Source organism: Streptomyces sp. NPDC048825, from assembly GCF_043198355.1.
Classification (GTDB): Bacteria; Actinomycetota; Actinomycetes; order Streptomycetales; family Streptomycetaceae; genus Streptomyces; species Streptomyces xiangluensis.
The window spans coordinates 1-115,013 of record NZ_JBICUR010000002.1 but is presented as its reverse complement, the minus strand read 5'-3'; the positions used below and the strand labels follow the sequence as shown (position 1 = coordinate 115,013).

The 115,013-nt window shown below is 70.1% G+C and carries 96 protein-coding genes, 2 tRNA genes and 3 pseudogenes (1 of these 101 running past the window's edge); 58 read left to right on the top strand and 43 right to left on the bottom strand.

The window, feature by feature from the left end:
• Positions 1-309: the 3' portion of a 1-phosphofructokinase gene (pfkB, locus tag ACGFNK_RS05830; protein ID WP_393412344.1), read on the top strand. Its footprint begins 639 nt before the window's first position; only the last 309 of its 948 coding nucleotides appear in the window; the start codon falls outside the window, past its left edge; it ends in the stop codon at positions 307-309.
• A gap of 301 nt (positions 310-610) precedes the next feature.
• A complete protein-coding gene (locus tag ACGFNK_RS05825; protein WP_393412342.1) occupies positions 611-2,731 on the top strand; it encodes a fructose-specific PTS transporter subunit EIIC in 2,121 nt (706 codons plus the stop codon).
• A gap of 379 nt (positions 2,732-3,110) precedes the next feature.
• Here ACGFNK_RS05825 and ACGFNK_RS05820 read toward each other — a convergent pair whose 3' ends face one another.
• Both ACGFNK_RS05820 and ACGFNK_RS05815 read right to left on the bottom strand, forming a co-directional pair.
• Positions 3,111-3,854, bottom strand: coding sequence for a DUF6227 family protein (locus ACGFNK_RS05820; RefSeq protein ID WP_393412340.1), 744 nt, complete (start codon positions 3,852-3,854; stop codon positions 3,111-3,113).
• Between the two features lie 224 nt (positions 3,855-4,078).
• Complete coding sequence (locus ACGFNK_RS05815) at positions 4,079-5,107, bottom strand: P1 family peptidase (protein WP_393412338.1); 1,029 nt, start codon at positions 5,105-5,107, stop codon at positions 4,079-4,081.
• 38 nt (positions 5,108-5,145) lie between these two features.
• Between ACGFNK_RS05815 and ACGFNK_RS05810 the strand changes: the two genes are divergently transcribed.
• On the top strand, positions 5,146-5,361 hold the full coding sequence (locus ACGFNK_RS05810; protein ID WP_393412336.1) for a hypothetical protein: 216 nt from the start codon (positions 5,146-5,148) through the stop codon (positions 5,359-5,361).
• Positions 5,362-5,389: 28 nt separating this feature from the next.
• On the opposite strand, the gene mscL is transcribed toward ACGFNK_RS05810, so the two are convergent.
• The 6 genes from mscL to ACGFNK_RS05780 form a co-directional block, all read right to left on the bottom strand.
• Positions 5,390-5,863, bottom strand: coding sequence for a large conductance mechanosensitive channel protein MscL (mscL, locus tag ACGFNK_RS05805; protein ID WP_393412334.1), 474 nt, complete (start codon positions 5,861-5,863; stop codon positions 5,390-5,392).
• 135 nt (positions 5,864-5,998) lie between these two features.
• Positions 5,999-6,562: a hypothetical protein gene (locus ACGFNK_RS05800; RefSeq protein ID WP_393412332.1), complete on the bottom strand. Its 564-nt coding sequence runs from the start codon at positions 6,560-6,562 to the stop codon at positions 5,999-6,001.
• A 249-nt stretch (positions 6,563-6,811) separates the two neighbouring features.
• Positions 6,812-7,654, bottom strand: coding sequence for an S-methyl-5'-thioadenosine phosphorylase (locus ACGFNK_RS05795; protein WP_386354129.1), 843 nt, complete (start codon positions 7,652-7,654; stop codon positions 6,812-6,814).
• Positions 7,655-7,728: 74 nt separating this feature from the next.
• On the bottom strand, positions 7,729-8,049 hold the full coding sequence (locus ACGFNK_RS05790; RefSeq protein ID WP_393412329.1) for an FmdB family zinc ribbon protein: 321 nt from the start codon (positions 8,047-8,049) through the stop codon (positions 7,729-7,731).
• Between the two features lie 68 nt (positions 8,050-8,117).
• Positions 8,118-9,407: an MFS transporter gene (locus ACGFNK_RS05785; RefSeq protein ID WP_393412327.1), complete on the bottom strand. Its 1,290-nt coding sequence runs from the start codon at positions 9,405-9,407 to the stop codon at positions 8,118-8,120.
• A 226-nt stretch (positions 9,408-9,633) separates the two neighbouring features.
• Entirely contained in the window at positions 9,634-11,139 is a 1,506-nt protein-coding gene (locus tag ACGFNK_RS05780) for a potassium/proton antiporter (RefSeq protein WP_393413251.1), read from the bottom strand.
• Positions 11,140-11,374: 235 nt separating this feature from the next.
• On the opposite strand from ACGFNK_RS05780, the gene ACGFNK_RS05775 reads away from it, so the two are divergent.
• Entirely contained in the window at positions 11,375-14,119 is a 2,745-nt protein-coding gene (locus ACGFNK_RS05775) for a penicillin acylase family protein (protein ID WP_393412325.1), read from the top strand.
• Between the two features lie 100 nt (positions 14,120-14,219).
• On the opposite strand, the gene ACGFNK_RS05770 is transcribed toward ACGFNK_RS05775, so the two are convergent.
• The gene (locus tag ACGFNK_RS05770; RefSeq protein ID WP_393412323.1) at positions 14,220-14,804 is read right to left on the bottom strand and encodes a 5-formyltetrahydrofolate cyclo-ligase; all 585 of its coding nucleotides are present in this window, start codon (positions 14,802-14,804) and stop codon (positions 14,220-14,222) included.
• Positions 14,805-14,937: 133 nt separating this feature from the next.
• Between ACGFNK_RS05770 and galU the strand changes: the two genes are divergently transcribed.
• The 7 genes from galU to ACGFNK_RS05735 all read left to right on the top strand — a co-directional run bounded on the left by galU (position 14,938) and on the right by ACGFNK_RS05735 (position 20,579).
• On the top strand, positions 14,938-15,840 hold the full coding sequence (gene galU, locus ACGFNK_RS05765; RefSeq protein WP_386354119.1) for a UTP--glucose-1-phosphate uridylyltransferase GalU: 903 nt from the start codon (positions 14,938-14,940) through the stop codon (positions 15,838-15,840).
• Positions 15,841-15,845: 5 nt separating this feature from the next.
• Positions 15,846-17,168 carry a gephyrin-like molybdotransferase Glp gene (gene glp, locus ACGFNK_RS05760; RefSeq protein ID WP_393412321.1) on the top strand — a complete coding sequence of 441 codons (1,323 nt, stop codon included), beginning with the start codon at positions 15,846-15,848 and terminating at the stop codon, positions 17,166-17,168.
• 54 nt (positions 17,169-17,222) lie between these two features.
• Positions 17,223-17,702 (top strand): cyclic pyranopterin monophosphate synthase MoaC, encoded by a 480-nt coding sequence (gene moaC / locus ACGFNK_RS05755; RefSeq protein ID WP_386354115.1) that lies wholly within the window; start codon positions 17,223-17,225, stop codon positions 17,700-17,702.
• Positions 17,699-18,202, top strand: coding sequence for a molybdenum cofactor biosynthesis protein B (locus tag ACGFNK_RS05750; protein WP_386354113.1), 504 nt, complete (start codon positions 17,699-17,701; stop codon positions 18,200-18,202). The genes moaC and ACGFNK_RS05750 overlap by 4 nt, the downstream gene beginning before the upstream one ends.
• Before the next feature lie 26 nt (positions 18,203-18,228).
• A complete protein-coding gene (locus ACGFNK_RS05745; protein WP_344394867.1) occupies positions 18,229-18,858 on the top strand; it encodes a GNAT family protein in 630 nt (209 codons plus the stop codon).
• A 197-nt stretch (positions 18,859-19,055) separates the two neighbouring features.
• Complete coding sequence (glpR, locus tag ACGFNK_RS05740) at positions 19,056-20,408, top strand: gephyrin-like molybdotransferase receptor GlpR (RefSeq protein ID WP_393412318.1); 1,353 nt, start codon at positions 19,056-19,058, stop codon at positions 20,406-20,408.
• 97 nt (positions 20,409-20,505) lie between these two features.
• Positions 20,506-20,579: transfer RNA gene (locus ACGFNK_RS05735), tRNA-Ala, on the top strand.
• A 292-nt stretch (positions 20,580-20,871) separates the two neighbouring features.
• On the opposite strand, the gene ACGFNK_RS05730 is transcribed toward ACGFNK_RS05735, so the two are convergent.
• Complete coding sequence (locus tag ACGFNK_RS05730) at positions 20,872-21,219, bottom strand: DUF1330 domain-containing protein (RefSeq protein WP_393412316.1); 348 nt, start codon at positions 21,217-21,219, stop codon at positions 20,872-20,874.
• A 288-nt stretch (positions 21,220-21,507) separates the two neighbouring features.
• Positions 21,508-23,967, bottom strand: a complete 2,460-nt coding sequence (locus ACGFNK_RS05725) for an FtsX-like permease family protein (RefSeq protein WP_393412314.1) — start codon at positions 23,965-23,967, stop codon at positions 21,508-21,510.
• A 214-nt stretch (positions 23,968-24,181) separates the two neighbouring features.
• Between ACGFNK_RS05725 and ACGFNK_RS05720 the strand changes: the two genes are divergently transcribed.
• Entirely contained in the window at positions 24,182-25,444 is a 1,263-nt protein-coding gene (locus ACGFNK_RS05720; RefSeq protein ID WP_393413249.1) for a sensor histidine kinase, read from the top strand.
• On the top strand, positions 25,417-26,076 hold the full coding sequence (locus ACGFNK_RS05715) for a response regulator (RefSeq protein ID WP_386354992.1): 660 nt from the start codon (positions 25,417-25,419) through the stop codon (positions 26,074-26,076). Before ACGFNK_RS05720 ends, ACGFNK_RS05715 begins: the two co-directional genes overlap by 28 nt.
• 33 nt (positions 26,077-26,109) lie before the next feature.
• On the opposite strand, the gene ACGFNK_RS05710 is transcribed toward ACGFNK_RS05715, so the two are convergent.
• Positions 26,110-26,586 carry a GNAT family N-acetyltransferase gene (locus tag ACGFNK_RS05710; RefSeq protein WP_393412312.1) on the bottom strand — a complete coding sequence of 159 codons (477 nt, stop codon included), beginning with the start codon at positions 26,584-26,586 and terminating at the stop codon, positions 26,110-26,112.
• Positions 26,587-26,633: 47 nt separating this feature from the next.
• Here ACGFNK_RS05710 and ACGFNK_RS05705 point away from each other — a divergent pair, with 47 nt between their 5' ends.
• The gene (locus tag ACGFNK_RS05705; protein ID WP_393412310.1) at positions 26,634-27,458 is read left to right on the top strand and encodes an exodeoxyribonuclease III; all 825 of its coding nucleotides are present in this window, start codon (positions 26,634-26,636) and stop codon (positions 27,456-27,458) included.
• On the opposite strand, the gene ACGFNK_RS05700 is transcribed toward ACGFNK_RS05705, so the two are convergent.
• Entirely contained in the window at positions 27,455-28,135 is a 681-nt protein-coding gene (locus ACGFNK_RS05700) for a MerR family transcriptional regulator (RefSeq protein WP_393413247.1), read from the bottom strand. The two genes, ACGFNK_RS05705 and ACGFNK_RS05700, sit on opposite strands and share 4 nt — an antisense overlap.
• Positions 28,136-28,332: 197 nt before the next feature.
• On the opposite strand from ACGFNK_RS05700, the gene ACGFNK_RS05695 reads away from it, so the two are divergent.
• From ACGFNK_RS05695 to ACGFNK_RS05680, 4 genes are all read left to right on the top strand, one after another.
• Positions 28,333-29,892 (top strand): flavin-containing monooxygenase, encoded by a 1,560-nt coding sequence (locus ACGFNK_RS05695; protein WP_393412308.1) that lies wholly within the window; start codon positions 28,333-28,335, stop codon positions 29,890-29,892.
• Entirely contained in the window at positions 29,889-30,812 is a 924-nt protein-coding gene (locus ACGFNK_RS05690) for an alpha/beta fold hydrolase (protein WP_393412306.1), read from the top strand. The genes ACGFNK_RS05695 and ACGFNK_RS05690 overlap by 4 nt, the downstream gene beginning before the upstream one ends.
• Positions 30,809-31,702 carry an SDR family oxidoreductase gene (locus ACGFNK_RS05685; protein ID WP_393412304.1) on the top strand — a complete coding sequence of 298 codons (894 nt, stop codon included), beginning with the start codon at positions 30,809-30,811 and terminating at the stop codon, positions 31,700-31,702. Before ACGFNK_RS05690 ends, ACGFNK_RS05685 begins: the two co-directional genes overlap by 4 nt.
• 85 nt (positions 31,703-31,787) lie before the next feature.
• On the top strand, positions 31,788-32,027 hold the full coding sequence (locus ACGFNK_RS05680) for a hypothetical protein (RefSeq protein ID WP_393412302.1): 240 nt from the start codon (positions 31,788-31,790) through the stop codon (positions 32,025-32,027).
• Positions 32,028-32,089: 62 nt separating this feature from the next.
• On the opposite strand, the gene ACGFNK_RS05675 is transcribed toward ACGFNK_RS05680, so the two are convergent.
• Positions 32,090-35,431 (bottom strand): S41 family peptidase, encoded by a 3,342-nt coding sequence (locus tag ACGFNK_RS05675; RefSeq protein ID WP_393412300.1) that lies wholly within the window; start codon positions 35,429-35,431, stop codon positions 32,090-32,092.
• 221 nt (positions 35,432-35,652) lie between these two features.
• Between ACGFNK_RS05675 and ACGFNK_RS05670 the strand changes: the two genes are divergently transcribed.
• Positions 35,653-36,243, top strand: coding sequence for a TetR/AcrR family transcriptional regulator (locus ACGFNK_RS05670; protein ID WP_393412298.1), 591 nt, complete (start codon positions 35,653-35,655; stop codon positions 36,241-36,243).
• Between the two features lie 112 nt (positions 36,244-36,355).
• Positions 36,356-38,593: an MMPL family transporter gene (locus ACGFNK_RS05665; protein WP_393412296.1), complete on the top strand. Its 2,238-nt coding sequence runs from the start codon at positions 36,356-36,358 to the stop codon at positions 38,591-38,593.
• A 140-nt stretch (positions 38,594-38,733) separates the two neighbouring features.
• Here ACGFNK_RS05665 and ACGFNK_RS05660 read toward each other — a convergent pair.
• A pseudogene (locus ACGFNK_RS05660) lies at positions 38,734-38,928 on the bottom strand (Uma2 family endonuclease); the annotation flags it as partial.
• Between the two features lie 74 nt (positions 38,929-39,002).
• Here ACGFNK_RS05660 and ACGFNK_RS05655 point away from each other — a divergent pair.
• Positions 39,003-39,506, top strand: a complete 504-nt coding sequence (locus ACGFNK_RS05655; RefSeq protein ID WP_393412294.1) for a YbaK/EbsC family protein — start codon at positions 39,003-39,005, stop codon at positions 39,504-39,506.
• A pseudogene (locus tag ACGFNK_RS05650) lies at positions 39,503-40,283 on the top strand (EamA family transporter). Before ACGFNK_RS05655 ends, ACGFNK_RS05650 begins: the two are co-directional and overlap by 4 nt.
• An 84-nt stretch (positions 40,284-40,367) precedes the next feature.
• On the opposite strand, the gene ACGFNK_RS05645 reads toward ACGFNK_RS05650, so the two are convergent.
• The 3 genes from ACGFNK_RS05645 to ACGFNK_RS05635 form a co-directional block, all read right to left on the bottom strand.
• A complete protein-coding gene (locus ACGFNK_RS05645; RefSeq protein WP_393412292.1) occupies positions 40,368-41,051 on the bottom strand; it encodes a maleylpyruvate isomerase family mycothiol-dependent enzyme in 684 nt (227 codons plus the stop codon).
• A 94-nt stretch (positions 41,052-41,145) separates the two neighbouring features.
• Positions 41,146-41,568 carry a hypothetical protein gene (locus tag ACGFNK_RS05640; protein ID WP_393412290.1) on the bottom strand — a complete coding sequence of 141 codons (423 nt, stop codon included), beginning with the start codon at positions 41,566-41,568 and terminating at the stop codon, positions 41,146-41,148.
• 422 nt (positions 41,569-41,990) lie between these two features.
• Positions 41,991-43,580 (bottom strand): alpha/beta hydrolase, encoded by a 1,590-nt coding sequence (locus ACGFNK_RS05635; RefSeq protein WP_393412288.1) that lies wholly within the window; start codon positions 43,578-43,580, stop codon positions 41,991-41,993.
• Positions 43,581-43,886: 306 nt separating this feature from the next.
• Between ACGFNK_RS05635 and ACGFNK_RS05630 the strand changes: the two are divergent.
• Positions 43,887-44,024: pseudogene (locus tag ACGFNK_RS05630) on the top strand (EamA family transporter); the annotation flags it as partial.
• A gap of 15 nt (positions 44,025-44,039) precedes the next feature.
• Here the strand turns inward: ACGFNK_RS05630 and ACGFNK_RS05625 are convergent.
• The 6 genes from ACGFNK_RS05625 to ACGFNK_RS05600 form a co-directional block, all read right to left on the bottom strand.
• Positions 44,040-45,206, bottom strand: coding sequence for a serine hydrolase domain-containing protein (locus ACGFNK_RS05625; protein WP_393412286.1), 1,167 nt, complete (start codon positions 45,204-45,206; stop codon positions 44,040-44,042).
• A 63-nt stretch (positions 45,207-45,269) separates the two neighbouring features.
• Positions 45,270-45,719, bottom strand: coding sequence for an organic hydroperoxide resistance protein (locus tag ACGFNK_RS05620; protein WP_386343814.1), 450 nt, complete (start codon positions 45,717-45,719; stop codon positions 45,270-45,272).
• A 106-nt stretch (positions 45,720-45,825) separates the two neighbouring features.
• Positions 45,826-46,281 (bottom strand): MarR family winged helix-turn-helix transcriptional regulator, encoded by a 456-nt coding sequence (locus ACGFNK_RS05615; protein ID WP_393412283.1) that lies wholly within the window; start codon positions 46,279-46,281, stop codon positions 45,826-45,828.
• Complete coding sequence (locus tag ACGFNK_RS05610; protein ID WP_386343817.1) at positions 46,278-47,036, bottom strand: energy-coupling factor ABC transporter ATP-binding protein; 759 nt, start codon at positions 47,034-47,036, stop codon at positions 46,278-46,280. Before ACGFNK_RS05610 ends, ACGFNK_RS05615 begins: the two co-directional genes overlap by 4 nt.
• Complete coding sequence (gene cbiQ / locus ACGFNK_RS05605) at positions 47,024-47,785, bottom strand: cobalt ECF transporter T component CbiQ (protein ID WP_393412281.1); 762 nt, start codon at positions 47,783-47,785, stop codon at positions 47,024-47,026. Before cbiQ ends, ACGFNK_RS05610 begins: the two co-directional genes overlap by 13 nt.
• Before the next feature lies 1 nt (position 47,786).
• The gene (locus ACGFNK_RS05600; protein WP_393412279.1) at positions 47,787-48,836 is read right to left on the bottom strand and encodes an energy-coupling factor ABC transporter permease; all 1,050 of its coding nucleotides are present in this window, start codon (positions 48,834-48,836) and stop codon (positions 47,787-47,789) included.
• Between the two features lie 193 nt (positions 48,837-49,029).
• Between ACGFNK_RS05600 and ACGFNK_RS05595 the strand changes: the two genes are divergently transcribed.
• Positions 49,030-49,374 carry an SsgA family sporulation/cell division regulator gene (locus ACGFNK_RS05595; protein WP_393412277.1) on the top strand — a complete coding sequence of 115 codons (345 nt, stop codon included), beginning with the start codon at positions 49,030-49,032 and terminating at the stop codon, positions 49,372-49,374.
• Between the two features lie 161 nt (positions 49,375-49,535).
• Here ACGFNK_RS05595 and ACGFNK_RS05590 read toward each other — a convergent pair whose 3' ends face one another.
• The 3 genes from ACGFNK_RS05590 to ACGFNK_RS05580 all read right to left on the bottom strand — a co-directional run bounded on the left by ACGFNK_RS05590 (position 49,536) and on the right by ACGFNK_RS05580 (position 54,864).
• Positions 49,536-51,230: a penicillin-binding transpeptidase domain-containing protein gene (locus ACGFNK_RS05590; protein ID WP_393412275.1), complete on the bottom strand. Its 1,695-nt coding sequence runs from the start codon at positions 51,228-51,230 to the stop codon at positions 49,536-49,538.
• A 94-nt stretch (positions 51,231-51,324) separates the two neighbouring features.
• Entirely contained in the window at positions 51,325-52,944 is a 1,620-nt protein-coding gene (locus ACGFNK_RS05585; protein ID WP_393412273.1) for a penicillin-binding transpeptidase domain-containing protein, read from the bottom strand.
• Positions 52,945-53,115: 171 nt separating this feature from the next.
• Positions 53,116-54,864, bottom strand: a complete 1,749-nt coding sequence (locus tag ACGFNK_RS05580) for a dolichyl-phosphate-mannose--protein mannosyltransferase (RefSeq protein WP_393412271.1) — start codon at positions 54,862-54,864, stop codon at positions 53,116-53,118.
• A 62-nt stretch (positions 54,865-54,926) separates the two neighbouring features.
• Here ACGFNK_RS05580 and rsmI point away from each other — a divergent pair, with 62 nt between their 5' ends.
• From rsmI to galK, 13 genes are all read left to right on the top strand, one after another.
• On the top strand, positions 54,927-55,775 hold the full coding sequence (gene rsmI / locus ACGFNK_RS05575; RefSeq protein ID WP_393412269.1) for a 16S rRNA (cytidine(1402)-2'-O)-methyltransferase: 849 nt from the start codon (positions 54,927-54,929) through the stop codon (positions 55,773-55,775).
• A gap of 332 nt (positions 55,776-56,107) precedes the next feature.
• The gene (locus tag ACGFNK_RS05570; RefSeq protein WP_393412267.1) at positions 56,108-56,491 is read left to right on the top strand and encodes a hypothetical protein; all 384 of its coding nucleotides are present in this window, start codon (positions 56,108-56,110) and stop codon (positions 56,489-56,491) included.
• A 32-nt stretch (positions 56,492-56,523) separates the two neighbouring features.
• Entirely contained in the window at positions 56,524-57,393 is an 870-nt protein-coding gene (locus ACGFNK_RS05565) for a TatD family hydrolase (RefSeq protein WP_393412265.1), read from the top strand.
• 131 nt (positions 57,394-57,524) lie between these two features.
• Complete coding sequence (locus ACGFNK_RS05560) at positions 57,525-58,889, top strand: ubiquitin-like domain-containing protein (RefSeq protein ID WP_393412263.1); 1,365 nt, start codon at positions 57,525-57,527, stop codon at positions 58,887-58,889.
• Between the two features lie 409 nt (positions 58,890-59,298).
• Positions 59,299-60,168 carry a 16S rRNA (adenine(1518)-N(6)/adenine(1519)-N(6))-dimethyltransferase RsmA gene (rsmA, locus tag ACGFNK_RS05555; RefSeq protein WP_393412261.1) on the top strand — a complete coding sequence of 290 codons (870 nt, stop codon included), beginning with the start codon at positions 59,299-59,301 and terminating at the stop codon, positions 60,166-60,168.
• Positions 60,165-61,058: a 4-(cytidine 5'-diphospho)-2-C-methyl-D-erythritol kinase gene (locus ACGFNK_RS05550; protein ID WP_393412259.1), complete on the top strand. Its 894-nt coding sequence runs from the start codon at positions 60,165-60,167 to the stop codon at positions 61,056-61,058. Before rsmA ends, ACGFNK_RS05550 begins: the two co-directional genes overlap by 4 nt.
• Before the next feature lie 106 nt (positions 61,059-61,164).
• The gene (locus ACGFNK_RS05545; RefSeq protein ID WP_393412257.1) at positions 61,165-62,970 is read left to right on the top strand and encodes an ABC-F family ATP-binding cassette domain-containing protein; all 1,806 of its coding nucleotides are present in this window, start codon (positions 61,165-61,167) and stop codon (positions 62,968-62,970) included.
• 213 nt (positions 62,971-63,183) lie between these two features.
• Positions 63,184-64,968 (top strand): PQQ-binding-like beta-propeller repeat protein, encoded by a 1,785-nt coding sequence (locus ACGFNK_RS05540; RefSeq protein ID WP_393412255.1) that lies wholly within the window; start codon positions 63,184-63,186, stop codon positions 64,966-64,968.
• 58 nt (positions 64,969-65,026) lie between these two features.
• Positions 65,027-66,889, top strand: a complete 1,863-nt coding sequence (locus tag ACGFNK_RS05535; protein ID WP_393412253.1) for a PQQ-binding-like beta-propeller repeat protein — start codon at positions 65,027-65,029, stop codon at positions 66,887-66,889.
• Between the two features lie 285 nt (positions 66,890-67,174).
• Positions 67,175-67,882 (top strand): LuxR C-terminal-related transcriptional regulator, encoded by a 708-nt coding sequence (locus ACGFNK_RS05530; protein WP_393412251.1) that lies wholly within the window; start codon positions 67,175-67,177, stop codon positions 67,880-67,882.
• 339 nt (positions 67,883-68,221) lie between these two features.
• Positions 68,222-69,286, top strand: coding sequence for a galactose-1-phosphate uridylyltransferase (gene galT, locus ACGFNK_RS05525; protein ID WP_393412249.1), 1,065 nt, complete (start codon positions 68,222-68,224; stop codon positions 69,284-69,286).
• Positions 69,283-70,251, top strand: a complete 969-nt coding sequence (gene galE / locus ACGFNK_RS05520; RefSeq protein WP_393412247.1) for a UDP-glucose 4-epimerase GalE — start codon at positions 69,283-69,285, stop codon at positions 70,249-70,251. The genes galT and galE overlap by 4 nt, the downstream gene beginning before the upstream one ends.
• Positions 70,252-71,394 carry a galactokinase gene (gene galK, locus ACGFNK_RS05515; RefSeq protein WP_393412245.1) on the top strand — a complete coding sequence of 381 codons (1,143 nt, stop codon included), beginning with the start codon at positions 70,252-70,254 and terminating at the stop codon, positions 71,392-71,394.
• Between the two features lie 116 nt (positions 71,395-71,510).
• Here the strand turns inward: galK and ACGFNK_RS05510 are convergent, their stop codons facing one another.
• Positions 71,511-71,954: a GNAT family N-acetyltransferase gene (locus ACGFNK_RS05510; protein ID WP_393412243.1), complete on the bottom strand. Its 444-nt coding sequence runs from the start codon at positions 71,952-71,954 to the stop codon at positions 71,511-71,513.
• Between the two features lie 266 nt (positions 71,955-72,220).
• Here ACGFNK_RS05510 and ACGFNK_RS05505 point away from each other — a divergent pair, with 266 nt between their 5' ends.
• Positions 72,221-72,988, top strand: a complete 768-nt coding sequence (locus ACGFNK_RS05505) for a LuxR C-terminal-related transcriptional regulator (RefSeq protein ID WP_393412241.1) — start codon at positions 72,221-72,223, stop codon at positions 72,986-72,988.
• Here the strand turns inward: ACGFNK_RS05505 and ACGFNK_RS05500 are convergent.
• Positions 72,947-73,444, bottom strand: coding sequence for a MarR family winged helix-turn-helix transcriptional regulator (locus ACGFNK_RS05500; RefSeq protein WP_393412239.1), 498 nt, complete (start codon positions 73,442-73,444; stop codon positions 72,947-72,949). The two genes, ACGFNK_RS05505 and ACGFNK_RS05500, sit on opposite strands and share 42 nt — an antisense overlap.
• Before the next feature lie 103 nt (positions 73,445-73,547).
• Between ACGFNK_RS05500 and ACGFNK_RS05495 the strand changes: the two genes are divergently transcribed.
• The 5 genes from ACGFNK_RS05495 (at position 73,548) to ACGFNK_RS05475 (ending at position 80,656) form a co-directional block, all read left to right on the top strand.
• Positions 73,548-74,351: a trans-aconitate 2-methyltransferase gene (locus ACGFNK_RS05495; protein ID WP_393412237.1), complete on the top strand. Its 804-nt coding sequence runs from the start codon at positions 73,548-73,550 to the stop codon at positions 74,349-74,351.
• A gap of 120 nt (positions 74,352-74,471) precedes the next feature.
• On the top strand, positions 74,472-75,863 hold the full coding sequence (locus tag ACGFNK_RS05490; RefSeq protein WP_393412235.1) for an MFS transporter: 1,392 nt from the start codon (positions 74,472-74,474) through the stop codon (positions 75,861-75,863).
• Positions 75,860-77,272, top strand: a complete 1,413-nt coding sequence (locus ACGFNK_RS05485; RefSeq protein WP_393412233.1) for an alpha/beta hydrolase family protein — start codon at positions 75,860-75,862, stop codon at positions 77,270-77,272. Before ACGFNK_RS05490 ends, ACGFNK_RS05485 begins: the two co-directional genes overlap by 4 nt.
• Before the next feature lie 78 nt (positions 77,273-77,350).
• Positions 77,351-78,202 carry a PaaX family transcriptional regulator C-terminal domain-containing protein gene (locus ACGFNK_RS05480; RefSeq protein ID WP_393413245.1) on the top strand — a complete coding sequence of 284 codons (852 nt, stop codon included), beginning with the start codon at positions 77,351-77,353 and terminating at the stop codon, positions 78,200-78,202.
• A gap of 357 nt (positions 78,203-78,559) precedes the next feature.
• On the top strand, positions 78,560-80,656 hold the full coding sequence (locus ACGFNK_RS05475; RefSeq protein ID WP_393412231.1) for a glycosyltransferase family 4 protein: 2,097 nt from the start codon (positions 78,560-78,562) through the stop codon (positions 80,654-80,656).
• Positions 80,657-80,718: 62 nt separating this feature from the next.
• Here ACGFNK_RS05475 and ACGFNK_RS05470 read toward each other — a convergent pair whose 3' ends face one another.
• On the bottom strand, positions 80,719-81,390 hold the full coding sequence (locus ACGFNK_RS05470; protein WP_344394972.1) for a TetR/AcrR family transcriptional regulator: 672 nt from the start codon (positions 81,388-81,390) through the stop codon (positions 80,719-80,721).
• Positions 81,387-82,397 carry an acyl-CoA desaturase gene (locus tag ACGFNK_RS05465; RefSeq protein WP_393412229.1) on the bottom strand — a complete coding sequence of 337 codons (1,011 nt, stop codon included), beginning with the start codon at positions 82,395-82,397 and terminating at the stop codon, positions 81,387-81,389. Before ACGFNK_RS05465 ends, ACGFNK_RS05470 begins: the two co-directional genes overlap by 4 nt.
• 320 nt (positions 82,398-82,717) lie before the next feature.
• Between ACGFNK_RS05465 and ppc the strand changes: the two genes are divergently transcribed.
• Positions 82,718-85,450 carry a phosphoenolpyruvate carboxylase gene (gene ppc / locus ACGFNK_RS05460; protein WP_393412227.1) on the top strand — a complete coding sequence of 911 codons (2,733 nt, stop codon included), beginning with the start codon at positions 82,718-82,720 and terminating at the stop codon, positions 85,448-85,450.
• Positions 85,451-85,827: 377 nt separating this feature from the next.
• On the opposite strand, the gene ACGFNK_RS05455 is transcribed toward ppc, so the two are convergent.
• The 6 genes from ACGFNK_RS05455 to ACGFNK_RS05430 all read right to left on the bottom strand — a co-directional run bounded on the left by ACGFNK_RS05455 (position 85,828) and on the right by ACGFNK_RS05430 (position 90,643).
• Entirely contained in the window at positions 85,828-86,313 is a 486-nt protein-coding gene (locus ACGFNK_RS05455; protein ID WP_386343885.1) for a hypothetical protein, read from the bottom strand.
• Between the two features lie 64 nt (positions 86,314-86,377).
• Positions 86,378-86,980, bottom strand: coding sequence for an aminoacyl-tRNA hydrolase (gene pth / locus ACGFNK_RS05450; RefSeq protein ID WP_386343887.1), 603 nt, complete (start codon positions 86,978-86,980; stop codon positions 86,378-86,380).
• 69 nt (positions 86,981-87,049) lie between these two features.
• A complete protein-coding gene (locus ACGFNK_RS05445) occupies positions 87,050-87,640 on the bottom strand; it encodes a 50S ribosomal protein L25/general stress protein Ctc (protein WP_393412224.1) in 591 nt (196 codons plus the stop codon).
• A 255-nt stretch (positions 87,641-87,895) separates the two neighbouring features.
• Positions 87,896-88,870, bottom strand: coding sequence for a ribose-phosphate diphosphokinase (locus ACGFNK_RS05440; RefSeq protein ID WP_386343890.1), 975 nt, complete (start codon positions 88,868-88,870; stop codon positions 87,896-87,898).
• Between the two features lie 109 nt (positions 88,871-88,979).
• Positions 88,980-90,428 carry a bifunctional UDP-N-acetylglucosamine diphosphorylase/glucosamine-1-phosphate N-acetyltransferase GlmU gene (gene glmU, locus ACGFNK_RS05435; protein WP_393412222.1) on the bottom strand — a complete coding sequence of 483 codons (1,449 nt, stop codon included), beginning with the start codon at positions 90,426-90,428 and terminating at the stop codon, positions 88,980-88,982.
• Between the two features lie 143 nt (positions 90,429-90,571).
• Positions 90,572-90,643 (bottom strand) — tRNA-Gln (locus tag ACGFNK_RS05430).
• A gap of 303 nt (positions 90,644-90,946) precedes the next feature.
• Here ACGFNK_RS05430 and ACGFNK_RS05425 point away from each other — a divergent pair.
• From ACGFNK_RS05425 to ACGFNK_RS05415, 3 genes are all read left to right on the top strand, one after another.
• Positions 90,947-91,354 carry a YciI family protein gene (locus tag ACGFNK_RS05425; protein WP_393412220.1) on the top strand — a complete coding sequence of 136 codons (408 nt, stop codon included), beginning with the start codon at positions 90,947-90,949 and terminating at the stop codon, positions 91,352-91,354.
• Positions 91,355-91,362: 8 nt separating this feature from the next.
• A complete protein-coding gene (locus ACGFNK_RS05420; protein WP_393413243.1) occupies positions 91,363-92,508 on the top strand; it encodes an RNA polymerase sigma factor in 1,146 nt (381 codons plus the stop codon).
• Positions 92,509-92,638: 130 nt separating this feature from the next.
• Positions 92,639-93,952 (top strand): sensor histidine kinase, encoded by a 1,314-nt coding sequence (locus ACGFNK_RS05415; protein ID WP_393412218.1) that lies wholly within the window; start codon positions 92,639-92,641, stop codon positions 93,950-93,952.
• A gap of 22 nt (positions 93,953-93,974) precedes the next feature.
• Here the strand turns inward: ACGFNK_RS05415 and ACGFNK_RS05410 are convergent, their stop codons facing one another.
• Both ACGFNK_RS05410 and ACGFNK_RS05405 read right to left on the bottom strand, forming a co-directional pair.
• On the bottom strand, positions 93,975-94,472 hold the full coding sequence (locus ACGFNK_RS05410; protein WP_393412216.1) for an SUKH-3 domain-containing protein: 498 nt from the start codon (positions 94,470-94,472) through the stop codon (positions 93,975-93,977).
• A gap of 67 nt (positions 94,473-94,539) precedes the next feature.
• Entirely contained in the window at positions 94,540-95,043 is a 504-nt protein-coding gene (locus ACGFNK_RS05405) for a YwqJ-related putative deaminase (RefSeq protein ID WP_393412214.1), read from the bottom strand.
• Positions 95,044-95,316: 273 nt separating this feature from the next.
• Between ACGFNK_RS05405 and ACGFNK_RS05400 the strand changes: the two genes are divergently transcribed.
• The 3 genes from ACGFNK_RS05400 (at position 95,317) to ACGFNK_RS05390 (ending at position 101,348) form a co-directional block, all read left to right on the top strand.
• On the top strand, positions 95,317-96,303 hold the full coding sequence (locus ACGFNK_RS05400; protein WP_386343903.1) for an SMI1/KNR4 family protein: 987 nt from the start codon (positions 95,317-95,319) through the stop codon (positions 96,301-96,303).
• A 7-nt stretch (positions 96,304-96,310) separates the two neighbouring features.
• Positions 96,311-99,484, top strand: a complete 3,174-nt coding sequence (locus tag ACGFNK_RS05395; RefSeq protein ID WP_393412212.1) for an SUKH-4 family immunity protein — start codon at positions 96,311-96,313, stop codon at positions 99,482-99,484.
• 256 nt (positions 99,485-99,740) lie between these two features.
• The gene (locus ACGFNK_RS05390) at positions 99,741-101,348 is read left to right on the top strand and encodes an SDR family oxidoreductase (RefSeq protein WP_393412210.1); all 1,608 of its coding nucleotides are present in this window, start codon (positions 99,741-99,743) and stop codon (positions 101,346-101,348) included.
• 377 nt (positions 101,349-101,725) lie between these two features.
• Here the strand turns inward: ACGFNK_RS05390 and ACGFNK_RS05385 are convergent, their stop codons facing one another.
• Positions 101,726-102,724, bottom strand: a complete 999-nt coding sequence (locus tag ACGFNK_RS05385; protein ID WP_393412208.1) for a MerR family transcriptional regulator — start codon at positions 102,722-102,724, stop codon at positions 101,726-101,728.
• A gap of 161 nt (positions 102,725-102,885) precedes the next feature.
• Between ACGFNK_RS05385 and ACGFNK_RS05380 the strand changes: the two genes are divergently transcribed.
• From ACGFNK_RS05380 to ACGFNK_RS05360, 5 genes are all read left to right on the top strand, one after another.
• The gene (locus tag ACGFNK_RS05380) at positions 102,886-103,494 is read left to right on the top strand and encodes an RNA polymerase sigma factor (RefSeq protein ID WP_393412206.1); all 609 of its coding nucleotides are present in this window, start codon (positions 102,886-102,888) and stop codon (positions 103,492-103,494) included.
• 106 nt (positions 103,495-103,600) lie between these two features.
• Entirely contained in the window at positions 103,601-104,428 is an 828-nt protein-coding gene (locus ACGFNK_RS05375) for a DUF4397 domain-containing protein (protein WP_393412204.1), read from the top strand.
• The gene (locus ACGFNK_RS05370; protein WP_393412202.1) at positions 104,421-105,071 is read left to right on the top strand and encodes a class F sortase; all 651 of its coding nucleotides are present in this window, start codon (positions 104,421-104,423) and stop codon (positions 105,069-105,071) included. Before ACGFNK_RS05375 ends, ACGFNK_RS05370 begins: the two co-directional genes overlap by 8 nt.
• Positions 105,071-105,427 carry a hypothetical protein gene (locus ACGFNK_RS05365; protein ID WP_393412200.1) on the top strand — a complete coding sequence of 119 codons (357 nt, stop codon included), beginning with the start codon at positions 105,071-105,073 and terminating at the stop codon, positions 105,425-105,427. Before ACGFNK_RS05370 ends, ACGFNK_RS05365 begins: the two co-directional genes overlap by 1 nt.
• 254 nt (positions 105,428-105,681) lie before the next feature.
• Positions 105,682-106,578 carry a cellulose-binding protein gene (locus ACGFNK_RS05360; RefSeq protein ID WP_393412198.1) on the top strand — a complete coding sequence of 299 codons (897 nt, stop codon included), beginning with the start codon at positions 105,682-105,684 and terminating at the stop codon, positions 106,576-106,578.
• Positions 106,579-106,581: 3 nt separating this feature from the next.
• Here ACGFNK_RS05360 and ACGFNK_RS05355 read toward each other — a convergent pair whose 3' ends face one another.
• Positions 106,582-108,192 (bottom strand): cation acetate symporter, encoded by a 1,611-nt coding sequence (locus ACGFNK_RS05355; protein ID WP_393412196.1) that lies wholly within the window; start codon positions 108,190-108,192, stop codon positions 106,582-106,584.
• Positions 108,189-108,632 carry a DUF485 domain-containing protein gene (locus ACGFNK_RS05350; protein WP_393412194.1) on the bottom strand — a complete coding sequence of 148 codons (444 nt, stop codon included), beginning with the start codon at positions 108,630-108,632 and terminating at the stop codon, positions 108,189-108,191. Before ACGFNK_RS05350 ends, ACGFNK_RS05355 begins: the two co-directional genes overlap by 4 nt.
• Positions 108,633-108,934: 302 nt before the next feature.
• Here ACGFNK_RS05350 and ACGFNK_RS05345 point away from each other — a divergent pair, with 302 nt between their 5' ends.
• The gene (locus ACGFNK_RS05345; protein WP_393412192.1) at positions 108,935-109,360 is read left to right on the top strand and encodes a VOC family protein; all 426 of its coding nucleotides are present in this window, start codon (positions 108,935-108,937) and stop codon (positions 109,358-109,360) included.
• Positions 109,361-109,391: 31 nt separating this feature from the next.
• Here the strand turns inward: ACGFNK_RS05345 and ACGFNK_RS05340 are convergent, their stop codons facing one another.
• Entirely contained in the window at positions 109,392-110,957 is a 1,566-nt protein-coding gene (locus ACGFNK_RS05340) for an MFS transporter (RefSeq protein WP_393412190.1), read from the bottom strand.
• Positions 110,958-111,343: 386 nt separating this feature from the next.
• On the opposite strand from ACGFNK_RS05340, the gene ACGFNK_RS05335 reads away from it, so the two are divergent.
• Together ACGFNK_RS05335 and ACGFNK_RS05330 are read left to right on the top strand one after the other, a co-directional pair.
• Complete coding sequence (locus ACGFNK_RS05335; protein ID WP_033323132.1) at positions 111,344-112,132, top strand: ABC transporter ATP-binding protein; 789 nt, start codon at positions 111,344-111,346, stop codon at positions 112,130-112,132.
• Entirely contained in the window at positions 112,129-114,708 is a 2,580-nt protein-coding gene (locus ACGFNK_RS05330; RefSeq protein ID WP_393412188.1) for an ABC transporter permease, read from the top strand. Before ACGFNK_RS05335 ends, ACGFNK_RS05330 begins: the two co-directional genes overlap by 4 nt.
• Positions 114,709-115,013: the final 305 nt, after the last annotated feature.

Genomic DNA, 115,013 nt, shown 5'->3' with positions numbered 1-115,013 from the left:
GCCGGAGCGGTGCTGGCCAGCCTCGGCGCGGACGGGCAGCTGCTCGTCGAAGCCTCGGGCGTGTGGTTCGGCAGCGCGCGGGTCGACGCGGTGCGCAGCAATGTGGGCGCGGGTGACTCCTCGCTCGCCGGTTTCCTGATCGCCGGCGGCAGTGGCCCCGACGCCCTCGCCTCCGCCGTCGCGCACGGCGCCGCGGCCGTCCAGCTCCCCGGCAGCGTGATGCCGGGCCCGGCCGACCTCGACCCCGACGCCGTGACCGTCACGTCGTCGGTTCCGGTGGATCGAGTACTCACGGAGCCGGTGTCATGAACTTCCGTACTGCTACTGCTGGTTCGGCCCCTGTGGCCCGAACGCCTCGTACGGCCCCTGGAACGGCACTGAAGTGGCGGGGCATCCCCTTCCCCGCCGCAGCCACAGGGAGGCGGGGTTTCCCCGGCCCCGCCTCCACCTTCCCCGCCGACCTCGGCACATGTGACATTTCCGGCAATTCGGTCACGGTCGAGCGCGACACATCTGAACGCAGCCCGTCTGAACGCAGCCGGTCTGAACGCAACACCCCCGTCCCCGCCCATGTCTTCCCCCGGGCGATACGCGTGCGAAGGAGCCCGCGATGAGCGAGATGATCACCGCGGACCTGGTCGACCTCGACCTGTCCGCCGATACGAAAGAGGCGGCGGCGCGCGCCCTCGCCGAGCGCATGGTGGCCAAGGGCCGGGTGACCGACCTCTACGGCTTCCTCGCCGACGTGGCCGCCCGCGAAGCGCAGATGCCCACAGGCCTCGACGGCGGCATCGGCATCCCGCACTGCCGCAGCGAACACGTCACCGAGCCGACGCTGGCCTTCGGACGCAGTGCGGCCGGGATCAACTTCGGCGCTCCGGACGGGCCCGCCGACCTGATCTTCCTGATCGCCGCCCCGGCCGGGGCCGACGACGCCCACCTCACGATCCTGTCGTCGCTGGCCAGGCAGCTGATGAACACCGAGTTCACGTCCGCGCTGCGGGCGGTGGAGGACGCGGAGGGGGCCGCCGCCCTGATCCGCGGCAACGAGCCCGCGGTGGCCGCGCAGGTCGCCACCACGGTGGGCAGCACCGATGACTCCGCGGCGGGACCGGCAGGAGCGGCCTCCGCCGAAGCCGCCGCGGACACCTCGGCCCCGGCACCGGGTGCGAGCGCCGAGGACGGCGCGGCTCCGGAGGGCGGCAGCTCCGCCGAGGGTGAGGGCGAGGGCGCCCGGCCGTTCCGTATCGTCGCCGTCACTTCCTGCCCCACCGGCATCGCGCATACGTACATGGCGGCCGAGGCGCTGGAGAACGCGGGCCGCGACAACCCCGACGTCGAGGTCGTCGTCGAGCCGCAGGGCTCGGCGGGCTTCAACCGGCTCGACCCGGCCGTCATCGCCGCGGCGGACGGCGTGATCTTCGCGCACGATGTGCCCGTACGGGAGAAGGACCGGTTCGCCGGGAAGCCGACCGTGGACGTCGGCGTGAAGGCGGGCATCAACAAGCCTGCCGCGCTGATCGCCGAGGTCCGGGCGAAGGCCGAGCGCGGAGAGGTCACCGCGGCCGCCAAGCCCGGCGGTACACCGGTCGAGCGGACCGGAGAGCCCGGCGAGGGCTACGGCACCAAGCTCCGCAAGTGGCTGATGACCGGCGTCAGTTACATGGTCCCGTTCGTCGCCGCGGGCGGTCTGCTCATCGCCCTCGGCTTCGCGATCGGCGGCTACCAGATCAACGAGGCCAAGCCGGTCATCGAGCACTTCGACTGGGGCCAGGTCGACAGCTGGGGCGCGCTGCTGTTCCAGATCGGCGCAGCGGCCTTCGGCTTCCTCGTCCCGGTCCTGGCCGGCTACATCGCCTACGGCATGGCGGACCGACCAGGTCTTGTGCCCGGCTTCGTCGGCGGTGCGATCTCGGTGACCATCGGCGCGGGCTTCCTCGGCGGTCTGGTGGCCGGTCTGATCGCCGGTGGTGTCGTCCTCGGCATCCAGCGCGTGAACATCCCGGCTCCCATGCGCGGCATCATGCCGGTGGTGGTGATCCCGCTGATCTCCTCGGCGGTCGTCGGATTCCTGATGTTCGTGGTCATCGGCAAGCCGATCGCCGAGGCACAGGAGGCCCTGACCGACTGGCTGAACGGCCTCACCGGCACCAACGCCGTCCTCCTCGGCGTGCTGCTCGGCCTGATGATGTGCTTCGATCTCGGCGGCCCGGTCAACAAGGTCGCGTACACCTTCGCGACGGCCGGTATCTCCGTGGCAGCGCCCAGCGACTCGGCGATGAAGATCATGGCGGCGGTCATGGCGGCCGGCATGGTGCCCCCGCTGGGCATGGCCCTGGCCACCACGGTCCGCAAGAAGCTGTTCACCACGGCCGAACGCGAGAACGGCAAGGCCGCGTGGGTCCTGGGCGCCTCCTTCATCTCCGAGGGCGCGATTCCGTTCGCCGCCGCCGACCCGCTCCGCGTCATCCCCGCCTCCATGGCCGGCGGCGCGGTGACCGGCGCCCTCACCATGGCGTTCGGCTCGACCCTGCGCGCCCCGCACGGCGGCATCTGGGTCACCTTCCTGATCGGCAAGCCCTTCCTCTACCTGCTGGCCATCGCGGCCGGCACGGCAGTGACGGCGGGGCTGGTGATCGCCCTGAAGGGAATGCGCAAGACCAAGCCGGCGGGCGAGGTCGAGACGCCGGAGGTGGCGGCCTCAAAGGCCAAGGAGCCGGTGGCTGCCTGACTTCCACGAGACGCGCTGTGGCCCTGGGCCACAGCGCGTCTGACGTATGTCGTCTGACGGTCTGTCGTGGCTGGTCGCGCCCCGCGGCGGAGCCGCTGATGTCACAGCCCCGCGCCCCTGGGTGGGTGGTGGGTCGGGGCCGTGGGCCGGTGCGTCGCGCAAGTGACCTGAGACAGAACCTACGCGACGGGCATACGACGCACTGGCCCACGTCCCCTCCCGCCGGTGGGAGGCTGCGGGTAGTTGGGGGTGCGGGCTTTTTCTGGGCGCCGGGAGTCGCAGGCTTTTGGTTTTCAGGGGCGCGGGGAACTGCGCGGCCAGCCACGACGGACTGGCAGCCGCGACACGACTGTCATCCCCACCCCCGTAGGCGCCCTGCTCAACCGCCGGAGGCAGACGCGCGCCTCTCCATCGCATCCCGCGCAGCGTGCTCGCTGACGTACACCTCGCACACGTGCCGCCCATCAGGCGTCGCCGTGTGCTCGACCTCCCAGAGCGACAGCTCCCGCCCGTCCAGCAGCAAAAACGCATGCTCGTAGAGCGAGAAGCCCACCCCACGACCCCCATACGGCCGGCCAAACGCCTGAGTGATCTCGTGCGCGAACGCCATCCGCAGCAGCTCGGCCATCTCCTCGCCCGGCCGGTCCACGTTCTCGGCCCGCCTCAGCAACCGGCGCCCATGATCCGCCGAGTCATCGAGCACGTACACATGCCGAGGCTCAGGAACCGGTGCATGCAGCGCCATGACCGGCACCTCGAACTCCGGCTCGTCCGGCGCCAGCGGCAACCGAGCGGTCGCGGTCCGCAGCTCCTCTCGGTCCTCGTAGACCTCGTGCTCCACATGGCTGCCGGACCCGGTGTTGTGGACCAGCTCCCACAGCGTGAGCGCCGAACCGTCGGCAAGCAGCCACGTGTGCCGGTACGTCTCGCGATGAAGCCCGGCACTGTGGTGCGCGGAGTGCAGCGAACTGTCGTGCGCCAGCGCGCAGTCAAGCCGCCCTATCGTCTCGTCGGAGAGCTCGAAGGAGTTCAGGGCGCGGCCGAGGAGTCGCGCGAGATGCTCCTCAGGAGACTCGGGCGACTCGGGTGGCTCGTACGCTGCCGTCTCGTACGGAACGCTCAAGGTTTCTCCCGGCGTTGCTGCATGTCACCTTGTGGGTGCATACCGTAGCCCCTCAGCCGGACATCATGTCCGGGAACCGAGAAAACGTACGCACAGAAAACGTAGAACCCGCGTGAGAAGTTCCCACTCGCCCTGACACAGCCTCAAACCCCCCTGGTCAGAAGGGGGCAGACGCCCCTTCCCGCGCGCCCCCGCTCACAGGCCCCCCTGCCTTCCGGACTCCACTACAACTCGCCATACAACTCCCCGTACGCCGGCCACACCCCACCCGGCCCCTCCACCGACTCGGCGGCCCGTACCGCCCTCACGATCGCCTGCGTCACCAGATCCGCCCCGGCTGCGAGGATTTCGTTCAGCGCGAGCGGGTTCTCCTCCGCCAGTGGACGCGCCCCCGTGGCGAGCGCGAACACCGTGTCCCCGTCATTGAGCAGGTGCACCGGCCGTACGGCGCGTGCGATGCCGTCATGCGCCGTCCCCGCCAGCTTCTGCGCCTGCGCCTTCGACAACTCCGCGTCGGTGCCGACCACCGCGAGCGTGGTGTTCAGCGGGGGAGCGCCGTTCTTCGCCGCGGTCTCGGCCAGCCGCGCCCGCGCCGCTTCGTGCACCTCCTTCGCCGGATACGTCAGACGTCCCTGAAGCAGCTCCCCGTACAACGCCCCCGTCAGTGGATCCACCGCCGACCCCGCCGCGTTGGCCACCACCAGCGCCGCCACTGTGACTCCCGAGTCGAGCACGGCACTCGCGCTGCCGACCCCTCCCTTCATGCTCCCGACCGCCGCTCCCGTGCCGGCGCCCACGCAGCCCTCCTGGACCGGCGTGCCGAGCTCGCTCGCGGCCGCTGCTGCCACCGCCTCGTGTCCGGTCGCCGCGTCGGGCCTGGCCCGGAAGTCGCCGCCGCGCCCCAGGTCGAAGACACAGGCTGCCGGGACGACCGGCACCACGTGCGCCGGGTCGGGCCCGACGCGCACCCCGCGCCCCCTCTCCTCCAGCCAGGCCATCACGCCCGCCGCCGAGTCCAGTCCGTACGCACTGCCGCCGGTCAGGACCAGCGCCTCGACCTTCCGCACCACGTTGCGTGGATCAAGGGCATCGGTCTCCTTGGTGCCGGGTCCGCCGCCGCGCACGTCCACGGCTGCGACGGCACCGCCCTCCGGGGCCAGGACGACCGTCGTACCGGTCAGCCAACCACCGCCGGTCCGCGTGGAATGTCCCACGCGCAGTCCGGCCACATCTGTCAGAGTGCCAACTGTCATGGCACCCAGTGTCGCCCCCAGGGCCGTACCCTGAAGCCATGAGCAGCACCCCCGCCCCCGAACCCCACGCCGAGCCTTCCCAGGGGGTAGCACCGGCTCCCCGGGACTCGCGCAAGCCCGCGCTGGTCTTCGACGATCCGTTGAGCCAGCAGTCCGCGGACGACTCGGACGGCGGGTGGGGCGAGCGGCCCAGCGGTGACAGTGCCGGGGACCTGGCCCGCTTCCTGGACGAGAAGCCGCCCCACCACATCTGAGCCCGGCAGACCTGACGAGCGGTGGGCGCTATCGCTCGGCGTGCCCTGAGCCGCGCTGCGCCACGAGGGCGTCGCGGATCTCCTTCAGGACCTCCAGCTCGGTCACCTCGATGACCTCGTGCATGCCCTCCTTCGCCTTCTGGCGGGCAGCCTGCCGGGCCAGGTACTTGGACATCGGCAGCACCATCAGGAAGTAGACGACGGCAGCGGTGATCACGAACGAGAGCGTCGCGCCGAGCACCGAGCCCCACATGATCCGGACGCCTTCCGCGGTGGCGCCGGCGCCTGTGCAGGGTCCCTTGATGCAGGAGCTGTAGTTGTCCAGGTTCTTTGTGCCGATCGCGCCCACCAGGGGGTTGATGACTCCCTGCACCACGGAGTTGACGATGTTGGTGAAGGCCGCGCCGATGACCACCGCCACCGCCAGATCGACGACGTTCCCGCGCATCAGGAAGGTCTTGAAGCCCTCCAAGACGCCCGGATCCTTCTTGCTCTCGCTCACCAGGGAGCCCCTCTTCAGCCGCAACGATTGTGGAGTGAACAGCTCCGCAACCTACGGCAGGGCGTGGCGACCTTGTCCAACGCCCCAGCTTCAACGAGGGGCTTGACAGCCAGCCGGTGATCGTCTTGAGCAGGTTCAGCACAGGGTCACCGCCAGTCGTGAGGTCGCGCCGGCTCCGGCCAGCCGCACCGCTGTCTGCCGCGGCACCGACAGCACGACCAGCGCGCCGCCTTCGGCCACACCGTCCAGGGCCTCGGGCACCTTCGTCACCCGCACCCCGCGCGCGACCACCCGTGCGTCACCGCCGCCCACCGCCGACTCCTCAGCCGCGACGACATCGACACGATCGCCCGGCCGCAACAGCCGTACCGTCGCGCCGTCGGCGATCCGCACCGGCGCCGTCACCATCTCGACGGCCTGTCGTTCCTGCGCGGGAGCGCCCGCCACCCTCGACTCCGCCGTGACAGGCGGAGCACTGGCAGAAGGTGCCCGCGCCCGGCCGGCGTCCCGTGGCCCCGCCGCGACCAGCGCGGCAGCGGTCACGGCGAGCCCCGCGGCCACGGCTCGCCTTCTGTGCCGTACGAGCCGTCGCAGTTGGGACCGCCCGCCGCGCACCCGCACGGGAGCGAAGTGCGGCACCTCGCAGGTGCCGGGCGCGTCCGTGCCCAACGGGCGCGGAAAAGAAGGGAGTAGCGACACGAGAACCACCACCAGCGGTCGGGATTTCGGCTTGCGATGCCAGACTGCGGCTTCGCGCCGAATCCCGCTGCGGCCCGTGGACTACCGACCGGTTGTGGACAACTCGCTCACCCGAAGGGGGAGTTCCGCCCCCCAACCAAGCTGTTCCCCAGAGCCGCCGAGCCGCCGAGCCGCCGAGCCGTCCCCAGAGCCCCGAGCCAGAGCCCTCCGAGCCGTCCACCGAACCGCACTGAGAGGCCCCGGGCCGTCCTACGGCAGCTCGAACCCGGGGTCCATTCCGCCCAGCGCCTTCGCGCACAGACAATCCCGCGCGTCGTTCTCAGGCAGTCCGGCCACCGCGTCGAACAGCACACCCCGCAGCCGTTCCACATTCGCCGCGAACACCTGCAGCACTTCCTCGTGCGAGACGCCTTCGCCGGTCTCGGCGCCCGCGTCGAGGTCGGTGACCAGGGTCAACGACGTGTAGCAGAGCTCGAGTTCACGGGCGAGCGCCGCCTCGGGATGCCCGGTCATGCCCACCACCGACCAGCCCTGCGCCTGGTGCCACAACGATTCGGCGCGGGTGGAGAACCTCGGCCCCTCGACCACAACGAGGGTCCCGCCGTCCACCGCCTCCCAGTCCTGGCCGCGGGCCGCCTCCAGCGCGGCCCTGCGACCGACGGGGCAGTACGGGTCGGCAAGGGACACATGCACCACGTTCGGCACCTGGCCGCCGGGCAACGGCATCCCGTCGAAGTACGTCTGCTCCCGGGACTTCGTACGGTCCACCATCTGGTCCGGTACGAGCAGCGTGCCAGGGCCGTACTCCTGACGCAGCCCGCCGACCGCGCAGGGCCCGAGGACCTGGCGCGCCCCGACGGAGCGCAGCGCCCACAGGTTGGCGCGGTAGTTGATGCGGTGCGGCGGCAGATGGTGGGCGCGGCCGTGGCGGGGGAGGAAGGCGACCCGCCGCCCGGCGATCTCGCCAAGGAAGAGGGAGTCGCTGGGCGCCCCGTAGGGCGTGGCCACCTGTATCTCGGTCACGTCGTCGAGGAAGGAGTAGAAGCCCGAGCCGCCAATGACGCCGATCTCGGCGTTCTCCGTGTTCGCCATGACCGCACCCTAACCGGGCCCGGAAACGCCGCGGACCCCGCCGTCGTACGACGACAGGGTCTCGCAAGAAACGCTTACGCGGCCGAGCTGCTGCTCGAGGAGGTGCCGGTGCCGGACGACGGCGAGTCCGAGGAGGACGAGGTCGTGGTGGACGACGAGGTCGTGGAGGCGGCGTTCGACGAGGAGGACGACTTGGCCGTCGAGCTGCTCGACGAGGAGCCGCGGCTGTCGTTGCGGTAGAAGCCGGAGCCCTTGAAGACGATGCCGACAGCGGAGAACACCTTCTTCAGGCGGCCATCACAGCTGGGGCACTCGGTCAGGGCGTCCTCGGTGAACTTCTGCACCACCTCGAGGCCCTCGCCGCATGCGGTGCACTGGTACTGATAGGTCGGCACTTGTCTTCCTCCTGGCACTCTCACTCGATGAGTGCTAACGACCATCAATAGTGACCTATTCCTCGCGTTCAGTCCACTGCCAGCGGTACGCGGTGACCGACGCCACGTGCGACGGTCCGGCCGGCCGGCCTGGGCACGAGCCGCGAGCGCAGGGCCACGAGCGTCGCCAGAGCCAGCAGCGTCCCGCCCATCGGGACGAGGAAGCCGGCGCCGTCCCAGAGACGGTCCTCCAGTTGTCCGGCGACGGTGACGGCCGCCGCCTGTCCGAGCGCCACGGCGCCGGTCAGCCAGGTGAAGGCCTCCGTGCGGGCGCCTGCCGGCACCATGCCGTCGACCAGTGTGTAGCCGGTGATCAGGGCGGGCGCGACGCACATGCCGACCAGGAGGCCGACTCCGGCGAGGGCGACCACGGAGTCCGCGGCCCACAGACCGGAGGCGGTCAGGGCCAGTGCCGTGTACCCGATGACCAGACGGCGGCGCGGGGCCGTCTTCCAGGCGATGGCGCCGCAGACGATCCCGGAGAGCATGTTGCCCGCGGCGAACGTGCCGTACAGGACGCCGTTCAGGCCGGGCTCGCCGATCGACTCGGTGAACGCGGCGAGTGCGACCTGCAGACCGCCGAAGACGGAACCGATGCCCAGGAAGGCCACGATCAAGACACGTACTCCGGGGACCGACACAGCGGAAGCGTGCTTCACGCGCGCGGGCCCCTCGAGACGTACAGCGGGCTGCGTGCTCTTCTGAGCCGCGAACAGCAGGCCGCCGATCAGGGTCAAGGCGGCCTCCGTGAGCAGGCCGGCCGCCGGGTCCACGGTGGTGCACAGCGCGGTCGCCAGCAGCGGGCCGAGTACGAAGGTCAGCTCGTCGGTGACGGACTCGAAGGCGGCCGCGGTCGTCATCAGGGGTGAGCCCTGGAGTTTGACGCCCCAGCGTGCCCGCACCATGGGCCCTGTCTGTGGCACGGAGGCGCCGGTCGGGACGGCCGCCGCGAACAGCGTCCACAGGGGAGAGTCCGTGAGCGCGAGCGCCGTCAGGGAGAGACCCGCCAGGGTGTGGACGAGGACGCCGGGCACCAGGACGGCGCGCTGTCCGTGACGGTCGGCGAGACGTCCGGTGAGGGGCGCGAACAGCGCCATGGAGACACCGGTCACGGCGGCGACGGCACCGGCAGCCCCGTACGAGCCGGTGGTGTGCTGCACGAGCAGTACGAGGGACAGCGTCAGCATCGCGAACGGCTGCCGCGCGGCGAAGCCGGGGAGCAGGAACGTCCAGGCGCCACGCGTGCGCAGCAGTTGCCCGTATCCGGGGCGGGAGGAGCCCGATGTCCTGGGGGACTCGGAGGTGACCGTGGATGCCACGGCCCAAGCCTTTCTGCCACCTGGTAGCGCGCCCGTGCGGGAGGCGCCGAGAGCTGTCCTCTTGCGCGGAACTGCGGTAGATACCGGGCCCCCTGTGAGGGCAGCGGCCGCCATACGGTCGCGCCAGCTCTGCGTCAGGCAGAGGTGGTTCGATCTGAGTGCGCCTTCATCCTACAGGCATCAATAATCGTGCCCCTGGGAAAGCGAGAATCTTGGCCGCTTTCACCTACGAAGTGCCATTGCCGCCCGTCCCTAGCCATCCCGCCAGCTTGCCGCCCTGTCCGACCGCCCGCAGTCGGCGCTCGGCCGCGTCCCGGACGGGGTCCGTGGCCACCACGAGGAGTTCGTCGCCACGTTGCAGGATCGTCGTGGGCAGCGGGACGAACGATTCTCCGTCCCGTACGACCAGCGTGACCGCGGCGCCCGGGGGCAGCCGTAGCTCGTTGATCTCGACGCCGTGCATTTTCGACGCCTCCGGGATCGCGACGGACAGCAGATGTCCGCGCAGTCGCTCCAGGGGCGCCGATTCGATGCCCAGGTCGGCTGCCTCGGCGGCGGACTTGTCCAGGCTCAGCTTCCGGGCCAGCCAGGGGAGAGTCGGGCCCTGTACGAGCGTGTAGACGACGACCAGTATGAAGACGATGTTGAAGATGCGACGGCTCTCCGCGACGCCGCTCACCATCGGGATCGTGGCCAGGACGATGGGCACGGCGCCGCGCAGGCCCGCCCAGGACATCAGGACCTGCTCCTGCCACGGCAGCCGGAACGGCAGCAGCGCGATCACGACGCTCAGGGGACGCGCCACCATGGTCAGCACCAGGCCGATGACGAGCGCGGGCCAGATGTCGTCCTTCAGCTCGTGCGGCGTGACCAGCAGGCCGAGCAGGACGAACATGCCGATCTGGGCGATCCAGCCGAGCCCTTCGGCGAAGCCGCGGGTGGCGGGCCAGTGCGGCAGCTTCTGGTTGCCGAGCACCATCGACGCCAGATACACGGCCAGGAAGCCGCTGCCGTGGGCGAGCGCGCCGCCCGCGTACGCCATGACCGCGATGGCCATGACGGCGATCGGGTAGAGGCCGGAGGCGGGCAGTGCCACATGGCGCAACCCGTACGCGCCGAGGAAGCCCACCGCGAGCCCGATGGCCGCGCCGATGGCCAGCTCCAGGACTATCTTGCCGAGCAGCGCGTACCAGTGCTCCACCGGACCGGCCGTGGAGAAGGCGACGACGAGGATGACCACCGGAGCGTCGTTGAAGCCGGATTCGGCCTCCAGCATGCCCGTCAGGCGCGCGGGGAGGGGCACTCGGCGCAGCACCGAGAAGACCGCCGCCGCGTCCGTCGAGGAGACCACCGCGCCGACGATGAGCGCCTGCCGCCACTCCAGATCGATCAGGTAGTGGGCCGCCGTTGCCGTGACGCCGACGCTCACCGCGACCCCCACCAGCGCCAGTGACGAGGCGGCCGGAAGCGCCGGCTTGATCTCCCGCCACTGCGTGCCGAGACCGCCCTCGGCCAGGATCACGACCAGGGCCGCGTACCCGAAGACCTGGGTCAGTTCGGCGTTGTCGAACTGGATGCCGCCGACACCGTCCTGCCCCATGGCGACGCCGATGCCCAGGTAGACGAGCAGGCTGGGGAGCCCGCTGCGCGAGGAGATGCGAACCGCTGCCACCGCGACGAGCAGAACGAGCGAGCAGATGAGCAGGAGCTGGTTGAGGTCGTGGACAGTCAGGGGGTGCTCCCCTCTCGGTGGTGCAGGTGCTTCGTGTCTCGGTGGTGCAAGTGCTTCGTTAGCTTACCTAACTCTTGACGCTTTCTTGACGATCGCGAATGTGGCCTCGATTGCCTGAAGCTGTCCGTTCCCGACTCCGCGTCAAGGCGCGTCGAGCCCTGACCTATGGTTGCTCCAGCGTTCAGTCAAAAGCACGGCCCCGCCTGCCGCTCGCGTGAGGACAGCAAGGACAGCGATGCCCCCCAACACCACCTCTTCTTCTGGTCAGACGCGCGGCAAGTCCGGCAGGAAGAAGGGGCGCAGAACCCGTCTGATCTTGATCGTCCTGGTCCTGGCCATCATCGGGGGCGTCGGGTACGGGGCGTTCTGGTCCATCAGCACGGTGCGCGCCTCCTTCCCGCAGACCAAGGGATCGATCGAACTGGACGGTCTGTCAGGACCCGTGGACGTCAAACGTGATGGCAACGGGATCCCGCAGATCTACGCCGCCACCGACGAGGACCTGTTCATGGCGCAGGGCTATGTCCAGGCGCAGGACCGGTTCTACGAGATGGACGTACGCCGCCACATGACGTCCGGCAGGCTCTCCGAGATGTTCGGCAAGGATCAGGTCGACAACGACGAGTTCCTGCGCACCCTCGGCTGGAAGCGGGTCGCGGAGGAGGAGTACGAGACCACGCTGTCGGCCGAGACGAAAAAGTACCTCCAGGCGTACGCCAAGGGAGTCAACGCCTATCTCCGGGGCAAGGACGGCGAGGACATCTCCCTGGAGTACGCGGCGCTCGGTTTCTCCAACGACTACAAGCCCGCGGAGTGGACTCCGGTCGACTCGGTGGCCTGGCTCAAGGCGATGGCCTGGGACCTGCGCGCCAACATGCAGGACGAGATCGACCGCTCCCTGATGACCAGCCGTCTCGGCCCGCAGCAGATCGCCGACCTGTACCCGCAGTACCCGTACGGCCGGAACAAGACGATCGTGCAGGAGGGCGAGTACAACCGGACCACCGAGGAGTACGAGCAGAGCGGCAGCACGGACGCGTCCGAGGGGCACTCCGGGCTCGCCGGCGGCGCCACGGCCCCGGACGGTCTCCAGAGCCAGATGTCGGACCTCTACGAAGAACTGGACGACGTCCCCACGGCCGTCGGTGTGAACGGCAACGGCATCGGCTCGAACTCCTGGGTCATCGGCGGCGCCCACACCATCAGCGGCAAGCCGCTCCTTGCCAACGATCCGCATCTGTCGCCGTCGCTGCCGTCGGTCTGGTACCAGATGGGCCTGCACTGCAAGAGCGTCTCCGAGAAGTGCCAGTACGACGTCTCCGGGTACACCTTCGCGGGCCTGCCGGGCGTGGTAATCGGCCACAACCAGAACATCGCCTGGGGGATGACCAACTCCGGTGCCGATGTCGCCGACCTGTACCTGGAGAAGCTCACCGGGGACGGCTACGAGTACGACGGCAAGGTAAGGGCCTTCACCACCCGCGAGGAGAAGATCGACGTCGCGGGCGGCGCCAGCAAGACCATCGTTGTCCGGGAGACCAACAACGGGCCGCTGCTGTCCGACCGCGACGACGAGCTCGTGAAGGTCGGCAAGAAAGCCACCGTCGACCAGGAGGCACCCGACCGCGGCGACGGCTACGGCATTGCCCTGCGCTGGACCGCCCTGGACCCCGGCACCTCGATGGACGCCGTCTTCGCGATGAACAAGGCCACCGACTGGAACGGCTTCCGCAAGGCCGCCGCCCTGTTCGACGTGCCCTCGCAGAACCTGGTCTACGCCGACACGGAGAACAACATCGGCTACCAGCTGCCCGGCAGGATCCCCAAGCGCGGTGAGGGCGACGGCTCGCTCCCGTCGCCGGGCTGGGACTCCAAGTACGAGTGGACCGGCTACATCAAGCAGTCCGAGCTGCCCTACGAGTACAACCCGGAACGCGGCTACATAGTCACCGCCAACCAGGCCGTCGTCGACAAGGAGAAGTACCCCTACACGCTGACCACGGACTGGGGCTACGGCACACGCAGTCAGCGGATAACCGATCTCATCGAGTCGAAGCTCAAGGGCGGCGGCAAGGTCTCGACCGACGACATGCGCCAGATGCAGCTCGACAACAGCAGCGAGATCGCCAAGCTTCTGGTGCCCCTGCTGCTCAAGATCGACGTCCCCGACAAGGACGTACGGGACGGGCAGAAGCTCCTCGAGGGCTGGAACTACACCCAGGACGCCGATTCGGCGGCAGCCGCCTACTTCAACGCGGTCTGGCGCAACATCCTGAAGCTCGCGTTCGGCAACAAGCTGCCCAAGGAACTGCGGGTCGAGGGCCAGTGCCTGTACGTCGAGCCGGTCGACACCACCGGTCCGGCCGACGAGGACCGGCGGGTGCGGGAGTGCGGCCAGCGTGACGCGGACAGCGCGCAGCCGGACGGCGGCGACCGCTGGTTCGAGGTGGTCAGGTCGATCCTCGACGACGAGGACAGCGACTGGTGGCAGGCGCCCGGCAACCGCACCGACCACCCGGCCACGAACCGCGACGAGCTCTTCGGGCGGGCCCTGGAGGACGCCCGCTGGGAGCTGACCGCCAAGCTCGGCAAGGACATGGACACCTGGAACTGGGGCCGCCTGCACCGGCTGTACCTGAAGAACCAGACCATGGGCACCGACGGCCCCGGCTTCCTGCAGTTCATGCTCAACCGTGGCCCGTACAACATGGGCGGCGGCGAGGCCGCGGTCAGCGCCACCGGCTGGAACGCCGCGGGCGGCTACACCGTGGTCTGGGTGCCGTCGATGCGGATGGTGGTGAACCTCGACGACTTCGACAAGTCGAAGTGGATCAATCTCACCGGCGCCTCCGGGCACGCCTACAACGCCCACTACATCGACCAGACCGACAAGTGGGCCAAGGGCGAGCTGCTGGACTGGGTCTCCACGAAGAGGGCGGTCGACGAGAACACCGAGGACACGCTGCTGCTGAAGCCCTGAGCCGGACAGACGGCCTTCGGCAGGCCTCACCGTGAAAATGGCCCTCCACGCGCGCGTGGAGGGCCATTTCGCAGATCTGCCTCTCCAGGCAGATCAGTCTCTACGGGCGCCGACGGAAGCGACGTACTCCCGAAGGGGTGACCACCGCGTGCACTGGCCGGTCATGCGGTTCCTCAGGGACACGATCGACCACTTCGGAGTCGTACAGCAGCACCACCAGCGCCGGATCGGCCCCCGCCCTCTCCAGGCGCGCGAGCACCCGGTCGTACGACCCGCCACCGCGACCGAGCCGCATCCCGCGCGCGTCCACGGCGAGCCCCGGCAGCAGGACTGCGTCGGCCGAGAGCACGGCATCCGGTCCGAGCCGTTCGCCCGCGGGCTCCAGGAGGGCCATTTTTCCCCGGTGTTGTACGCGGACGAGTGAGCCCTCACCGTCGTACGCACCCCAGTCCAGGTCGTTGTCCGCCATCAGGGCCGGCAACAGAACGCGTACCCCGCGCGCGTGGAGCGCGTCGAGGAGCGCGCGCGTACCCGGCTCGCTCCCCACGGAGACGTACGCCGCCACGGTGTGCGCCTGCGCCAGTTCGGGCAGCTCCACGGCGCGGGCGGCGAGGGAGGCTTCCGTTTCCCGCCCGTCATCAGCCGTCAACCGGCTTCTCACCAGGAGGAACTCCTGACGCAACATTCGCTTGCCAGGCTCCGCATCCGGTCTCGGCAGACTCACAACTGGCTCCCGTACTCTCGCTGATGCACTCATATGAGAGCGAATTAACCGGAGCCACATATTCCGAACAATGGCACCGGATAAGGTGACGGGCATGACTCAGGCACACCCCAGGATCAGCAAGGCTGTCATCCCCGCAGCAGGCCTCGGTACCCGGTTCCTGCCGGCCACCAAGGCCACTCCCAAGGAGATGCTGCCGGTCGTCGACAAGCCGGCGATCCAGTATGTGGTCGAGGAAGCCGCCTCCGCGGGCCTCGACGATGTCCTCATGATCACAGGCCGCAACAAGCGCCCCCTTGAGGACCATTTCGACCGCAACTACGAGCTGGAATCGGCCCTTCAGAAGAAGGGCGACGCCAACCGGCTCGCCAAGGTGCAGGAGTCCAGCGACCTCGCGACCATGCACTACGTGCGCCAGGGTGACCCCAAGGGCCTCGGTCACGCCGTCCTGTGCGCCGCCCCGCACGTCGGCCACGAGCCCTTCGCCGTCCTCCTCGGCGACGACCTGATCGACCCGCGCGACCCCCTGCTGGCGCGCATGGTCGAGGTCCAGGAGCAGTACGGCGGCAGCGTCATCGCCCTCATGGAGGTCGCGCCCGAGCAGATCCACCTCTACGGATGCGCGGCCGTCGACACCACCGCGGACAGCGACGTGGTCAAGGTCCACGACCTGGTCGAGAAGCCGTCCGCGGCGGACGCCCCGTCGAACTACGCGATCATCGGGCGCTACGTCCTCGACCCGCACATCTTCGACATACTCCGCAAGACCGAGCCGGGCCGCGGCGGCGAGATCCAGCTCACCGACGCCCTCCAGCAGCTCGCCGCCGACGAGAAGGTCGGCGGACCCGTGCACGGCGTCGTCTTCAAGGGTCGCCGCTATGACACCGGCGACCGAGGCGACTACCTGCGTGCCATTGTCCGACTCGCGTGCGAACGTGAAGACCTGGGCCCGGACTTCCGGACCTGGCTTCGCAGTTACGTCACCGAGGAGATGTAGCAACTTTGAGCAGCGCCGCGACCCACGTCACCGGCCAGGACCACCTCTGGTCGGTGACCGAGCACCTGGAGGACATCCTCACGACCGTCCGCCCCCTCGAACCCATCGAGCTGCAACTCCTCGACGCCCAGGGCTGTGTCCTGGTCGAGGACGTCACGGTGCCGGTCTCCCTGCCGCCGTTCGACAACAGCTCGATGGACGGGTACGCGGTCAGGGTCGCCGATGTCGCGGGCGCGAGCGAGGAGTTCCCGGCCGTCCTCAGGGTCGTCGGGGACGTCGCGGCGGGTCCTGCCGGGCCGCTCCAGGTGGGCCCCGGCGAGGCCGCCCGCATCATGACCGGCGCCCCGCTGCCGCCGGGCGCCGAGACCGTCGTCCCCGTGGAGTGGACCGACGGCGGCCTCGGCGAGGGCCCCGTCTCCCGGATGCGCGCCCACAGCACGGCCCCCGAGGGCGCGTCCGGCCAGGTCCAGGTGCACCGCCCGGCTCCGGCACGCGCGCACGTGCGCGGGAAGGGCAGCGACGTCAAGGCCGGGGACCGCGCCCTGGAAGCGGGCACCGTCCTCGGCCCGCCCCAGATCGCTCTGCTCGCCGCGATCGGCCGGGGGACGGTACGCGTGCGCCCGCGCCCGCGCGTGGTCGTCCTGTCCACCGGCAGTGAACTAGTCCAGCCCGACGAGGAGTTGGGCAGCGGCCAGATCTACGACTCCAACAGCTTCGCGCTGACCGCCGCCGCCCGCGACGCCGGAGCCATCGCCTACCGCGTGGGTGCGGTCGCCGACGACGCCGAGACCCTCCGGGCCACCATCGAGGACCAGCTCATCCGCGCCGACCTCCTGGTCACCACGGGCGGCGTCAGCGTGGGGGCGTACGACGTCGTCAAGGAGGCACTGGAGTCCGTCGGCGACGAGGACGAGCCCGGCAGCGGCATCGAATTCCGCAAGCTCGCCATGCAGCCAGGCAAGCCCCAGGGCTTCGGCTCCATCGGCCCCGACCACACCCCGCTGCTCGCGCTGCCGGGCAACCCCGTGTCCTCGTACGTCTCCTTCGAGCTGTTCGTACGCCCCGCGATCCGCACCCTGATGGGTGTCGACGACATCCACCGGCCCACCACCAGGGCAGTCCTGCAGACGGACAAGGCGCTGACCTCGCCCGCCGGACGCCGTCAGTTCCTGCGCGGGCGGTACGCGAACGGAGAAGTGACCCCCGTCGGCGGTGCCGGCTCGCACCTGATCGCGGCCCTCGCCCGGGCCGACGCGCTGATCGTGGTCCCCGAGACAGTGGAATCCGTGGAGCCCGGCGCCGAGGTCGAGGTGGTACTCCTCGGCTGACCGGGCCGGGATGGCGGTACCGTGTCGCGCACAACAGGCCCGACCGGGAGCGCCATGAGTACCAACGACCGACTGACCCACATCGACGAGGCGGGCGCCGCCCGCATGGTCGACGTGTCCGGGAAGGACGTGACCGCGCGCACCGCCCGCGCCAGCGGCCGGGTCCTGGTCTCGCCCCGGGTGATCGAGCTGCTGCGTGGCGAGGGCCTCCCCAAGGGTGACGCACTGGCCACCGCGCGCATCGCGGGCATCATGGGCGCCAAGCGCACACCGGACCTGATTCCGCTGTGCCACCCGTTGTCAGTGGCGGGTGTCAAGATTGATCTGTCGGTAGCGGACGACGCCGTCGAGATCCTGGCCACCGTGAAGACCACCGACCGTACGGGTGTGGAGATGGAAGCCCTCACCGCGGTCAGCGTGGCGGCACTCACCGTGATCGACATGGTCAAGGCGGTCGACAAGGGGGCGGTCATCACGGACGTACGCGTCGAGGAGAAGACGGGCGGCAAGTCGGGCGACTGGAGCCGGACATGACGTATCGCGCCCTTGTCGTCACGGCATCCAACCGCGCTGCCGCCGGGGTCTACGAGGACAAGGGCGGCCCATTGATCGCCGAGGGGCTCGTCTCGTACGGCTTCAAGGTGGACGGACCGCGGACAGTGCCCGACGGGGACCCCGTGGAGGCCGCCCTGCGCGAGGGCGTCGAGGCGGGGTACGACGTCATCGTGACCACCGGAGGCACCGGCATCTCGCCCACCGACCGCACCCCCGAAGCGACCCGGAGCGTCCTCGACCACGAGGTGCCGGGCATTGCGGAGGCCATCAGAGCGTTCGGAAGGGAGAAGGTGCCGACGTCGGCGCTGTCCCGGGGACTGGCCGGAGTCGCCGGGCGGACACTGATCGTGAACCTGCCGGGCTCCACCGGCGGGGTCAGGGACGGACTCGCCGTTCTGCGGCCCCTGTTGATCCACGCCGTGGACCAGCTCCGCGGTGGCGATCACCCCAGACCCAGCGGCAGCGGGGGTGCGAGCTGAACAGCCCATCCTGGCCGGTCGAGCTGGTGGACGGTGATGTCGTCCTCCGGCCCATAAAGATGCGCGACCACCGGGCCTGGCGCGACGTCAACCGGCGCAACCGTGACTGGCTGCGCCCCTGGGAAGCCACCATTCCGCCGCCCACACCCACCGGGCCGATAGCGCACCGGCCGACCTACCGCCAGATGGTCCGGCACCTGCGCGCCGAGGCCAACGCGGGCCGGATGCTGCCGTTCGTCATCGAGTACCAGGGGCGGCTTGTCGGGCAGTTGACCGTCGCCGGAATCACCTGGGGCTCGATGTGCTCGGGCCATGTCGGTTACTGGGTGGACCAGGCGGTCGCCGGACGCGGAGTGATGCCGACAGCCGTTGCTCTCGCGGTCGACCACTGCTTCCGCACCATCGGGCTGCACCGCATCGAAGTCTGCATTCGCCCCGAGAACGGCCCCAGCCGCCGGGTCGTGGAGAAACTCGGATTCCGCGAGGAAGGGCTTCGTCCACGTTATCTTCACATCGACGGGGCCTGGCGCGACCACCTCGTCTTCGCGCTCACGGCGGAAGAGATCCCTGAGGGCCTGCTCAGCCGCTGGCGGCGGACTCGCTCGCGGAACACGTCCGAAAACTCGCCGCGGGACACCCCACGGAACACCGCCTAACACCGCCTAACACCGAGCAAATGAAATACGTGTTCGAAAATGATCGGCGATCGACTGCCCTCGGGCATTAATTTCCCGCTCTCGGTGGCCTGCTGATCACATCGGTCGCAAAAAAAGCTCGAAATATCAGCCAGATCGTGCGACACACCGGCGGAATTGGCAGATGGCCTCACGCAAACCCCTCTACCGTGTGAGGCGTGAGCAGCAGCGGCCTCATCTACGCAGTCATTGTCGGGGCCTGGGCCGCCTACTTGGTGCCCATGTGGCTCCGTAGGCAGGACGAGCTGAATGAGGCCCGTCCGACGGAACGCTTCAGCACTGCCATCCGGTTACTGTCCGGACGGGCGGGGATGGAGCGCCGATACGCCAAGGACCTGCGGGCGCGCTCCACCGAAGAGGGGGAGCACGCCGCCGAACCGGACGGCCTTACCGAATCGGTGGACGCCCGGGCCTTCGCCATGCCTCAGACCCGGCGCGAGGCACGGGGCAAGGTCGCGGACGCACGGGACGATGCGCGGGGCGCACGCGGTGAGGGTCGGCCCGAGGCGGAGGGTGGGCCTTCGGCTTCAGGTGCCGTTTCCGGGAAGCGGGCGGCTGACCCGGCGTCCAGGCCGGGGTCGGCGGGTTCGCCCAAGCCCGGTGCCAAGTCGGCGTCGCAGGCGGGCCGTTCGGCCGGTGCCAGGCCGGTGCCTCAGCAGGCGTCCAAGCCGGGAGGGAAGCCGAGCGCCAAGCCGTCGTCCTCACCGGCACAGTCCTCGCCCTCGTCCTCCTCATCGGCTCGTTCGCGCCGGGCTGCCGCGGCGGAGGCCGCCGCGCGCGCCCGGCGCTCGAAGGTGCTCGCGCGCCGACGGCGTACGACCACGGTCCTCTTCTTCGCCTTCACGCTCGGAGCGATTGTGGCGGCTGTCGGGGGGCTCGCGTTCCTGTGGGCGCCGGGAGTGCCGGCGATAATGCTGAGCGTCTACATCGCGTATCTGCGCTCCCAGGAGCGGCGGAGGTTCACGTACACGATGGACCGAAGGCGCGCCGAGGCCGCGGCGCAGCGGCTGCGGGAACGGCAGCCGAGGCGGCGACCGTCCGCCGAGCCGTCCGCCGCGGACGACCCGGAGGACGGACCGGAGCCGACCAGTGACTCCGGCCTGTCCGCACTGGCCGCCGACCGCCGGGCCCTCGTCGAGCAGACCGATCACGCGGAGTGGGTCGACCAGCAGCGCGAACGCCGACGCGGTCCGGCCGGCGGCGACAGCTGGGACCCCGTCCCGGTGCCACTGCCGACGTACGTGACGGCCCCTGTCGCCCCGCGCGCCACGGCCGGCGTCGACCTGGGTGCACCGGACGCGTGGAGTTCGGCACGCTCCAGCGCGGCGGAGCGCCCCGCGGCCGGGGCGAATCCGACGCCGGAGGACGAGCCGTCCGAGCCCGACGCGGACCCGGACGGCGCCGCGGACGCACGCCGCGCCGCCTCGGCCCGCCGGGCCCGCGAACGGGGCCGCACTCCGCTCTTCGACCAGTACGAGGACGGCGACCGACCGCGCGCCGCCAACGAGTGACGAGCGAGTGGCAACGCCCCAGAAGCCCCACCCTTGACCAGCCAGGAACGGATTTCCAAGCACCCGGACGCGGATGCTAGAGTTTCCCTCGTTGCAAGGGCCTGTGGCGCAGTCCGGTAGCGCACCTCGTTCGCATCGAGGGGGCCAGGGGTTCAAATCCCCTCAGGTCCACGCAGCTCAAAGCCCCCGTCGGTGGTCACCGACGGGGGCTTTGGCGTGCCGTACATCAGCGAAGTACAGCAACTACTTTGGATCTTGCTTCCCAAGGTGCTTGCCGAGCTTGCGGAGTGCCCGACGCGTCGATTCTGACGGCACGTGCGTGCAGACCGCCGAGTGTCGTGCAAGCAGATCCGGCGGACGCCCGCCCTGGCCGACCGGTCGACGAACCGGCGGTTGAAGTTGCGAAGCTCGAACGGTGTGCCGTAGCGCGTAGTGAACACGTGTGCCCGGCCGAGCCCGAGGGCTACTCGGCAGGAAGGGCCTCTCGCATCGCCTTTGCGGTGGCAGTCGGGTCGTAGCCCCCCGGGACGCCTTCGACCAGGATGATGTCACCCTCGATGTGCCGCGAGCGCAGCGGTGCGATCTCCTGGTATGCGGGTGAGTCCCACCAAGCCCGCGCCTCGGCGATCCCGGGGAAGCCAATCACCACGACATGCCCGGGCCAGCTGCCCTCCTTCACCTCGTGCTGCGTGGCGTGCACGAGGAAGCGTCCGCCGTACGGCTCGAAGGTGGCGGGGATGCGCTCGATGTACTCGACGATCTCCGGGTGCGGAGCGGCCTCTTGCAGGTGAGCTATGGCGTAGGCGGGCATGGTGTCCTTCCGGTCGGGCGAGCTCCGTACGCCGGGAGCATGGCATGCCGACGCATTGGGGTCGATGACCTGACAGGTAAGCGGACCCCGCCCGTACCCCGGACTGGCGGCGCACATGCCCCTGCGTGCCCGATCGGACGGCGAATCACGGGGAACAACGGGGACCTTCGGCGAGCGTGCGGGGAACGCGCAGGTCGGCGCCTTCCGAGGTCAGGCCCAGCCTGGTTACGCGCTCTTCCAAACTGGTGCTGCACGGGTGAGGAACCATGCCGTCGCCGGTCCCGGACCTCACTCGTGCACCCCCGCCAACGCCACCGCCCCCCGCCGCAGGGCCAGCCCCGCCGGGGCGAGTGCCGAAGGCACGGCGAGGAGTGCGCATGCCGTGACCGTTGTGGCGAGTTCCGGCCAGGGGATCTGGAGCGGGGTGGGCGCCGACAGGATGGTCAGGGCGGTCCATATCGGGAGCAGGTTCAGGGCTGTGGTCACGAGGCCGAGTACGGCTCCCACCATCACCACCAGCAGGGCTTCCGCTGCGACCATGCGCAGGGCCTGGCTCTTGGTGGCGCCGGCCAGGCGCAGGGAGGCCAGGTCGCGGGTGCGGGGGCGGTCCGAGGTTGCCATGATCATGGTGTTGGTCAGGGAGATGGCCGTGTACAGCAAGGCGATGCCGAGGACCAGGAGGATGCCGAGTCGGGTCGTGCGGTTGGTCTCGGGGTAACTCGACTGGACCCATTGGGACTTGGCCAGGATCTCGGCGCCTGTGCCGCGTACCGTCTCGTGCAGGCCCTTTGCCGTCGCGGATCTGTCGGCGCCCTTCGCGAGGGTCACGTCAACCCGGTCGACCGTGGCGCCCGGAGCATTGCGCGGAGTGACGTACACGCCGTTGTCGCCCGTGCCGATGGACAGTACGGCGGCGATCCGCAGGGACTTCTTCGTGCCGTCGCCGAGCCAGACGTCCACGCGCTGTCCGACCGTGTGCTTCTCCCACTCCTCGTTGACGATGATCGAGTCGTCGTCGAGGTCGCGGACTTTGCCGGCCTTGACCGGGAGGCGGGTGGTCGCGGCGAGTGTGCGTGGATCGGCTGCGCGGGCCTCGGACTTGATGAGGGCCACGTCCTCCTCCAGCGTGTACACGGCGCTCGACGAGGCCGCGGAGACCATGCTTCCGGGTACCTCGCGCAGCCGCGCCACCGTCGCCGGGGTGAAGCCCGAGCCGTCCGTGGCTGTGATCACGAAGTCGGCCGCCGTCTGCGCACGGATCTCGGCGCCCTTCGCCTCGTTCAGGGTGGCGGGAGCGCCGAGCAGGGAGCCGGCCAGCGCGACCGTGACCAGGACGGGGGCCGCGACGGCGGCGGTACGGCGTACGTCCGTGGCGGCGTTCTCGCGTACCAACCTGCCCACCACGCCCGGCAGTCGGGCCGGAAGCCAGGCGATCACCCGGGTCAGCGGACGCACGAGGACCGGTGCGAGCAGGGCGACCGCGGTGATCAGCAGCATGGTGCGGCTGATGTACGTCTTGCGGTGCAGCAGGTCGCCCGGATCGCTGATCAGGGCCTGCACCAGCGTCACGGCAGCGGTCAGCAGCAGTGCCGCACCGCACAACCCGCGGCCCCACGTCATCGTCCTCGTATCGACGGACGCCTCGCGCAGCGCCTCTGTCGGCGCGGTCCTCCCGGCCCGCCACGAAGCGGCCACCACCGCGCACAGCGCGACGAGCAGGCCCGTCCAGAAGGCCAGGTGGTACGGCCAGTTGTGATCGCCGATCGTGAACCAGCCCGGTGCGAGACCGCCGTCGACCACCCTCTCGGCGAGCCATGGCGCACCGTACGCCCCGAGGACGCAGCCGGCGGTCGAAGCCAGTACACCGATCGCGAGGGCTTCCGTGAAGACCATGCGCCGGATCTGGCCGGAGGTCGCCCCGACCGTGCGCAACAGCCCGAACTCCCGGCGCCGCTGGGCCACCGCGAACGCGAAGGTGGACGCCACCACGAACACCGACACAAAGCCGGTGACCCCGCCGGCCGTGCCGAACAGGGCGTTCATCGCGGTGAGCGCCTCGCTGTCCCGGTCGGGATCGGCATCGGCGTAACGGCGCGCGTCACCTGTGAGCACCTGTACGCCGCTGCCGCGCACCACGTCGCGTACGGCCGCCGCTTGTGCGTCCACGACGAGCTGGACGCTGCGCGGCGACAGCTCGGCGGCGCGCGCGTCGGTGTAGAACACGGCGTTCTCGAAGCCGCGCCCGGCGACGGTGCCGGCGACGCGTACGGTGCCGCGGTCGGTCCGTACGCGCTCGCCGGGCCTCGCCCAGTCGCCGCTGACGACGACCTCGCCGGGCGCCCGGGGCGCGTGTCCCGCCTTCATCTCGTACGGGGTGAAGGCCGCGGTCGACCAGGGATGGCCCACCAGTTCGCGGGGGCCGCCCCGGGCCCGTACGGGAAACGACCGGTCCTCCACGACCGTCCCGAGGTCCTTCAGCCGCGCGACGACCTCGTCCGGTACGGCGCGCGGATGCGCGAGCTGCCGCGTCTCGTCGCCGTTCGCGGTGGGAACGCGCAGGGTGTCCGAGCCCTGCACGACTACCGGCGCCGCGGCGAACCGCTCGGGCCGGCGTTCGGGCGCGTCCATTGAGGAGGCCAGGGCCAGGCCCATCACGGCGATCAGCGCGACGCCCAGCGAGAGGGCGACGAAGCTGCCGACGAAGGAGATCCAGCGGGTACGCAGCGTGCGCAGGGCGATTCTCAGCACAGCATGGCCTCGATCTGGTGAGCCGGTTTCGGGATGGCTTCACCAAACCGTGCGGGGGCACAGAGGCGCAGTGCGGCAGAACCGAGACCTGGGGTAGGGCCAGGCCTACCTCCGATCCGCCCCCTGGACCGATGGCACCGGCACGTACGCGGCTTCTACGGTGATCTCCATGCATCCGGCGATCCCCGCGCAGCCCCGCACCGTGTGGCAGGCCATGACCAGGCCCGGCTACCTTCTGTCGGCGTGGCCCTGGCGCTCGATCGGCTACCTGGTCACCGGCGCCCTCACCGGCGCCGCCGCCCTGGTGGCGATCGTGATCCTGGCGGCGGTCGGCGGGATCCTTGCCGTGGTCCTGGTGGGGCTGCCGCTGCTGTTCTGCATAACCCTGGCCGGTCTGCCAGTGGCCCGCGTCGAGCGGCTCAGGCTGCGTCTTGTCGACCTGGAGCCGGTGCCCGACCAGCACCGGTTGCCGGCCGCGCCCGGTCTGTGGGCCTGGCTGATGACACGGTTGCGGGAGCGGACGACCTGGCGGGAGCTCGGGTACGCGCTCCTGTTCGCGGGCCTGCTGTGGCCGGTGGACGTCCTGGTGCTCACGGTCGCCCTGCTGTTCCCGGTGTCCATGACGGCAACTCCCCTGCTGATGGCGACGGTCGGCGACGGCCACGAGGCGAAGGTGCTCAAGCAGTGGACGGTCACCAGCTGGCCGGCCGCCTTCGGCATCGCCGTCCTCGGACTCGTTCTGATAGGTCTGTGCGCATACGTTCTCGGGGTCGCGGCGGGCGCGCGGGCCGCGCTGACCCGTCTGCTGATCGCCTCCCACGAGGGCGACCTGGGGGTGCGGGTCGTCGAACTTGCACGTTCTCGCGTGCGGTTGGTGGACGCCTTCGAGGCGGAGCGGCGGCGTATCGAGCGCGATCTGCACGACGGGGCGCAGCAGCGGCTGGTGGCCCTGACGATGACCCTCGGCCTTGCCCGGCTCGACGCCCCACCGGGTCCCCTCGCCGACCAGCTCGCCAAGGCGCACGACGAGGCGGGCAAGGCGCTGGCGGAGCTGCGCGAACTCATCCACGGCATCCATCCGCAGGTCCTCGCGGACTACGGACTCCAGGCGGCCGTGGCTGACGCCGCCGACCGCTGCGTAATCCCCGTGGACCTGAGCCTGGAACTGCCCGGGCGTCTGCCCCAAGCGGTCGAGGCAGCCGCGTACTTCGTGGTGTGCGAGGCGCTCGCCAACGTCGACAAGCACAGCGGGGCGCACCGTGCCGAGGTCGGCGGCGGTCACCACGACGGGCGGCTGTTCCTGGAGATACGCGACGACGGGCGGGGCGGCGCGGACGCCGGGAGCGGCAGCGGGCTGACCGGACTCGCGGACCGGGTGTCCGTACTGGATGGCAGACTTGCGCTGTCCAGCCCGCCCGGCGGACCGACCTTGTTGCGCGTGGAGATCCCTTGCGAGCTGACCGAGCCTTACGTGTAGTCCTGGCCGAGGACAGCGTGCTGCTGAGGGACGGGCTCATCGGCCTGCTCACCCGCTACGGGCACGAGGTGGTCGCAGCCGTCGGCGACGCCGAGGCACTGCGCGCCGCAGTCGACGAGCACGGGCCGGACATCGTGGTGACGGATGTCCGGATGCCTCCCGGTTTCCAGGACGAGGGCCTGCACGCGGCCGTACGGCTGCGTGAGACGCGACCCACGCTGCCCGTCCTCGTCCTCAGCCAGTATGTCCAGCGGAGGTACGCCGCCGACCTGCTCGACTCCGGCGACGGAACGGGCGTCGGCTATCTGCTCAAGGACCGGGTCGGGCAGGTGGAGGAGTTCGTGGACGCGCTGCTCAAGGTCGCCGACGGCGGCACGGTCGTCGACCCCGAGGTCGTACGCCAACTGCTGCGCCGCCGCCGCGATCCGCTGGAGCGGCTCACCCCGCGCGAGCGCGAGGTCCTGGCGCTGATCGCCGAGGGCCGGTCGAACGGCGCGATCGCCCGCGAGCTGGTGGTGTCCGAGGCGGCCGTCGGCAAGCACATCAGCGGAATTCTCACCAAGCTGGACCTGCCCCCGGCCGACGAGACCCACCGCAGAGTCCTGGCCGTACTGGCCTTCCTGCGCGCCTGACGCTCCCTCAAAACCGACCGCTTCACAGGGACCTCAGAGCGCCTTTGCGAAGCACCTGCTCGCGTCGTGGAAGCGGTAGTGGCCGAACTTGGCACAGGGCTCGTAGCCACTGGACGTGTAGAGGGCGATCGCCTCCGGCTGCTTCGTGCCCGTCTCCAGGACCATGCGCGTACGGCCCGCCGCGCGGGCGTCGTCCTCCAGGGCCGCGAGGATGCGACGGGCGAGACCGTTGCCGCGCGCCTCCTCGATCACGTACATGCGCTTGATCTCCGCGTCGCCGTCCGAGTAGCCCTCGTCGTTCGCGTCCTGGGTACGCCAGCCGCCCGTGGCCACCGGCTGCTCCTGCGCGTCGTACGCGATGAGGTACAGGCCGAGTGGCGGCTCGAACATCGACGGGTCGAGGGGCGTTACGTCACCCTCGTCGCCGTAGCGCACGGCGTACTCGGCCTGGACCCGGTCGTTCAGCTTGACGGCGTCGGGATGGTCGAAGGAGACGCGGCGTATATTCATGCCGATGATCGTACTTCTATGCGGTGATGATGGCGATCCATTTTCCCATGGGCCGGTATGGTGCCCCGGTGCTCACTGTGACCTCTGTGAATGTAAACGGGCTTCGGGCCGCCGCCAAGAAGGGCTTTGTCGAGTGGCTCGCGGGCACCTCCGCCGACGTGCTGTGCCTTCAGGAGGTGCGGGCCGAGCCGCCGCAGTTGCCCGAGGGAATTCGGCAGCCCGACGGATGGCATGTCGTGCACGCGCCCGCCGCCGCCAAGGGGCGTGCGGGAGTCTCCGTCTATACGCGGCGGGAGCCCGACCGCATTCAAGTCGGCTTCGGATCCGCCGAGTTCGACGGCAGTGGGCGGTATGTCGAGGTCGACCTGCCCGGGGTCACGGTCGCCTCCCTCTATCTGCCCTCCGGCGAGGTCGGGACCGAGCGGCAGGACGAGAAGGTCCGGTTCATGGGGGAGTTCCTGGCCTATCTGAAGGCGCTCAAGGAGCGAGCCGCCGCCGACGGCCGTGAGGTCGTCGTCTGCGGCGACTGGAACATCGCCCACCAGGAAGCCGACCTCAAGAACTGGCGCGGCAACAGGAAGAACTCGGGGTTCCTGCCGGAGGAGCGCGAGTGGCTCAGTGCGGTCTTCGACGAAACGGAGGGCGGGTACGTCGATGTCGTACGGGCCCTGCATCCGGACGTCGAAGGGCCGTACACGTGGTGGTCCTACCGTGGGCAGGCTTTTGACCGGGATACCGGCTGGCGCATCGACTATCACGTCGCGACGGCAAGGCTCGCGGCCAAGGCCGCAAAGGGGTATGTGGAGCGGGCGGCCACGCATGGCGAGCGGTGGTCGGATCATGCGCCGGTGACCGTCGTCTACAACCTCTAGGTCCTCGGGGGCTTTTGGGGCCGTGTCCCGGCCTCCCGCACCCGCCGGTCCAACGCCATCGACAGCTCAGCCTCCACCACGCTCTTCGCCAGCGGCCGCAAGCGCTCGAGGTCGGCCGGGGAGGCGCCACGGGCGAGGGCGAGGTCGGTGAACAACTCGGCCAGGGCGTCCGCGTGTTCGCGTACGCGTCGGCCGGTCCGAAGTACGTCCGCGAGGGGGATGCCCTCGCGTACCAGGGCCGCCGAGACGTCCAGCAGGCGGCGGCTGATGTGGACGAGGTCGGTGCCGTCCGTGGCGAGGTAGCCGAGGTCGAGGGCCGCGGCGAGGTTCTCGGAGGTGGCCTGGTCACCGAAGGCGTCGGCCAGTTCCTCGGGGGAGAGGCGGACCGGGACCTCCTCGGTGGGGGCGCCCAGGCCGAGCAGTTCACCGACGTCGCGGCCGTGGTCGAAGGCCTCGGCCAGTTCGGCGATGCCGCTGAGAGTGTGGCCGCGTTCCAGGAGGGCCGAGATCGTGCGCAGGCGGGCCAGGTGGTCGTCGTCGTACCAGGCGATACGGCCCTCGCGGCGGGGCGGCGGAAGCAGCTTGCGCTCGCGGTAGAAGCGCAGGGTGCGCACCGTGATGCCGGCCTCCTCGGCCAGCTCCTCCATGCGGTACTCCCGCTTGCCGGGCTCGCGCATTCCGGGCCCGGACTTCCCCTGCCCCCGCTTTCCTGATCCTTCAGCCACGCAAGCAGCCTATGTTGTACCGCCAGTAACTTCTTCGGCCCGGACCCTACCCAGGAGTATGGCGTTCCCCTTACTCTCCCCATTGCGCCAGTGTTCACTGGCATGGTCGCGCTGGGGCAGGGGCAAAAATGGACCAGGGAGGGGTCGGGATGACCGGACAGGAGCGCGCGCACGACGAGCACGCGGCCGAGGGTGTGCGGCATGTGCGCGTGGCGGTGGTCGGGTCCGGGTTCGCTGGGCTCGGGGCCGCCGTGCGGCTGCGGCGGGAAGGGATCACCGACTTCGTCGTGCTCGAACGGGCCGGCAGTGTCGGCGGCACCTGGCGGGACAACAGCTATCCCGGCTGCGCCTGCGACGTACCGTCCCACCTGTACTCGTTCTCCTTCGCCCCCAACCCCGACTGGCCGCGCACTTTTTCGGGGCAGGAGCACATCCGCGCGTACCTGGAGCACGTGGCGGATGTCTTCCGGCTCCGCCCCCACCTCCGCTTCAATTCCGAGGTGAAGAGGATGGCTTGGGACGGCGAGCGGCTGCGCTGGGAGATCGAGACCAGCAGCGGCAACCTCACCGCCGATGTCGTCGTCTCCGCCACCGGGCCGCTTTCCGAGCCCCGGATGCCGGACATCCCCGGGCTCGACACCTTCCCCGGCGCGGTCTTCCACTCGGCCCGCTGGGACCACGACTACGACCTGCGCGGCAAGCGGGTCGCGGTGGTCGGTACGGGCGCCTCCGCCATCCAGATCGTGCCCGAACTCCAGCCCCGGGTCTCCCGGCTCACCCTGTTCCAGCGGACCCCGCCGTGGGTGCTGCCGCGCGTCGACCGGGCGATCAGCGGAGTCGAGCGCCTGCTGCACCGGCAGTTGCCCTTCACCGCGAAGGCCCGGCGCGGACTCCTGTGGGGCATCCGGGAGTTGCAGGTCCAGGCGTTCACCAAGCACCCGGGGGAGCTGGGCCTGGTCGAGCAGTTCGCCCGGCTGAACATGGCCCGTGCCATCAAGGACCCGGCGCTGCGGGCCAAGTTGACGCCCGACTACCGCATCGGCTGCAAACGCATCCTGCTGTCCAGCGACTACTACCCGGCGCTCGCCAGGCCCAATGTGGACGTCGTCGCCTCCGGGCTCACGGAGATCCAGGGCAGCACCGTCATCGCCGCCGACGGCAGTCGCACCGAGGCCGACGCGATCGTCTTCGGTACGGGCTTCCACGTCACCGATCTGCCGATCGCCGAGCGTGTCGTGGGCGCGGACGGCCGCGCCCTCGCCGAGGCCTGGGCGACCGGCATGAAGTCGCTGCGCGGTGCGAGTGCCGCGGGCTTCCCCAACTGGATGTCGATCATCGGCCCGAACACGGGCCTCGGGAACTCCTCCATGATCCTCATGATCGAGTCCCAGCTGAACTACATGGCCGACTATCTGCGGCAGTTGGACGTCCTCGGCGGACGGGTCGCCCTCGACGCCCGCCCGAGCGCCGTCAGCGCCTGGAGCGACAAGGTCCAGGAGCGCATGAAGCGCACGGTGTGGAGCACGGGCGGCTGCACCAGCTGGTACCTCGACGCGAACGGCCGCAACACGACCATCTGGCCCGGTACGACGACGGAGTTCCGCAGCGCGACACGGCGCGTCAACCTCGGGGAGTACGAAGTGCTCCGGGGACCCTGGACCCGTACCGACGACATCCAAGGCGAGCAGAAGGTGGAGGCCGGCGCGTGAGCCGACTGACGCATGTGAAGAGTGGTCCCTACTCCCCGCCCGCCCCCGTCAGGGAGTTGACTGCGGTCTCCGCCGACGGCGCGCGGCTGCACGTAGAGGTGCACGGACCCGAGGACAGGCCCGCCGTGGTGCTCGCGCACGGCTGGACCTGCTCGACCGCCTACTGGGCCGCTCAGATACGGGATCTCGCCGCCGACCACCGGGTCATCGCGTACGACCAGCGCGGGCACGGGCGGAGTCCCGCGCACGCCACCTGCACCACGGACGCGCTCGCCGACGACCTGGAGGCCGTGCTCGCGGCCACCCTCGAGTCGGGCGAGAAGGCTGTGGTGGTGGGGCACTCCATGGGCGGGATGACGCTGATCGCCGCCTCCGGGCGGGCGCGTCTGAGGGAGCATGCGGCGGCCGTTCTGCTGTGCAGTACGGGCAGTTCGCGGCTGGTCGCCGAGTCGCTGGTGGTGCCGCTGCGGGCCGGGCGGCTGCGGGCCTGGCTCACCCGGCGCATCCTGGGGGCGCGGGCGCCGATGGGGCCGGTCACGCCGATCGCCCGGCGGATCCTCAAGTACGCGACGATGGGGCCCGGTTCGGCCCCGGAGATGGTCGAGGCGTGTGCGCGCATCGTGCACGCGTGTCCGCGCCGGGTCCGGTACACCTGGTCCCACGTCCTGGACGCACTCGAACTCGACCATGCCGTAAGGGAGTTGACCATGCCGACGGCCGTGATCGTGGGCACGGCCGACCGGATGACACCCGTCGTCCACGCACGCGAACTGGCCGCCGCACTGCCCGACTGCGTCGGCCTCACCGAGCTGCCCGGGATCGGGCACATGACCCCCATCGAGGCACCCGAGCTGGTCAGCGGGCGGATCCGGGAACTCGCGTCCACCTATGTGCGGGCCGAGTTGAAGGAGGGCGCATGAGGAGCGGGACAAGCCTGGAGGGACGGGTCGCCGTCGTCACGGGAGCGGCGCGGGGCGTCGGCGAACTCCTCGCCCGCAAGCTCTCCGCGCGCGGCGCGAAGGTCGCGCTGGTCGGTCTGGAGCCGGAGGAGCTGAAGCGGGTCGCCGGGCGGCTGCACTCCGAGGGCGGCCACTGGTACGCCGACGTCACGGACCACGATGCGATGGTCCGGGTCGCGGCCGAGGTAGAGGAGCGGTTCGGGAAGGTCGACATCGTCGTCGCCAACGCGGGCGTCGCGGCCGGCGGGACCTTCGCCGGCTCCGACCCCGAGGCCTGGCGCCGCGTCATCGAGGTCAACCTCATCGGCTCGGCGGTGACGGCCCGTGCCTTCCTGCCCGCCCTGCTCGCGAGCCGCGGCTATCTGCTGCAGATCGCCTCGCTCGCCGCGCTCACGCCCGCACCGATGATGACGGCGTACTGCGCGTCCAAGGCGGGCGTGGAGGCGTACGCGCACAGCCTGCGCACCGAGGTCGGCCACAAGGGCGTACGCGTCGGGGTCGGTTATCTGTCGTGGACCGACACCGACATGGTGCGCGGTGCCGATCAGGACGACGTGATGCGGGAGTTGAGGCAGCGGATGCCGTGGCCGGCCGGCAAGACGTATCCGCTGGGGCCCGCCGTCGACCGGATCGTGGCCGGCATCGAGCGGCGGTCGAGTCATGTGTACGGGCAGTGGTGGCTGCGCGGTGTGCAAGGTGTACGGGGCTGTCTGCCGGGGGTCGTCGCGACGGTGGGGCGGCGGGAGATGAGGCGGTTCGAGCCGCGGCTCGGGAAAGTCCGTACGGGGCTTGTCGGTGCTGGTGGGGCGGCTGATGAAGAGGCGAGCGACACGGTGCGTAACCGTCCGTAACTGACCGAAATGCGCGCTTTGTCGGTCCGTGTGAATCTGGTCGAGGCCCCATCCCCTCACCACCACGGGAGTGAATCTCATGGGCATGAAGGACCAGTTCCAGGACAAGGCCGAGAAGCTTCAGCAGAACGCGAAGAAGAAGATGAGCGAGGGCCGGGACGAGAGTGAGCGCGGCCGTATGACGCCGGAGGAGCGTGAGCGGGCTCAGCACGAGGATGCCCGGCGCCGTCGGCAGGAGCAGCAGCGTGGGCGTCAGGAGCAGGATCCGGCGCGGCGGGCGCAGCAGGAGGAGCAGGACCGGCTCGACCAGGACTACGACATCTGATCGCTGAGCCTGCGTGAGCAGCAGCAGTAGCAGTAAGGGGCGTCCGCCATGGAGGACGCCCCTTACGCGGTGCCCCTGGGAGGCAGTTTCGGGCGGGTCCGGTCCGGAACGTGGTGGTGGCCAGGGGGAGTTGCCGCCGGGTGGTCGGTCAATAGGTTCAGGGCCAGGTGGACCGCGTCGGCCAGCTGGGCGTGGCGGCCCTCCGCCCAGTCCAGCGGGGTGCGGAGTACGGGCAGGTCGGGGCTGACGCCGTGGTTCTCGACGGACCAGCCGTACGCGTCGAACCAGGCGGCGTTCATGGGAACCGTGATGACCGTGCCGTCGCCGAGACGGTGCCGGCCGGTCATGCCGACGACGCCGCCCCAGGTGCGCTGCCCCACCACCGGGCCGAGCTTGAGCAGTTTGAAGGCAGCCGTGATCATGTCGCCGTCCGAGGACGTCATTTCGTCGGCGAGGGCGACGACGGGACCGCGCGGGGCGTTGGAGGCGTACGACACCGGCTGGGCGTTACGCGTCACGTCCCAGCCCAGGATCGTGCGGGTGAGCTTCTCGACGACCAGCTCGCTGATATGGCCGCCGGCGTTGCCGCGCACGTCGACGATCAGGGCGGGCCGGGACATCTCCATGCGCAGATCGCGGTTGAACTGCGCCCAGCCCGAGCCGCCCATGTCCGGGATGTGCAGATACCCGCACTTGCCGTGGCTCAACTCCCGTACGACATTCCGGCGTTTGGCCACCCAGTCCTGGTAGCGCAGCGGACGCTCGTCGATCAACGGCACGACCGCGACCCGGCGCGCATGGCCCTCGCCGTCCAGATCAGAGGGGCCCGAAGGGCCTTCCTCAGAAGGGTGGTGGTGGGCGACGGGTTGGGAGAAGGTGAGCTCCACCGTGGTGCCGCCCGCCCCTGCGAGCAGCGGATACGGCCCGGCGACGGGATCGACCGGCCGCCCGTCGACGTGGGTGAGCACGGCGCCCTCGCGGATGCCCGTACCGGCCAGTGGTGAACGCGCCCTGGAGTCGGACGACTCGCCGGGCAGGATCCGCCTGACCGTCCAACTGCCGTCCTTGTGTACGAAGTTGGCGCCCAGCAGGCCTTGTGCGCGCTGGTAGTGCGGCGGCCCTTCGTTACGGCGCGCGGGAGTGACGAACGCATGGGACGTGCCCAGCTCGCCCAGGACCTCGCGCAGCAGATCCGCGAACTCGTCGGGGGAGGCGACCCGTTCGACCAGCGGCCGGTACTGGTCGAGGACCGTGTCCCAGTCGATGCCGCACATCTTCGGCTCCCAGAAGTACGCGCGGATCAGGCGGCCCGCTTCCTCGTACGACTGCCGCCACTCGGCGGCCGGGTCGACGTGGTGCAGAATGCGGCGCGAGTCGATCCACACGGTCGTGTCGAGGTCGCCGGACTCGGTGGAGGGGACGGCCCGCAGATCGCCCTCGTCGACGACGACGAGCCGCGAGCCGTCGCCGCTGACTGCGAACCAGTCGAGGTGGTCGACGAGTTCGGACTTCTTCGCCTTGCTGATGTTGAAGTACTCCAGCGTGGGCCGCCCCGAGGTGTCGTCCGGGTTGACGAAGGTCTCGCCGAGCGCGCCGGAGATCGGCCAGCGCAGCCAGACCAGTCCGCCGCCCGCGACCGGGTACAGCGCCGAGTACTTGGAGGCGGGCACCGGGAAGGGCGTGACGCGGTTCGCCAGGCCTTCGGTCTCGACGGTGACCGCGGCGCCGTCGCCGGTGTCGTCGGTGTCGTCTGCGATCACGTCCAGGCCGCCCGCCGCCGGGCGTCCCTCGGGGGTCAGCGCGAAGGGGGAGGGTGTCGCGGACGACAGGGGAACCAGATACGGGCGGCAGCCCAGCGGGAAGGACAGGTCGCCGGTGTGCACGTCGTACACCGGGTCGAAGCCGCGCCAGGACAGGAACGCGAGGAAGCGGCCGTCCCGTGTGAAGACCGGCCCCTCGTCCTCGAAGCGGCCCCCCGTCACATCGACGATCGTGTGCGTTCCCGGGCCCTCGATCCGCGCGATCTTGATCTGCCGCAGGGACCGGCCGATGCCCGGGTGCGACCAGGTCAGCCAGGCGCCGTCGGGGGAGAAGGCGAGGTCGCGCACGGGCCCGTTGATGGACTGGATCAGCTCGGTGACCTCACCGCCTTCGGGCTCCTCGGCCGTGTCGATGAGGAGCAGTCGCCCGTCGTGGGACGCGATCGCGAGCCGTTCCCCCTGCGGATCCGAGACGAGTTCCAGTACGCGCCCCAGTCGGCCGGAGGCGAGCCGACGCGGGGCGCGGGCGCCGGTCGCGCCGGGCAGGTGCGCGATCTCGACGGCGTCCTCGCCCTCCGCGTCCGTCACATACGCCAGCCGCCCGCTCGAGCCGAGCATCTCCGGCAGCCGTACGCGTACGCCCGGAGTGTCCGCGATGGTGCGCGCCGGGCCGTCGCGGTGCGTGAGCCAGTACAGGCTGCCGCGTACGACGACGGCACTGGCCCGGCCCGTCTCGTCCACGGAGATCCCGTCGACGTGCAGACCGGCCGGCACCTGGTACGGGCGGCGCCCCGCACGCGGCCCGCCCAGGCGCACATCGAGGCGGCGGGGTCCCGAGCCGGCGGACAGGTCGTCGACGATCCACACCTCGCCCGCGCACTGGTAGACGACGCGGGTGCCGTCGCAGGAGGCATGGCGGGCGTAGAAGGTGTCGTGGTCGGTGTGGCGGCGCAGGTCGGAGCCGTCGTGCAGGCAGGAGTAGAGGTTGCCGACGCCCTCGTGGTCGGAGAGGAAGGCGATCCGGTCGCCGACGAACATCGGCGCGTCCAGGTGCCCGTCGAGGTCGTCGAGGATGCGCTGCCCGTGCAGCCACAGGCGTCCGGTGGCACCGCCGCGGTAGCGCTTCCAGGCGGCGGGCTCGTGCGGGGGCGTGCCGGTGAGCAGCAGCGTCTTGTGCTCGCCGGCGACGTCGGCGACCGCGATGTGCGAGACCGGGCCCCAGGGGAGCTTGCCGCCGGGGTCGCCGTTGACCGGGAGCTTGTAGGCCCAGGTGAAGTGGGCGAAGGGCTCGCCGTGCGAGGCGACGGCGAGGATGTCGCCGTCGGGGGTCCAGCCGCAGACCCGGGTGTCGGGGCTGCCCCAGTAGGTGAGCCGTCTGGCCGGGCCGCCGTCCACCGGGGCGAGGTGGATCTCCGGGTCGAGGCTGCGCCACGTCGTGTACGCGATGTGCCGGCCGTCGGGCGAGAAGCGCGGATGACCGATCTTCGTACGGTCGACCGTGAGACGCCAGGCCCGGCCGGGGCGGTCGAGGGGGGCCACCCAGAGGTCGTCCTCGACCACGAAGCAGAGCCGGTCGCCGCTGAGGTGCGGGAAGCGCAGATAGCCGTCGGCCGGCACGGTCGGGTTTTCCTGCCTGTCGCTCACCTACCCATGCTTTGACGGGGGAGGGAGACCGGCAACTCGTGGCGAAAGTTGACGGGCGGCAGCGTGATTCAGGACACGTACGAAACGGTTTCGTTTCGCAGGCTCTCGACGTATCTTCGTGGGTGTACGAAACCGTTTCGTTCGGCAGTGTGGTCTGCAGGCGTGCATGCGTGGGTCTGTAGCCTGGCGCTCCGAGCGTTGGAGCAGGAGAGGTGAGTGCGATGACTGAAGCCGCGACGGTGCGCCGCAGTCGGATCACGCCCGAGCGTGAGGCCGAGCTGTACAGGGCCGTGCTCGACCTGCTCCGGGAAGTCGGCTACGACGCCCTGACCATGGACGCCGTGGCCGCCCGCACCCGGTCCAGCAAGGCGACGCTCTACCGCCAGTGGGGCGGCAAGCCCGAGCTGGTGGTCAAGGCGCTCCGGCATCACAAGCGGATCGACCCGGCCGATATCGACACCGGGTCCCTGCGGGGCGACTTCCATGCCATGGCGCTGCGTGAGGACGACTGCTCCATGGAGCAGGACACCGCGCTGATGCGGAGCCTGGTCATGGCGGTCCACAGCAACCCGGAACTCCTCAAGGCGTTCCGGGAATGGCTCATCGAGCCCGAGGTGGCAGAGATTCGCAAGGTGTTGCAGCGTGCCGTCGATCGGGGTGAGATCCGTGCGGACAACCCCGCGATGGACTACGTGCTGCACATGTTGCTCGGCGCCTTCATCGCCCGGAACATGATCGACGAACTGCCGCCGACCCAGGCGTACCTCATTTCGTACTTCGACGCCGTGGTCCTCCCCGCTCTCGGCGTCTGACCCTCAACCACCTTCCAGAGTCACCCACTTGCACCTGACGCGACCGCTCACGTCGTCGGGCTGATCACCCCTGCCCTGTACCACCCCACGACCTGACCGGGAGTACTCCCTCGTGGCCACGTTCCTCTATAAACTCGGCCGGTTCGCCTTCCGGCGACGGCACTTCGTCGCCCTGATATGGGTGGCGCTGCTGACGCTCGCGGGTGTCGGCGCGGCCTCCGCGCCCGCCCCGGGCGCCACCTCCTTCTCCATCCCCGGCACCGAGGCGCAGAAGGCCTTCGACCTGCTGGAGCAGCGTTTCCCGGGCGCAAGCGCCGACGGAGGTACCGGGCGCATCGTCTTCAAGGCGCCCGAGGGCCAGAAGATGACGGACGCCGACAACAAGGCGACCGTCGAGAAGACCGTCAAGGAACTGGGTGACGGTTCCGAAGTCGTCTCCGTCACCGACCCGTTCACGACGAACGCCGTGAGCAAGGACGGCACGGTCGCCTACACGTCGGTGAGGTACGACGCTCCCGGCATGGAGCTGAAGGACTCGACCAGGGACGCCCTCGAGGCGGCCGCGGACGAGGCGCAGGCCACCGGGCTGACCGTCGACGTCGGAGGTGACGCCCTGCAGGCCGCGGCCGAGCCGGGGGCGATCGGAGAGGTCATCGGTCTTGCCATCGCCGCCGTCGTCCTCGTCCTCACCCTGGGCTCACTGGTCGCGGCCGGACTGCCGCTGCTGACCGCGATCATCGGCGTCGGCATCGGCGTCTCCACCATCACCGCCCTCGCCAACGCGCTCGACCTCGGCGACACCACCTCCACACTCGCGTTGATGATCGGTCTCGCGGTCGGTATCGACTACGCGCTGTTCATCGTCTCGCGCTACCGGGGTGAGCTGGCCGACGGCCGTGACCGCGAGGAGGCGGCAGGCCGGGCCACCGGCACCGCCGGCTCGGCGGTGGTCTTCGCGGGTCTCACGGTCGTGATCGCCCTGGCGGGCCTGTCGGTCGTCGGCGTCCCGATGCTGACCAAGATGGGCCTCGCGGCGGCGGGCACGGTCGTTGTGGCCGTCCTCATCGCGCTGACCATGATCCCGGCGCTGCTCGGGTACGCGGGCAGGAAGGTCCGGCCGACGGGCGAGAAGCGCAAGCGGCGTGGCGGCGAGAAGTCCGAGGCGCGCGAGAAGTCCGAAGCGCAGGCCAAGCCCGGCATGGGCACCCGTTGGGCGAGCTTCGTCATCCGCCGTCCGGTCGCCGTGCTGCTGCTCGGCGTGGTCGGTCTGGGTGCGATCGCCGTCCCGGCCACCCAGCTGGAGCTGGGCCTGCCCGACGACGGCTCGCAGCCGACGTCCACCACCCAGCGCCGGGCGTACGACCTGCTGTCGGAGGGCTTCGGCCCCGGCTTCAACGGCCCCCTGATGATCGTGGTCGACGCCAAGGACAGCGACGACCCCAAGGCGGCGGCCACCACGGTCACCGACGGGATCAAGGGCCTCAAGGACGTCGTGACGGTGACCCCGGCGGCGTTCAACAAAGCCGGCGACACGGCGACGATCACCGTGATCCCGGACTCCAAGCCGTCCTCCGTACAGACCGAGGACCTGGTGCACGCCATCCGTGACCAGGGCACCGACGTCAAGGCGGACACGGGCGCGAAAGTCCTGGTCACCGGCACCACCGCGATGAACATCGACTTCTCGCAGAAGCTCACCGACGCGCTGGTCCCGTACCTGGCCCTGGTGGTCGGCCTCGCCTTCCTGCTCCTGATCGTGATCTTCCGCTCGATCCTGGTCCCGCTGAAGGCGGCCCTCGGCTTCCTGCTCAGCGTGCTCGCCGCGCTCGGTGCAGTGGTCGCGGTCTTCCAGTGGGGTTGGCTCAGCGGCCTGATCGGCGTCGAGGAGACCGGTCCGATCATGTCCATGATGCCGATCTTCATGGTGGGCGTGGTCTTCGGTCTCGCGATGGACTACGAGGTGTTCCTCGTGACCCGCATGCGGGAGGCGTACGTCCACGGCGAGTCGCCGAGCCAGGCCATCGTGACCGGCTTCCGGCACAGTGCCCGGGTCGTGGCCGCCGCCGCGGTCATCATGATGGCCGTCTTCGGCGGCTTCATCAGCTCCAGCGAGTCGATGATCAAGATGATCGGCTTCGGCCTCGCGATCGCCGTCTTCTTCGACGCGTTCGTGGTCCGCATGGCCATCGTCCCGGCGGTGCTCGCCCTGCTCGGCAAGAAGGCCTGGTGGCTCCCGAAGTGGCTGGACCGCGCCCTGCCGAACGTCGACGTCGAGGGCGAGGGGCTCCGCGCCCACGACGCCGACGGTCCGAAGGACCCGGACGAGGAACGGCAGTTGGTACGGGTCTGAGGCCACGGGTCTGAGGCTGCGGGGCTGAGGCCTCACCTGAACGGACAGGGCGCCCCACGCATTGGTGGGGCGCCCTGTCGCTTGCGCGTCGTGAGCCGTGGTCTGTCTGCCGACCGCCCGCTTGAACCCGTTCTGCCGCGCTACTGCCTTGAGTAGCGCGGCAGGTTCTCCGTGGAGATCGTCCAGTCGGCGATGGTGACGTCTTCGCCGTACACGAAGTCCTTGCGGGTGGCGTAGCGCGGGCCGTTCGGGGTCGAGTGGATGTCGGAAAGGACAGCGCCCTCTCCGGTGCGGGGGTCGAAGATCATGTAGATGGGGATGCCGAGCAGGGGATAGGAGTGCCCGGCGCGCACCCCCAAGCGGAGAACTCGGTCGCATGCCCCGTACATGCGCCGCTAGCGTGCCGTGCATGACCGCCGCTGAAGAACAGAACGCCGCGCACCCCCGTTTCGCCGAGGCCCTGCGTGAGCTGGGACTCGATGACCTGCCCTCGCAGATTCGCCGCTTTCCGGACGCGACCCGTACCGCCGCCGAGGCCGCCGCGGCCGTCGGGTGCGAGTTGAGCCAGATCTGCAAGTCGCTGATCTTCGCGGCGGACGGGGTGCCGGTCCTCGTGCTCATGGACGGGGCTTCCCGCGTGGACCTGGAGCTGGTCCGGAGGGAACTCGGCGCCGAGAAGGTCACGCGAGCCAGGGCGGATCTCGTGCGGGAGACGACGGGGTACGCGATCGGGGGCGTACCACCCTTCGGGCACCGCACCAAGACCCGTGTCCTGGCGGACCGTTCGCTGCTCGACCACGACATCGTGTGGGCCGCCGCGGGCACTCCGTACACCGTCTTCCCCATGGACCCGAAGACCCTCATCGCGCACGCGGGCGCCGCACTGGTGGACGTACGTGAGCAGTCGGAGTGACTCCACTCGTCGCGTCAGCCGTCCTGCTCGCCGCCGTCACCCACGCCAGCTGGAACGCGATCGCGCACCAGATCACCGACAAGCTCGTCGGGTTCACACTGACCCGGCGGCGGGACGCTGATCGGGCTGGCCATGGTGCCGTTCGTGGCGTTCCCGGCGGCCGGGGCGTGGCCGTATCTGATCGCCTCGGCCGTCATCCACGTCGCGTACTACGTCCTGCTGATGCGGTCCTTCCGGCCGGGGGACTTTTCGGTCAGGCGTACCCCATCGCGCGCGGCACCGCGCCGCTGGTCGTGACCATGCTGGCGGCGGTCTTCGCTTCATGAGGTCCCCGACGGCTGGGCGGCGGCCGGCATCGCGGTGTCCTGCGCGGGCCTGACCGGGGTCGCCCTGTGGGGCCTGCGCGGACACCGGCCCAACTGGGCGGCGATCGGCGCGGCGCTCGCGACCGGGCTGACCATCGCCGCATACGCGGTCGTCGACGGACTGGGCGTACGGGCCTCCGGCTCCTCCCTCGGATACATCGCCTGGCTGATGGCGGTGGAGGGCGTGGCGGTCCCGGCGTACGCGCTGTACCGCTGGCGCGGTCAACTGCTCGGCGTGCTACGGCCGTTCGCGGGCGTGGGGCTACTGGGAGCCGCCCTGTCCGTCGCGGCGTACGGCCTGGTCCTGTGGGCCCAGACGAAGGCGGAGCTCGCTCCTATCGCGGCCTTGCGCGAATCGTCAGCCAAGCTTTGCTCATGCGGTAATAACTTCGCTGACCAGGGGGCTGTATGAGGCACTCCCGTACGCCCCGGTCTCGTCGCGCGCCATGAGAGCGTGTTGGATCTGCCGTTTCGCCGGGGTCAGTTGATGACGTTCTCAACCCAGCGTGAGCCATTGGATGCCCAGGCGGCTGACGTCCAATGCTTCCTCCCTGGTGATCGGCTCACGCCCCGTCGCCTTGCGCAGGAAGCGAAGCTGACCCCATCCCAGCTTCTCCAGTGCCGCTGCCCCGTCCGGGCCGAGCAGAAGGTCTTGCACCAGATCTGCGGCCTGGGAAGTCAGCCACGGCTCGCGCCCCAGGGCGTCGGCCAGGTCCAAGCCATGCACGGCGACCTCAACCACCCGCGTCAGCAGGAACTCCGACAGGAGCATCGGATCGCCGTGCCGGGTGCGAACCACACGCCCTTCGGGCTCGGCCCGGCACAGTCGGTCCACCTGTTGCCAAGTGGCGTTGAAATCGTCGGCGAGCGCGGCGCCGCTGAGCTGTTCGGTCGCATGGTCTTGGGCCAGAGCGATCCGAGCCGCGTTGGTGTCCGGAGCGAAACGGTCGTCGGGCCGGTAGTACTCAACTGCCGAGACCTCGGCATGGGTCGGCGCCGGTGCGGCCAGCATGCCCGGCAGCCAGGCAATCACCACCCGGACATGAGCCAGCAAGTCGCTCACCGTCCACGGTGCACACCGCGTCGGCAGACGCCACTCGGCCGCCGAGACCCCGGTCATCGCCCGCGCGAGTTGCCCGGCCTCAAGACGAAACGCTTCAACTACCCGCCCCTGATCCATGCCGAGCAAGCTACTTGAGCAGAAAAGATGCACACGTCGGATACGGCGAGGCCCGGCCGCATACGGATGCGGCCGGGCCGGAAGCGGTGGCTTATCAGGCTTCGGGACAGAGTGTGTTGCGCAGCCCGATGTTGAGGTGATGTGCGTCGTCCTCGGTCAGCATGATGCCGTCGTAGGAGAACAGTTCCATTGCACTGTTGACCGTGTCCGAGACACCGCCCTCGAGGTTCACACACTGGTAGCGCGCCTTTTCGATGGCCTTGTCCTCGTCTTGGACGAGCTTGGGATTGACGTCCTTCATGGCCGCGATGACGGCGGTTCTCTTGTCGCCGGTGGGCTCGGGGAGGGCGACCTTGTCGGCCTCGGAGGTGTCACTGCTGTCCGCGGTGTTCGGAGCCGCAGGTGCGCTGCTCGGGGCGGTGTCGGCCTTGCTGTCGGTGCCGTTGTCGCTGCTGCAGCCGACAAGACCGACGGCGAGTACGGCGGTGACGGCTGCGGTGGTGGTACGGATTCGCATGATGTCCCCCTGGATGTTGCACGTCCGGGGGGACATCATGCGCAGGCGAGGTGCTGGGGGCCAGAGTGATCACACGACTGTGACACGACAAAGCCCAGGTCGGGACTTCGCCTGAACCTCGGCCCGCTCCGGTCGGCGGGTGGCCGTCCGCCAGTTCAGGGCCCTCTCGACACAAGATCACCGCGAACCGGACATCCAGGGGAGAACGCCGGGGTCCTGGATTCCTCGGTACGGTCGAGGTCGTGTCTGGGCACACGTCGGGGTTGGTCACCCCCAGCCGTGTGCTGGTTGATCGCGCGCGACTAGGAGAGCTCAGTCAAGCCCTGCTCATGCGGTAATAACTTCGCTGGGCAGGCCGCCGATCGGGTAGTCCAGCCCCGTTACAGCCGTCCCTGGCAACGACGTGCTGTTCGGCGGCTGCGTCAACGGTCTGTGTGAGTCGCTGCCGTCGCCGCGAAGGGTGGGGTGTCCTGTTCGCATGTGGCGTCGGCGGGCGGGAGAGCGCCGCCGAGGAAGTAGCGGACCGCATGGCGGCCGACACAGCTGCTGGGATTGTCCAGTGCGGTGTGGCCGTACCCCTTCAGCGTGAGCAGTCGTGCGTCAGCCAGTTCCCTGGCCATTGCCTCGCCGTCCTGATAGGGCGTGGCGGGGTCGTAGGTGGGATTGACCACGAGGATCGGATGCGCGGTGGGCCTGTTCCACGGTCCGAGGTACCTGTCGGCTGCCGTGGCCGGCCAGTTCGAGCAGGGCTCGTTGGCCCATGCCCACCAGTGACCGAGGTCCCCTGCACGCTTCGCGCTGAACCTGTCGAGCTCGGCATACCGTTGCGGATAACGCGGGTTGGGGCTTTCCGCGCAGAGCACGGCGACGGGCTGCTCGAAGCCGGGGTACGACGGGGGGCCGGGAGGCGCCTCCGGCTCCTCGGGGGTGCGGCCCTCCCAGAGCGCCTGCAGCGTGTCGGCGGTGTCGGTCCATCCCGGGTGGACCGTGTAGAGGCCGCCGCGAACCTCGCTGACGGTCTTCGCGTAGGTCCACGCTCCCTGGGGCCGTTGTGCCACACGCCGCATCAGTTCCTCGAACTTGGCACGGGTCTTCGCCGGGCTGTCGGCGGAGAAGGCGCAGCGGCTCGCCGAGGCGCGCCCGCACAGATCCAGGAACTGCCCCAGAGTTGCGGCCGAGCCGAGATCCGACTCCAGGCGCAGGAACGTGCTGATCCTCGGTTCCTGCCGGGAACCGTTGTTGGCCCAGGCCCGGGGGTCGACGTTGCCGTCCAGCACCAGGCGTCCGACCTTGGACGGGAACAGGTTCGCGTAGGTGGCGCCCAGGAAGGTGCCGTACGAGACGCCCCAGTAGCGCAGTTGCTTTTCGCCGACCGCCCGCCGCAGCCAGTCGAGATCACGCGCGGTGTCGGCTGTCGAGACGTGGCGCAGCAGTTCCGGCACCCGCTGCTCGCAGCGACGGCCGAGGTCGGCGTAGGCGGCGATGAATTCCTTGCGCTGCTGTCTGCCGACGGGGAAGGGAGGAACGTCCGCGATCCAGTTCTCCGCTTCTTCGGTGTCGGTGAAGCACCGCACCGCGGTGCTTTCACCAATACCGCGAGGATCCCAGCTCACGATGTCGAACCGCTGCCGCAGTTCCTCGGGGAACTTCTCGTACTGTGCCGGAAGCCCCACCGTTCCCGCACCTCCGGGCCCGCCGGGGTTGAAGAACAACGAACCGATACGACGACCCGGATCGGTCGCGCGGGCCCTGATCACTGCAAGTTCGATGGTGGGGCGTCCGGCACGGAAGCCGGAGTAATCCAGCGGCACTTGCGTCGTGGCGCAATCGAACCCTTGCTGCGCGTCGCCCGTGCAGGGCTGCCAGTCCAGGGCCGACCCCGGACCGCCGACAGGAGGCCCTCCGCGAGAGGGCTCTGCCGCGACGGTGCCAGTCACCACACTGGAGACGAGCACGGCCCCTGCGGCGCACACGACAGCGCGGCGCAGCCAACTCCTCGTCAATCCTGACATGTGCAAACCCTTCTGGATGATGACGCGCAGCGGGCACCGGCACAGGCGAGCGCAATGCCATCCGACCGGCCGCCCGGGCCATGGGCAACACACCAAGACTGGACGGGTGACGAGTGCCTGCCATCCGCACCCGTGCCGGTTCGCGGGCCCGGACGGCTGCCGAGTCGGGAACCTGCCACAGCGGGTGGGCGCCGGTGGCAGTGAAGACCGGGTGCGCATGCCCGCTGCCGCCGGCTGGTGGCGGACTCGGCCCGCCAGCTCGACTACGGGATCACGGCGGGCGACCCGGCCGGCGCCCAGCGCCGCTCGGCCCCGAGAACGATGTCGATCATCGTCGGTGCGGCCATCGGCGCGGTTTTCTTCAAGGAGCGGTTCGGGGCGCCGAGGGTTGCGGCGGCGGCCCTCCTCGTCGTGGGTATCGGGCTGATGCTGCACGCAGGGTGAGCCTGGCCGGGTCGGCTACGACGACTGCGCGGCCCTCACCGCCCGTACCAGCGCCTGCGCCCGCGGATCCGCCGTAACCGTCTTGCGGAAGCCGTTCGTCACATAGCCGAAAGCGATGCCCGACTCGGGGTCGGCGAAGCCGAGGGCGCCGCCTCGGCCCGGGTGGCCGAAGGAGCCGGGGGACAGGAAGGGGGAGGCCGAGCCGTGGAGCATGTAGCCGAGGCCGAAGCGGGTGTTGATCACCAGGATTCGGTCGGGGCCCGCGGATTCCTCCGTGCGGGCCGCTGCCAGCGTCTGCGGCGTGAACAGGCTTGGTACGCCGTCCACTTCGCCGATCAGCGAGGCGTAGAAGCGGGCCAGGCCGTCCGCCGTCGCGATGCCGTTCGTCGCGGGGAGCGTCGCCGCGCGGTACGCCGGGTCGTTCTGGTCGGGGAACGGGGTGATCGCGGCGAAGGCCCGCCGGGTGAGGGAGGCGGGGTCCTCGTACGCCTCCGAGACTGTGCGCTTGGGGCGCGTACGCAGGCCCCCGGCGGCCGGAGGTGTCTCCAGCCGGCCGACCCGGCCCACGCGGCCCGCCTCTCCGTCCGGCAGACCGATCCAGAGGTCCAGGCCCAGCGGGGCGGCGATCTCGTCGGCGGTCCACTCCCCGATTCCCCGGCCCGTCACCCGCCGCACCAGTTCACCGGTCAGCCAGCCGTACGTCAGCGCGTGATAGCCGTGGTCGGTGCCCGGCTCCCACGCCGGGGCCTGCCGCGCCACGGCCTCGGCGCCCCGCAGCGGATCCAGCGCCTGAGCCGGAGTCAACGGCTCGTCCAGCACCGGCACTCCAGCCTGGTGCGACAGCACCTGCCGCACCAGCACCCGCTCCTTGCCCGCTGCCTTGAACTCGGGCCAGTACTCCGCCACTGGCGCGTCCAGGTCCAACTGCCCGCGCTGGTGCAGGAGAAGGGGTACGGCAGCGGCGACCCCCTTTGTAGCCGAGCGCACGATCTGCGCGGTCCCGCGCTCCCAGGGGGCCGGGGAGTCCGCCACGTCCCGCAGTCCGCCCCACAGGTCGACGACCTTGCGCCCGTCCCGGTACACGACCACCGCCGCGCCCCGCTCCCCGAGTGCCGTGAAGTTGCGTACGAACGCATCCCTGACCGGCTCGAAGCCCTCCGCCACCGTGCCGTTCACGTCCACGCCCGTACTCCCGTCCAGAAACTGCCGACAGTGGGGGCAACACCCGCCCCCAGCCCGCGATTCCTAGCCCAGCAGGATCGTGACCTCGATATTGCCCCGCGTCGCGTTCGAGTACGGGCAGACCTCGTGCGCCGCGTCCACAAGCTTAGAGGCGATGCCCGGGTCGAGGACGGGGAGCGAGACGCTGAGGGCGACCGCGAGTCCGTAGCCCCGCTGCTTGTTCGGCCCGATGCCGACCTTCGCGGCGACCGTGGAGCCGATGAGGTCGAAGCCGGCCCGGCGGCCGACGAGGACCAGCGCGTTGTGGAAGCAGGCGCTGAACCCGGCCGCGAACAGCTGCTCCGGATTCGTGCCGTTGCCGTCGCCGCCGAGCGCGGGCGGCATCGCCACCTTCAGATCGATCTGGCCGTCCTGACTGGTGACGTAGCCCTCGCGACCGCCGTGAGCGGTGGCCTCGGCGACGTACATGATCTTCGTTGGACGGGTGTCTGCAACAGCGGTGCCGTCAGTCATGGTTGGCCTCCCCCGGAACACATGCGCACAAGTACATCGTGCACAAGGTACTTGGCGGTAACCAGGCCCCCGTTACCAGGGGGTAGCAACCGTGGGTAACGCGAGATCAGCCGGTACGGTCCGCCGCGGCCTCCGCCTCCTCCGCCAGCCGCCGCAACTCCTCGCGCAACCGCGCGACCTCCGGCCCGCCGAGCCCGGTCGCCCTGAGCAGTTCGCCCGGTACGCACTCCGCGCGCTCCTTCAGCCCCTCCCCGCGTCCCGTGACCGCGACGAGCACCGACCGCTCGTCCCGCGCCGACCGTTCACGCCGGACCAGGCCCGCCGCTTCCAGCCGCTTCAGGAGCGGGGACACGGTGCCGTAGTCGAGCCGCAGGGCGGCCGCCAGTTCCTTGACCGGCGTCTCGCCGCGCTCCCACAGGACCAGCAGGACGAGGTACTGGGGGTAGGTGAGGCCGAGTTCGTCGAGCAGCGGGCGGTACGCGGCCGTCACCGCGCGGTGGGCGGAGTACAGCGCGAAGCACAGCTGGTCGTCCAGGGAGAGAGAGCCCTCGTCGTTCGTCACGCGCCCATTGTCACGGAGCGCGGATCGAAGCCGAAGGGCAACTCCAGGCGATGCTGCCGCATCAGCTCCTCGTCGGAGAGCAGTTCGCCCGTCTTCCCGTCCGCGGCGATCACGCCCTCGCTGAGGATCATGGAGCGGGGGCACAGTTCGAGGGCGTACGGCAGGTCGTGGGTGACCATGAGCACGGTGACGTCCAACGACCGCAGGATGTCTGCGAGTTCGCGCCGCGAGGCGGGGTCGAGGTTGGACGACGGCTCGTCGAGTACGAGGATCTCCGGCTCCATCGCGAGAACGGTCGCGACCGCCACCCGGCGCCGCTGGCCGAAGGAGAGGTGGTGCGGGGGGCGGTCCGCGAAGGCCTCCATGCCGACCCGCTCCAGCGCCGTACGGACCCGTGCCTCCAGCTCAGGGCCCTTCAGCCCGGCTGCCGCGGGTCCGAAGGCCACGTCCTCGCGCACGGTCGGCATGAACAGCTGGTCGTCCGGGTCCTGGAAGACGATGCCGACCTTCCGCCGGATCTCGGCCATGTGCTTCTTGCCGACTGGCAGCCCGGCGACCGTCACGGTGCCGGTGCCGCCGGTCAGGATGCCGTTGAGGTGCAGCACGAGCGTGGTCTTCCCGGCGCCGTTCGGCCCGAGCAGCGCCACGCGTTCACCGCGCGCGATGGTGAAGTCGACGCCGAACAGCGCCTGGTGGCCGTCGGGGTACGCGAAGGCCAGTCCGGCCACTTCCAAAGAGGGAGTCACAGAGTCCATCCCAACACGCAGACGAGGAGGGCGGCGAAGGGCAGGGCAAGGGCGTACGACCACTGCGCCCGGGACGCGGTCACTTCGTCGATGACCGGCATGGAACCGGCGTAACCCCGGCTCACCATGGCGAGATGCACCCGCTCCCCGCGCTCGTACGACCGGATGAACAGCGCGCCCGCCGACTTGGCGAGGACGCCCCAGGACCGTACGCCCCGGGCCTCGAAGCCGCGCGACTCGCGGGCGATGCGCATGCGCCGCATCTCGTCCGCGATGACGTCGCCGTACCGGATCATGAAGGAGGCGATCTGGACGAGAAGCGGGGGCAGCTTCAACCGCTGCAATCCCAGGAGGAGTTCGCGCAGTTCGGTGGTCGAGGCGAGCAGTACGGAGGCGGCGACGCCGAGGGTGCCCTTGGCGAGTACGTTCCAGGCGCCCCACAAGCCGTTCACGCTCAGGGACATCCCGAGGACGTCCACGCGCTCGCCCTGCGCCACGAAGGGCATCAGTACCGCGAAGGTCACGAACGGCACCTCGATCAGGAGCCGCTTCAGCAGGAAGCCGGCCGGTACGCGGGCCGCGTACGCGACGGTCGCGAGCAGCGCGGCGTACAGCGCGAAGGCCCACATCGCCTCGCGCGGCGTCGACACGACGACGAGCACGAAGGCGAAGACGGCCGCGAGCTTGGTGTGCGGCGGCAGGGCGTGCACGGGTGAGTGCCCGTGCCGGTAGAGCTTGTGTGCGTGGCCTGCGCCCATGTCAGACGTTCTCGGGAACTGACGAGGGCGAGGTCTCGGACGTACGGCGCTTGCGTACGGCCCAGAAGACGCCCGTGCCCGCGACCACCGTGACGCCCACGCCGATCGCGCCCGCGAGGCCGCCGGAGACACGGGAGTCGGTGATGCCCTCGATGCCGTAGTCGGCCAGCGGGGAGTCGGCGGCGGCGTGGTCCTCGGTCTTGGCGTCGATGCCCTTGTCGGCGGCGACCTTCTCCAGGCCGTCGGGGCTGGCGGAGGCGTAGAAGCTGACGAAGCCGGCGAGTACGAGGGAGGCGGCGAGGCCGGCGAGCCAGACCTTGCGGGGAGACCGGGCGGCGACCGGGGCGGGTTCGGCGGCCGGGGCGTCGACCAGTTCGCCGTTCACGCGGAGCTTCAGCGGGGCGGTCAGTCCGCGGGCGCCGTACACGAGGTCCGGTCGTACGGCGATGACGGCGCCGACCGTGAGCGCGGTGATCGTGGCCTCGCCGATGCCGATGAGGACGTGGACGCCGACCATCGCGGTCAGGACCTGCCCGATGGGTACGTCGGTGGTGCCGCCGATCGCGTAGACGAGCGTGAAGGCGGCGGCGGAGGCCGGCACGGAGAGCACGGCGGCGATGAACGCGGAGACGGTAATGGAGCGGCGCTTCTTGGGAAGGAGTTTTACGAGGCCGCGGAATACGGCGTACCCCACGACCGTGGTGACCACCGCCATGATCGTGATGTTCACGCCGAGCGCGGTGAGGCCGCCGTCCGCGAAGAGGATGCCCTGCATGAGGAGGACGACCGAGACGCAGAGGACCCCTGTGTAGGGGCCCACGAGTATCGCGGCCAGCGCGCCGCCGAGGAGGTGGCCGCTGGTGCCTGCGGCGACCGGGAAGTTCAGCATCTGCACGGCGAAGATGAACGCGGCGACCAGGCCCGCGAGCGGGGCGGTCCGCTCGTCGAGTTCGCGCCGGGCGCCGCGCAGGCTGACGGCGACGGCTCCGGCGGCGACGACTCCGGTGGCCAGGGAGACGGGGGCGTTGATGAATCCGTCGGGCACGTGCATGGATGGGCTCCGCTTCCGGGGTCCGGCCGGCTGGCTAACCGTTTGATGATAGTGCCTTGTTGCGAACGGCTTGCAAGAGCGAGGTGTCCCTCAATAGCTCGGGAGCGCAATCCGGAAAGTATGCGACATTGGATAGAAATCCACATAAAGGGTTCTCACAGGGTCCTCTGGACCCCCAGCGAAGGAGCGACCGATGTCCGCCGTCGAGCAGTACGCGCGCGCCCACATCGTCACGGACTCGGCACAGGAAACGCCCGCCGTCCCGGTAGCCCTCCGCTACGACCCCGAGGCCGAGCCGCCCGAGGTGCACGTCACCCTTCCCGGGCAGCACGAATGGGTTGTCGCCCGCGACCTCCTCGAACGGGGGCTGCGCACTCCGACCGCGTCCGGTGACATACGCATATGGCCGTGCGGCCGCGTCCAGACCGTGGTGGAGTTCCACTCGCCGGAGGGGGTGGCGGTGGTGCAGTTCGATGTGAAGGCCTTGATCCGCTTCTTGCGGCGTACGTATATGGCGGGGGCGCCGGTGGCTCACTGAGCGCTTGTGCTCCGCTGGGTGGGGCAGTTCGAAGCTGCGGGTCCGTCGTGGCTGGTCGCGCCCACGCGGCGGAGCCGCACATTGAAACAGCCCCGCGCCCCTTGGGGCCTACGGCCCCCGGGGCGCGGTACCGCACTTGGACTTCGGCAGGGGCGCTCGGCTCAGCTACCCGCCTTCAACATCGCCGCCACGAGCGGCCCAGCGGCTTCGCCACCATGCCCGCCCTGCTGCACGACACCCGCCGCAGCCAGGTCGCCCTTCCACGCCGTGAACCAGCCGTTGGGCTTCTTCTGGCCGTCGACCTCCGCGGAGCCGGTCTTCGCGCCGGTGTCGGGGCCGAGGCCGGCCATCGCCTCGGCCGCCGTTCCCGCCGCCGCGGTGTACTGCAGCAGTTCCTGCAACTGGGCCCGCGTGGAGGCGGACAGCAAACGTGGCGCCTTCGCCAGCGCACGGTCGTCGACGTCCGGAGACACCAGGTAGGGCTGGCGGAAGGTGCCCGTCTTCGCCGTCGCGACGACCGACGCCATGTTCAGCGGGTTCATCCGGACCGCGCCCTGGCCGATCAGTGAGGCCGCCATCTGGGCGTCCGACTGCACCGGCACCGCGCCGTCGAAGCTGGACACCCCGATCGACCAGTTGTTCTTGCCGAGCCCGAAGACCTCCTGGGCCTGCTTCGTCAGATCGTCGTCGCTCAGCTCCTTCGCCTGGCTGATGAAGGCCGTGTTGCAGGACCGCGCGAAGCTCGCCTTGAACGTGCCGCCCTTGATCTCGAACTTGTCGTCGTTCTGGAACTTCCAGCCGCCGTACGTGGAGAACTTGGGGCACGGGTGCTGCTCGTCCATCGACGCCAGCCCCTTGTCGAGGAGCAGCGACGCCGAGATGATCTTCATCGTGGAACCGGGTGCCAGGGAGCCCTGGAAGGCGGTGTTGAAGCCGCGGCCGGAGTTCGCGACGGCCAGGATCTCGCCCGTCGACGCCTTCGTCATGACCAACGACGCCTTGGGCTTCTTGGCCACCTGCTCCTCGGCCGTCGCCTGGAGGCTCGGATTGAGGGTCGTACGAACCGTGCCCGGCGTCCCCTTGCTCAGCTCCAGCAGCGTCTTGTCGGGGGCCCCCTCGTCGCCCTCGGTCGCCTTGGCGGAATCGCCCGAGGAGCCCTTGCGGATCACCCGCAGCTCGATGCCCGCCTTGCCGCCGGCCTTCTTGCCGTACTTCTCGCGCAGGCCGTCAAGGACCGTCCCCAGGGACGGGTACTTGGCCGCGGTCAGCTCCCCGCCGTCCCGGTCGAGTGCCTTGACCGGCGGTGTCCCGGCCTCCCCGGTGACCAGACGGTCGCCGTCCTCCAGATCCGGGTGGACGACGGAGGACTGCCAGTCGACCAGTGGCTTTCCGTCCTCGGCCCGGCGGACGACGGTGAGCTGGGAGTCGTACGAGAGGGCCTTGGTCTGGCCGTTGTAGGAGACGGTGCCCTTCACGGAGAACGGCATCTTCGCGCCGGATCTGGTGCCAGGCGTGAGCGTCACGTCCTTGATGCGCGCCTCTTTGCCGTACCCGGTGAGCAGCGTGCGGGCCGCCGCCGTGTCGTTCGTGGTGGCGGCGGCCTTCGTGACGTCACCGCTCTGCCAGGCCGTGAGGAACGTTGTGGCCGCCGACTTGACCTCGGCCGCCGACAGGGGGCCGGTCTTCACGGCCGGCTTGCGTTCGTCGGCCGTCGAGGCGCTGTCGTCGGCCGCCGCCCCACCGTCGTACACGGTGTAGACGCCGAACCCGGCCCCGCCGAGGACCACGGCGATCATCCCGCCGATGACGGCGGGCTTCGTCCTGCCGCGCTCGTTGGCGCGTCCCCTGTTCCCCACAGCTCCCGTTCCTCCGCTGTTGCCTCAGTAGTCTCACGTTCCACTTAGAGAACGAGAGCCAACAGCCTAGGGTCCCGGTGTGACAGAGGGGACCTTACGAGGACGCTCGTAGCACGGCTGCGACAATCGGGCCCGCCGCGTCGCCGCCCCGGCCGCCCTCCTGGGTCATGGCCGCCGCCGCGATGTCGTCCCGGTAGCCGGTGAACCAGCTGTTGGACGTTTTCTGCCCGTCGACCTCCGCCGAACCGGTCTTCGCGCCGACGCTGCCGCCGAGCCCGGCCATGGCCTTGGCCGCGGTGCCGCTGACCGCGGTGCGGTTCATCATCTGGCGCAGCTGCGCGACCGTACCGGCGTCCAGGCCCTTCGCGGTGGCCAGTTCACGGTCGTCGAGGCTCTGCGGCACGATCACCGGCTGCCGGAAGGTGCCCGTCATCGCGGTCGCGGTGACGGAGGCCATGTTGAGGGGGCTCATCTGGACCTGGCCCTGGCCGAGCATGTTGGCCGCCGTGTCGGGGCCGCCGGAGGCCGGGACGGAGCCGTCGAAGGACGCGATGCCGGTCTTCCAGTTGTCCCGGCCGAGACCGAAGCGCTCCTGGGCCTCCTTCGTGAGCGAGTCGGCCTTCACCTCGTCCGCGTACTTCACGAACGCCGTGTTGCAGGAGCGCGCGAAGCTCTCCGAGAGGGTCGCGTCCTCGTTGGGCGTCATGCCCTCGATGTTCTTGAAGGTCTGGCTCTGCCAGGTCGCTTCCGCCGGGCAGGGCGCGGGTCCGGTCGCGTTCGTGACGCCGTTGTCGATCAGCGTCGCCGCGGAGAGGATCTTCATGGTGGAGCCCGGCGCGAGCTTGCCCAGGAACGCCGCGTTGAACTCGTCGGTCCGGCGGTTGGCGACCGCCAGCACCTCGCCGGTGCTCGGCTTCACCGCGACCACCGACGACTCCGAGTACTCCTTGACCGCCTTCTCCGCAGCGGCCTGCGCGCCCGCGCTGAGCGTGGTGCGCAGCTTGCCCGGCTTGCCCTCCGTAAGCGTGAGAAGCGTCTTGTCGCCCGCGTTCTCATCCGCGCTCCGGACCGCCAGCTCGACGCCCGGGGTGCCGCCCGCGGTGTCGCCGTACTTCTCCCGCAGCTGGTCCAGGATCGGCCCGAGCGAGGGGTACTTCTCCTTGGTCAGCACGGTGTCGTTCCGGTCCACCGCCTCGATCGGCGGGCTGGCCGCCTTGCCCGTGACCAGGGTGTCGCCCTCGTCCAGATCGGGGTGCAGGACGGTCGGCTTCCAGTCGACCAGCGCCCGTCCGGTGGTGTCCCCGCGTACGACGGTCAGCTCGCTCTTGTACGAAAGGGGCTTGCTCTTCCCCTCGTACGACACCGTGGCCGAGACCGAGAACGGCACCGTCTGGCCCGACGGCGTACCCGGCGTGATCTTGACGCCGGTCAGTTGCGCCTCGGTGCGGTAGCCGGCGAGCAGCGGCTGGGCCACGCCCGCGTTGTTCGTGTGCCCGGCGGCCTTGGCCGCCTGGCCCTTCTCCCAGGCCGCGAAGAACTCCTCGCTGGTCTCCTTGACCTCGTCACTCGACGGCGGGCCGGTCTTCACGGTGTCGCCCCCGGCCGTGCTGCCCCCGGTGATCGCCGACACGATGTTGAACGCGCCGTACCCGGCACCCCCGACCATCACCGCGAACACACCGCCCACGACGGCGGCCTTTGCCCCCTTGCGCATTGCGCGATCCCCTCCCCATGGCCTTTCTGAACGTGTTCAGAAAGATGCTCATCTATCGCACTGTATGCGGGAGGAGGGACCGGTGTGGCCGGTGTTCCCCGATTGTTAAGCCGGTGTGGCCGGCAGCTGTCCGGTTCTCGGCCCTGCCCTCAGGCCGCCCTCAGATCGCCCTCACACCCAGGTATCCAGCCACATGCGTGAACGCCAGGTGTCTATCGGGATGGCCTGGCCGGTGTAGATCGGCCAGAAATAGATGAAGTTCCACGCGATCAGCAGGACCAGGACGCCCGCCGCCGCCGCGCCGGCCACGCGGCGGCGTTCGGTCGAACCTGGCGGGCCCAGGATCGCGCCGATCATCATCGCCAGGGCCAGGCAGAGGAAGGGCAGGAAGACGATCGCGTAGAAGAAGAAGATCGTGCGCTCCTGGTACATGAACCAGGGCAGATAGCCGGCCGCGATACCGCACGCGATCGCGCCCGCGCGCCAGTCGCGGCGGAAGAACCAGCGCCACAGCACATAGAGGATCGCGAAGCCCGCGGCCCACCACAGCAGGGGCGTGCCGAGGGCGAGGACCTCGCGGGCGCACTTCTCGCCCGCGTCGACGGGGCAGCCGTCCTTGCCGGGCTTCGGGGACTCGTAGAAGTACGAGACCGGGCGGCCGGTGACGATCCAGCTCCACGGGTTCGACTCGTAGGTGTGCGGCGAGGAGAGGCCGACATGGAACTCGTACACCTGGTGCTCGTAGTGCCACAGGCTGCGCAGCCAGTCGGGCAGGAACGTCCAGCTGCCGCCCTTGCCCTCGGTCGCCGCCCAGTTCCGGAAGTAGCCGCCGCTGCCGTCGGAGGGGGACAGGATCCAGCCGGTCCAGGAGGCGAGATACGTGACGATCGCCACCGGCACGGTCGCCACGAACGCCAGGCCCGTGTCGCGCTTGAGTACCGCCTTGTACGGGTGCCGGGCGCCCGCGACCCTGCGCGAGCCGACGTCCCACAGGACCGTCATCAGGCAGAACGCGACCAGGACGTACAGACCGTTCCACTTGGTGCCGATGGCGAGACCGAGCATCAGCCCTGCTGCCCAGCGCCAGGGGCGCAGACCCAGCCGGGTGTGTTCCGCCGTGTGCGCGTCCGGGCGTACGACTCCGTCTGCGCTGCCGTCGGACGGCGGCAGCGCGGCAGCGAGGCGTTCGCGCGTCCTGTCCCGGTCGATGACCAGGCAGCCGAAGGCCGCGAGGACGAAGAACATGACCACCTGGTCGAGCAGCGCCGTGCGGCTCATCACGAAGTGCAGCCCGTCGACGGCCATGAGGGCGCCCGCGAGGCAGCCGAGGAACGTCGAGCGGAACAGACGGCGGCCGATCCGGCACAGCATCAGCACGGACAGCGTGCCGAGCACGGCCGTCATGAAACGCCAGCCGAAGGGCGTGAACCCGAACAGCCACTCGCCGAGCCCGATCACGTACTTGCCGACCGGCGGATGGACGACGTACGCGGCCTCCGACGGGATCGGGACGTCGCCGTTGTTCTTCAGGATCAGCTCGTTGGCGTCCTTGGCCCAGTTGACCTCGTACCCGCGGTGGAGGAGCGCCCAGGCGTCCTTGGCGTAGTACGTCTCGTCGAATATCACCGACTTCGGACTGCCCAGGTTCCAGAACCGCGTCAGGCCCGCCAGCAATGTGATCAGCAGAGGGCCCACCCATGCCGACCAGCGCACCAAAAGCGCGGCGGCCGGCTTCGACAGCCCGAACGCCGCCCACACACGCGGGCTCGGCTGCGCGTACGCAGGCACCAGACGGTCACGGACGTCGCTTCTGGCCGGGCTCCTGTAGCCGAACCGGCGAAGCCGCAGCTGCCACGACGGCTGCCGCTCTTCGACGCCCTCTGCCTGCCGGGTGTCCGTGTGGGACGCGGTACTGGTCACCGCGCCATCGTAGGGAACCCTTCTGTGCGAGTCCCCTTTATCGGCCCTGCGAGGATGGAACCGTGACAGGAACCCTTGTACTCGCAGGCACTCCCATCGGGGACGTCGCGGACGCACCGCCCCGGCTGGCCCAGGAGTTGACGGCCGCCGATGTGATCGCCGCCGAGGACACCCGGCGGCTGCGCCGACTGACCCAGGCACTGGGCGTGCAGCCCGCCGGACGGGTCGTGTCGTATTTCGAGGGCAACGAATCGGCCCGTACGCCCGAACTCGTCGAGGCCCTGGCCGGCGGGGCGCGCGTGCTGCTTGTGACCGACGCGGGGATGCCGTCGGTGTCCGACCCCGGCTACCGGCTGGTCGCGGCGGCGGTGGAGAAGGACATCCGGGTGACCGCCGTGCCCGGACCGTCCGCCGTGCTCACCGCGCTCGCGCTGTCCGGGCTGCCTGTCGACCGGTTCTGCTTCGAGGGGTTCCTGCCTCGGAAGGCGGGCGAGCGGCTCTCCCGGCTGCGGGAGGTCGCGGGGGAGCGGCGCACGCTTGTGTACTTCGAGTCGCCGCACCGGGTCGACGACACGCTCGCCGCGATGGCGGAGGTGTTCGGCGCCGACCGGCGGGCCGCCGTGTGCCGGGAGCTGACCAAGACGTACGAGGAGGTCAGGCGGGGGCCACTGGAGGAGCTTGCGGCTTGGGCCGCGGAGGGTGTTCGCGGGGAGATCACCGTTGTCGTGGAAGGGGCGCCGGAGAAGGGTGCCGAGGAAGTGGACGCTGCGGAACTCGTGCGCCGAGTGCGGGTGCGGGAGGAGGCGGGGGAGCGGCGTAAGGAGGCCATCGCCTCCGTCGCCGCGGAGGCGGGGCGCCCCAAGCGCGAGGTCTTCGATGCCGTGGTCGCCGCGAAGCGCTCCGCGCCTTGAGGCCGGGTGATCCGGGTAGCGCCGTTGAGGGTTCCTGATTTGTGCGGGCTGCGGGCTGCGGGCTGCGGGTTGTGGGTGGTTGCTCGCGCCCCGCGGCGGAGCCGCATATGTCACAGCCCCGCGCCCCTAAAGGGTCGCTAAAGGCGGCCTTGGCGAAGGCAAAGCCCAGGCGCGCTATTCGGGCCCTCGGACAAAGAACTGCCAAGACGGGTCCAATAGTCGGCAGGTTCCATGCACTTGCTCCGTCAGAAGAGTCCACTGGGTGACGGGACGCACCCGTCCCCCGCCTCCGCTCCCCCGGAGGCGTCAGACCAGCGGACCTAGGAGCTGGCATGAGTGAGATGGCCGTCGTGCACGAGTCGTATTCGTTCGCCTGTATGCGGTGCGGGCACGGCTGGGAGCAGTCGTACGAGATCGAGCATCACATCGACGCCGAGGGCAGCGAGTTCGTGATGTACGTGGCCGACGGCCAGGTGGTGCCGTCGCCGTTGAGCCGGCCCACCTGCCAGAACTGCGACGGTCATGTCGTACGGATCATGCGCCCGGGGCAGGTGTCCTCGGCACTGAACTCCCTGCACCCACGTCGCTCCCGCTCAGTGCCGCACCAGGCGGAGCAGCCCGAGGCAGAGTCCGCGGAGCCCGCGGAACCCGGTGAGCGCCACCACTGGCACCTGTCCGATCTGCTCCACCCGTTCCACCACCGCAAGGCGGGGTGAGGACCGGGAGGGCTCCTTCGTAGGATCGGGTCATGCCCTCCAACGCCGAAGCCCCGCCCCTCCCGGACCCCCTCCGTGTGCCCGTCGCCGACTCGCACACCCACCTCGACATGCAGTCAGGCACAGTCGCGGAGGGGCTCGCGAAGGCCGCGGCGGTCGGCGTGACGACGGTCGTGCAGGTCGGCTGCGACCTGAAGGGCTCGCGTTGGGCGGCCGAGACGGCCGCGGAGTACGAGGCCGTGCACGCGACCGTCGCGTTGCACCCCAACGAGGCGCCGCGGATCGTCCTCGGCGACCCCGACGGATGGTCCCGGCAGGGCGCCCGCGAACCCGGCGGAGACGGCGCGCTGGACGAGGCGCTCGCCGAGATCGACCGGCTCGCGGGCCTCCCGCAGGTCAAGGGCGTCGGGGAGACGGGGCTCGACTACTTCCGTACGGGACCCGAGGGCAAGGCTGCCCAGGAGCGGTCGTTCCGGGCCCATATCGAGATCGCCAAGCGGCACGGCAAGACCCTGGTCATCCACGACCGCGACGCCCACGCCGACGTGCTACGCGTGCTCAAGGAGGAGGGCGCGCCCGAACGCACCGTCTTCCACTGCTACTCCGGGGACGCAGAGATGGCCGAACTGTGCGCCGAGAACGGCTACTTCATGTCCTTCGCCGGGAACATGACCTTCAAGAACGCCCAACCCCTGCGCGACGCCCTCGCCGTGGCCCCCCTCGAACTCGTCCTCGTCGAGACGGACGCGCCCTTCCTGACCCCCGCGCCGTACCGCGGACGGCCTAACGCCCCGTATCTCATTCCGGTCACGGTCCGCGCGATGGCCGCCGTACGGGGTCTGGACGAGGATGCGCTGGCGACGGCCCTCGCGGCGAATACGAAGCGTGCCTTCGACTACTGACGCATAACGCCCACAGAGGCGCATTACCGGGTATCGCGACGACGCAACGTAGTCATGGTGCCTTGGAGAGTGACGGTCGCTCCGCTAGGTTCTCCGCGCCCGATCCGGAGGACCCCCTGGAGCGTGTCGTCGTGAGCATTTCGCAGTACGAGACGTATGGCCCGACGTACGAGAACGATCAGCCGAACGATCAGCCGTACGCCGCTGAGGATCCACAGGGTTACGTGGACACGTACCGGCCCGCGTACGAGACCCAGCACGAGGTCCACTATGAGACCCATCCCGAAGCCGCCACCGAACCCCAGCTGCCCTGCCCGCTTCCGCCCACGATCGAGCTGCCCGGCACCTTCGGCGGCAGGGCCGAGGCGCGCCGGGCGGCGCGGCGCCAGAAGGCCGCCGAGCGGCCGCAGGCGGTGCGCCGGCTGGTGCCGCGGGCGCTGGTCGTCGCCTTTCTGGCGGGCGGCACCACCGCGTTCGTCGCCGACGACAAGGCGATCGAGCTGACCGTCGACGGCAAGCCCCGCACCCTGCACACCTTCGCGGACGACGTGAGCGAGCTGCTCGCCGACGAGGGCGTCGAGTTGGGTGCCCACGACGTCGTGGCGCCCGCCCCCGGCACCTCGCTGACCAGTGGTGACGAGATCGCCGTACGGTACGGACGGCCTCTGCACCTCACCCTCGACGGCCGGCGGCGCACGGTGTGGACGACGGCGCGCACGGTGGACGGGGCGCTGAGGGAGCTCGGGGTGCGGGCGGAGGGTGCGTACGTATCGGCCCCGCGCTCCCGGAGGATCGGACTGGAGGGACTGACCCTCGACGTCCGCACCGAGCGGACCGTGACGGTCATGGCGGACGGGCGGGCGCGGACGGTCCGCACGAACGCCGCGACCGTCCGCGAGGCCGTGGAGGGCGCCGGGATCACCCTGCGCGGACAGGACACCACGTCCGTCCCGCCCGGGAGCTTTCCGCGCGACGGGCAGACGGTGACGGTGCTGCGGATCACGCGCACGAAGGAGATCCGCGAGGAGCCCATCGCGTTCGGGGTGCGACGGACGCTGGACGCCTCGTTGTTCCGGGGCACCGAGGTCGTCGAGCAGGCGGGGCAGCCCGGTATGCGGCGCGTCACCTACGCCCACCGCACGGTCAACGGCGTCCGCTCCAAGCCGCGCCCGCTCGACTCCGAGGTGGTCCACGAACCCCGCACCCAGCTGGTGAAGATCGGCACCAAGCCCCTGCCGGCGGCTCCCGCCGATGTCGACGGCCTCAACTGGAGCGCGCTCGCGGCCTGCGAATCCGGGGGGCGGCCGGGGGCGGTGGACGCCTCCGGCACGTACGGCGGCCTCTACCAGTTCGACACTCGGACCTGGCAGAGCCTCGGCGGTACCGGGCGACCGCAGGACGCGTCGGCGGCGGAGCAGACGTATCGGGCGAAGAAGCTGTACGTACGCCGGGGGGCGAGTCCTTGGCCCCACTGTGGGGGGCGTCTGTACACCTGACCTGCGGGTGGGCTGGGGCAGGCGTTTCTTTTCCCCAGCCCCGCCCCTTCCCGAAACTGGGGGCTGCGCCCCAGACCCCCGCAAGGGGGTGGGGGTGACAGGTCGTGTCGCGGCTGCCAGTCCGTCGTGGCTGGTCGCGCAGTTCCCCGCGCCCCTGGGGTGCGTGGTGGGTCGGGGCCGTGGGAGGCTGCGGGCACATGGTGGCTGGTGAGCATGACGACTGTCGGCTCCGGGAGCGCCCCTTTTAGGGGCGCGGGGAACTGCGCGACCAGCCACGACGCACCCGCAGCCGCGACACGACCGTCACCCCCCACCCCCTGGCGGGGGCCTGGGGGCGACAGCCCCCAGTTTCGGGAAGGGGCGGGGTAGGGGAAAGAACTCCCGCCCACCGCACCGTACGCTGGCCACCGTGAGCAACACCCCCGACGCCCTCCTGGGCCCCGCCGACATCCGCGAACTCGCGGCAGCGCTCGGCGTCCGACCGACGAAGCAGCGCGGACAGAACTTCGTCATCGACGCCAACACGGTCCGCCGCATCGTCCGCACCGCGGACGTGCGCCCAGAAGACGTGGTCGTCGAGGTGGGCCCGGGCCTGGGCTCCCTGACGCTGGCGCTGCTGGAGGTGGCGGACCGGGTCGTCGCCGTCGAGATCGACGACGTACTCGCGGGCGCGCTCCCTGCGACCATCGCGGCCCGCATGCCGGAGCGAGCCGACCGTTTCGCACTGGTGCACTCCGACGCCATGCAGGTGACCGAACTCCCGGGTCCCCCGCCGACCGCCCTGGTCGCGAACCTCCCCTACAACGTCGCCGTCCCCGTGCTGCTGCACATGCTCGAGACCTTCCCCACCGTCGAGCGCACGCTCGTGATGGTGCAGTCGGAGGTCGCCGACCGGCTGGCCGCGGCGCCCGGTTCGAGGGTCTACGGCGTGCCGTCGGTGAAGGCCAACTGGTACGCCGAGGTCAAGCGGGCCGGTGCCATCGGCCGCACCGTCTTCTGGCCCGCCCCGAACGTGGACAGCGGGCTCGTCTCCCTCGTCCGCCGCACCGAGCCCCTCAAGACGACGGCGTCGAGGCGCGAGGTCTTCGCCGTGGTCGACGCCGCCTTCGCCCAGCGGCGCAAGACCCTGCGGGCCGCGCTCGCCGGCTGGGCGGGTTCGGCGGCGGCAGCGGAGTCCGCCCTGGTCGCGGCGGGTGTCTCGCCGCAGGCGCGGGGCGAGGCCCTGACGGTGGAGGAGTTCGCACGCATCGCGGAGAACAAGGAGCGCGGAGAGCAGTGAGCGTGACGGTACGCGTCCCGGCGAAGGTCAACGTCCAGCTGGCCGTGGGCGCCGCCCGCCCCGACGGCTTCCACGACCTGGCGAACGTCTTCCTGGCGGTCGGCCTGTACGACGAGGTCACGGTGACGGCGGCGGACGAGCTGCGCATCACGTGCGACGGGCCGGACGCGGATCAAGTTCCCCTGGACCACACGAACTTGGCGGCCCGGGCGGCTCAGAAGCTGGCTGCCCGCCATGGCCTGGCCCCCGACGTGCACCTCCACATCACCAAGGACATCCCCGTCGCCGGCGGTATGGCAGGCGGCTCCGCCGACGCCGCCGGCGCACTCCTGGCTTGCGACGCCCTCTGGGGTACGAACACTCCCCGGGCCGAACTCCTCGACATCTGCGCCGAGTTGGGCAGCGACGTACCGTTCAGCCTGGTCGGCGGGGCCGCGCTCGGTACGGGCCGGGGCGAACAGTTGCGCCCGCTGGAAGTCGGCGGCACCTTCCACTGGGTCTTCGCCGTGGCCGACGGCGGCCTTTCGACTCCGGCGGTGTACGCGGAGTTCGACCGCCTCACCGAAGGCGCCGAGGTTCCCGAACCACTCGCGTCCCAGCCCCTCCTCGACGCCCTCGCGAAGGGCGACCCGACCGCCCTCGCAGCCGCCCTCTCGAACGACCTCCAGCCCGCGGCCCTGTCCCTGCGCCCGCCCCTGGCCGACACTCTTGCCGCGGGCACGGCGGCCGGTGCCCTCGCCGCCCTGGTCTCCGGCTCGGGCCCGACGACGGCGTTCCTGACCCGGGACGCGCCGTCAGCGACGAAGGTCGCCGAGGCACTGCTCGCCTCGGGCACATGCCGCACCGCCCGGCTCGCGGCCTCACCCGCGCCCGGCGCGACGGTGCTCTGAACTTCCGGGTCGCGTCATCACAAAGAGTGACGATCCCTGCACGCCCCGACCCCTCGCCCGGAGGGCCTAGGCTGGAAGGCTGATCGATCCCCGCGTCAGGAGAGAAATGGCCGTCAACCTGGTCAATGTCGAGAACGTCAGCAAGGTGTACGGCACCCGTGCCCTGCTCGACGGCGTCTCGCTCGGAGTGTCCGAGGGAGACAGGATCGGCGTCGTCGGGCGCAACGGTGACGGCAAGACCACGCTGATCCGGATGCTCGCCAAGCTGGAGGAGGCCGACACCGGGCGCGTCACGCACTCCGGCGGTCTGAACGTCGGCGTGCTCACCCAGCACGACTCGCTGGACCCCGCGGCCACCGTCCGGCACGAGGTCATCCGTGACATGGCCGACCATGAGTGGGCGGGCAACGCCAAGATCAGGGACGTACTGACCGGACTGTTCGGCGGGCTGGATCTGCCGGGGTTCCCGCAGGGTCTTGACACCGTCATCGGGCCGCTGTCCGGTGGCGAGCGGCGGCGTATCGCGCTGGCCAAGCTGCTGATCGCCGAGCAGGACCTGATCATCCTCGACGAGCCCACCAACCACCTGGACGTGGAGGGGATCGCCTGGCTGGCGAAGCACCTGAGGGAGCGGCGGTCCGCGCTTGTGTGTGTCACCCACGACCGGTGGTTCCTCGACCAGGTCTGCACGCGGATGTGGGACGTGCAGAAGGGCGATGTGTACGAGTACGAGGGCGGCTACTCGGACTACGTCTTCGCGCGCGCCGAACGCGAACGCATCGCGGCCACCGAGGAGGTCAAGCGGCAGAACCTGGTCAGGAAGGAGCTGGCCTGGCTGCGCCGCGGCGCCCCGGCCCGTACGTCCAAGCCGCGCTTCCGCGTCGAGGCCGCGAACGAGCTGATCGCTGACGTACCGCCGCCGCGCGACAGCAGCGAGCTGATGAAGTTCGCCTCCACCCGGCTCGGCAAGACCGTCTTCGACCTCGAGAACGTGACCGTGCAGGCCGGCCCGAAGGTGCTGCTGAAGCATGTGACGTGGCAGCTGGGCCCCGGTGACCGTATCGGCCTCGTCGGGGTGAACGGCGCGGGCAAGACCTCCCTGCTGCGGGCGATGGCCGACGCGGCGTACAGCGAGGGCGAGCGGCAGCCCGCGGGCGGCCGGGTCGTGGTCGGCAAGACCGTGAAGCTCGCCTACCTCTCGCAGGAGGTGTCCGAACTCGACCCGGCCCTACGGGTGTTGCAGGCCGTGCAGCAGGTCCGCGACCGTGTCGACCTCGGCAAGGGACGCGAGATGACGGCAGGTCAGCTCTGCGAGACCTTCGGCTTCAACAAGGAGAAGCAGTGGACGCCGGTCGGCGACCTGAGCGGTGGTGAGCGCCGTCGGCTCCAACTCCTGCGGCTGCTCATGGACGAGCCGAACGTCCTCTTCCTCGATGAGCCCACCAACGACCTCGACATCGAGACCCTCACCCAGCTCGAGGACGTGCTCGACGGCTGGCCCGGCTCGATGGTCGTGATCTCCCACGACCGGTTCTTCATCGAGCGCACCACGGACCGGGTGTTCGCCCTGCTCGGCGACGCGACGCTGCGGATGCTGCCGCGCGGGATCGACGAATACCTGGAGCGGCGGCACAAGATGGAGGAGGCCGTGGCTGCCCGTACCCCCGTGGCGCCCCCCGTCGAAAAGCCCGGCATCTCCGCCGCCGACGCCCGCGCCGCCAAGAAGGAACTCCAGAAGATCGAGCGGCAGTTGGACAAACTCTCCCAGAACGAGAAGAAGCTGCACGACCAAATCGCCGCGAACGCCACGGACTTCGGGAAGGTGGCCGAACTGGACGCCGACCTGCGTGAACTGGCCACCGAGCGCGAGGAGTTGGAGACCCGCTGGCTGGAGCTCGCAGACGACGCGTGAAGGTGGCGTGAAGGAGCGTAACGGGGGCATCACGGGCCGGTCCTCCCTTGGGAACAGGGGTTGGACCGGCCCTGAGTTCGAGCGGGACATGGTGATAGAAAGGGCCGTCTGAGAACCGTCTGAACTGTCTGAGTACGACGCTGAGTACAACTCCGTATTCACTACGTACTTCTAGGCGTGGCTAAAAATCAGTGATGAAGGGGGAACGCGCTGATGTCTCAGCCGCCCAACCAGCCGCCACAGGGCGGGTTCGGAGCTCCACAGGATCCGGGCGGGCAGTACCCGGGCCAGGGAACGCCTCCGCCGCCCGCGCAGCCGCCGCAGGCTCCACCGCCTCCGCAGGGCGGAGCCCCGGGGACCCCGCCCGCGCCGCAGCCCGGTTACGGCTACCCCCAGCAGCCCGGCCCGTACAATCAGCCGGGTCCGTACGGCCAGCAGCCAGGACCGTACGCCCCGCAGACCGGCCCGTACGGACAGCCTCAGCAGCCCGGCCCCTACGGTCAGCCCGGTTACGGCTACCCGCAGCAGCCCCAGTTCCCCGGCCCGCCCGGCACCCCGCCGGGCGGCGGCTCGCGCAACCCCTTCAAGGGCAAGCCCGCCATCATCATCGGAGCCGCGCTGGCCGCCGCACTCGTCATCGGCACCACTGTGTGGGCGGTCTCCAGCGGCGATGGCGGCGACAAGAAGCCCGCCGCCAAGAAGAGTCGCGACGCCCAGCCCAACCCGGGCGAGGACCCGATCAACCCCGGCGACGGTGACGGCGGAGGCGGCGAGGACACCGAGGACCTCAACGCGGGCCGCCAGGCGGGCGAATCGAAGGTGCTCTGGTACAAGGAGGGGCCGGACGCGCCCGGTTCCGGTGCCGACGCCCCCGGTATGTGGATCACCGACAAGACCGCGGTGAAGGCCGCGTACAAGCAGGTCTTCGCCTACAACGTCAGTGACGGCAAGCCGGCCTGGCCCGAGATCACGCTGCCGCAGGAGATCTGCTCGGTCACCCCGGAGAAGACGGCCGACGACAAGATCGTCATCGCGTACAAGGCGGGCGCCAAGGACACCGCCGACTGCAGCCAGCTGATGGAGATCGACCTCAACACCGGCAAGAAGGGCTGGACCGAGGAGATCCCGGAGGGCGAACTCTTCGACAGCATGCTCCAGCTCGGACTGACCGTCACCGGAGACACGTTGGTGGTCGGCCGCGGGCAGTCGGGCATCGGCTACGACGTCTCGACCGGCGACAAGCTGTGGGACAAGAAGAGGTACGGCTCGGCCTGCTTCCCGGCCGCGTTCGCGGGCGGCAGCAAGCTGGTCGCCGTCTCGTCCTGCGCGGCCGGCAGCGACAACGAGCACGACGAGGTGCAGGAACTCGACCCGGCCACCGGCAAGGCCAAGTGGACCTGGAAGGTGCCCAAGGGCTGGCAGGCCGCGCGTGCGTACTCCACCGACCCCGTCGTCATGTACCTCACCAACGAGGACAAGAAGCAGTGGAACATCTCCACGCTGAACAACGGCACGGTGACCGCGCAGGTCGACATCGACGAGTCCTTCGCCCCGCAGTGCGGCTGGGCGATCCTCTCGCGTGATCTGCAGGGCTGCCAGGGCGTCGCGGCCGACAAGAACACCCTCTACCTGCCGACCGACGCGAAGACCGGCGCCAACGAGATCGTCGCGATCAACCTGGCGACCGGCAAGGAGAAGTGGCGCACCAAGTCCCCGGTCGAAGAGGGCATGCAGCCGCTGAAGATGGACGGCACGAACCTTCTCGCGTACGTCCAGCCGTCGTACGACTCGGGCGGCCGGATCGTGTCCATCCCGACGGGGGACGGCTCTCACACGCCGAAGAAGCTGCTGCAGAACCCGCAGGGCACCGCGGACATCGAGAGCGGCTTCTACTCGAAGGACGTGGACTACGTGGACGGGCGCTTCTACATCTCCACGACCCGGCTGACGGGCCGTGACGAGGCGCAGGAAAAGCTGATGCTGGCCTACGGCAAGTGACCGCCCTTCGTCCCGCCCCCACTCCCTTTCTTCTCCGAGCTTTCCGAGGTAACCCGTCATGAGCCAGCCGCCGCCCCCGCCGCCCAACCAGCCGCCGCAGGAAGGCGGTTCAGGCGCACCCCAGGACTCGTCGCCGGGTGGATTCGGGGCTCCGCAGAGTCCGCCGCCCGGTGGTTTCGGCGCTCCGCAGGACCCGCCGCCCAACGGCTTCGGCGCTCCGCAGAGCCCGCCGCCGGGCGGATTCGGCGCGCCGACCCCGCCACAGGGCACCCCGCCGAACCCCGGCTACGGCTACCCGCAGCAGCCCCCGCAGGCACCCGGGACCCCGCCCCCGACGACCCCGCCCCAGCCGTACGGATACCCGCAGACCCAGCCCCCGGGCCAGCCCGGTTACGGCTACCCGGGTCAGCAGCCCCAGTACGGCTACCCGCAGCCCTCGACGATGCCGCTCCAGCCGCAGGCGCCCGGCGGCGGACGCAAGCTCAACGCCCAGCTGATGATCATCGTCGCGGCGGTCCTGGCCATCGGCCTCATCGTGGGCGGGGGCGTCTGGTACGCGTCCTCGACCGGAGGCGACGACAAGAACGACGCCTCCGGTACGTCCGGCGGCACCGGCGGCGAGGACGGCAAGGGCGACGAGGGAAAGAAGGCCCCCGACGGAGGCGGCTCGGAGAAGGTGCCGTCCAGCACCAGCGCCAAGGTCCTCTTCCAGGTGCCCCAGCCGGCGGTGCCCGACGACGAGGTCTGGAGCGTGGGGGGCTCCTGGCTGACGGACAAGGTGTACGCCAAGGCGGGCCTCGGCGAGGTCATCGGCTACGACCCGGCCAACGGCAAGGAGACCTGGACGATGCCGCTGGCGGGTCACACCTGCGCGGCCTCTCCCGAGATCACCAAGGACGGTGTGACCGTGGTGATCTCCGAGGCGTCCAAGCGCAGCAAGACCAACGAGTACCCCGGGTGCACCGAGGTCACGGCCTTCAACCTGAACACCGGCAAAAAGCTCTGGACCAAGTCCGTGGGCGACGGCAGCGAGAAGGCCAAGTTCGAGGAAGCCAGCATCACCGGCACCACGGTCGCGGTGGGCTCCGGCCTCGACGGCGGCGCGGGCTTCGACCTCACGACCGGCAAGGCCCTGTGGCAGCCGAAGGTCGAATCGTGCGAGGACCTCGGCTATCGCGGCGGCGAGCAGCTGGTCGCCGTGCGCAAGTGCGGTGAGTACGGCGAGGAGAAGCTCGAGGTCCAGCTGCTCAACCCCAAGGACGGCAGCGTCCAGTGGACGTACAAGCTCGCCGACGGCATCGACAACGCCAAGGTCATCTCCACCAAGCCGGTCGTGATCGGTCTGGACTCCGATGAGATCACCTCGTCGGGCGCCACGGACGTCTTCTCGCTCGACGACAGCGGCAAGCTGCGTACGAAGATCACGCTGGAGGACGGACGGTACGAGCACGACTGCGGTGTCGGCAAGATCCACGACTGCAAGGGGATCGTCGTCGGCAACGACAAGCTCTACGTTCCGACGAAGCAGCACGACGGGACCAAGGAGTTCAGCCGCACCAACGAGGTGATCTCCTTCTCGCTGGCCTCCGGCAAGACGACGGGCGACCGCGCCGACGCCGGTGACGGCTACGAGATGTTCCCGGTCCGGATGGACGGCGGCGACATCATCGCGTACAAGCAGGGCCCCTACGACAAGGGTTCCGAGATCGTCTCGATCGACGGTGGCAGCTTCAAGCAGACCACGCTCCTGGTGACCCCGGCCACGGAGCAGGTCCGCAACGCGATCAGCAGCATGGTCCCGAAGTCGTCCGAGCTGCTCTACACGAACGGCCGCCTCTTCATGGGCCGGGACCTGATCAGCAAGCCCTCGTCCTCCTTGGACGGGGAGAAGTACACGACGATCGGATTCGGCGCGCAGTAGGGCGTACGGCGATCGAGAGGCGGCCGTTTCCGGTCGTACGACGATCAAGGCGTCCCTACGTGGATCAAGGCCCCGTCCCTGCTCAGGGACGGGGCCTACGCTTGTGCTCGGTTGTTTCCTCGCTCGCTCACGAATGCGAGGAATTTTGGCAATCCGGGGCACTTCTCACCGGTAGGGGAAGCGCAACGTCGAACAAGCGTGTAGCTTCCGGGGGATGGAGAGCCGGGGGGCTCCTGTCCATGGGGGACCAGTTGGGGACCTGGGGGAACTGGGGGGTTGGGCTCGATGGGTGTGCGGCTCATGGTGGTCGATGACCACCGTCTGCTCGCCGAGGCGTTGGCCTCGGCACTGAAGCTGCGCGGACACCGCGTGCTCGCCGCGGCGGCGCCCGCCGCGGGGGCGGCGGAGCTGGTGATCACCAGGGCGCCTGAGGTGTGCCTGATCGGCACGGCGACACCCGCCGAGCCGGGCATCTTCGACCCGGTGGTGAAGATCAAGCGCGAGCGCCCGCAGGTGGCGGTGCTGGTCCTCGGCCCGGTACCGAACCCCCGCGGCATCGCCGCCGCCTTCGCCGCCGGCGCCTCGGGCTACGTACGCCATGACGAGCGCATCGAGGGCGTGGAGCGCGCCATCATGAAAGCCAGGGCGGGAGAGGCGGCGGTGGCCCCGCAGTTGCTGCAGGGTGCCTTCAGCGAACTCCTCAACCCGGCCGCCCAGCCGGACGACGAGGGCCAGCGGCTGCTGCAGATCCTCACGCCGCGGGAGGTCGAGGTCCTGGTCCGGGTCGCGGAGGGCGAGGACACCCGCCTGATCGCGGCCGGAATGGGCATTGCCCCGAGTACGGCGCGTACGCACGTACAGCGGGTGCTGATGAAGCTGGGCGTGGGATCGAGGCTGGAGGCCGCGGCCCTGGCGGCGCGCACGGGGCTCCTGGACCGGGCGGGTCCGGTGCCGCCGCATCCGCCGATGGAGGCGCCCGAAGGGCCGGAGTGAACTCCGGCCACTGGCCCGATAGTTGCTCCGTTGCGTCTCGATGCCCTGTTGCGTCCTGCGTGGGTACGTCCGCGTTGTCCAGGTCCGCGTCCGGGACCGTGAGGCACGGATCGGGGCGGAAGCTAGGCTTCCAGCTTCAGAACTGAACAGCCGCGATGGGGAAGTTTGTTTGATTGTGGTGTTGACCCGCGTGAGGGCTTGTGGTTTGTTGTGTTCAGTTCTGTTTGATGGGTGCGCCTAGGGAGCCCTCCGTGCTGCATGCCCCGGGGGCAACCCCCGGACCTCCGGCCGGTCAGGTCGGCTGCAGTACTCGGCGGCGCAAGAGGAAGGCTCGGTTCCGTGAAAAAGACCTCGACCCGGCTGGCCGACGGTCGTGAGCTCATCTACTACGACGCGCGTGATGACGCGGTCCGCGACGCGGTCGACCGCAGACCGCTCGACGCCACCGTCACCACGTCTCAGGTACGCCGCGACCCGCTGGTCGGCGACTCGGTCGCGATCGCCTCGCACCGCCAGGGCCGCACCTACCACCCGCCGGCGAACGAATGCCCCCTGTGTCCGTCCGAGGGCGACCGTCTCAGCGAGATACCGGGCTCCTCGTACGACGTCGCCGTCTTCGAGAACCGCTTCCCCTCCCTCGCCGGAGACTCCGGCCGCTGCGAGGTCGTCTGCTTCACCTCCGACCACGACGCGTCCTTCGCGGACCTGACGGACGAACAGGCAGGGCTGGTCCTGGAGGCCTGGACCGACCGCACCGCCGAGCTGTCCCATCTGCCGTCCGTCGAGCAGGTCTTCTGCTTCGAGAACCGCGGCGCCGAGATCGGCGTGACGCTCGGACATCCGCACGGGCAGATCTACGCGTACCCGTTCACCACCCCTCGTACGGCCCTGATGCTGCGCTCGCTCGCCGCGCACAAGGAGGCGACCGGCGGGGAGAACCTCTTCGACGACGTGGTCGCCCGCGAACTGGCCGACGGCGACCGGATCGTGCTGGACGCCGAGCACTGGGTGGCCTTCGTGCCGTACGCGGCGCACTGGCCGTACGAGGTGCACCTCTACCCGAAGCGGCGGGTGCCCGACCTGCTGGGCCTCGACGAGGACGCCCGCACAGAATTCCCCCAGGTGTATCTGGAACTCTTGAGGCGCTTCGACCGGATTTTCGGCGAGGGTGAGCCTCCGACGCCGTACATCGCCGCCTGGCATCAGGCGCCGTTCGGCACGCTGGAGGAGTTCGAGGGTGTCAGCCGTGACGACTTCGCGCTCCACCTCGAGCTTTTCACCATTCGCCGCACTTCCGGCAAGCTGAAGTTCCTCGCGGGTTCCGAATCCGGTATGAGCGTGTTCATCAACGACGTGCCGCCGGAGACCGCGGCCCAGCGACTGCGAGAGGTAGCGAGTTCATGAGTGGGAAGTACCTGGTCACCGGCGGTGCGGGCTATGTCGGCAGCGTGGTCGCGCAGCATCTGCTGGAGGCGGGCCACGAGGTCGTCGTCCTCGACAACCTCTCGACCGGCTTCCGCGAGGGCGTTCCGACTGGTGCTTCCTTCATCGAGGGCGACATCCGGGACGCCGCCAAGTGGCTGGACTCCTCCTTCGACGCCGTGCTGCACTTCGCCGCGTTCTCGCAGGTCGGCGAGTCGGTGGTGAAGCCGGAGAAGTACTGGGAGAACAACGTCGGCGGCACGATGGCCCTGCTGGAGGCCATGCGGTCGACGGGCGTCCGCAAGCTCGTCTTCTCCTCCACGGCCGCCACATACGGCGAGCCGGAGGAAACCCCGATCGTCGAGTCCGCGCCGACGGCGCCGACGAACCCGTACGGCGCCTCGAAGCTCGCCGTCGACCACATGATCACCGGAGAGGCGGCTGCCCACGGCCTTGGCGCGGTGTCACTGCGCTACTTCAACGTGGCGGGCGCGTACGGCAGTTGCGGCGAGCGGCACGACCCCGAGTCGCACCTCATCCCTCTCGTCCTTCAGGTCGCCCAGGGCAGGCGCGACGCCATCTCCGTCTTCGGCGACGACTACCCGACGCCGGACGGCACCTGCATCCGCGACTACATCCACGTCGCGGACCTGGCGGAGGCCCACCTGCTGGCCGTCGAGGCGGCCACCCCTGGCGAGCACCTGATCTGCAACCTCGGCAACGGCAACGGCTTCTCGGTCCGCGAGGTCATCGAGACGGTGCGCCAGGTCACCGGGCACCCGATTCCCGAGGTGGCCGCTCCGCGCCGCGGCGGCGACCCGGCGGTGCTGGTGGCTTCGGCGCAGACGGCCCGTGAGCGGCTCGGCTGGAACCCGTCCCGCGCGGATCTCGCGGGGATCGTGGCGGACGCGTGGGCGTTCGCGCAGAACGTGTCGAAGGAGCGCTAGGTGGGCGTACGGGAAGGCTTCGAGGAGCTGTACGGGGCGGCCCCCGAGGGCGTATGGGCGGCGCCGGGCCGGGTCAACCTGATCGGCGAGTACACGGACTTCAACGAGGGTTTCGTGATGCCCCTCGCGCTGCCGCACACGGCGGTGGCGGCGGTCTCGCGCCGCGACGACGGCGTGCTGCGGCTGCACTCGGCCGACATCGAGGGCCCGGTCGTCGAGCTGCACGTCGACGAGCTGGCGCCGCTGACGAACACGAGCTGGGCGGCGTATCCGGCGGGTGTGGTGTGGGTCCTGCGCGAGGCGGGTCACACGGTGACGGGCGCGGACATCCACCTCGGCTCGACGGTGCCGACGGGCGCGGGTCTGTCCTCCTCGGCCGCACTGGAGGTCGTGACGGCCCTCGCCCTCAACGACCTGTTCGAACTCGGGCTCACGGGACCGGAGCTGGCCCGCGTCTCCCAGCGCGCGGAGAACGACTTCGTCGGCGTCCCCTGCGGCATCATGGACCAGACGGCGTCCGCCTGCTGTACCGAGGGTCACGCCCTCCACCTCGACTGCCGCGACCTCTCCATCCGCCAGGTCCCCTTCGACCTGCCCGCCCACGGGCTTCAGCTCCTGGTCGTCGACACCCGCGTCAAGCACGCCCTGGGCGACGGCGAGTACGCGGAACGCCGGGAGGGCTGCGAAGAAGGCGCCCGCATCCTGGGCGTCTCGCACCTGCGGGACGTGGCATACGACGACCTCGACACGGCCCTGTCCCGCCTGTCCGACGAACGCGTACGCCGCTACGTACGCCACGTCGTCTCGGACGACCACCGTGTGGAGCGGGTCATCGCCCTGCTGGACGCGGGCGACGTACGAGCGATCGGCCCCGTACTGACGGCCGGCCATGTGTCGTTGCGGGACGACCTCCGCATCTCCTGCCCGGAGCTGGACCTGGTCGTCTCCACGGCGAACCAGGCCGGTGCACTGGGCGCCCGCATGACGGGCGGCGGATTCGGCGGCTCGGCGATCGTGCTGGTGGAGTCAACGGACGCAGACACGGTCACGAAGGCGGTGGAGGAGGCCTTCGCGGCGGCGGGATTCACGGCACCTCGGGTGTTCGCGGCGGTGCCTTCGGCTGGGGCGCGGCGGGTGGGCTGATTCTCAGCCCGTCCGGCGTTTGAGGACGAGGCCGCCAGGCCGATACGGGGGTCTGGGGGCGGAGCCCCCAGGTTCATGATGGGACGGGTAGGGGCGGCGGGGGCGAAAACCCCTCGTCACCCCAATCGCTTCGTCAGCGTGTACTCCGTAACCCCCGGCGGATAGTCGGGAATCTCGCACACCACCTCATAGCCCCGCTTCTTGTAGAACTCCGGGGCCTGGAAGTCCCAGGTCTCCAGGCGGGAGTGGCGGCAGTCGCGTTCCACGTGGGCCAGTTGTTCCGCTCGGGACAACAGGTGGGATCCCAGGCCCGTACCGCGGTGGGGGCCGTCGACCCAGAGGTACGTCACGTGCAGCCAGGTCGCCCAGGTGTGGCCGACCAGGCCGCCCGCAAGCTCGTCCCGCTCGTCCAGCGCCCAGAGCTGGAGCGGAAGCTCGCGTTCGCCAGGGGTTCCGCGGAGAGCACGGAGTACGGGAGAGGCCGCCGTGTTGGCGTCCCGGAGACGGGAACGCAGCAACTTGCCGAACTCTCTGTCGACTCCTGTCTCGATACGAAACATATGCCTCACCATAAACGCGCCGGACAATCAGTTCTGCAAATCCTCTTCCGCTCCTGCCGCCCGGCCTTACTCTGATGAGCAGCACCGGTGGGGGCCGGTGCTGATCAGGGGGCGAGACAATCGGGTACGACGCCCGGAGTGGGGGTAGCAGTTCCAGCACGGCGGCGGCCGTGTGGCTGCGGCTCCCCGTCCCGGGGTCCTCGGGGTCCCGGAACATTCCGGGCGCCGTACCTGCGTCGGTCGTCCCCCGACCAGTGGGGGTTTCAGTGGTTCGCATCCGTGTTCTGGTCGTCGACGACCATCGCATCTTCGCCGAGTCGCTCGCGGCAGCTCTTGCCGCCGAGCCTGACGTCGACGTGTCCGCGGCCGGCAGCGGTCCCGCCGCGCTGCGCTGTCTGGAGCGCGCGGCGGCGGAGGGCCGCAGATTCGACGTGCTGCTCGTCGACGCCGATCTGGGCGGCAATGTGCCGGGCGTCCGCCCGGCCGTATCCGTGCACGACAGCAACGAAGAAGGCCTGGTCGACGGCATCTCTCTGGTCGCGGGCGTCCGTTCGGGCCAGCCGGGTGTGCGTATCGTCGTCCTCGCCGAGAAGGACGACCCGCGCCGCGCGGCCCTCGCCCTCCAGGCCGGAGCCTCGGGCTGGGTCGCCAAGGACTGCTCGCTGTCGAGGCTGCTGACGGTCATACGAGGCGTGCTGCGGGATGAGACGCATCTGCCGCCCGCCCTGCTCACGGGCGTGCTGCGCGAGCTGACCGCCGCCCGTAAGCACCGCACCGAGAGCGAGCAGCTCGTTGAGTCCCTCACGCCGCGCGAGCGCGAGGTGCTGCGGTGCATGGTCGCGGGCCTGGGGCGCAAAGCCGTCGCCGAGCGCCTGTTCCTGTCCCCGCACACCGTGCGTACGCATATGCAGAACGTGCTGGGGAAGCTGGGAGTCCACTCCACCCTTGCCGCGGTGGCGCTCGCCCGCCGCGCCGGGGTCGGTCCGGTCGACCTAGCCGGGGATGTTGTCGAACGGGGCGGTCAACTGGCGTAGCAGCCCGGCCAGTTCACCGCGCTGCGCACTGCTGAGTTCCGCCAGGATCGCCCGCTCCTGGTCGAGGAGTCCGGCCAGCGCCTGGTCCGCGCGGTCTCGCCCCTCGTTGCTCAGCCGCACCAGCACGCCCCGGCGGTCACTGGGGTCGGGGAGGCGCTCCACCAGGCCCTTCTTCGCCAGCCGGTCGATACGGTTCGTCATCGTTCCGGAGGTCACCAGGGTCTGGGTCAGCAACTGGCCGGGGGAGAGCTGATACGGAGCACCGGCTCGCCTCAGCGCGGTGAGTACGTCGAACTCCCAGGGCTCCAGGCTGTGTTCGGAGAACGCCAGTCGGCGTGCGCGGTCCAGATGCCGGGCCAGCCTGCTCACCCGGCTGAGCACTTCCAGCGGCTCCACGTCGAGGTCCGGGCGTTCCCGGCGCCACGCTGCGACCAGCCGATCGACCTCGTCCTCCATGGCGATCAGTGTAGTGGTTGTGTCGATGTGAAGTCTCTTGACGTCAAGATAATTTGGGTGTGAGGCTGAAGGTCCCTCTCGGCCGCTTCAAGGAGGCCCACCAGTGCCCGCGCCCGCCCCCATCTGGGACCCGAGTCAGTACCTGCGTCACGCGGACCATCGCGCCCGCCCGTTCGTGGACCTCCTGGCCCGCGTCCCGTCCCTGCCCCGGGACCCGGCCCGCATCGCCGACCTCGGCTGCGGCCCCGGCAACATGACCCGCCTCCTCGCCGACCGCTGGCCCACCGCGCACATCACCGGCCTCGACAGCTCACCCCAGATGCTCGCCCGCGCCGAATCGCTGGCGGGCCCCACGCCGGGCGGCGGCCACCTCGGCTTCGCCGCCGCGGACGCCGGGACTTGGTCGCCGGCAGAGCCGTACGACCTGATCGTCAGCAACGCCACTCTGCATTGGGTACCGGACCATGTGGCCCGCTTCCCCGCCTGGGTGGACGGCCTCGCCCCCGGCGGCACCTTCGCCTTCCAGGTGCCGGGCAACTTCGACGCCCCCAGCCACCGCCTGATGCGCGAACTCGCCCACTCCGCGCGCTGGAAGGACCGCCTGGCCGGAACGCTCCGCCATGACGGCGCGGTCCACGAACCCGCCGACTATCTCCAGGCCCTCACCGGCCTCGGCTGTGAAGCCGACGTCTGGGAGACGACGTATCTGCACCTCCTGACGGGCGAGGACCCGGTCCTGGACTGGGTGAAGGGGACGAGTCTGCGTCCGATCCTGACGGAGCTGGGCGATGGGGCCGAGGCCTTCGTCGCCGAGTACCGCGCCGCCCTGCGCACCGCGTATCCGGCCGGGGAACAGGGCACCGTGTTCCCCTTCCGTCGCCTCTTCGCCGTCGCCCGGAAGGGGTGAGGGCGGCAGGTCGGCCTCGGGGGTGCCGGGCCGTGGCTTGATGTTGTGCAGATTATTGACGGCCGTTTTTAAGGCGCCTATCTTCGCGATGTCCCTCCCCCCGCTCAAGGGAGACCCCCGATGCCCCCGTCCCCATCTGCCTCCCCACCCCCACCCCGCTCCCCGGAATCCGCGCGGCAGTTGCGTCGCGTCGCGCTGTCCGGGCTCCTCGGTACCGCCGTCGAGTTCTACGACTTCCTCGTCTACGGAACCGTCGCAGCGCTCGTCTTCGGCGAACTGTTCTTCCCGGGTGCCGACCCCGCCGTCGGCACCATCGCCGCGTTCGGCACCTTCGCCGCCGGCTACGTCGCCCGCCCTCTCGGCGGCATCGTCTTCGGCCACTTCGGCGACCGGCTCGGCCGGAAGTCCATGCTGTTGCTGACCATGGGCCTGATGGGCGGCGCCAGCTTCCTCATCGGCGTGCTGCCCACGTACGAAACCGTCGGCGTCTGGGCACCCGTCATGCTCATCACCCTGCGCGTCGTACAGGGCCTCGCCATCGGCGGCGAATGGGGCGGCGCGACCCTCATGGTCGTCGAGCACGCCGGGGAACGGCGACGCGGACTGTGGTCCAGCTTCACGCAGATGGGAGCGCCGCTCGGCTCCCTCCTGTCGTCGGCCGTGGTCACCCTCGTCGTCACGCTGCCCCGGGACGAGTTCGCCGCCTGGGGCTGGCGCGTGCCCTTCCTGCTCAGCGTCGTCCTGCTCGGCGTCGGCCTGTTCGTACGCCTGAAGGTCGTCGAGAGCCCGCTGTTCGCCGAGGTGAAGAAGGAGCGCAAGGAGTCCCGGCTGCCCGTAGTGGACGTACTGCGGCGGCCCCGCCCGCTGCTGCTCGCCTGCTGCGTCGGCATCGGCGCCTTCACCGCACAGTCCCTGCTGACCAGCTACATGATCGCGTACGCCACCGGCATCGGCTACGCCCGCCCGCAGGTGCTGACCGCCCTCACCGTCTCCGCCTGCGTCGCGCTCGTCGTCCTGCCCTGCGCGTCCGCGCTGTCCGACCGGATCGGCCGCCGCCCGGTCGTACTCGCCGGCGCCATCGCCTCCGCCGCGCTGGCCTTCCCGGTGGTCGCCCTGGTCGACTCCAAGTCACCTGGCCTGCTGATCCTGGCGATCGCCCTCGGCCACGGTGTCGCCCAGTCGACGATGTACGGCCCGCTGGGCGCGCTGCTCACCGAGATGTTCGGCACTCGCGTCCGCTACACCGGCGCCTCCCTCGGCTATCAGCTCGCCACCCTCGTCGGTGCCGGCTTCTCCCCGATGATCGCCGGAAGCCTGGTCGCCGCGGACGGCGGCGGCTCGACCTCGATCGCCCTGCTGCTGTGCGGGGGCGCCACCATCACCGCGCTGACCGTCTGGTTCCTGCGCGAGACGCACCGCGACTCACTGGCCGGAGCCGGAGCCGGAGCCGGAGCCGGGCCCGGAGCCACCACCCCCCACACCCCCTCCTCCAAGGAGCCGATGACCTCGTGACTTCCCCCGCCCGCACCCGCGCCCGCACGTTACGACCGCGCGGCACCGCCGCCCTTGCCGCCCTCCTGCTCGCCGCCGCGGCCGGCGCCACGGCTCCCGCGTACGCCGACGCGCCCGCCGAGCACATCGAAGGCACCCTCCCGTCCGGCGCCAAGTACGTCATGGACAAGCCCGCCGACTGGAACGGCACCGTCCTGCTTTTCAGCCACGGCTACCGGCCCGTCGGATCGCCCCTCGCCGCCCAGAACGCCCCCGACGACGCGACGAAGGCGCTTCTCCTCGAGAAGGGCTACGCGCTCATCGGCTCCTCGTACGCCACCAACGGCTGGGCGGTGACGGACGCCGTGCCCGACCAGCTCGCCACTCTCGACGTGTTCACCGAGCGGTCGGGCGAGGCACGGCGCACCATCGCCTGGGGGCAGTCGTACGGCGGCCTGGTCACCACCGCCATCGCCGAGCGGCACCCCGGGCGCATCGACGGCTCGCTCGCCATGTGCGGGCTCGTCCACGGCGGTGTCGCCAACTGGAACAACACCCTCGACCCCGTCTTCGCCCTCAAGACCCTGCTCGCGCCCGGCTCCTCCGTCCAGCTGACCGGTTTCGCCGACCAGGCCTCGGCGGCAGCCGCCGCCGGCACCATGGGCAAGACGGTCACCGACGCCCAGGCCACCACCGAGGGCCGCGCCCGCATCGCCCTCGCCGCCGCACTCCACAACATCCCGGGCTGGAACGACGCCTCGCAGCCCCAACCCGCCCCGGACGACTGGAACGCCCAGCAGGCCAACCAGTACCAGGCCCTCCAGGGGATGCTGAGCATGCCCGCGTTCAGCTGGCGCCAGGAGGCCGAGAGCCGGGCCGGCGGCAACATGTCCTGGAACACCGGCGTCGACTACACGAAGATGCTGCGCCAGTCCTCCGTCTACAAGGAGGTCACCGAGCTCTACAAGGACGCGGGCCTGTCCCTGAAGAAGGACCTGGGCGCCCTGAACCGGGCCCCGCGCATCAGCGCCGACCCCGGCGCCGTCGACTGGATGAGCCGCACCAGCTCGTTCACCGGCCGACTGCACAAACCGCAGCTCACCATCCACACCACCGGCGACGCCCTCGTCCCCGTACAGGTCGAGAGTGCCTACCGCAGGGCCGCCACGGCAGGCGGCTCGGCACCGCTCCTGCGCCAGGCGTACGTCGACAACCCCGGCCACTGCACCTTCAGCCCGGCCGAGCAGACAGCCGCACTGCACACCCTGGAGAAGCGGCTCACCGCAGGCCACTGGAAGGGCACGGATCCCGCGTCGCTCAACGCCACGGCCGCCGCTGCCGATCCCACGACCCCGGCCCGGTACATCCCGTACCGGCCCGCGCCGTACCCCCGCCCGTACGACCTGGCTCATCCGGCCGACCGCCGGTGACAGGTGCGTACGACCGCCCGTTCTTTCCCCGGCGCGGGCGGTCGTACGCTTACGGCTGTGGAGGACGACAAGCAAGACATGACGGCCACGACGGACACCCCTGATGCCGCTGACATGGCTGACGCCCCGCATCCGCGCCCTCAGTCGCTCGTGCTCGCCTTCTTCGGCAACCACGTCCTGGACGAAGGCGACCTGTGCGTCTACTCCGGCAGCATCATCGACGTGCTCGCCAGGGTCGGGACAGGAGAGCAGGCCGTACGCTCCACGCTCACGCGGATGGTCAACCGGGGTCTGCTGCGGCGCCAGCGCGAGGGCCGCAAGATGTTCTTCGGGCTCACCCCGCAGGCGGTCCGGATCCTCGAGGACGGCGGACAGCGCATCTGGCGCGACGGCGCGGTCAACGAGGACTGGGACGGCACCTGGACCCTGCTCGGCTTCTCCCTCCCCGAGTCCTGGCAGCGCCAGCGCCACGACCTGCGTTCCCGGCTGACCTGGTCCGGCTTCGGCGCCCTCTACAGCGGGCTGTGGATCGCCCCGGGCCATGCCGACGTCCGCGGCGCCATCTCCGAACTCGGCCTCGACGCCCACGTCAAGGTCTTCCACGCCCGCGCCGACGCGTTCACCGACGTCGGCCTGATGATCCGCGAGAGCTGGGACCTGGAGAGCATCGCGGCGCGATACGTCGCCTTCGACAAGCGGTGGGCGGCCGTGTCGCCACCGGCCGACCCCGTCGCCACGCGGCTCCGACTGGTCGCCGAATGGCTGCGGATCATACGTACGGACCCTCGGCTGCCGGTCCAGCACCTGCCCCCCGAGTGGCCGGCCCGCCAAGCCCAGGAGACGTTCCGTCGGATAGCCATGGAGACGGCGGGGTCCGCTGCGCGGATGGCTGCGCAGCTGCTGGAGACGGTTCCACTGCGCTCGGCTTGACAGTTCGGCCCGGTGGCACGGTGCGGGTAAGAGGGGCTCCCGTGTCTGTCTCGTTTCCAGCGCAATCATTTCCCGTTTCGGCCAATTAGATGAACCCGTTCCGCTTCTGGTCGACGGGCCGAACGTATGCCACATGTCACCTGTTTCTTCGGTGTAAATTCAGCTGGCGTTTGCTAGGGTTCGGATCCGCAGGGGGGTCTGTGACCAGGCGTGTTGTTCTTGCCTTTCTTATCTGCTGCCGCTTTCTGGTGGCGTCAGCCTGCCCTGCTGCTGTTTCCGCGGAGCGGCTCCGCTTCCTGAGAGGAATTCTTCGGTGGTATACAGACTCCGGATTGTTCGAGTGAAGCCGAGAACGCTGTGAAGATCGCTTTCCTGATCAACAACGCGTACGGAATCGGCGGCACCATCCGCTCCACGGGGAACCTCTCGGCCGCGTTCGCCGACCGCCACGACGTCGAGGTCGTCAGCGTGCACCGCGTAGCGGACGAACCGGCGCTCCCCTTCGACCCGCGCGTACGGCTGACCTCGCTGATCGACATGCGCGAGGGCACCCCGGGTTACGAGGGCGCGCATGAACTCACCCGGCAGCCCTGCACGATGTTTCCCGACACGGGCGCGGCCAAGTACTCGTCGAAGCTGCCGTACTCGGCCCTTCAGGACGAGCGCATCGGCGGCTACCTCAGGGACACCGACGCCGACGTGGTGATTTCCACCCGCCCGGACCTCAACGGCTATCTCGCCCGCGACGGCCGGCCCCGCTATCTGCGGATCGGCCAGGAACACCTGAGCCTCGACGCCCACGGCGACCTGTTGCGCGATCACCAGAACAGAGCCGTCGCGGGCCTCGACGCATTCGTCACCGTGTCCGAGGCGGACGCCGCGCAGTACCGCGCCGCACTGCCCGCGGTGACGACGCGGATCGTCTGCGTACCCAACGGCGTGCGCACCCCGGCCGTCCTCCCCTCCTCCCTGGACTCCCGCGTCATCGTGGCGGCCGGACGTCTGATCGCCGTCAAGCGGTACGACCGGCTGGTATCGGCCTTCGCCAAGGTGGCCACGGAGCACCCCGCCTGGACCCTGCGGATCTACGGACGCGGGCCGGAGAAGACGAGGCTGCGGGAGCAGATCGAGCGGCTCGGGCTGTACGACCGTGCCTTCCTCATGGGACCCGTGTCGCCCATCGAGACCGAGTGGGCGAAGGGTGCGATCGCGGCCGTCTCCTCCGACATGGAGTCGTTCGGCATGACGATCGTCGAGGCCATGCACTGCGGCGTCCCGGTCGTCGCGACCGACTGCCCGCACGGACCCGGCGAGATCATCACCGACGGCCAGGACGGACTCCTCGTACCGCTCTCCGGCGACGTCGACGCCTTCGCCGACGGACTGAAGCGCCTTGTCGCGGACCCCGAACTGCGCCGTAACATGGCCGCAGGCGCCCGGGAGAAGGCCGCGACCTACGCCCCCTCCGCCATCGCCCCCCGCTACGAAGCGCTCATCGACGAACTGTCCCGCAACCGCCGCCGCACCTTGGCCGGCGGAAGCGCGGCCCTGATCCGGCGCCTGAGCCGCACCGTCCTGTCCCGCCCGGCCAGGCCCGCCGCCCCGGAGAGCACCCCGCAGCCCACCGCACACGCCCGCGCGACAGCGGAAGGCGGCCTGACCGTCCTGCTGGACACGGCCGAACTGCCCGCTGGGCCCCTGGACTTCGTCCTGCGTCTGCGCCGCGACCCGGCCAAGCAGGAGGTCCGCCTCCCCGTGCTCCCGGACCCGGACTCCCCGGACACCGGCGCCCGCGTCACCCTGCACCGAGCCGAGCACAGCCTCGCCGAGGGCCGCTGGGACTGCTACGTCGCCCCGCGCGGCACCGGCTCCGGCACCCGCACGCGCCTCACCGCCCGCCTCGTCGAGCAGGCGCCTCTGCTCCGAAGACCTCTCACAGTCCGCGAACCCGACGGTGTGAGCGCGTGGATCCCGTACACCACCGCCGACGGCTTCCTCGCCCTGCGCACCTGGCTGCGGCCCGCCCATGCCGAGGCCGAGCAGATCGAGGTCGGCGAGCGCTCGGTCTCCGTCACCGTCTCGCTGCACGGGGCCACCGGCCTCGCGGCCGGGGCCGGGGTCATGGTGCAGGCGGTGTCCCGGACGGAGCGGGCGTACGACTTCTCCGTGCCCGCCAGTCCCGCGGGCGCCGACAGCATCCGCTTCACCGTCCGGTACGAGGAGGTCATGGCGCGGCGCACCACGGAACAGGACCTCTGGGATCTGCGGCTGTCCACCGCCGACGGGACGATCCCGATGGGCAGGATCAGTGGGGACATCGTGGAGCGCAAGAAGACGGATGTCGTGCCGGCGGTCGTCCTCGACCATGCTCAGCGTGGCCCTACCCGGATCAGACCGTTCTTCTCCGCCACCAACGACCTGGCGCTGAGCGCCCGCGACATCGAGGACGACTGAGGACCGACTGACGGCGGACTCAGGGCCGGCTGAACGGCCGGCCCCGCCGAACCGGCCGCTCCTCAGCTCTTGCGGTGCCCGATGAGGCGCGGCTTCGCCTCCAGCCCGTCAAGGCCGTGCCAGGCCAGATTCACCAGATGGGCGGCCACCTCGGCCTTCTTCGGGCGCCGTACGTCCAGCCACCACTGGCCGGTCAGGGCGACCATGCCGACCAGGGCCTGGGCGTAGAGCGGCGCGAGCTTCGGGTCGAAGCCTCGGCTCTTGAACTCGCGGCCCAGGATGTCCTCGACCTGGGTCGCGATGTCGGAGATCAGCGAGGCGAAGGAACCCGTGGACTGGGGGATGGGGGAGTCGCGGACGAGGATGCGGAACCCGTCCGTGTACTCCTCGATGTAGTCGAGCAGCGCGAACGCCGCCTGCTCGCACAGTTCGCGGGGGTGGCCTGCCGTGAGGGAGCTGGTCACCATGTCCAGCAGGCGCCGCATCTCACGGTCCACCACCACCGCGTACAGGCCCTCCTTGCCGCCGAAGTGCTCGTACACCACCGGCTTGGAGACCCCGGCCTTCGCCGCTATCTCCTCCACCGACGTGCCCTCGAAGCCCTTGGCGGCGAAGAGCGTTCGGCCGATCTCCAGGAGTTGCTGGCGTCGCTCCGCCCCCGTCATCCGGGTCCGGCGCGCACGCCTCGGCTTGTCGTTGCTGGGTGTGCTGGAGTCGGCCACGCCGTCAATCATGCCGCCTCGGCGGCCTCTGTTTTCTGCCGGGAGCCCTTCCCATCGGGGTTCCGGCGGGAATCGATACGCGAGCGTGACGGCCAGCGCACGTCGTACGCCCAGCCGAGCATCTCGAACCAGCGGATGATCCGTGCCGAGGAGTCCACCTGTCCGCGCTCCACGCCGTGCCGGGCGGACGTCGGATCGGCGTGGTGCAGGTTGTGCCAGGACTCGCCGCAGGACAGTACGGCCAGCCACCACACGTTGCCCGAGCGGTCACGCGACTTGAAGGGGCGCTTGCCCACCGCGTGACAGATCGAGTTGATGGACCAGGTGACGTGATGCAGCAGTGCCACCCGGACGAGTGAGCCCCAGAAGAACGCCGTGAAGGCTCCCCACCAGGACATCGTCACCAGACCGCCGATCAGCGGCGGAAGCGCCAGCGAAAGCAGGGCCCACAGAATGAACTGGCGGGAGATCGCACGGATCGCCCCGTCCTTGATCAGATCCGGCGCGTACTTCTCCTGCGGCGTCTGCTCCTCGTCGAACATCCAGCCGATGTGCGCCCACCACAGGCCCTTCATCAGAGCCGGGACCGTCTCGCCGAAGCGCCACGGCGAGTGCGGGTCGCCCTCGGCGTCGGAGAACTTGTGGTGTTTGCGGTGGTCGGCGACCCAGCGGACCAGCGGGCCCTCCACCGCCATCGAGCCCATGATCGCGAGCGCGATCCGCAGCGGGCGCTTGGCCTTGAAGGAGCCGTGCGTGAAGTAGCGGTGGAAACCGATGGTGATGCCGTGGCAGCCGAGGTAGTAGAAGAACACCAGTAGACCGAGGTCCAGCCAGCTCACTCCCCAGCCCCAGGCCAGCGGTACGGCCGCGAGCAGCGCGAGGAACGGGACGGTGATGAAGAGAAGGAGCGTGATCTGCTCGATCGAGCGCTTCTGCTCGCCGCCCAGCGTGGCGGAGGGGAGCGAAGTGTCGTTATGCGCCTTCGGGGCGTCGTCGATCACATCGGAGCTTGTGGTCATGGGGCGTCCCCTGTGGGGTTCGTGGATTGAGACGATGCCGGATGTACGGGCATACGGCGCCGTATGTCATGCCTACGGTTCCGTAACCTACGGCGTCGTAAGTATGGCAGCGCTCAGCCCGGCGGCAAGAGGCCGAGAGTCTGCGCCTCCGCATCGAGACCTATCCTTGGAATCGGTCGGACAGCGCGGTCCGCTCTGTTTCTTAACTTCCCGGATGCCCTCTTGCTATGCGGCCACCGCTGCCGCAGGCCGACGGGTTCCGGGGGTTCCCCACTCAGCCGAGCCTCAGATGAGCTTCACCACTGCAAGGAGCCGCACCTGTGAGCAGTGCCGACGACCAGACCACCACGACCAGCAGTGAGCTGCGCGCCGACATCCGCCGCCTGGGCGACCTGCTGGGCGAGACCCTCGTACGCCAGGAGGGCCCCGAGCTCCTCGAACTGGTCGAAAAGGTGCGTCGCCTCACCCGTGAGAACGGCGAGGCCGCCGCCGAGCTGCTGCGCGGCACGGAACTGGAGACCGCCGCCAAGCTGGTCCGCGCCTTCTCGACGTACTTCCATCTCGCGAACGTCACCGAGCAGGTGCACCGTGGCCGCGAGCTGCGCGCCAAGCGGGCCGCCGAGGGCGGACTCCTCGCGCGTACGGCGGACCGGCTCAAGGACGCCGATCCCGAGCACCTGCGCGCGACCGTACGGCACCTGAATGTTCGCCCGGTCTTCACCGCCCACCCGACCGAGGCCGCCCGCCGCTCCGTCCTCAACAAGCTGCGCCGGATCGCCGCCCTCCTCGATACCCCCGTCATCGAGGCGGACCGCCGCCGCTACGACACCCGTCTCGCCGAGAACATCGACCTCGTCTGGCAGACCGACGAGCTGCGCGTCGTACGCCCCGAGCCCGCCGACGAGGCCCGTAACGCGATCTACTACCTGGACGAACTGCACGCCGGCGCAGTCGGCGACGTCCTCGAGGATCTGACCGCCGAGCTGGAACGCGTCGGCGTCGAACTGCCCGACGAGACCCGCCCGCTGACCTTCGGCACCTGGATCGGCGGCGACCGCGACGGAAACCCGAACGTCACCCCCCAGGTGACCTGGGACGTACTGATCCTCCAGCACGAGCACGGCATCAATGACGCCCTGGAGATGATCGACGAACTCCGCGGCTTCCTGTCCAACTCCATCCGCTACTCGGGCGCGACCGAGGAACTGCTGGAGTCCCTCCAGGCCGACCTGGAGAACCTGCCGGAGATCAGCCCCCGCTACAAGCGCCTCAACGCCGAGGAGCCCTACCGCCTCAAGGCCACCTGTATCCGGCAGAAGCTGGAGAACACCAAGCAGCGGCTCGCCAAGGGCATCCCGCACGAGGAAGGTCACGACTACCTCGGGACCTCCGAGCTGCTGCGTGACCTCACGCTGATCCAGACGTCCCTGCGCCAACACCGCGGTGCGCTCTTCGCCGACGGCCGCATGAACCGTACGATCCGCACGCTCGCGGCCTTCGGTCTCCAGCTCGCCACCATGGACGTACGGGAACACGCCGACGCCCATCACTACGCGCTCGGCCAGCTCTTCGACCGGCTCGGCGAGGAGTCATGGCGTTACGAGGACATGCCGCGCGAGTACCGGCACAAGCTGCTCGCCAGGGAACTGCGCTCCCGCAGGCCCCTCGCCCCGACTCCGGCCCCGCTGGACGCGGCCGGGCAGAAGACCCTCGGGGTGTTCGGGACGGTCAAGCGGGCCCTGGAGGTCTTCGGACCCGAGGTCGTCGAGTCGTACATCATCTCCATGTGCCAGGGCGCGGACGACGTGTTCGCCGCGGCCGTCCTCGCCCGCGAGGCCGGGCTGATGGACCTGCACGCGGGCTGGGCGAAGATCGGCATCGTGCCGCTCCTGGAGACGACGGACGAGCTGCGCGCGGCCGACACCATCCTCGAGGGCATGCTCGCCGACCCCTCCTACCGGCGGCTCGTGGCGCTCAGGGGCGATGTCCAGGAGGTCATGCTCGGGTACTCCGACTCCTCCAAGTTCGGCGGCATCACCACCTCCCAGTGGGAGATCCACCGTGCCCAGCGGCGGCTGCGCGACGTCGCCCACCGCTACGGCGTACGCCTTCGCCTCTTCCACGGCCGCGGCGGCACCGTCGGCCGGGGCGGTGGTCCCACGCACGACGCGATCCTCGCCCAGCCCTGGGGAACCCTCGAAGGCGAGATCAAGGTCACCGAGCAGGGCGAGGTCATCTCGGACAAGTACCTGATCCCCGCGCTGGCCCGGGAGAACCTGGAACTGTCCGTCGCCGCCACCCTCCAGGCCTCCGCCCTCCACACGGCCCCGCGTCAGCCCGGCGAGGCGCTGGCGCGCTGGGACGCGGCGATGGACGTCGTCTCGGACGCCGCCCATGCCGCGTACCGCCGCCTGGTCGAGGACCCGGACCTGCCCGCGTACTTCTTCGCCTCCACCCCCGTCGACCAGCTCGCCGACCTGCACCTCGGCTCCCGGCCTTCGCGGCGGCCCGACTCCGGTGCGGGCCTCGACGGGCTGCGGGCCATTCCGTGGGTGTTCGGCTGGACCCAGTCGCGGCAGATCGTGCCGGGTTGGTTCGGCGTCGGCTCGGGCCTGAAGGCGCTGCGCGAGGCGGGTCTCGACAGCGTTCTGGAGGAAATGCACGAGCAGTGGCACTTCTTCCGCAACTTCGTCTCCAACGTCGAGATGACCCTCGCCAAGACGGACCTGCGGATCGCCCGCCACTACGTCGACACGCTGGTCCCCGACGACCTGAAGCACGTCTTCGAAACCATCGCGGCCGAACACGAGCTGACGCTGAGGGAGGTCCTCCGGATCACCGGTGAACAGGAACTCCTGGACGCCCAGCCGGTCCTCAAGCAGACCTTCACGATCCGGGACGCCTACCTGGACCCGATCTCGTACCTCCAGGTAGCTCTGCTGAAGCGCCAGCGTGACGCGGCGGCTTCGGGCGCCGACCCGGATCCGCTCCTGTCGAGGGCGCTGCTGCTGACGGTGAACGGGGTGGCAGCGGGGTTGCGCAACACGGGGTGACGGCTTGGAGGGGCGGCGGGTTTCGGGGGACCCCCACCATCCCGGGGCCGGCCCCGAACCCCGCCATGGGCTCTGCCCCTGGACCCCGCTGAGGGCTGCGCCCCCAGACTGCGCCCCCAGACTGCGCCCCCATACCCCCGATCGGCCTGAACGGCCTCGTCCTCAATCGCCGGACGGGCTGGTTGATGCCGGCCTGGGCTGCAAAGTTTCGCCTGGGCGGCGGAATTCAGCCCAGAGCCGCGCAAAATCAGCCTCTCCGGCGTTTGAGGAGCGGGGGTCTGGGGGCTGCCCGGGGCTGGCCCCGGGATGGTGGGGGTCCCCCCGCTCGAGCGAAGCCGAGAGTGGGGGAGGGTAACGGCGGCGGGGGCGAAACACCCTCACAGGGCCACGAACGCCGCCGTCAGCAACGTCAACCCCGCGCCGCCCAACACCCACGCAAGCCGTGACAGCCGCAGTCCCCCTGCCACCACCAGCGAAGCGAGAAGCAGCGCACCCCCGAGCGGAACCCATGCATAAAGCAGCCCGCCGGGCCCCGTACGGACCACCTGGTCGCTCCCCGGCTTCACCACCACCGCATACGTCTCGCCCTTCTCCACCACCACCGTGCTCGAGATGGTGACCCGGTCACGAGGGGTCGACCCCTCGGACACCGGCGCGTACGACCCCGTACAGCGATCGTCCGCGCACCGAGTGACCGTCATCGTCCCGCGCTCACGCCCCTTGGTGAGCATCACGTGTTGCGCGGTACCCCACGAGGCCCAGACGCCGGCGATCAGTAGAAGCACCGCGACCGTCCCCATCGTCGCGAGCCGCCCGAACCGCAGCGCGGAGCCTGCGCTCGGGCGGGAGGTGAGGGCAGACATGGCGGAGATCCTTGGCCATCCCCCTGCGCTCGGTCAACTTCGGCTTGCTCACACCGGGGACAAGTCAGGAGTTGTACGTACTCTGCGCCCGCGTCAACCCATCGATCACCAGACACTCCACCGCATCGGTCGCCCGGTCGACGAAGTAGTCCAGCTCCTTGCGCTCCGCCGACGAGAAGTCCTTCAACACGTAATCCGCGACCTGCATACGCCCCGGAGGCCGCCCGATCCCGAACCGCACCCGGTGATAGTCCGAACCCATCACCTTCGTCATCGACTTCAGCCCGTTGTGACCGTTGTCGCCACCGCCCAGCTTCAGCCGCAGCACGCCGTAGTCGATGTCCAGCTCGTCATGGACGGCGACGATGTTCGCGACCGGCACCTTGTAGAAGTCCCGCAGGGCGTTCACGGGACCGCCCGACAGATTCATGTACGACATCGGCTTGGCCACCACCACGCGCCGACTCCCCGGCCCCGGCGGCCCGATCCGCCCTTCCACCAGCTGAGCCTGCGCCTTCCCGGCCCGCTTGAACTTCCCCCCGATCCGCTCGGCCAGCAGATCGGCCACCATGAACCCCACATTGTGCCGGTTCATCGCATACTCGGGCCCCGGATTACCCAGCCCCACCACCAACCAGGGGGCCCCGGCGTCGCTCGTCACGTGCATGTCTCCTTCATACGCGCCGACCGCCGCTCCCGGAGGAACGGCGGCCGGCGAAACGACGACAGGGCGGGATCAGGCCTCCGCGGCCTCGCCCTCGCCCTCGCCCTCCTCCGTCGGCTCCTCCGCCTGCGCGGACAGAACCTGGAGAACAACAGCGTCCTCGTCGATCCCCAGCGTCGTACCCTCCGGCAGCGGCACGTCCTTCGCGAGAATGGAGTCACCGGCCGCCAGGCCCTCGATGGACACGGTCACCGACTCCGGAATGTGCGTGGCCTCGGCCTCGACCGGCAGCGCGTTCAGCACGTGCTCGACAAGGAAGGCACCCGGAGCCAGGTCGCCCTCGGTGTGGACGTAGATCTCGACGTTGACCTTCTCGCCACTGCGCACCAGCAGCAGGTCCACGTGCTCAAGGAAGCCCTTGATCGCGTCACGCTGAACGGCCTTCGGAATCGCCAGCTGCTTCTTGCCGTCGATCTCGAGGGCAAGCAGAACGTTCGGCGTACGCAGCGCCAGCAGCAGGTCGTGACCCGGCAGCGTCACATGAACCGGTTCGCCACCGTGGCCGTACAGCACACCGGGAACCTTGCTCTCACGGCGGATACGACGCGCCGCACCCTTGCCGAACTCGGTACGCGTTTCGGCGGCGAGCTTCACCTCGGCCATGCTCATCACTCCTCGTAGATAAAGGGGAACGTGGTCACCCGGCCAAACAACGGCCTGCTACGAAGAGCGCGTCGATTACGGACCGCCGTACCAGCGCCTTTCACAACGCCGTACGGCCTCCCTCGCCGAGCAACTGTGACAGCTTACGCGGCGGGAAGGCCGTACCAGAAATCGATCTTCAGGACAGCATCCGGCCTGCTGACCGGCCTACTGCTGTCCGGGTCTACTGCTGTCCGGGTTTACTGCTGTCCGGGTTCAGTGCTCCTCGAACAGGCTCGTCACCGAACCGTCCTCGAACACCTCACGCACCGCACTCGCGATCGTCGGCGCGATCGACAGCACCGTGATCTTGTCCAGCTCCAGCTCACCTGGCGTCGGCAGCGTGTTCGTGAAGATGAACTCACTGACCTTCGAGCCCTTCAGCCGGTCCCCGGCCGGGCCCGACAGCACGCCGTGCGTCGCCGTCACGATCACATCCTCCGCACCGTGCGCGAACAACGCATCCGCCGCAGCGCAGATCGTGCCACCCGTGTCGATCATGTCGTCGACCAGCACACACACCCGGCCCTCGACATCACCGACCACCTCGTGCACCGTGACCTGATTCGCCACGTCCTTGTCACGACGCTTGTGCACGATCGCCAGCGGAGCGCCCAGACGGTCACACCAGCGGTCCGCCACCCGCACCCGGCCGGCGTCCGGCGAAACCACCGTCAGCTTCGTGCGATCCACCTTCTTGCCCACATAGTCCGCGAGCAGCGGCAGCGCGAAAAGATGATCCACCGGGCCATCGAAGAAACCCTGAATCTGATCCGTGTGCAGATCGACCGTCAGGATCCGGTCGGCACCCGCCGTCGCCATCAGGTCCGCGATCAGACGCGCCGAAATCGGTTCACGTCCCCGGTGCTTCTTGTCCTGACGGGCGTAACCGTAGAACGGCACAATCACCGTGATGCTCCGAGCGGAAGCCCGCTTCAGAGCGTCGATCATGATCAACTGCTCCATGACCCACTGATTGATCGGAGCCGTGTGGCTCTGGATCACAAAGCAGTCCGCACCACGCGCCGACTCCTCGTAACGGACGTAGATCTCGCCGTTCGCGAAGTCATAGGCCTTGGTCGGGACAACCCCGACACCCAACTGCTGGGCGACCTCCTCGGCAAGCTCGGGGTGGGCGCGGCCGGAGAAGAACATCAACTTCTTCTCGCCGGTCGTCTTGATCCCGGTCACAGCACTGTCTCCTCAGAGGTTTCTCAGCCGGTCGTCACACGGTGGTTCCAGCTGGGTGTGCGGATGTGCACCTATCACGGTACGCCGTCGCAGAGGCGCCGATTTCTGGTCAGCTTTCGCTTTCGGCCTCGCGGGAAGCCGCTTCAGCCGCCTTCGCGGCCGCGCTCCCCGGACGCTTCCGAGCCACCCAACCCTCGATATTCCGCTGCTGGCCACGGGCCACGGCCAGCGAACCGGGCGGCACGTCCTTGGTGATGACCGAGCCCGCCGCGGTGTAGGCACCGTCCCCGACCGTGACAGGAGCCACAAACATGTTGTCCGAACCCGTCTTGCAGTGTGAACCCACGGTGGTGTGGTGCTTGGCCTCACCGTCGTAGTTCACGAAGACGCTCGCGGCGCCGATGTTGGAGTACTCGCCGATCGTCGCATCGCCCACGTACGACAGATGCGGAATCTTCGTACCCTCGCCGATCGACGCGTTCTTCGTCTCGACGTACGTCCCCACCTTGGCCTTCAGCCCCAGCCGCGTACCCGGACGCAGATACGCGAACGGCCCCACATTCGCCTGAGGCCCGACCTCGGCACCGTTCGCCACCGTGTTGTCCACCCGGGCGCCCGCACCCACCTTGGTGTCTTTGAGGCGGCAGTTGGGGCCGACCTCCGCGCCCTCGCCCAGATGCGTCTCGCCATGCAACTGCGTACCCGGATGCACGATCGCGTCCTGCTCGAACGTGACCGTCGCATCGACCCACGTGGTCGCCGGGTCGACCACCGTCACACCGGCGAGCATGGCCCGGTCCAGAAGCCGGTCGTTCAGAATGCGACGCGCCTGGGCCAGCTGTACGCGGTTGTTGATCCCCGCGATCTCACGGTGATCGCCGGCCACGGAAGCCCCGACCCGATGCCCGGCCTCGCGCAGGATGCCAAGGACGTCGGTGAGGTACTCCTCACCCTGACTGTTGTCCGTACGGACCTTGCCGAGCGCATCCGCGAGGAGCTGGCCATCGAAGGCGAACACACCCGAGTTGATCTCACGGATCTCACGCTGGGACTCGGTGGCGTCCTTGTGCTCGACGATCGCCGTGACAGCCCCCGAGACCCCGTCACGCACGATCCGCCCATAACCGGTCGCGTCCGGAACCTCGGCGGTGAGCACGGTCACGGCGTTCCCGTCGGCGGTGTGCGTCGCCGCGAGCTTCTGAAGCGTCTCGCCACTGAGGAGGGGAGTGTCACCGCACACGACCACCACGGTCCCGTCGACGCCGCCGCCCAGCTCCTCCAGCCCCATCCGCACCGCATGCCCGGTCCCGTTCTGCTCGGCCTGCACGGCCGTACGCACATCCGGATCGATCTCGGCGAGATGCGCGGCAACCTTCTCCCGCGCATGTCCCACCACGACGACCAACTGCTCGGGCTCCAACTCCCGCGCGGCGGCAAGCACATGCCCCACAAGGGAACGGCCACAGATGTCGTGCAGAACCTTCGGTGTGGCCGACTTCATACGGGTGCCCTCACCCGCTGCGAGAACGACTACGGCTGCCGGGCGAATGGCGCTCACGGGTTTTGCCCTTCGGCTTTGATGACTGCGATGTCTGATGTCTTTGGGGTGCGGACATCGGCAGGATACCGGGGCGTTGTGCGGAGGAAATGTGTTCGGGGCCCGACCCCGTCTTCCTGGGGCAGGCCCCGAACCGAGCAGGGCTCCCCCGCCAGGACTCGAACCCGGACAGATGGCACCAAAAGCCACAGTGCTGCCAATTACACCACGGGGGAATGAAATCGACCGAGCCGGACATCCAGCCAGGTCGCCGTGTGGGCTCCCAACACTATGCCGTACCAGGCGCCTTCCACGCGACGATACAACTTGGCGCTCTGGGTGACGTAGATGACCAGGCGGCCTCGCTCCGTTGCGTCCTCGCGCCACGCCGTGGACCCGGACGCCGCGAGACGGCTCACCCAGGCACATCCAGGAGAGCCGAAAAAAAGTCGGACGGCGATGTCGAGAACGCGTGACCGGCTCCGTCCCTGCTGTGAACGCGACCACAATGGATCGCACCAGCACCGAGGAGAAACACGATGGCCAAGTACCTGCTGCTCAAGCACTACCGAGGCGCCCCGGCTCCGGTCAACAACGTGCCGATGGACCAGTGGAGCCCGGAGGAGATCTCGGCACACGTGCAGTACATGAACGACTTCGCGGCCCGGCTGGAGAAGACCGGCGAGTTCGTCGACGGCCAGGCGCTCGCCCCCGAGGGAGCGTGGGTCCGCTACGACGGTGAGGGGCGCCCGCCGGTCACCGACGGACCGTTCGCGGAGACCAAGGACCTCATCGCCGGCTGGATGATCATCGATGTCGACAACTACGAGCGCGCCGTCGAGCTGGCCGGGGAGCTGTCGGCCGCCCCTGGGGCGGGCGGCAAGCCGATCCACGAGTGGCTGGAGCTGCGCCCGTTCTACGGCGTGACGCCCACCATCACGGAGTGACGACTCAGATGAACGAGGCCCTGCTCCGGAGCCTCACGCCGAGCGTGCTCGCCATCCTCGTCCGCCGCGGAGCCGACTTCGCGGCGGCCGAGGACGCCGTGCAGGACGCGCTCGTCGAGGCGCTCCGGGTCTGGACCGCCGACCCTCCGCGGGATGCCAAGGGCTGGCTGGTCACCGTGGCCTGGCGCAAGTTCCTCGACGCGACGCGCGCCGACACCGCCCGCCGCCGGCGTGAGGACCGCGTCGAGGAGGAGCCGGCGCCCGGGCCGGCGCCCGCGGTGGACGACACGCTCCAGCTCTACTTCCTGTGCGCCCACCCGTCGCTGACGCCGTCGTCCGCCGTCGCGCTCACGCTGCGCGCCGTCGGCGGGCTGACCACCCGCCAGATCGCCGAGGCCTACCTGGTGCCCGAGGCGACCATGGCGCAGCGCATCAGCCGGGCCAAGCGCACCGTCTCCGGCGTGCGGTTCGACCAGCCCGGCGACGTCGCCACCGTGCTGCGCGTCCTCTACCTGGTCTTCAACGAGGGCTACTCCGGCGACGTCGACCTCGCTGCCGAGGCCATCCGGCTCACCCGGCAGCTCGCGGCCGCGATCGACCACCCCGAGGTGGCGGGGCTGCTCGCCCTCATGCTGCTCCACCACGCCCGGCGCGCCGCCCGGACCGCGCCCGACGGCAGCCTGGTGCCGCTCGCGGAGCAGGACCGCGGCCGGTGGGACACGACAGTGATCGCCGAGGGCGTGGAGATCCTGCAGGCGGCCCTCGCCCGCGACCGGCTCGGCGAGTTCCAGGCCCAGGCCGCCGTCGCGGCACTCCACGCCGATGCGCCCACCGCCGAGGAGACCGACTGGGTGCAGATCGTCGAGTGGTACGACGAGCTCGCGCGCCTGACCGACAGCCCGGTCGTCCGCCTCAACCGTGCGGTGGCCGTCGGTGAGGCGGACGGACCGCGCGCCGGCCTGGCGGCACTCGCGGCGCTGGACGACTCACTGCCCCGCCACACCGCGGTGGCGGCCTACCTCCACGAGCGCGACGGCGACCTGGCGACGGCGGCACGTCTGTACGCCGAGGCGGCCCACAAGGCACCCAACCTCGCCGAGCGCGCCCACCTGACGCGCCAGGCCGCCCGGCTCAACGCCCGCCGGCGCGACTGACGGGCCGCGCCCGGTTTCTCCCGCGGCACCATACGGGGCGCTTTCGCCTCTGTTCGATTACGGGCTGTGGTGTAGGCCAGTGCGGGAAAGTCGCCGGAAAAGGTGGGGTGGACGAACGTAGGCTGGAGGCATGACCACGACGGGGGAAGAAGGCACCGCGGCCGGGACGGGGCCGTGGTGGTGGGTGCGGTGGCGGGGTGCGTGGCTCGATGGCGGGCTCGCGTTGGTGTCCGCTGTCGAGTGCGCGTTCGAGGGGATCCCGTTCGCTCGGGATGCGGGGTTGCCGGAGCCGGCGGGGATGGTTTTCGGGGCGTTGGCGGGGTCCGTACTGCTGTTTCGGCGCAGGTGGCCGATTGCTGTCGTTCTTGTCTCGATCGCGATCACGCCTGCCGCGATGGGCTTTCTGATGGGGATCGTCGCGCTCTACACGCTGGCCGCCTCCGAGTTGCCGCGGCGGATCATCGGTGCGCTTGCGTCGATGTCGATGGTCGGGGTGCTGATCGTCGCGTATGTGCGGGCGCATCAGGGCGTCGTACGCGGCGATGTGGCGTTCGGCGAGTGGGCCGTGCCGTTCTTGTCGCTGACGACCTCTCTGGGCTTGACCGCGCCGCCGATTCTTCTCGGCTTGTATGTGGGTGCGCGGCGCCGCTTGATGGAGAGCCTGCGGGAGCGGGCCGACTCCCTGGAGCGGGAGTTGCAGCTGCTGGCCGAGCGGGCCGAGGAGCGGGCCGAGTGGGCGCGGAACGAGGAGCGGACGCGGATCGCCCGTGAGATGCACGACGTGGTCGCGCACCGGGTGAGCCTGATGGTCGTACATGCGGCGGCCCTTCAGGCCATTGCCCGGAAGGATCCCGAGAAGGCCGTCAGGAACGCGGCGCTCGTGGGGGACATGGGCCGGCAGGCACTGACAGAGCTGCGGGAGATGCTGGGTGTGCTGCGTACGGGAGACGGTCTGTCACCCCGGACACAGCCGGTGCCGCTCGCGGCGGTCGGTGCCGCGGCAGCCGCCGCGGCGTCCCGGGCCGTCGACGACGAGGGTGGCGACGGGCCGTGCCTGGCCGATCTCGACGAGCTGCTCGGGCAGTCGGCGGCGGCCGGGATGGCCGTGGATCTGTCGGTCGACGGCGATTCGCGTGCGTACGCGCCGGAGGTGGAGCAGACCGCGTACCGCGTGGTGCAAGAAGCGTTGACGAACGTCCACAAGCATGCGGCGGGTGCGAAGACGCATGTGCGGCTGGCGCATCGTTCGGCGGAGATCGCCATGCAGGTGGAGAACGAGCCGCCGCCGATACTGGAGGCGGCCTCGGACGCGCGCCTGCCGAGCGGGGGGAACGGCCTGGTGGGCATGAAGGAACGGGTTGCCGCGCTGGGCGGGGTGTTCGTGTCGGGGCCTACGGACGCGGGTGGGTTCCGGGTGTCCGCGGTGATTCCCGCGGAAGGCTGAGAGAGCCCCGGAACCAGCAGGTTCAGCCAGTCGTCAGGCGTACCGGCTCGATGCCCGACAACAGCCCCGCCAGCGCACGGTCGACATCGGGGCCCAGGTACCAGTCGCCGGTGTGGTCGAGCGTGTAGACGCGTCCCTCGGAGTCGATCGCGAGCAGCGCGCGGCTCTCTGATTCCTCGCCCAGCGGGCAGACCTGGGCGTCCAGGGCCCGGCCGAGGTCGGCGAGCGTGCGGGCCATGTGCAGGCCGTGCAGCGGGTCGAGGTGAAGAGGGGACGGGGCGACCTGCCGGCCGGGACCCGAGACGGGCACGTGGAGTCCGCCGAATTCAGCCCACGCTTCGACGGCCGCCGGGAACACGGCGTGCCGGTGTCCGGCCGGGGACTCGTGGTTGCGCAGGGCGTCGGCCCAGTACTCGGCCTGCTTTATGTCCCAGCGGCCCGGCTGCCACCCGGCGGCGCGCAGCGCGGCGTCGACGGGTACGGGAAAGCGGGTCGTGGAGGTGGAGCGGTCGGCGTGCATGGGTCCTACGTTCGTCTGTGCGGCATTCCTGCGGTGCAGATAGATACGTGTGTACGTGTGGGAAGGCTCACGCCCCCGGTGTCGTCGGGTCGACGATGCGTACGCCGAAGTGGGCGCTGAGCGCGGTGCAGGAGCGGCAGGGCGCGGCGAAGCTGCCGTGCAGCGGGTCGCCGTCCTCGCGGATGTAGCGGGCGGTGAGCTTGGCGTTCTTGAGGGATTTGCGGGCTTCGCCGTTGGTCATGGGTTTGCGGGCGGCCCGTTTGGAGCGGGCCGTGTCGGCGGCGCCGAGATGCCGGGAGATGAGGATCGTCTCGGCGCACCGGCCGGTGAAGCGGTCGCGCTGGGCGCTCGTGAGGGTGTCGAGGAAGTCCCGTACGAGCGGGTGGAGCTCGGGCAGCTGGTCGCCGCGTGCGGCCGTGCCGGTGAGGGTGGCGCCGCGTACGGAAAGGGCGGCGGCGACGGTGGGCAGTATGCCGTCGCGGCGGTGGCGGAGGGCAGGCGCGTGGGGTCTTTCGGTGCTGCTCCAGCCGACCCGTGGGTCACCGGATGTGCCCGTCTGCGTGGCGCTCATGATCTTGTTTCCTCCCCATCCCCGCGGTGCGGCCGCTGTTGTCACAGCCCCCGGGTGCGGGGACAGAGTGCCAAACTCCGTAGCTGGTGGGGAAGCTGAGGCCACCCGACACGCCTGTTCTTCGTCGCAGGGTCACGGCAGGGTGACGGCAGGTCACGGTACTGGGGGCATGTCCGGCCGGGGCAGAACCGGAGGCCCGGTGACCGGTGTCGTACAACCGCATAGGCTGTCGACATCCACGATCCAATCGGAACGCCGCAGGGGGCAACCGCCATGACGACAGGTCGGCTCGGGCAGCAAGCCGCGCCGCCGAACGCGGCCTATGCCGGGCAGGTCGTACATTTTCCGGACCCGGTCCGGGCCGCCCGTCACCCGAGAGGTGTACGGGTCGACGAGTACGGCTACCCCGACTTCTCGGGCTATGCGCGTGCCGCGGCGGAGATCGCCGAGCCGCCCGAGGGCTTCGGTGTCGATGAACTGCGGCTGACGGACTATGTGTCGGCGAACGCGGCGATGGCGGCCACGGGGCACGAACTGTGGGACACCATCCCGGCGGTGGCGACTCCGCACGGCTGGACCTGGCACCACGTGCCGGGTTCGCGGCGCCTGGAGTTGGTGCCGGTCGATGTGAAGGCCTTGCTGCGGCATCACGGCGGGCTCGCGACGGCGGCCGTCGACCAGAACAAGAGGGGTACGCGGCCCTTGCAGGAGACGCGGCCCGTGCACTTCGGGCTGCCGAAGACATCGGTCGCGGTGACCGAGCCGCAGGTGCAGAGCGTCGAGGAGGACCTGGGGTACCGGCTTCCGGGCGCCTATCGCTCGTTCCTGAAAGCGGCGGGCGGCTGTGCTCCGGTGGGGGCCGCGCTGGACGCCGAGTTGGGTCTGCTGGTCGACCAGCCGTTCTTCACGGTGCGCGACGAGGCGGCCGTCAACGACCTGGTGTACGTCAACAAGTGCCTGCGCGACCACCTCACAAAGGACTACCTGGGAGTGGGCTTCGTCCAGGGCGGGCTGCTCGCGGTGAAGGTGAAGGGCGAGCGGGTCGGGTCGGTGTGGTTCTGCGCGTTCGACGACGCCCGTGACCAGGACGCGTGGCCGCCGGCCGAGCGGGTGCAGCGGCTGCTGCTGCCCTGTGGTGACGACTTCGACCAGTTCCTGGGCCGGCTCGCGGGCAATCCGCCGGAGCTGGAGACCGTGGCGAACCTGATGGTGGACGGCGGCTTCGCGCGAGCCGTGTCCGTCTCTTCGGTGGGGGAGTGAACGTCCGATGGTGACCTTCGCGCAGGCGCAGGAGCGCGCGGAAGAGTGGATCAACGGTGATGTGCCCTCGTACCAGCATCGTGAGGTGCGGGTGCGGGAGTTCGAACTCGGCTTCGTCGTCTGGGCGGAGGACCGGGCCGAGGGCCCGCGCTCCGACGGCGGCGCACAGCGGCTCGTGATCGCGCGGGACAGCGGAGAGGCCACGTTGTGGCCCTCGCTGCCGGTGGGTGAGGTGATTCGCCGGTACGAGGAGGAGTACGGGCTGCCGGACGCGGCCCCCGATCCGGCGCCGGCGCCTCCGGCTCGGGTGGATCTGAACCAGACGTCGTTCCTGCTGACTCCTCCGGAGTGGTTGCAGGAGGCGGCGGACCGGATGGGGATTCCGAACCGGCGGGAAGGGTCGGGGGCGGGTTCGCCTTCGGGATCTGCCAGTTCGCCCGGTTCGTCCGCCGGTTCGTCGCTGGGCTCTGCCGGTTCGCCCGGTTCTGCCGGTTCGTCCTCGGGTTCGTCCGAGGGAGCGGGGGCTCGTCCTGCTGCCGCCTCTGCCGACGCCGGGTCCGCCAATGGGGCGTCGGGGGGCGGGAGTTCGCCGTCCGGGATGTCGCCGGGCGGGTCGTCCGCTCCCGGTGCTCCGTCGTGGCCGGCCGCCGGGGGCAGTTCCGAGCCGGGTTCCGCTGACGGGCCCGGTACGCCTCCCGCGGAGACCCCGTGGGCCGGGACCGACACCAACGCCGACGCGGGCGAGGACCGTTCGGTGCCGCTGCCCGCGACGGTGTTCTCACCGCCGCTGAGCGACGCCGACGACGACGGCAGGACGCCGCCGCCCACGCCGCCGGACGCCAAGACCGCCATGATGCACGGCGGCAGCCGGCTTCCGCGCACGGCGGTGGGCCCGGCCGTCGACGACGAGCAGGGGCCGGGCGCGCCGGGTACGCCGCCGCCCGGTTCGGCGTACGGGTATCCGCAGGGGCCCGGTGCGTCCGCTCCGGGTGGTCCACAGGGGACACCGCCTCCGGGTGCGCCTGGTGCTCCGCCTCCGGGTTCCTCGTACGGGTACCCGCAGGGGCCTGGTGCGCATGGGGCTCCGCCTCCGGGTGCGCCCAGTACTCCGCCTCCGGGTTCCTCGTACGGGTACCCGCAGGGGCCCGGTGCGCATGGGGCCCCGCCTCCGGGTGCGCCCGGTACTCCGCCGCCCGGTTCCTCGCACGGTTACCCGCAGGCGCCCGGCGCTGCTCCGGGCACGCCGCCGCCCGCTGGGCCTGGTGCGCCGCAGCCGCCCGCCGGGCCCAACGCGCCGCAGCCACCCTCCGGTTCGGGTGCGCCGGGGCGGCCGTTGGCGCCGAATGCCGGTGACATCGCCGACGCCGCGACCAGCAAGGCGCAGTCGCCGCCGCGCGGGGCACGCGGCGGTGGCGCGACTACGCCGCCTCCGCCGGGTGCGCCCGGGACGCCGGGTGCGCGGCCGGCGGGTACGCCTCCGCCGTCCGGCCCCGGCGCGCCGGGTGCCTCGGGAGGCGGTGGGTATGTCCCCACGCAACTCGTTTCGCAGCTCGGTTCTGACGGACCCGAGGGGCCGGGCGCGCCCGGAGGACCCGGTGCTCCGCAGCCGCCCGGAGCTCCCAACCCTCCGGGGGGTACGCCGTCGGGTGGCGTCCACCACCAGGCCACCGTGTTCGCCGACCCGAACCAGCCCGGCGCCAGCTCCGGTGGCCCCAAGCCGCCGGGCCCGCCCGGTGCCCCCGGCCGGCCCGGCACGCCGGGTACGCCTCCGCCGGGTGCGCCGCAGCCTCCGGGCGGTACGCCCTCGGGTGGCGTCCACCACGCGGCGACCATGCTCTCCGGTCCCGGCCCCGGTGGCGCTTCCGGCCCCGGCGCGCCTCAGCCGCCGGGCGCTCCCGGCACCCCGGGTACGCCTCCGCCGGGTGCGCCGCAGCCGCCCGGCGCCCCGAACCCTCCGGGCGGCACGCCCTCCGGTGGGGTCCACCACGCCCAGACGATGCTGTCCGGTCCCGGTCCCGCAGGCCCGGCTACTCCGCCGCCGCCGCAGGCTCCGGGGATGCCGCCGGGTGTGCCTCAGCATCCGACGCCGGGTCAGCCGATGCCGGGCCAGCCCTCCATGGGCGGCGGGCCGACACCAGGCCGGCCCATGCCCGGTCAGCCCATGCCGGGCCAGCAGCCTCCGGCCTACGGCTACCCGCAGCAGGGTCAGCCGACCGTCGGCCCCGGCTATCAGGCCGTACTCCGTTACCGCGCGCAGGACGGTTCCGAGCAGCAGCTCATCCGGCGCTCGGCGCCCGGCACCCCACACCCGGAGTGGCAGATCCTGCACGAGCTGCGCGCGATGAACGTGCCCCCGCAGCAGGTGCTGGAGCTCCACACGGAGCTGGAGTCCTGTGAACTGCCGGGCGCGTACTGTGCGCGGATGATCCGCGAGAGCTGGCCGCAGGCGAGGATCACCAGCATCGCCCCGTACGGCACGGACCACGCGAGCCGTCAGCAGGGCATGGCCCAACTCATCGCGCACCAGGGCGAGTTGCACCAGGTCGCGGACGGGCCCGCCCGACCGGCGCCGGTGCGCGCGCCGCTGCCGCCGGTGCAGCCCGCGCCGCCGATTCCGCCGGAGGCGATCGGTCAGGAGCTGGCGGCGGCGTTCGGACCGGGGATCTTCCGGTTCGACCAGGCGGCTGTGTCCCGGCAGGGCGTGCCCCCGGTCGTGGCGCACACCCTGGTCGTGGCCGGACTGCCCGTGGACATGAACCCGTTCTTCTGGGCCCAGGCCCAGCCGGGCCGCCCCGTCCCCACGCTCGCCGAACTGGCCCAGGAACGCGGGGTGCAGCCGGCCTCGGACGCGGGCTCGTACCTCGTCATGGGCAGCGACTTCGGCAAGGCGATCTGCGTCCAGTACGGCACGGCGAACATCGTGGCCGTACCGGTCGAGGCGGGCCCGGGCGGCGCATCCGTACCGCCGCAGTTCGTGAACACCGGGCTGCCCGAGTTCGCCCGCAGCCTCGCGCTGCTCGGGCGGATGTGGCGCCTGCGCTTCGGCCTGAACCAGGAGCAGGCGGGCCGCTGGACCGTCGACTTCCAGGCCCAGCTGGCCGCGCTCGACCCGGCGGCACTCGGTTCGCCGGAGAGCTGGTGGTCGGTCCTGCTGGAACAGATGTGGGACGGCTTGCTCTGACGTCACCTGATGATCGACGTCGGGCCGCGGGCGTCGTGGCCGAGCGCCCCGGCCCGCGGGCACCCGGCATGACCCGTCGCGTACCTGACGTCCCTTCGCCCCCTCGGACGGCCGGTGCCGATGCTCCACCCGGCTGGACGGCCGGCGGTGCCCGGTGTCGTGCATCCGCCGGGGCGGCCGAGGGGGAAGTGTCCGTGCCGGGGCCGGCCGTGATCCGGCGGCACGACGACGGCGGCGGACGACGGGAGGCACGATCATGGCGGCGGACGGACAGCCGGCCGGGCAGCGGCTGCACTGCCTGGTCACCGGGGCATCCGGATACATCGGCGGGCGCCTGGTGCCGGAACTGCTGGAGGCCGGTCATCGCGTCCGGTGCCTCGCCCGATCCCCCGGCAAACTCCGCGACCACCCCTGGGCGGCGGAGGCCGAGACCGTCCGGGGGGACGTCACGGATACGAAGTCGGTCGCCGCCGCGATGCGCGGGATCGATGTCGCCTACTACCTGGTGCACGCCCTCGGAACCGGCTCGCAGTTCGAGGACACCGACCGCGCCGCCGCCCGGGTCTTCGCCGAACAGGCGCGGGCCGCCGGCGTACGGCGGATCGTCTACCTCGGCGGGCTCACACCACGCGGCGTCCCGGAGGAGTCGCTCTCCCCACATCTGCGTTCCCGGGCCGAGGTGGGAGAGATCTTCCTCTCCTCCCCCGTGCCCGCCACGGTGCTGAGGGCCGCCGTCGTGATCGGCTCGGGATCGGCGTCCTTCGAGATGCTGCGCTACCTCACCGAACGCCTGCCCGTCATGGTCACGCCCAGCTGGGTGCACACACGCACCCAGCCCATCGGGGTCCGGGACGTGCTGCGCTACCTCGTCGGGTCGGCCACCATGCCGGACGACGTCGACCGGGCCTTCGACATCGGCGGGCCGGACGTCCTCACCTACCGGGACATGATGACCCGGTACGCCTCCGTCGCCGGACTGCGGCGGCGGTTCATCGTGCCGGTCCCGGTCCTCACTCCCCGGCTGTCCAGCCACTGGGTGGGCCTCGTCACCCCGGTCCCGGCCTCCCTCGCCCGGCCGCTCACCGAGTCGCTGCGGCACGAGGTCGTCTGCCACGAGCACGACATCGCCCAGTACGTGCCGGACGCTCCGGGCCGGCCGCTGCCGTTCGACGAGGCCCTGTCCCTGGCGCTGCGCAGGGTGCGGGAGGCGCAGGTCTCCACGCGCTGGTCCTCCGCCTCGGTGCCCGGAGCCCCCAGCGACCCGCTGCCCACGGATCCGGACTGGGCCGGCGGCAGCCTCTACGAGGACGAGCGGCACAGGCCGGTCGACGCGTCGCGGGAGGCACTGTGGAAGGTGGTCGAGGGCATCGGGGGCGAGAACGGCTGGTACTCCTCTCCCCTGGCATGGGCGGTGCGGGGCTGGCTGGACCGGTTCGCCGGCGGGGTCGGACTGCGCCGGGGACGGCGTGACACCGAGCGCCTGAGGGTTGGCGACTCGCTGGACTTCTGGCGGGTCGAGGAGATCGAGCCGGGTCATCTGGTGCGGCTGCGCGCCGAGATGCGGCTGCCCGGCCTCGCCTGGCTGGAGATGTACGCCGAGACCGACGACGACGGCCGCACCCGGTACCGGCAGCGCGCCCTGTTCCATCCGCGCGGCCTTCTGGGCCACGCCTACTGGTGGAGCGTCGCCCCGTTCCACGCCGTCGTGTTCGGCGGCATGGCGCGCAACATCGCCCGGGCGGCGGCGGGCGGCACGAGCGGACGCCGGAGCGCCTCGCGCGCCACCCGCATCCGACGGGCCCGTGCCGGGCGAAGGAAGAGGCAGCACTTACCCCGCGTCCCCGGTCTCACGCACCAGGAGTGACGCCATGACCGTAGCGTCGTCCTGTTCACCTCGGACGCGCGTCTGTACGACCATCCGCCTCTGCACGCCGCGCTGACGCGGCCGACGAGGTTCCCTTGTTCGTCCGCGACCCCACCGTCCATGTGACCGGCTTCGACGTGCCCAACCCGATCAGCCCGTGCGCGAGACTGAGGCCGTCGGCGCCGCCTCCGACGATCACCACGCCCGAAGCGGCGGCAGGCCCTTGGATCACCGGGCCTCACCCCGCTCGCCGGTGGCACCGGCCCTGAGGACGCGCGCCTGGATCGTCTCCACACCCCGCTCCCAGCCGCTGGGCCGGCGGCACCGGTCCGTTCCCGCACCGCTTCGGGCCGTCGGCCGTGTTCGGACGCAGCCGGTCAGGGCTTGTGCGACACGACCGACTCCAGAAGCGTGACGGCCTCGGCCAGCCCGGCCGGGCGCGGCAGACCGGCCGACGTCCGGCCGGCCCAGCCGGGACCGATCGTCAGGACGACCGGTTTGCGGCGGGCCCCGCGTACCCCCCACTCCATCGCGGCGACGTGCTGCGCCAGCGGCCGGCTGGCGGTGGTACGGGACTGTGCCCACAGCCCGACCGCGGCCGGTCCGGTCCGGCGTACGGCCGTGACGAGCGACTCCACGGGCAGGGCACCGCCGAACATCCGCACCGGCAGGCCGCGTTCGGCCAGTGCGGCGGCCAGCACCTCCAGCGACAGCGTGTGATTCTCTCCCGGCACGCAGGCGAGCACCGTGATGGCGCCCGGGCGGTCGGCGATCGCGGAGGGGGTGCTGCGCCGCAGCGCGCCGGAGACGTGCCAGGACAGGAAGTGCTCGACCTCGACGTACTTCTCGCCCGAGCTCTCCCACTTGCGGCCGACCGCCTGGAGCGTCGGCATGATCACCTCGGTCCAGGCGGTGACCAGCCCGTGCTCGTCGATCGCGGCTTCGAGCAGCTCGTCCAGCGCGGCGGCGTCGAGGCGCAGGGCCGCACGGGCTATGCCCTTGCATTCCTGACGCACGTCCCCCAGGCGTAGCCCGCTGCCCGCCCGGCTGCGAGCCCGGACGGCGGGGCGCGGTGCCGCGTCGGCGGCCGACCGGGCCGGCACCGCTTCGGGCGGGGCATCGCCCCGCACCATGCGCGCCGCCTCGGCGGGCGCTATGCCGGTCGCCGTCAGGGCGCACATCCGCTCCAGCCGTGCCATGTCCCCGGACGTCCAGCGCCGGTGCCGGCCGCCGGTGTGCGCGTCGGGACCGAGGCCGTAGCGGCGGTCCCAGGTGCGGACCGTGGTGGGTGCCACTCCCAGCCGCCGGGCCACCTCGCCGGTGGTCAGCCCGGCGCCCGCCGGCACGCCCTCGTCATCCCGTTCGTGTACGGCCATACCCCCACTGTACGACGCATAACCGACGCATGTTGCTATGCGTCGTTTGTGCGCCGAACACTGGCTTCCGAGCGCACGGTCGCTGCTTCGCACAGCGCGACCGGTGTGGTTCGGCAGACGGTCTTCCGCTCCGCACGGCTCCCGGCAGGAGGAAGCAGGCCATGATCACGAACACGCGACCCACGACCCTCGCCCCGCCCGTGGAGGAGACGCGTTACGAGGAGGAGCTGGCCCGTGGCCTCGTCGCCGCCGATGAGGAGGCGTTCGCCGCGATCTACCGGCGCTGGGGCTCGCTCGTCCACACCATGGCCACCCGGCTGCTCGGTGACGCCCACGAGGCGGAGGACGTGACCCAGCAGGTCTTTCTCGGCGCCTGGCACGGGCGGGCCGGCTTCCGCCCCGAACGGGGGCCGCTCGGCGCCTGGCTGGTCGGCATCACCCGCCGCAAGATCGTCGACGCGCTGGCGGCCAGGACGAGACGACTGACGCTCATCGACTCGGCCGCCCACGACACCGGCGCCGGCGCGGAGCAGGGCGAGACGGCACCGGAGCGCGTCCTGGACCGGGTGCTGCTCGTCGATGCCCTGTCCCGGCTGCCGCAGCAGCAGCGCGAAGTGCTCTGCATGGCCTTCTACGAGGACCTGACCCAGGCGCAGATCGCGGAACGCACCGGCCTGCCCCTGGGAACCGTCAAGAGCCACGCCCGTCGCGGCATGCACCGGTTGCGCCTGGTGATCGAACCGTCCGCCGCTCCCGGCACGGGCATGTGACCGCGTCGAAGAAGCACCGCCGGCCGCGCATCCGCGGAGGCCCCCACACCTGAAACGGGACTGAGACTCCGCTCCGTACGGAGACTCCTTCTGAAGGGAAGATCCCATGAGCTCCCGAATCCACCTCGCCGTCGCGGCCTCGGCCGGCGCCTGCGCCCTGGCCCTCGGCATGGCCGCACCCGCCATGGCCCAAGAGCAGGACAAGGCCATGGTGTCCGTCTTCCACGGCATCCCCGGGATGACCGTGGACGTGTACGCCAACGGCGACGAACTGCTCAGCGACTTCAAGCCCGGCACGGTAACGGACCCGCAGTCCCTCGACGCCGGGACCTACGACATCCAGATCTTCGAAGCGGGCAAGGGACCCGAGGGCACTCCCGCCCTGGAGAAGAAGGTCGAGGTGCCCGAGGGCGCCAACGCCACGGTCGCCGCCCATCTCTCCGCCGACGGCAAGCCCCAGCTGACGGCCTTCGTCAACGACGTCTCGCAGGTCGGCGCCGGCAAGGCCCGTCTGACGGTCCGCCATGTGGCGGCCGCGCCCGCCGTCGACGTCCGGGCCGGCGGACAGCCCGTCTTCAGCAACCTCACCAACCCGAAGGAGGACACCGCCGAGGTCGACGCGGGCACGGTCAACGCCGACGTGGTGCTCGCCGGTACGGACACCGTGGCCATAGGCCCGGCCGACCTGAGCCTCAAGGAAGGCACCAGCAGCGTCGCTTACGCATGGGGCAGCGCCGACGACAAGAACCTGGCCCTGAAGACCCAGTCCTTCAGCGGCATGGCATCGGCGCCCAAGGGCGTCGACGCGGGCGGCAGCGGTGCCGCCGTCACCACCAACTCCTCCGACACGTGGCCGGCCTGGGCCGCCGCGGCCGGAGTGGTCACGGTGACGGGCGTCCTGGCGGCCCGCAGGGTCGCCGGCCGGCGTGGCTGACAGCGCGCGACGGCTGACCGGACTGACCGTGGCGGCTGCCGCTCTGGCAGCCGTCCTCGGTTTTCCGGACGGGCCGTCGCACCCGGCCGCGCCCCCGTCCGCCGTCGTGGCCGCGACCTCCGGACGTACGGACGGGGCGGCCGCGAAGGCGGACCCCGGCAAGGCGCAGGATCCGCCGCCCCGGCGCGTCCTGGTGCGCGGCGTGGGCCTCGACGCCCGGGTCGGCCCGGTGGGCGTGACGGACCGGGGGGACATGACCGTCCCCGACGAGCCCTCCGTGGCCGGCTGGTACCGCTACGGCCCGGCACCCGCCAGTGAGCGGGGGTCGGCCGTGCTCGTCGGGCACGTCGACAGCGACACCGGTGAGATCGGTGAATTCGCCGCGCTGTACGACGTGCGGCGCGGGGATCGCGTCGAGGTGCGGCGGGCGGGGGCGGAACCGGTGCACTACCGCGTCGTCTCGCGCGTCACCGTGCCGAAGGACGAGCTGCCCTCCTCGGTGTTCCGCCGGTCCGGTGTCCCTGTCCTGACGCTCATCACCTGCGCGCCGCCGTTCGTCCCCGAGCGGGGCGGCTATCTGTCCAACCTCGTCGTCACGGCGGAGCCCGTCGAGTCGCGGGGTCCGGGGGACGGGAGGGCGTAGTGGTCCACGTAGAGCCCGCGCACCTGGTGGAACTGGCGCTGCGGAACACCCCGCCGACCGACGACGACGCCGAGGCCCTGCGGCACGTCGAGCGGTGTGACCGCTGCCGCGACGCGCTGCGGATGATGACCCGAGTCGTGACCGCCGCCCGCACCGCCGAGCTGGTGGACCTGCCGACCGCACCCCCGGAGCGGGTCTGGCACCGCATCACACAGGGCGTGTCACGCGAGTCCGCCCCACCCCGACCGCCCCCGAGGACCCTCGGCCGCAGCACAAAGCGGAAGCTCCTCGCCGTGGTCGCCCTCGCCGTGGTCGCCGGCACCGTCGCCCGCCGCACGTTGAAGCGGAACGTCTGATGCAGAGCCGGCCAACTGCGGAAGCGTGGAGTCCGGGGCGGTTGTCCCAGCACGGAGCTCCATCCCGACGACTTCGGGCCTGGTCGATCGACCAGGCCCGGCACTTTTGTCATCCGACTTGTCGTCCGACCCTTTACTGCGTCCGCCCCCTTTACCGACCGAACGGGCGGAGTGTCGCATTATGAACACTTCCGTCTGATCTACCAGGATGTGCGGCACATCATGCTGTACGCCGCCGAAGAGGGGATTCGAGGATGAGCAGCGCATCGGGCGCATCGGTGTCACCTCATGGCTTCATGGCCGTACGAGGCCGTGGTTACCGTCCCGAGCAGGTGGACGCGTACGCCGCGGAACTCTCGCAGGACCGCGACGCCGCGTGGGAACGAGCCGCCCGCCTGACCGTACTGGCCAAGGATATGGAGGCGGAGGCAGGCCGACTGGCCGAGCAGATGGCCGCGCTCCCTCCGCAGACGTACGAGACGCTCGGCGAAGGTGCCGCACACCTCTTCGAACTCACCAAGGAGGAAGCGGCGGCCGTCCGCGAGAACGCCCACCGGGAGGCGAGGCACGCCCTGGAGGCGGCGGAGTCCGAGGCCGACCGGGTACGCGAGGCGGCACGGGCGGAGGCCGACGCGGTACGGGCCGAGGCGGACGAACGGGCCCGCCAGCGTCTGCTGGCCGCCCAGGCCGAGGCCGACGAACTGCGTATCGCCGCACGCCTGGACGTGAAGGAGCACCGCGGCGAGGCACTGGCCGCACTGCGCGACATGCGTGAACGCTCGGAGGCGAAGCTGGCCGAGCAGGCCAAGGAACACGCCGACCGCTTGGCCGAGGTGGACCGCGCAACGGCGGAGCAGGAGGCCGCCCTGGACGCACAGCACGCTCCGCAACTGTCACGAGCCGAGGCAGCCCTGGCCGAAGCCGAACGAGCCCTGTCCGAGGCCCAGGCCGCCACCCGCCACCTCCAGGAGGACGCAGAGTCCCAGGCCGCCGCCCTCCTGGCAGAGGCCCGAGCCCGCGAGACCCGAATCGCCCACGAAACGGAACGCCTGCTGCGAGCACACGCAGAGCAGAGGGACGAAGTGCAGGCCCACATGAACCACGTACGGGACAGCTTGGTAACGCTGACGGGCCAGGCAACGGGTGAATGAGAGCTAACGCCCTCGCCGGACCACCCCCGCCAAGATCCACCCCTCAACCGCCTCGTACTGCCGCCGCTCCTCCTCCGCCCGCCGCCGCCCGGAGACCACCGTCCCCAACCAGCCGAAGGCGAACCCGAGCGGAATGGACAGCAGCCCGGTCGTGGTGAACGGAAACCACGTGAAGTCATGGTTGGGGAACGCCGAAATGGGCGACCCGGAGACCAAGTTGGTCCCCGTCATCAGCACGAACGTACTGACCGAGCCCCCGATCAACGTACAAAGCAACCCCACCCGCGTATAACGCCGCCAGAACAGCCCGTACACCAGCGCAGGCGCGATCGCCGAAGCCCCGATGCAGAACGACAACGTCACCAGCGGCTGCAGGCTCCGATGCTGGACAAGAGTGGCCAGCAGAATCGTCGGCACGCCCACCGCCGCCGCCGACACCCGGGCCAACGTCATCTCACGCCGAGGCGACAACTGCTTCCGGCCGTGAGCGAAGACGTCATGAGCAAGAGAATTGGCGCAGGCGAGAATCATCCCCGCCACAGATGCCAGCACGGTCAGAAAGATCGCGGTCGTGACGGTCGTGAACAGCAGCGTCTCGCCCGTCGACACATCCGCCCCGAACACGGCCCGCGAGCCCAGCAGATACGCCGTGTTGCCCTGCGGATCCACCGCAGTGATCGCTTCCCGTCCGATCATGGCGACCGTACCGAAGCCGACCACCGTGATGATCAGCACGAACAGCGCCACGGCCGGCACCGCCCAGGACATCGACCGCCGCACCTCACGCGTACTGCCCGCGGTGTACATGCGCATGGTGATGTGCGGCAGCACCGCGGCACCGAGCACCACCGTCAACTCCGATGTGATCATGTCGAGTTCGGAACTCGGCCCACCTGCGAACTGCAGCCCCGAGTTCAAGAACGCCGACCCCGCCCCACTGCCCTCCGCCGCCGCGTTGAACAGCCCACCGAGATCCCACTCGTACCTGTTGAGGATGAGTACGGAGATGACGGCGCCGGAGCCGAGCAGGATCACGATCTTCAGGATCTGGATGAGGGCGGTGCCCTTCATGCCGCCGATCGCCGCGTAGCTGATCATCAACGTGCCGAGCCCGATGATGCAGCCGGTCTTCAGCGCGTCGCTGGAGAAGCCGAGGAGAAACGCCAACAGATCGCCCGTACCAGCGAGTTGGACCAGCATCATCGGCATCAGCGCGGCAAGCGTCACGAAACAGGCCGTGATGCGTACGGAGCGTCCCGGCATCCGGCGCGCGAATACGTCGCCCATGGTGAACCGGCCCGCGTTGCGCAGCGGTTCGGCCAGCAGGAACATCAGCAGCATCAGGGAGAGGGCGGTGCTCAGGGCGAGTACGACCCCGTCGTAGCCGAACAGCGCGATCACGCCGCCCGTACCGAGCACGGTCGCGGCGGAGATGTAGTCGCCCGCGATGGCCAGGCCGTTGCGCATCGGCGACAGCGAGCTGTAGCCGGTGTAGAACTCGTCGAGGTCGTCGTGGTCGGGGCCGGTCATCACGCACAGCAGCAGCGTGATGGTGGCGATGACCGTGAACGCCACCAGTGACATCGCCTGCGCGGAACTGCTGAACCCGGTCATCGGGCACCCTCCGCCCGCTTGGCGTCCAGCTCGGACTGTTTCCTTATCCGTTCGGCGATCGGGTCGACGCCGCGGCGGGCCGTGTACTCGTACAGTGCGATCGCCGCGCAGGTGACGGGCACCTGGATGAGCCCGAGCAGCAGTCCGAGGGGAAGTCCGTCGGTGACGTCCTGCGTCATGAACTCGGGCGCGTACGCGGACAGAACGAGAAAGAGCGTGAAATAACCCAGCGCGGCGAGCGTCGCCACGCGCCGCTGCCACCGGTACGCGGTGCGCAGGACGCGGATGTCGCTGTGGTGGCCGAGCGCGGCGTGCCGGTGCTGGTGGCGCGCGGGTTCGGGTTCCGGCTGGGGCTGTGGTGCCCATGGATAGGTGGAGTAGGAGGGCGACGAGTCGTGCGGCGGTGGAACTCGGTACGACGCGGGCGGTTCGTAGGACATCCCGGTTTTCCTTGCGTGGCTCGGGCCCGGTACGGGCCGCAGGGAACGGTGGGGAGTGGGCTGGAACGAGCCACGCACGCTACTCGGCGTCCTTGAGATGCGCTGCCTTTTCACCAAACTGATCGGTCGGTATGTGCTTGCTGGGCTGACCTCGGGTGTTACCTCCGTTAACCCCACTTGCCCCATTGGTCAGTTATGACGAAAACGTAAACGTCAAGAAGTCCGCGCGCCGGGCCGCCGACCTTCTCCACCTCGCCCTCACCGCATGGCGGCTGCTCGAAGGCTGAGCACACACTGGAGGCATGAACGCAGACGACAGGAATCTTCTGGCCCGGGGAAGCGTGGCGACCAGGCTGCCCGCCCAGGACCTGGACCGGGCGCGGCGTTTCTACTCCGAGCGGCTCGGTCTGGAGCCCGTCGACGAGCGGTCCGGCGGGCTGTTGTACCGGTGCGGGGGTGTGGAGTTCGCGGTGTTCCAGTCGACGGGAGCCTCGCCCGGCACCTTCACCCAGATGGGCTGGCAGGTCGACGACATCGAGGCAGTCGTGGCGGACCTCAAGCAGCGCGGCGTGGTGTTCGAGGAGGTCGACGTGCCCGGGCTCCGGACGAGGAACGGAATCGCGGACATCGACGGCCACTATCCGAGCAAGGGCGCACGGGGCGAACGCGCCGCCTGGTTCCGCGACAGTGAGGGGAACCTGCTGGGTATCGGCGAACCGGTCTACTGAGCAGGGCACCGGGTGAACAAGAGGGGCCCGATCACGAGTCGGCAGCGCTCTTCAGGACCGGAAACCGTCGCGGTGCCATCAACAACAGGACCAGGAAGGCGAGTCCGGCCGCGCAGGCCGCTCCGTAGTAGACCGCGTGGACCGCGTCGGCTACCGCGTGGCGGAGGAGTTCGGAGGGGGTGCCCGAGTCGAGGGAGCGGGTGATCGAGTCGAGGTCGCCGGCGCCGCCCAGGCGGCTGGCGAGCACGCCGTTGGCGATCGCTCCGAACAGGGCCGCGCCCAGGGTTTGGCCGGTCTGGCGGCAGAAGAGTACGGAACCGGTGGCCGTGCCGCGTTCGGACCAGACGACGATCGACTGGACGCCTATGAGCAGGGGGAGTTGGAACAGGCCGAGCGCGGCGCCGAGGAGGAGCATGAGCAGGGCCGGCTGCCAAGGTTCGCCGGGGTAGGGCAGGAACGGGAACGCGAGCAGGAGCAGCGCCGCCGTACCGATACCGATCAGCGCCGAGTTGCGGAAACCGATCCTGCGGTACACATGCTGGCTGAGCGCCGCCGACACCGGCCAGCTCAACGTCCATACGGAGAGCACGAATCCGGCCGCTATGGGGGCAAGACCGAGGACTGCCTGGGCGTAGGTCGGCAGGAAGACCGTCGGCGCCACCATCAGCAGACCCAGCGCGCCCAGCGCCAGATTGACCGCCGCGATGGTGCGGCGGCGCCAGACCCAGCCGGGGATGATCGGTTCGGCGGCCCGGCGTTCGATCACCACGACCAGTGCGATGAGGGCAAGTCCCGTGCCCAGCAAGGCGATTGAGGGTGCGGAAAGCCAGGCCCACGCGACTCCGCCCTGCACCAGCGCCGTCAGCAGGACGCCGCCGCAGGCGAAGACCGCGAGCGCGCCCGCCCAGTCGATACGGGGACGGGGGCCGGGCGTGCGCGCTGGTTCGTGCAGGTGGCGGACGATCAGCCAGAGGGCCAGCGCGCCGATCGGCAGGTTGATGAGGAAGATCCACCGCCAGTCGGCGTACGCCGCGAGGACTCCGCCGACCGCCGGGCCCGCGACCGCCGATGTCGCCCAGACCGTGGACAACTTCGCCTGGATCTTGGGCCGTTGCTTAAGGGGGTAGAGATCGGCGGCGAGCGTCTGGACGGTCCCCTGGAGGGCGCCGCCGCCGAGGCCCTGGACGATACGGAAGGCGATGAGCGCCGCCATGTTCCAGGCGAGCGCGCAGAGCAGGGAGCCGATCAGGAAGATGGCTGCGCCCGCGATCAGTACGGGCTTGCGGCCGAAGGTGTCGGAGAGCTTGCCGTAGACGGGGAGCGTGACCGTCACGGCCAGCAGATAGCCCGAGAACAGCCAGGAGAAGACGGAGAAGCCGCCGAGGTCGCCCACGATCTGCGGTACGGCGGTCGACACGATCGTGGAGTCGAGCGCGGCCAGGCCCATCGCGAGCATGAGCGCGGCGACGACGGCACGGCGTCTTCGGGGCTCGACCTGTTCGGCGGCCGGTGCGGACGGTATGCCGGTGTCCGGCCCCGGCCCCTGGGTTTCCTCCTGACTCACGGCTTCCGTTCCCCCATTCCGTTCCCCTTGCATCTATCTGCCGGAGGACACTCTCTCACTTCGCCCTCCCGCCGTGGCAGGTATGACTCCGACTGGGCTCAAGGGCGGAGCCGACCCCTAGGACCTCTCCGCCGACGGGTGGAGATCCCGTAGGGGTACCTCCGTACTACGGCCGGGGGAGGCTTCGTACCGCCGGAGGACGAGAGGCGGCATGCACCGTCCTTAACCTGGCTTTACGCCGCTGAGGGCGGAGTACCGCAGCTCCGGAGGTGGGGTTTACCCCAGGAAAAGACTGCGCTGGGCACCAGCGCGCCGGACCCCCTCCCGCCGCCAGACTCATTCCACGTAGAAGAGCACGCAGACCACGCACAGCACGCAGACGATGCGTACCACCTGCTGACCGACTTAGGAGACATACCGTGACTTCGGCTGTAACCATTCCCAGGCACGGGGGCACTGGAGGGCGTACGGCCGTTGCCGCGCGGGCGCGGCAGGTCGTCAAGGCGTACGGATCCGGGGAGACCCGAGTCGTCGCCCTGGACCACGTCGACGTGGACATCGCGCGGGGCCAGTTCACCGCGATCATGGGCCCCTCGGGGTCCGGCAAGTCCACGCTGATGCACTGCCTCGCCGGCCTCGACACCGTCACCTCCGGGCAGATCTACCTGGACGAGACGGAGATCACCGGCCTCAAGGACAAGAAGCTCACGAAGCTGCGCCGGGACCGGATCGGCTTCATCTTCCAGGCCTTCAACCTGCTGCCGACGCTGAACGCGCTCGAGAACATCACTCTGCCCATGGACATAGCGGGCCGTAAGCCGGACCGCGGCTGGCTGAGCCAGGTCGTCGAGACGGTCGGCCTGAGCGACCGGCTGAAGCACCGGCCGACCCAGCTCTCGGGCGGCCAGCAGCAACGCGTCGCCGTGGCACGGGCGTTGGCCGCGCGGCCCGAGATCATCTTCGGTGACGAGCCGACCGGGAACCTCGACTCCCGCGCCGGCGCCGAGGTGCTCGGCTTCCTGCGGCGCTCCGTCGACGAGCTCGGCCAGACCATCGTGATGGTCACACACGACCCGGTGGCTGCCTCATACGCGGACCGGGTGCTGTACCTGGCCGACGGACGGATCGTCGACGAGATGTGGAAGCCCACCGCCGAAACCGTCCTGGACCGGATGAAGGACTTCGACGCCCGGGGGCGTACGTCATGACCGTCATGAAGACCTCGATGCGCAACTTCTTCGCGCACAAGGGACGTATGGCCCTCTCGGCCGTGGCGGTCCTGCTGTCGGTGGCCTTCGTCTGCGGCACGCTCGTCTTCACCGACACGATGAACACGACGTTCGACAAGCTCTTCGCGGCCACCTCGTCCGACGTCCAGGTCAGCGCCAAGGGCGCCTCGGACACCGGTGAGACCCAGGCCGACAACGGCAAGCCGCCGGTCATGCCCGCGTCCGTGCTGGGCGAGGTGCGCAAGGCGGAGGGGGTCAAGTCCGCCGAGGGCACCGTCTTCTCCACTTCGGTGACCGTCGTCGACGCCGACAAGGACAGCCTCTCGCCCGCGGGCGGCGCCCCGACCATCGTCGGCAACTGGAACGCCAACGACGCCCGCACCATGAAGATTTCCTCCGGCAACGCCCCGCGCGGACCGGACCAGATCATGGTCGACGCCGACACCGTCGACAAGCACCACCTGAAGCTCGGCGACGAGATCGGCGTCATCACGGCGGTGGGCACGCACCGGGCCAAGGTCTCGGGCATCGCGGAGTTCGAGGTCACCAACCCGGGTGCCGCGATCTTCTACCTGGACACGAAGACCGCGCAGAAGGCCCTGGTCGGCGACACCGGCGTCTACACCAACGTCAACGTCACCGCTGCCTCCGGCTTCAGCGACGCCCAGGTGAAGAAGAACGTCACGGCCGCGCTCGACAGCGGCTACCAGATCCAGACGGCCAAGGAGGTCGCGGACGCCAACGCCGAGGACGTCGGCGACTTCATGGGCGTGATGAAGTACGCGATGCTCGGCTTCGCCGGGATCGCCTTCCTCGTCGGCATCTTCCTGATCATCAACACCTTCTCGATGCTGGTCGCCCAGCGGACCCGCGAGATCGGCCTGATGCGGGCCGTCGGGTCGAGCCGCCGGCAGGTCAACCGGTCCGTGCTGGCCGAGGCGCTGCTGCTCGGTGTCTTCGGCTCGGTGCTGGGGGTCGGTGCGGGCGTGGGCCTGGCCATCGGCCTGATGAAGCTCATGGGCGCCACCGGCATGAACCTCTCCACTGACGACCTCACCGTCGCCTGGACCACCCCGGTGGTCGGCCTGCTGCTCGGCGTCGTGGTCACCGTGCTCGCCGCGTACCTGCCCGCCCGGCGGGCCGGCAAGGTCTCGCCGATGGCGGCGCTGCGGGACTCCGGGGCGCCGGTGGACGCCAAGTCCGGCGTCATACGGGCTCTGCTGGGCCTCGTCCTGACGGGCGCCGGCGGTTGCGGGCTGTACCTCGCGTCCCAGGCTGACAAGGCGAGCGAGGGCTCGATGTGGCTGGGCGGCGGTGTGGTGCTGTCGCTGATCGGCTTCGTCGTCATCGGCCCGCTGCTCGCGAGCGGCGTCGTGCGGGTGCTGAGTGCCGTGGTGCTGCGGATCTTCGGACCGGTCGGGCGGATGGCAGAGCGGAACGCGCTGCGCAACCCGCGTCGTACGGGGGCGACCGGCGCCGCGCTCATGATCGGCCTCGCGCTGGTCGCGTGCCTGTCGGTGGTCGGCTCGTCGATGGTCGCATCGGCTACGGACCAGCTGGACAAGACCGTCGGTACGGACTTCATCATCCAGTCCGACAGCGGCCAGCTGATCACGCCGCAGGCGGTGCAGGCGGCCAGGTCGGCGGAGGGCCTGAAGGGGGTCACCGAGTACAAGTGGACCGAGGCCGACTTCACCACCCCCGACGGCAGGACGCTCGAGAAAACGGCCATCACGGCGGCCGACCCGAGCTACGCCACGGACCTGAGCACCGAGACGGTCGCCGGGAACCTCAAGGACGCCTACCGGCCCGACTCGATGTCCGTCCACGAGGAGTTCGCCAAGGACCACGGCATCAGCCTCGGCTCGAAAATCTCGGTCGCCTTCAAGGACGGCACCACCGCCCGGCTGACGGTCCGTGCGATCACCAGCAGTGAGGTCGTCATCGACCAGGGGGCCATGTACACATCCATCGACACGATGGCCAAGTACGTCCCCGCCGACAAGATGCCGCTGGACACGCTGCTCTTCGCCTCGGCGAAGGAGGGCCAGGAGACGGCCGCGTACAAGTCGCTGAAGACCGCGCTGGACGACTATCCGCAGTACACCGTTCGCGACCAGACCGACTACAAGGAAGCGCTGAAGGACCAGATAGGCCAGCTCCTGAACATGATCTACGGCCTGTTGGCCCTGGCGATCATCGTCGCGATCCTGGGTGTGGTGAACACCCTGGCGCTGTCGGTGGTGGAGCGGACACGGGAGATCGGCCTGATGCGGGCGATCGGCCTCTCGCGGCGTCAGCTGCGGCGCATGATCCGCCTGGAGTCGGTGGTGATCGCCCTGTTCGGTGCTCTCCTGGGCCTTGGCCTGGGCATGGGCTGGGGCGCGACCGCCCAGCAGCTCCTGGCCCTGGAGGGCATGAAGGTCCTGGAGATTCCGTGGCCGACGATCACCGGAGTGTTCCTGGGCTCCGCGTTCGTGGGGCTGTTCGCAGCGCTGGTACCGGCGTTCAGGGCGGGCCGGATGAACGTACTGAACGCGATCGCAACGGAGTAGCTGCGCAGGCTTCTGTGGACGGGGGTACGGGGGAAGGAGCCCGGCGCCGGGGGCGCCGGGCTCCTTCAGTTGTTCGTTGTCGGGTGCGGGTGCCTCCGGCGGTTGGGCGGCTGCGGGTTCGTTGTGGCTGGTCGCGCAGTTCCCCGCGCCCCTGGGTTCGTTGGGGGTCGGGGCCGTGGGCCGGTGCGTCAGCCCGTCGCAGGGTGGGCGTACGGCCCTTCGGCTTCCACAGGGCGCAGGTGGCCTGAGACAGAACCTACGCGACGGGCATACGACGCACCGGCCCACGTCCCCTCCCGCCGGTG

Bases quoted from the DNA above. Each gene is read 5' to 3' on its own strand.
- ACGFNK_RS05705 (WP_393412310.1), top strand. From the start codon at position 26,634: ATGGGCCGGTATGGTGCCCCGGTGCTCACTGTGACCTCTGTGAATGTA.
- ACGFNK_RS05700 (WP_393413247.1), bottom strand. From the start codon at position 28,135: ATGCGCGAGCCCGGCAAGCGGGAGTACCGCATGGAGGAGCTGGCCGAG.
- ACGFNK_RS05360 (WP_393412198.1), top strand. From the start codon at position 105,682: ATGAGCAGCGCATCGGGCGCATCGGTGTCACCTCATGGCTTCATGGCC.
- ACGFNK_RS05340 (WP_393412190.1), bottom strand. From the start codon at position 110,957: ATGCAAGGGGAACGGAATGGGGGAACGGAAGCCGTGAGTCAGGAGGAA.
- ACGFNK_RS05420 (WP_393413243.1), top strand. From the start codon at position 91,363: ATGAACGAGGCCCTGCTCCGGAGCCTCACGCCGAGCGTGCTCGCCATC.
- ACGFNK_RS05585 (WP_393412273.1), bottom strand. From the start codon at position 52,944: ATGCGCAAGGGGGCAAAGGCCGCCGTCGTGGGCGGTGTGTTCGCGGTG.
- ACGFNK_RS05410 (WP_393412216.1), bottom strand. From the start codon at position 94,472: ATGCACGCCGACCGCTCCACCTCCACGACCCGCTTTCCCGTACCCGTC.
- ACGFNK_RS05635 (WP_393412288.1), bottom strand. From the start codon at position 43,580: ATGTCAGGATTGACGAGGAGTTGGCTGCGCCGCGCTGTCGTGTGCGCC.
- ACGFNK_RS05655 (WP_393412294.1), top strand. From the start codon at position 39,003: ATGACCGCCGCTGAAGAACAGAACGCCGCGCACCCCCGTTTCGCCGAG.
- ACGFNK_RS05730 (WP_393412316.1), bottom strand. From the start codon at position 21,219: ATGCCCGCCTACGCCATAGCTCACCTGCAAGAGGCCGCTCCGCACCCG.
- ACGFNK_RS05385 (WP_393412208.1), bottom strand. From the start codon at position 102,724: ATGGCCGTACACGAACGGGATGACGAGGGCGTGCCGGCGGGCGCCGGG.
- ACGFNK_RS05815 (WP_393412338.1), bottom strand. From the start codon at position 5,107: ATGACAGTTGGCACTCTGACAGATGTGGCCGGACTGCGCGTGGGACAT.
- ACGFNK_RS05680 (WP_393412302.1), top strand. From the start codon at position 31,788: ATGAAGGACCAGTTCCAGGACAAGGCCGAGAAGCTTCAGCAGAACGCG.
- ACGFNK_RS05345 (WP_393412192.1), top strand. From the start codon at position 108,935: ATGAACGCAGACGACAGGAATCTTCTGGCCCGGGGAAGCGTGGCGACC.
- ACGFNK_RS05770 (WP_393412323.1), bottom strand. From the start codon at position 14,804: ATGTTGCGTCAGGAGTTCCTCCTGGTGAGAAGCCGGTTGACGGCTGAT.
- ACGFNK_RS05685 (WP_393412304.1), top strand. From the start codon at position 30,809: ATGAGGAGCGGGACAAGCCTGGAGGGACGGGTCGCCGTCGTCACGGGA.
- ACGFNK_RS05645 (WP_393412292.1), bottom strand. From the start codon at position 41,051: ATGGATCAGGGGCGGGTAGTTGAAGCGTTTCGTCTTGAGGCCGGGCAA.
- ACGFNK_RS05750 (WP_386354113.1), top strand. From the start codon at position 17,699: ATGACGTATCGCGCCCTTGTCGTCACGGCATCCAACCGCGCTGCCGCC.
- ACGFNK_RS05355 (WP_393412196.1), bottom strand. From the start codon at position 108,192: ATGACCGGGTTCAGCAGTTCCGCGCAGGCGATGTCACTGGTGGCGTTC.
- ACGFNK_RS05445 (WP_393412224.1), bottom strand. From the start codon at position 87,640: ATGGCCGAGGTGAAGCTCGCCGCCGAAACGCGTACCGAGTTCGGCAAG.
- pth (WP_386343887.1), bottom strand. From the start codon at position 86,980: ATGCACGTGACGAGCGACGCCGGGGCCCCCTGGTTGGTGGTGGGGCTG.
- galU (WP_386354119.1), top strand. From the start codon at position 14,938: ATGACTCAGGCACACCCCAGGATCAGCAAGGCTGTCATCCCCGCAGCA.
- ACGFNK_RS05490 (WP_393412235.1), top strand. From the start codon at position 74,472: ATGCCCCCGTCCCCATCTGCCTCCCCACCCCCACCCCGCTCCCCGGAA.
- ACGFNK_RS05810 (WP_393412336.1), top strand. From the start codon at position 5,146: ATGAGCAGCACCCCCGCCCCCGAACCCCACGCCGAGCCTTCCCAGGGG.
- ACGFNK_RS05380 (WP_393412206.1), top strand. From the start codon at position 102,886: ATGATCACGAACACGCGACCCACGACCCTCGCCCCGCCCGTGGAGGAG.
- ACGFNK_RS05825 (WP_393412342.1), top strand. From the start codon at position 611: ATGAGCGAGATGATCACCGCGGACCTGGTCGACCTCGACCTGTCCGCC.
- ACGFNK_RS05390 (WP_393412210.1), top strand. From the start codon at position 99,741: ATGGCGGCGGACGGACAGCCGGCCGGGCAGCGGCTGCACTGCCTGGTC.
- ACGFNK_RS05595 (WP_393412277.1), top strand. From the start codon at position 49,030: ATGTCCGCCGTCGAGCAGTACGCGCGCGCCCACATCGTCACGGACTCG.
- ACGFNK_RS05535 (WP_393412253.1), top strand. From the start codon at position 65,027: ATGAGCCAGCCGCCGCCCCCGCCGCCCAACCAGCCGCCGCAGGAAGGC.
- ACGFNK_RS05610 (WP_386343817.1), bottom strand. From the start codon at position 47,036: ATGGACTCTGTGACTCCCTCTTTGGAAGTGGCCGGACTGGCCTTCGCG.
- ACGFNK_RS05670 (WP_393412298.1), top strand. From the start codon at position 35,653: ATGACTGAAGCCGCGACGGTGCGCCGCAGTCGGATCACGCCCGAGCGT.
- ACGFNK_RS05570 (WP_393412267.1), top strand. From the start codon at position 56,108: ATGAGTGAGATGGCCGTCGTGCACGAGTCGTATTCGTTCGCCTGTATG.
- ACGFNK_RS05545 (WP_393412257.1), top strand. From the start codon at position 61,165: ATGGCCGTCAACCTGGTCAATGTCGAGAACGTCAGCAAGGTGTACGGC.
- ACGFNK_RS05395 (WP_393412212.1), top strand. From the start codon at position 96,311: ATGGTGACCTTCGCGCAGGCGCAGGAGCGCGCGGAAGAGTGGATCAAC.
- cbiQ (WP_393412281.1), bottom strand. From the start codon at position 47,785: ATGGGCGCAGGCCACGCACACAAGCTCTACCGGCACGGGCACTCACCC.
- ACGFNK_RS05400 (WP_386343903.1), top strand. From the start codon at position 95,317: ATGACGACAGGTCGGCTCGGGCAGCAAGCCGCGCCGCCGAACGCGGCC.
- moaC (WP_386354115.1), top strand. From the start codon at position 17,223: ATGAGTACCAACGACCGACTGACCCACATCGACGAGGCGGGCGCCGCC.
- ACGFNK_RS05465 (WP_393412229.1), bottom strand. From the start codon at position 82,397: ATGACCACAAGCTCCGATGTGATCGACGACGCCCCGAAGGCGCATAAC.
- ACGFNK_RS05795 (WP_386354129.1), bottom strand. From the start codon at position 7,654: ATGGCGAACACGGAGAACGCCGAGATCGGCGTCATTGGCGGCTCGGGC.
- ACGFNK_RS05720 (WP_393413249.1), top strand. From the start codon at position 24,182: ATGACCAGGCCCGGCTACCTTCTGTCGGCGTGGCCCTGGCGCTCGATC.
- ACGFNK_RS05470 (WP_344394972.1), bottom strand. From the start codon at position 81,390: ATGATTGACGGCGTGGCCGACTCCAGCACACCCAGCAACGACAAGCCG.
- ACGFNK_RS05375 (WP_393412204.1), top strand. From the start codon at position 103,601: ATGAGCTCCCGAATCCACCTCGCCGTCGCGGCCTCGGCCGGCGCCTGC.
- ACGFNK_RS05415 (WP_393412218.1), top strand. From the start codon at position 92,639: ATGACCACGACGGGGGAAGAAGGCACCGCGGCCGGGACGGGGCCGTGG.
- galE (WP_393412247.1), top strand. From the start codon at position 69,283: ATGAGTGGGAAGTACCTGGTCACCGGCGGTGCGGGCTATGTCGGCAGC.
- ACGFNK_RS05405 (WP_393412214.1), bottom strand. From the start codon at position 95,043: ATGAGCGCCACGCAGACGGGCACATCCGGTGACCCACGGGTCGGCTGG.
- ACGFNK_RS05500 (WP_393412239.1), bottom strand. From the start codon at position 73,444: ATGGAGGACGAGGTCGATCGGCTGGTCGCAGCGTGGCGCCGGGAACGC.
- ACGFNK_RS05350 (WP_393412194.1), bottom strand. From the start codon at position 108,632: ATGTCCTACGAACCGCCCGCGTCGTACCGAGTTCCACCGCCGCACGAC.
- ACGFNK_RS05480 (WP_393413245.1), top strand. From the start codon at position 77,351: ATGACGGCCACGACGGACACCCCTGATGCCGCTGACATGGCTGACGCC.
- ACGFNK_RS05600 (WP_393412279.1), bottom strand. From the start codon at position 48,836: ATGCACGTGCCCGACGGATTCATCAACGCCCCCGTCTCCCTGGCCACC.
- ACGFNK_RS05620 (WP_386343814.1), bottom strand. From the start codon at position 45,719: ATGACTGACGGCACCGCTGTTGCAGACACCCGTCCAACGAAGATCATG.
- ACGFNK_RS05330 (WP_393412188.1), top strand. From the start codon at position 112,129: ATGACCGTCATGAAGACCTCGATGCGCAACTTCTTCGCGCACAAGGGA.
- ACGFNK_RS05530 (WP_393412251.1), top strand. From the start codon at position 67,175: ATGGGTGTGCGGCTCATGGTGGTCGATGACCACCGTCTGCTCGCCGAG.
- ACGFNK_RS05425 (WP_393412220.1), top strand. From the start codon at position 90,947: ATGGCCAAGTACCTGCTGCTCAAGCACTACCGAGGCGCCCCGGCTCCG.
- ACGFNK_RS05775 (WP_393412325.1), top strand. From the start codon at position 11,375: ATGCCCCCCAACACCACCTCTTCTTCTGGTCAGACGCGCGGCAAGTCC.
- ACGFNK_RS05565 (WP_393412265.1), top strand. From the start codon at position 56,524: ATGCCCTCCAACGCCGAAGCCCCGCCCCTCCCGGACCCCCTCCGTGTG.
- ACGFNK_RS05455 (WP_386343885.1), bottom strand. From the start codon at position 86,313: ATGTCTGCCCTCACCTCCCGCCCGAGCGCAGGCTCCGCGCTGCGGTTC.
- ACGFNK_RS05540 (WP_393412255.1), top strand. From the start codon at position 63,184: ATGTCTCAGCCGCCCAACCAGCCGCCACAGGGCGGGTTCGGAGCTCCA.
- ACGFNK_RS05695 (WP_393412308.1), top strand. From the start codon at position 28,333: ATGACCGGACAGGAGCGCGCGCACGACGAGCACGCGGCCGAGGGTGTG.
- ACGFNK_RS05510 (WP_393412243.1), bottom strand. From the start codon at position 71,954: ATGTTTCGTATCGAGACAGGAGTCGACAGAGAGTTCGGCAAGTTGCTG.
- ACGFNK_RS05640 (WP_393412290.1), bottom strand. From the start codon at position 41,568: ATGCGAATCCGTACCACCACCGCAGCCGTCACCGCCGTACTCGCCGTC.
- ACGFNK_RS05710 (WP_393412312.1), bottom strand. From the start codon at position 26,586: ATGAATATACGCCGCGTCTCCTTCGACCATCCCGACGCCGTCAAGCTG.